This is a genomic window from Marinomonas sp. HM11-D, assembly GCF_057626615.1.
In genome coordinates, this window is record NZ_JBMMKT010000006.1 from 56,422 (window position 1) to 171,603 (window position 115,182).

103 protein-coding genes (1 of these 103 only partly in view) are annotated in these 115,182 nt (G+C 49.1%); 65 read left to right on the forward strand and 38 right to left on the reverse strand.

The genetic code is table 11. The features are described 5' to 3' along the window. Together gltB and ACOSVP_RS10610 are read left to right on the forward strand one after the other, a co-directional pair. Window positions 1-3,685: the 3' portion of a glutamate synthase large subunit gene (gltB, locus tag ACOSVP_RS10605; RefSeq protein WP_487347475.1), read on the forward strand. The gene continues 767 nt to the left of window position 1, outside the view; the window shows 3,685 of its 4,452 coding nt (coding positions 768-4,452); its start codon lies off the left edge, out of view; it ends in the stop codon at window positions 3,683-3,685. Window positions 3,686-3,770: 85 nt separating this feature from the next. Then, window positions 3,771-5,192 (forward strand): FAD-dependent oxidoreductase, encoded by a 1,422-nt coding sequence (locus ACOSVP_RS10610; protein ID WP_487347476.1) that lies wholly within the window; start codon window positions 3,771-3,773, stop codon window positions 5,190-5,192. A 117-nt stretch (window positions 5,193-5,309) separates the two neighbouring features. On the opposite strand, the gene ACOSVP_RS10615 is transcribed toward ACOSVP_RS10610, so the two are convergent. Continuing rightward, the gene (locus tag ACOSVP_RS10615) at window positions 5,310-6,218 is read right to left on the reverse strand and encodes a phosphatase PAP2 family protein (protein WP_487347477.1); all 909 of its coding nucleotides are present in this window, start codon (window positions 6,216-6,218) and stop codon (window positions 5,310-5,312) included. A gap of 213 nt (window positions 6,219-6,431) precedes the next feature. Further along, a complete protein-coding gene (locus tag ACOSVP_RS10620) occupies window positions 6,432-7,349 on the reverse strand; it encodes a phosphatase PAP2 family protein (RefSeq protein WP_487347478.1) in 918 nt (305 codons plus the stop codon). A 455-nt stretch (window positions 7,350-7,804) separates the two neighbouring features. Here ACOSVP_RS10620 and ACOSVP_RS10625 point away from each other — a divergent pair, with 455 nt between their 5' ends. The 6 genes from ACOSVP_RS10625 to xdhC all read left to right on the forward strand — a co-directional run bounded on the left by ACOSVP_RS10625 (window position 7,805) and on the right by xdhC (window position 16,491). Then, entirely contained in the window at window positions 7,805-10,030 is a 2,226-nt protein-coding gene (locus tag ACOSVP_RS10625; RefSeq protein WP_487347479.1) for a methyl-accepting chemotaxis protein, read from the forward strand. Between the two features lie 24 nt (window positions 10,031-10,054). Then, entirely contained in the window at window positions 10,055-10,717 is a 663-nt protein-coding gene (locus ACOSVP_RS10630) for an NADPH-dependent FMN reductase (RefSeq protein WP_487347480.1), read from the forward strand. Window positions 10,718-10,905: 188 nt separating this feature from the next. Beyond that, window positions 10,906-11,589 carry a P-loop NTPase family protein gene (locus ACOSVP_RS10635; RefSeq protein WP_487347481.1) on the forward strand — a complete coding sequence of 228 codons (684 nt, stop codon included), beginning with the start codon at window positions 10,906-10,908 and terminating at the stop codon, window positions 11,587-11,589. Window positions 11,590-11,841: 252 nt separating this feature from the next. Continuing rightward, a complete protein-coding gene (xdhA, locus tag ACOSVP_RS10640; protein WP_487347482.1) occupies window positions 11,842-13,296 on the forward strand; it encodes a xanthine dehydrogenase small subunit in 1,455 nt (484 codons plus the stop codon). Next, on the forward strand, window positions 13,289-15,631 hold the full coding sequence (gene xdhB, locus ACOSVP_RS10645; RefSeq protein WP_487347483.1) for a xanthine dehydrogenase molybdopterin binding subunit: 2,343 nt from the start codon (window positions 13,289-13,291) through the stop codon (window positions 15,629-15,631). The genes xdhA and xdhB overlap by 8 nt, the downstream gene beginning before the upstream one ends. Window positions 15,632-15,645: 14 nt before the next feature. Further along, entirely contained in the window at window positions 15,646-16,491 is an 846-nt protein-coding gene (gene xdhC / locus ACOSVP_RS10650) for a xanthine dehydrogenase accessory protein XdhC (protein ID WP_487347484.1), read from the forward strand. Window positions 16,492-16,959: 468 nt separating this feature from the next. Here the strand turns inward: xdhC and ACOSVP_RS10655 are convergent, their stop codons facing one another. Both ACOSVP_RS10655 and ACOSVP_RS10660 read right to left on the reverse strand, forming a co-directional pair. Next, window positions 16,960-19,362 carry a YbcC family protein gene (locus ACOSVP_RS10655; RefSeq protein ID WP_487347485.1) on the reverse strand — a complete coding sequence of 801 codons (2,403 nt, stop codon included), beginning with the start codon at window positions 19,360-19,362 and terminating at the stop codon, window positions 16,960-16,962. Further along, the gene (locus tag ACOSVP_RS10660; protein WP_487347486.1) at window positions 19,362-20,924 is read right to left on the reverse strand and encodes an NADH-quinone oxidoreductase subunit L; all 1,563 of its coding nucleotides are present in this window, start codon (window positions 20,922-20,924) and stop codon (window positions 19,362-19,364) included. The genes ACOSVP_RS10655 and ACOSVP_RS10660 overlap by 1 nt, the downstream gene beginning before the upstream one ends. A 123-nt stretch (window positions 20,925-21,047) precedes the next feature. Here ACOSVP_RS10660 and ACOSVP_RS10665 point away from each other — a divergent pair, with 123 nt between their 5' ends. From ACOSVP_RS10665 to ACOSVP_RS10690, 6 genes are all read left to right on the forward strand, one after another. Continuing rightward, complete coding sequence (locus tag ACOSVP_RS10665) at window positions 21,048-21,935, forward strand: LysR family transcriptional regulator (RefSeq protein ID WP_487347487.1); 888 nt, start codon at window positions 21,048-21,050, stop codon at window positions 21,933-21,935. 117 nt (window positions 21,936-22,052) lie between these two features. Beyond that, window positions 22,053-23,633: an L-lactate permease gene (locus ACOSVP_RS10670; protein ID WP_487347488.1), complete on the forward strand. Its 1,581-nt coding sequence runs from the start codon at window positions 22,053-22,055 to the stop codon at window positions 23,631-23,633. 80 nt (window positions 23,634-23,713) lie between these two features. After that, window positions 23,714-25,276, forward strand: a complete 1,563-nt coding sequence (locus tag ACOSVP_RS10675; RefSeq protein WP_487347489.1) for a cation:proton antiporter domain-containing protein — start codon at window positions 23,714-23,716, stop codon at window positions 25,274-25,276. An 86-nt stretch (window positions 25,277-25,362) separates the two neighbouring features. Further along, on the forward strand, window positions 25,363-26,628 hold the full coding sequence (locus ACOSVP_RS10680; RefSeq protein WP_487347490.1) for a multidrug effflux MFS transporter: 1,266 nt from the start codon (window positions 25,363-25,365) through the stop codon (window positions 26,626-26,628). Then, on the forward strand, window positions 26,597-26,785 hold the full coding sequence (locus tag ACOSVP_RS10685) for a DUF2256 domain-containing protein (protein WP_487347491.1): 189 nt from the start codon (window positions 26,597-26,599) through the stop codon (window positions 26,783-26,785). Before ACOSVP_RS10680 ends, ACOSVP_RS10685 begins: the two co-directional genes overlap by 32 nt. Window positions 26,786-26,822: 37 nt before the next feature. Next, window positions 26,823-28,142 carry an MATE family efflux transporter gene (locus ACOSVP_RS10690; protein WP_487347492.1) on the forward strand — a complete coding sequence of 440 codons (1,320 nt, stop codon included), beginning with the start codon at window positions 26,823-26,825 and terminating at the stop codon, window positions 28,140-28,142. Window positions 28,143-28,166: 24 nt separating this feature from the next. On the opposite strand, the gene ACOSVP_RS10695 is transcribed toward ACOSVP_RS10690, so the two are convergent. From ACOSVP_RS10695 to ACOSVP_RS10705, 3 genes are all read right to left on the reverse strand, one after another. Further along, a complete protein-coding gene (locus ACOSVP_RS10695) occupies window positions 28,167-29,717 on the reverse strand; it encodes a cryptochrome/photolyase family protein (RefSeq protein WP_487347493.1) in 1,551 nt (516 codons plus the stop codon). After that, window positions 29,714-30,076: an FAD-binding domain-containing protein gene (locus tag ACOSVP_RS10700; protein WP_487347494.1), complete on the reverse strand. Its 363-nt coding sequence runs from the start codon at window positions 30,074-30,076 to the stop codon at window positions 29,714-29,716. Before ACOSVP_RS10700 ends, ACOSVP_RS10695 begins: the two co-directional genes overlap by 4 nt. Window positions 30,077-30,140: 64 nt before the next feature. After that, window positions 30,141-31,460 (reverse strand): DASH family cryptochrome, encoded by a 1,320-nt coding sequence (locus ACOSVP_RS10705; protein ID WP_487347495.1) that lies wholly within the window; start codon window positions 31,458-31,460, stop codon window positions 30,141-30,143. 140 nt (window positions 31,461-31,600) lie between these two features. On the opposite strand from ACOSVP_RS10705, the gene ACOSVP_RS10710 reads away from it, so the two are divergent. Genes ACOSVP_RS10710 through ACOSVP_RS10725 form a run of 4 tightly spaced genes read left to right on the forward strand, consistent with a single transcriptional unit; the run spans window position 31,601 to window position 33,906 of the window. Next, window positions 31,601-32,275, forward strand: coding sequence for a MotA/TolQ/ExbB proton channel family protein (locus tag ACOSVP_RS10710; protein ID WP_487347496.1), 675 nt, complete (start codon window positions 31,601-31,603; stop codon window positions 32,273-32,275). Next, window positions 32,265-32,687: an ExbD/TolR family protein gene (locus ACOSVP_RS10715; protein ID WP_487347497.1), complete on the forward strand. Its 423-nt coding sequence runs from the start codon at window positions 32,265-32,267 to the stop codon at window positions 32,685-32,687. The genes ACOSVP_RS10710 and ACOSVP_RS10715 overlap by 11 nt, the downstream gene beginning before the upstream one ends. Further along, window positions 32,684-33,124, forward strand: a complete 441-nt coding sequence (locus ACOSVP_RS10720) for an ExbD/TolR family protein (protein ID WP_487347498.1) — start codon at window positions 32,684-32,686, stop codon at window positions 33,122-33,124. The genes ACOSVP_RS10715 and ACOSVP_RS10720 overlap by 4 nt, the downstream gene beginning before the upstream one ends. Further along, on the forward strand, window positions 33,121-33,906 hold the full coding sequence (locus ACOSVP_RS10725; RefSeq protein WP_487347499.1) for an energy transducer TonB: 786 nt from the start codon (window positions 33,121-33,123) through the stop codon (window positions 33,904-33,906). Before ACOSVP_RS10720 ends, ACOSVP_RS10725 begins: the two co-directional genes overlap by 4 nt. 11 nt (window positions 33,907-33,917) lie before the next feature. Here the strand turns inward: ACOSVP_RS10725 and mltA are convergent, their stop codons facing one another. Then, complete coding sequence (gene mltA / locus ACOSVP_RS10730) at window positions 33,918-35,045, reverse strand: murein transglycosylase A (RefSeq protein ID WP_487347500.1); 1,128 nt, start codon at window positions 35,043-35,045, stop codon at window positions 33,918-33,920. Between the two features lie 53 nt (window positions 35,046-35,098). Then, window positions 35,099-35,689 carry a DNA-J related domain-containing protein gene (locus tag ACOSVP_RS10735; RefSeq protein ID WP_487347501.1) on the reverse strand — a complete coding sequence of 197 codons (591 nt, stop codon included), beginning with the start codon at window positions 35,687-35,689 and terminating at the stop codon, window positions 35,099-35,101. A gap of 86 nt (window positions 35,690-35,775) precedes the next feature. Between ACOSVP_RS10735 and ACOSVP_RS10740 the strand changes: the two genes are divergently transcribed. Further along, window positions 35,776-36,456 (forward strand): zinc metallopeptidase, encoded by a 681-nt coding sequence (locus tag ACOSVP_RS10740; protein WP_487347502.1) that lies wholly within the window; start codon window positions 35,776-35,778, stop codon window positions 36,454-36,456. On the opposite strand, the gene ACOSVP_RS10745 is transcribed toward ACOSVP_RS10740, so the two are convergent. After that, complete coding sequence (locus ACOSVP_RS10745) at window positions 36,453-36,899, reverse strand: GNAT family N-acetyltransferase (RefSeq protein ID WP_487347503.1); 447 nt, start codon at window positions 36,897-36,899, stop codon at window positions 36,453-36,455. The genes ACOSVP_RS10740 and ACOSVP_RS10745 overlap by 4 nt on opposite strands. A 199-nt stretch (window positions 36,900-37,098) precedes the next feature. Here ACOSVP_RS10745 and ACOSVP_RS10750 point away from each other — a divergent pair, with 199 nt between their 5' ends. Beyond that, window positions 37,099-37,350: a type II toxin-antitoxin system Phd/YefM family antitoxin gene (locus ACOSVP_RS10750; RefSeq protein WP_487347504.1), complete on the forward strand. Its 252-nt coding sequence runs from the start codon at window positions 37,099-37,101 to the stop codon at window positions 37,348-37,350. Beyond that, the gene (locus tag ACOSVP_RS10755; RefSeq protein WP_487347505.1) at window positions 37,347-37,604 is read left to right on the forward strand and encodes a Txe/YoeB family addiction module toxin; all 258 of its coding nucleotides are present in this window, start codon (window positions 37,347-37,349) and stop codon (window positions 37,602-37,604) included. Before ACOSVP_RS10750 ends, ACOSVP_RS10755 begins: the two co-directional genes overlap by 4 nt. Before the next feature lie 157 nt (window positions 37,605-37,761). On the opposite strand, the gene ACOSVP_RS10760 is transcribed toward ACOSVP_RS10755, so the two are convergent. The 8 genes from ACOSVP_RS10760 to ACOSVP_RS10795 form a co-directional block, all read right to left on the reverse strand. Further along, window positions 37,762-38,211: a hypothetical protein gene (locus ACOSVP_RS10760; protein ID WP_487347506.1), complete on the reverse strand. Its 450-nt coding sequence runs from the start codon at window positions 38,209-38,211 to the stop codon at window positions 37,762-37,764. Window positions 38,212-38,534: 323 nt separating this feature from the next. Beyond that, the gene (gene betA / locus ACOSVP_RS10765; RefSeq protein WP_487347507.1) at window positions 38,535-40,199 is read right to left on the reverse strand and encodes a choline dehydrogenase; all 1,665 of its coding nucleotides are present in this window, start codon (window positions 40,197-40,199) and stop codon (window positions 38,535-38,537) included. Between the two features lie 15 nt (window positions 40,200-40,214). Next, complete coding sequence (gene betB, locus ACOSVP_RS10770; RefSeq protein WP_487347508.1) at window positions 40,215-41,672, reverse strand: betaine-aldehyde dehydrogenase; 1,458 nt, start codon at window positions 41,670-41,672, stop codon at window positions 40,215-40,217. A 260-nt stretch (window positions 41,673-41,932) separates the two neighbouring features. Further along, the gene (locus ACOSVP_RS10775) at window positions 41,933-42,238 is read right to left on the reverse strand and encodes an isoamylase early set domain-containing protein (RefSeq protein WP_487347509.1); all 306 of its coding nucleotides are present in this window, start codon (window positions 42,236-42,238) and stop codon (window positions 41,933-41,935) included. A gap of 355 nt (window positions 42,239-42,593) precedes the next feature. After that, on the reverse strand, window positions 42,594-44,327 hold the full coding sequence (gene olsF / locus ACOSVP_RS10780; RefSeq protein WP_487347510.1) for a bifunctional ornithine lipid synthase OlsF: 1,734 nt from the start codon (window positions 44,325-44,327) through the stop codon (window positions 42,594-42,596). A gap of 170 nt (window positions 44,328-44,497) precedes the next feature. After that, the gene (locus tag ACOSVP_RS10785; RefSeq protein ID WP_487347511.1) at window positions 44,498-44,683 is read right to left on the reverse strand and encodes a hypothetical protein; all 186 of its coding nucleotides are present in this window, start codon (window positions 44,681-44,683) and stop codon (window positions 44,498-44,500) included. A gap of 84 nt (window positions 44,684-44,767) precedes the next feature. Further along, complete coding sequence (locus ACOSVP_RS10790; protein WP_487347512.1) at window positions 44,768-45,454, reverse strand: ChrR family anti-sigma-E factor; 687 nt, start codon at window positions 45,452-45,454, stop codon at window positions 44,768-44,770. Between the two features lie 5 nt (window positions 45,455-45,459). Beyond that, window positions 45,460-46,035 (reverse strand): sigma-70 family RNA polymerase sigma factor, encoded by a 576-nt coding sequence (locus ACOSVP_RS10795; RefSeq protein ID WP_487347513.1) that lies wholly within the window; start codon window positions 46,033-46,035, stop codon window positions 45,460-45,462. A gap of 166 nt (window positions 46,036-46,201) precedes the next feature. Between ACOSVP_RS10795 and ACOSVP_RS10800 the strand changes: the two genes are divergently transcribed. The 9 genes from ACOSVP_RS10800 (at window position 46,202) to ACOSVP_RS10840 (ending at window position 52,973) form a co-directional block, all read left to right on the forward strand. After that, a complete protein-coding gene (locus tag ACOSVP_RS10800) occupies window positions 46,202-46,654 on the forward strand; it encodes a nuclear transport factor 2 family protein (protein WP_487347514.1) in 453 nt (150 codons plus the stop codon). After that, window positions 46,651-47,406, forward strand: a complete 756-nt coding sequence (locus tag ACOSVP_RS10805) for an SDR family NAD(P)-dependent oxidoreductase (protein WP_487347515.1) — start codon at window positions 46,651-46,653, stop codon at window positions 47,404-47,406. The genes ACOSVP_RS10800 and ACOSVP_RS10805 overlap by 4 nt, the downstream gene beginning before the upstream one ends. Window positions 47,407-47,418: 12 nt before the next feature. Further along, window positions 47,419-48,672 carry an NAD(P)/FAD-dependent oxidoreductase gene (locus tag ACOSVP_RS10810; RefSeq protein ID WP_487347516.1) on the forward strand — a complete coding sequence of 418 codons (1,254 nt, stop codon included), beginning with the start codon at window positions 47,419-47,421 and terminating at the stop codon, window positions 48,670-48,672. After that, window positions 48,672-49,448 (forward strand): DUF1365 domain-containing protein, encoded by a 777-nt coding sequence (locus ACOSVP_RS10815; RefSeq protein ID WP_487347517.1) that lies wholly within the window; start codon window positions 48,672-48,674, stop codon window positions 49,446-49,448. The genes ACOSVP_RS10810 and ACOSVP_RS10815 overlap by 1 nt, the downstream gene beginning before the upstream one ends. A gap of 10 nt (window positions 49,449-49,458) precedes the next feature. After that, window positions 49,459-50,721 (forward strand): class I SAM-dependent methyltransferase, encoded by a 1,263-nt coding sequence (locus tag ACOSVP_RS10820; RefSeq protein ID WP_487347518.1) that lies wholly within the window; start codon window positions 49,459-49,461, stop codon window positions 50,719-50,721. 26 nt (window positions 50,722-50,747) lie between these two features. Next, window positions 50,748-51,272, forward strand: coding sequence for a DUF2878 domain-containing protein (locus ACOSVP_RS10825; protein ID WP_487347519.1), 525 nt, complete (start codon window positions 50,748-50,750; stop codon window positions 51,270-51,272). After that, window positions 51,265-51,963, forward strand: coding sequence for a hypothetical protein (locus ACOSVP_RS10830; RefSeq protein WP_487347520.1), 699 nt, complete (start codon window positions 51,265-51,267; stop codon window positions 51,961-51,963). The genes ACOSVP_RS10825 and ACOSVP_RS10830 overlap by 8 nt, the downstream gene beginning before the upstream one ends. Before the next feature lie 34 nt (window positions 51,964-51,997). Continuing rightward, on the forward strand, window positions 51,998-52,537 hold the full coding sequence (locus ACOSVP_RS10835; protein WP_487347521.1) for a DUF3833 domain-containing protein: 540 nt from the start codon (window positions 51,998-52,000) through the stop codon (window positions 52,535-52,537). A 73-nt stretch (window positions 52,538-52,610) separates the two neighbouring features. Continuing rightward, window positions 52,611-52,973 carry a DUF6164 family protein gene (locus ACOSVP_RS10840; protein WP_487347522.1) on the forward strand — a complete coding sequence of 121 codons (363 nt, stop codon included), beginning with the start codon at window positions 52,611-52,613 and terminating at the stop codon, window positions 52,971-52,973. Between the two features lie 7 nt (window positions 52,974-52,980). Here ACOSVP_RS10840 and ACOSVP_RS10845 read toward each other — a convergent pair whose 3' ends face one another. Together ACOSVP_RS10845 and ACOSVP_RS10850 are read right to left on the reverse strand one after the other, a co-directional pair. Continuing rightward, window positions 52,981-53,397 carry a CBS domain-containing protein gene (locus tag ACOSVP_RS10845; RefSeq protein WP_487347523.1) on the reverse strand — a complete coding sequence of 139 codons (417 nt, stop codon included), beginning with the start codon at window positions 53,395-53,397 and terminating at the stop codon, window positions 52,981-52,983. A gap of 76 nt (window positions 53,398-53,473) precedes the next feature. After that, window positions 53,474-54,442 (reverse strand): DMT family transporter, encoded by a 969-nt coding sequence (locus tag ACOSVP_RS10850; protein WP_487347524.1) that lies wholly within the window; start codon window positions 54,440-54,442, stop codon window positions 53,474-53,476. Window positions 54,443-54,552: 110 nt separating this feature from the next. On the opposite strand from ACOSVP_RS10850, the gene ACOSVP_RS10855 reads away from it, so the two are divergent. The 3 genes from ACOSVP_RS10855 (at window position 54,553) to ACOSVP_RS10865 (ending at window position 57,312) form a co-directional block, all read left to right on the forward strand. Continuing rightward, entirely contained in the window at window positions 54,553-55,485 is a 933-nt protein-coding gene (locus ACOSVP_RS10855) for a LysR family transcriptional regulator (protein ID WP_487347525.1), read from the forward strand. 83 nt (window positions 55,486-55,568) lie between these two features. Further along, complete coding sequence (rlmF, locus tag ACOSVP_RS10860) at window positions 55,569-56,516, forward strand: 23S rRNA (adenine(1618)-N(6))-methyltransferase RlmF (protein ID WP_487347526.1); 948 nt, start codon at window positions 55,569-55,571, stop codon at window positions 56,514-56,516. Between the two features lie 67 nt (window positions 56,517-56,583). Further along, window positions 56,584-57,312: a 1-acylglycerol-3-phosphate O-acyltransferase gene (locus ACOSVP_RS10865; RefSeq protein WP_487347527.1), complete on the forward strand. Its 729-nt coding sequence runs from the start codon at window positions 56,584-56,586 to the stop codon at window positions 57,310-57,312. Here the strand turns inward: ACOSVP_RS10865 and ACOSVP_RS10870 are convergent. Next, window positions 57,307-58,665 carry a DUF3482 domain-containing protein gene (locus ACOSVP_RS10870; protein ID WP_487347528.1) on the reverse strand — a complete coding sequence of 453 codons (1,359 nt, stop codon included), beginning with the start codon at window positions 58,663-58,665 and terminating at the stop codon, window positions 57,307-57,309. The genes ACOSVP_RS10865 and ACOSVP_RS10870 overlap by 6 nt on opposite strands. A gap of 10 nt (window positions 58,666-58,675) precedes the next feature. After that, window positions 58,676-59,905 carry a DUF2868 domain-containing protein gene (locus tag ACOSVP_RS10875; RefSeq protein WP_487347529.1) on the reverse strand — a complete coding sequence of 410 codons (1,230 nt, stop codon included), beginning with the start codon at window positions 59,903-59,905 and terminating at the stop codon, window positions 58,676-58,678. Window positions 59,906-60,103: 198 nt separating this feature from the next. Between ACOSVP_RS10875 and ACOSVP_RS10880 the strand changes: the two genes are divergently transcribed. The 4 genes from ACOSVP_RS10880 to ACOSVP_RS10895 all read left to right on the forward strand — a co-directional run bounded on the left by ACOSVP_RS10880 (window position 60,104) and on the right by ACOSVP_RS10895 (window position 63,299). Continuing rightward, window positions 60,104-61,717 (forward strand): methyl-accepting chemotaxis protein, encoded by a 1,614-nt coding sequence (locus ACOSVP_RS10880; protein ID WP_487347530.1) that lies wholly within the window; start codon window positions 60,104-60,106, stop codon window positions 61,715-61,717. Window positions 61,718-61,854: 137 nt separating this feature from the next. Continuing rightward, entirely contained in the window at window positions 61,855-62,040 is a 186-nt protein-coding gene (locus tag ACOSVP_RS10885) for a type II toxin-antitoxin system HicA family toxin (RefSeq protein WP_487347531.1), read from the forward strand. Window positions 62,041-62,049: 9 nt separating this feature from the next. After that, window positions 62,050-62,454, forward strand: coding sequence for a type II toxin-antitoxin system HicB family antitoxin (locus ACOSVP_RS10890; protein ID WP_487347532.1), 405 nt, complete (start codon window positions 62,050-62,052; stop codon window positions 62,452-62,454). 23 nt (window positions 62,455-62,477) lie between these two features. Next, the gene (locus tag ACOSVP_RS10895; protein ID WP_487347533.1) at window positions 62,478-63,299 is read left to right on the forward strand and encodes an AbiH family protein; all 822 of its coding nucleotides are present in this window, start codon (window positions 62,478-62,480) and stop codon (window positions 63,297-63,299) included. 54 nt (window positions 63,300-63,353) lie between these two features. Here the strand turns inward: ACOSVP_RS10895 and ettA are convergent, their stop codons facing one another. Then, the gene (ettA, locus tag ACOSVP_RS10900) at window positions 63,354-65,015 is read right to left on the reverse strand and encodes an energy-dependent translational throttle protein EttA (RefSeq protein WP_487347534.1); all 1,662 of its coding nucleotides are present in this window, start codon (window positions 65,013-65,015) and stop codon (window positions 63,354-63,356) included. A 317-nt stretch (window positions 65,016-65,332) separates the two neighbouring features. On the opposite strand from ettA, the gene nrdR reads away from it, so the two are divergent. The 8 genes from nrdR (at window position 65,333) to ACOSVP_RS10940 (ending at window position 71,278) form a co-directional block, all read left to right on the forward strand. Then, window positions 65,333-65,806, forward strand: coding sequence for a transcriptional regulator NrdR (nrdR, locus tag ACOSVP_RS10905; protein WP_487347535.1), 474 nt, complete (start codon window positions 65,333-65,335; stop codon window positions 65,804-65,806). After that, the gene (gene ribD, locus ACOSVP_RS10910) at window positions 65,807-66,946 is read left to right on the forward strand and encodes a bifunctional diaminohydroxyphosphoribosylaminopyrimidine deaminase/5-amino-6-(5-phosphoribosylamino)uracil reductase RibD (RefSeq protein WP_487347536.1); all 1,140 of its coding nucleotides are present in this window, start codon (window positions 65,807-65,809) and stop codon (window positions 66,944-66,946) included. Then, window positions 66,946-67,614, forward strand: coding sequence for a riboflavin synthase (locus ACOSVP_RS10915; RefSeq protein WP_487347537.1), 669 nt, complete (start codon window positions 66,946-66,948; stop codon window positions 67,612-67,614). The genes ribD and ACOSVP_RS10915 overlap by 1 nt, the downstream gene beginning before the upstream one ends. A 32-nt stretch (window positions 67,615-67,646) precedes the next feature. Then, window positions 67,647-68,786 carry a bifunctional 3,4-dihydroxy-2-butanone-4-phosphate synthase/GTP cyclohydrolase II gene (gene ribBA, locus ACOSVP_RS10920; RefSeq protein WP_487347538.1) on the forward strand — a complete coding sequence of 380 codons (1,140 nt, stop codon included), beginning with the start codon at window positions 67,647-67,649 and terminating at the stop codon, window positions 68,784-68,786. Window positions 68,787-68,801: 15 nt separating this feature from the next. After that, window positions 68,802-69,281: a 6,7-dimethyl-8-ribityllumazine synthase gene (gene ribH / locus ACOSVP_RS10925; protein WP_417551806.1), complete on the forward strand. Its 480-nt coding sequence runs from the start codon at window positions 68,802-68,804 to the stop codon at window positions 69,279-69,281. Next, the gene (nusB, locus tag ACOSVP_RS10930) at window positions 69,281-69,760 is read left to right on the forward strand and encodes a transcription antitermination factor NusB (RefSeq protein WP_487347539.1); all 480 of its coding nucleotides are present in this window, start codon (window positions 69,281-69,283) and stop codon (window positions 69,758-69,760) included. The genes ribH and nusB overlap by 1 nt, the downstream gene beginning before the upstream one ends. Before the next feature lie 65 nt (window positions 69,761-69,825). Further along, a complete protein-coding gene (gene thiL / locus ACOSVP_RS10935) occupies window positions 69,826-70,776 on the forward strand; it encodes a thiamine-phosphate kinase (protein ID WP_487347540.1) in 951 nt (316 codons plus the stop codon). Window positions 70,777-70,792: 16 nt separating this feature from the next. After that, window positions 70,793-71,278, forward strand: coding sequence for a phosphatidylglycerophosphatase A family protein (locus ACOSVP_RS10940; RefSeq protein ID WP_487347541.1), 486 nt, complete (start codon window positions 70,793-70,795; stop codon window positions 71,276-71,278). A 65-nt stretch (window positions 71,279-71,343) separates the two neighbouring features. On the opposite strand, the gene ACOSVP_RS10945 is transcribed toward ACOSVP_RS10940, so the two are convergent. The 4 genes from ACOSVP_RS10945 to ACOSVP_RS10960 form a co-directional block, all read right to left on the reverse strand. Next, the gene (locus ACOSVP_RS10945) at window positions 71,344-72,291 is read right to left on the reverse strand and encodes a helix-turn-helix transcriptional regulator (RefSeq protein ID WP_487347542.1); all 948 of its coding nucleotides are present in this window, start codon (window positions 72,289-72,291) and stop codon (window positions 71,344-71,346) included. Between the two features lie 105 nt (window positions 72,292-72,396). Continuing rightward, the gene (locus tag ACOSVP_RS10950) at window positions 72,397-74,733 is read right to left on the reverse strand and encodes a beta-glucosidase (RefSeq protein WP_487347543.1); all 2,337 of its coding nucleotides are present in this window, start codon (window positions 74,731-74,733) and stop codon (window positions 72,397-72,399) included. Between the two features lie 10 nt (window positions 74,734-74,743). Next, window positions 74,744-76,099 carry an MFS transporter gene (locus ACOSVP_RS10955; protein WP_487347544.1) on the reverse strand — a complete coding sequence of 452 codons (1,356 nt, stop codon included), beginning with the start codon at window positions 76,097-76,099 and terminating at the stop codon, window positions 74,744-74,746. 187 nt (window positions 76,100-76,286) lie between these two features. Continuing rightward, window positions 76,287-77,327 carry a Fe(3+) ABC transporter substrate-binding protein gene (locus tag ACOSVP_RS10960; protein WP_487347545.1) on the reverse strand — a complete coding sequence of 347 codons (1,041 nt, stop codon included), beginning with the start codon at window positions 77,325-77,327 and terminating at the stop codon, window positions 76,287-76,289. Window positions 77,328-77,477: 150 nt separating this feature from the next. Here ACOSVP_RS10960 and ACOSVP_RS10965 point away from each other — a divergent pair, with 150 nt between their 5' ends. From ACOSVP_RS10965 to ACOSVP_RS11020, 12 genes are all read left to right on the forward strand, one after another. After that, a complete protein-coding gene (locus ACOSVP_RS10965; RefSeq protein ID WP_487347546.1) occupies window positions 77,478-79,718 on the forward strand; it encodes a TonB-dependent receptor in 2,241 nt (746 codons plus the stop codon). 68 nt (window positions 79,719-79,786) lie between these two features. Then, the gene (locus ACOSVP_RS10970) at window positions 79,787-80,470 is read left to right on the forward strand and encodes a Fe2+-dependent dioxygenase (protein ID WP_487347547.1); all 684 of its coding nucleotides are present in this window, start codon (window positions 79,787-79,789) and stop codon (window positions 80,468-80,470) included. Window positions 80,471-80,501: 31 nt separating this feature from the next. Then, on the forward strand, window positions 80,502-81,596 hold the full coding sequence (locus ACOSVP_RS10975; RefSeq protein ID WP_487347548.1) for an alpha-hydroxy acid oxidase: 1,095 nt from the start codon (window positions 80,502-80,504) through the stop codon (window positions 81,594-81,596). Window positions 81,597-81,672: 76 nt separating this feature from the next. Next, window positions 81,673-82,479, forward strand: coding sequence for a hypothetical protein (locus ACOSVP_RS10980; protein ID WP_487347549.1), 807 nt, complete (start codon window positions 81,673-81,675; stop codon window positions 82,477-82,479). Between the two features lie 11 nt (window positions 82,480-82,490). Next, entirely contained in the window at window positions 82,491-82,946 is a 456-nt protein-coding gene (rimI, locus tag ACOSVP_RS10985; RefSeq protein WP_487347550.1) for a ribosomal protein S18-alanine N-acetyltransferase, read from the forward strand. A 12-nt stretch (window positions 82,947-82,958) separates the two neighbouring features. Continuing rightward, window positions 82,959-83,510, forward strand: a complete 552-nt coding sequence (locus ACOSVP_RS10990) for a DJ-1 family glyoxalase III (RefSeq protein WP_487347551.1) — start codon at window positions 82,959-82,961, stop codon at window positions 83,508-83,510. 250 nt (window positions 83,511-83,760) lie between these two features. After that, entirely contained in the window at window positions 83,761-84,891 is a 1,131-nt protein-coding gene (gene carA, locus ACOSVP_RS10995; protein ID WP_487347552.1) for a glutamine-hydrolyzing carbamoyl-phosphate synthase small subunit, read from the forward strand. Window positions 84,892-84,908: 17 nt separating this feature from the next. Continuing rightward, a complete protein-coding gene (gene carB, locus ACOSVP_RS11000; protein ID WP_487347553.1) occupies window positions 84,909-88,127 on the forward strand; it encodes a carbamoyl-phosphate synthase large subunit in 3,219 nt (1,072 codons plus the stop codon). Then, complete coding sequence (greA, locus tag ACOSVP_RS11005) at window positions 88,127-88,603, forward strand: transcription elongation factor GreA (protein ID WP_487347554.1); 477 nt, start codon at window positions 88,127-88,129, stop codon at window positions 88,601-88,603. The genes carB and greA overlap by 1 nt, the downstream gene beginning before the upstream one ends. Window positions 88,604-88,745: 142 nt before the next feature. Next, window positions 88,746-90,107 carry an Lcl C-terminal domain-containing protein gene (locus ACOSVP_RS11010; RefSeq protein WP_487347555.1) on the forward strand — a complete coding sequence of 454 codons (1,362 nt, stop codon included), beginning with the start codon at window positions 88,746-88,748 and terminating at the stop codon, window positions 90,105-90,107. Next, window positions 90,100-90,672 carry an Lcl C-terminal domain-containing protein gene (locus ACOSVP_RS11015; protein ID WP_487347556.1) on the forward strand — a complete coding sequence of 191 codons (573 nt, stop codon included), beginning with the start codon at window positions 90,100-90,102 and terminating at the stop codon, window positions 90,670-90,672. Before ACOSVP_RS11010 ends, ACOSVP_RS11015 begins: the two co-directional genes overlap by 8 nt. A gap of 123 nt (window positions 90,673-90,795) precedes the next feature. After that, on the forward strand, window positions 90,796-91,524 hold the full coding sequence (locus ACOSVP_RS11020; protein WP_487347557.1) for an SDR family oxidoreductase: 729 nt from the start codon (window positions 90,796-90,798) through the stop codon (window positions 91,522-91,524). 59 nt (window positions 91,525-91,583) lie between these two features. On the opposite strand, the gene pgi is transcribed toward ACOSVP_RS11020, so the two are convergent. From pgi to dksA, 8 genes are all read right to left on the reverse strand, one after another. Continuing rightward, window positions 91,584-93,227 carry a glucose-6-phosphate isomerase gene (gene pgi / locus ACOSVP_RS11025; RefSeq protein WP_487347558.1) on the reverse strand — a complete coding sequence of 548 codons (1,644 nt, stop codon included), beginning with the start codon at window positions 93,225-93,227 and terminating at the stop codon, window positions 91,584-91,586. A 30-nt stretch (window positions 93,228-93,257) separates the two neighbouring features. Further along, window positions 93,258-94,109 carry a pantoate--beta-alanine ligase gene (panC, locus tag ACOSVP_RS11030; protein WP_487347559.1) on the reverse strand — a complete coding sequence of 284 codons (852 nt, stop codon included), beginning with the start codon at window positions 94,107-94,109 and terminating at the stop codon, window positions 93,258-93,260. Continuing rightward, window positions 94,106-94,933 (reverse strand): 3-methyl-2-oxobutanoate hydroxymethyltransferase, encoded by an 828-nt coding sequence (panB, locus tag ACOSVP_RS11035; protein WP_487347560.1) that lies wholly within the window; start codon window positions 94,931-94,933, stop codon window positions 94,106-94,108. Before panB ends, panC begins: the two co-directional genes overlap by 4 nt. A 2-nt stretch (window positions 94,934-94,935) precedes the next feature. Beyond that, window positions 94,936-95,421: a 2-amino-4-hydroxy-6-hydroxymethyldihydropteridine diphosphokinase gene (gene folK, locus ACOSVP_RS11040; protein ID WP_487347561.1), complete on the reverse strand. Its 486-nt coding sequence runs from the start codon at window positions 95,419-95,421 to the stop codon at window positions 94,936-94,938. A 7-nt stretch (window positions 95,422-95,428) separates the two neighbouring features. Further along, the gene (gene pcnB, locus ACOSVP_RS11045) at window positions 95,429-96,865 is read right to left on the reverse strand and encodes a polynucleotide adenylyltransferase PcnB (RefSeq protein WP_487347562.1); all 1,437 of its coding nucleotides are present in this window, start codon (window positions 96,863-96,865) and stop codon (window positions 95,429-95,431) included. 548 nt (window positions 96,866-97,413) lie between these two features. Further along, window positions 97,414-98,838, reverse strand: coding sequence for a sigma-54-dependent transcriptional regulator (locus tag ACOSVP_RS11050; RefSeq protein ID WP_487347563.1), 1,425 nt, complete (start codon window positions 98,836-98,838; stop codon window positions 97,414-97,416). Window positions 98,839-98,903: 65 nt separating this feature from the next. After that, window positions 98,904-99,785: a tRNA glutamyl-Q(34) synthetase GluQRS gene (gene gluQRS / locus ACOSVP_RS11055; RefSeq protein WP_487347564.1), complete on the reverse strand. Its 882-nt coding sequence runs from the start codon at window positions 99,783-99,785 to the stop codon at window positions 98,904-98,906. 3 nt (window positions 99,786-99,788) lie between these two features. Further along, on the reverse strand, window positions 99,789-100,223 hold the full coding sequence (gene dksA, locus ACOSVP_RS11060) for an RNA polymerase-binding protein DksA (protein ID WP_487347565.1): 435 nt from the start codon (window positions 100,221-100,223) through the stop codon (window positions 99,789-99,791). 168 nt (window positions 100,224-100,391) lie between these two features. Here dksA and ACOSVP_RS11065 point away from each other — a divergent pair, with 168 nt between their 5' ends. Together ACOSVP_RS11065 and ACOSVP_RS11070 are read left to right on the forward strand one after the other, a co-directional pair. Then, window positions 100,392-101,552 (forward strand): aminotransferase class I/II-fold pyridoxal phosphate-dependent enzyme, encoded by a 1,161-nt coding sequence (locus tag ACOSVP_RS11065; protein ID WP_487347566.1) that lies wholly within the window; start codon window positions 100,392-100,394, stop codon window positions 101,550-101,552. 117 nt (window positions 101,553-101,669) lie between these two features. After that, window positions 101,670-102,092 (forward strand): RDD family protein, encoded by a 423-nt coding sequence (locus tag ACOSVP_RS11070; protein WP_487347567.1) that lies wholly within the window; start codon window positions 101,670-101,672, stop codon window positions 102,090-102,092. 19 nt (window positions 102,093-102,111) lie between these two features. Here ACOSVP_RS11070 and lptG read toward each other — a convergent pair whose 3' ends face one another. Then, window positions 102,112-103,173 (reverse strand): LPS export ABC transporter permease LptG, encoded by a 1,062-nt coding sequence (gene lptG, locus ACOSVP_RS11075; RefSeq protein WP_487347568.1) that lies wholly within the window; start codon window positions 103,171-103,173, stop codon window positions 102,112-102,114. Then, a complete protein-coding gene (gene lptF, locus ACOSVP_RS11080; RefSeq protein ID WP_487347569.1) occupies window positions 103,166-104,281 on the reverse strand; it encodes an LPS export ABC transporter permease LptF in 1,116 nt (371 codons plus the stop codon). Before lptF ends, lptG begins: the two co-directional genes overlap by 8 nt. A gap of 128 nt (window positions 104,282-104,409) precedes the next feature. Here lptF and ACOSVP_RS11085 point away from each other — a divergent pair, with 128 nt between their 5' ends. The 4 genes from ACOSVP_RS11085 to ACOSVP_RS11100 all read left to right on the forward strand — a co-directional run bounded on the left by ACOSVP_RS11085 (window position 104,410) and on the right by ACOSVP_RS11100 (window position 109,883). Then, the gene (locus tag ACOSVP_RS11085; RefSeq protein WP_487347570.1) at window positions 104,410-105,867 is read left to right on the forward strand and encodes a leucyl aminopeptidase; all 1,458 of its coding nucleotides are present in this window, start codon (window positions 104,410-104,412) and stop codon (window positions 105,865-105,867) included. A 296-nt stretch (window positions 105,868-106,163) separates the two neighbouring features. After that, window positions 106,164-106,703 (forward strand): hypothetical protein, encoded by a 540-nt coding sequence (locus ACOSVP_RS11090; RefSeq protein WP_487347571.1) that lies wholly within the window; start codon window positions 106,164-106,166, stop codon window positions 106,701-106,703. 86 nt (window positions 106,704-106,789) lie between these two features. Further along, window positions 106,790-109,573 carry a valine--tRNA ligase gene (locus tag ACOSVP_RS11095; RefSeq protein WP_487347572.1) on the forward strand — a complete coding sequence of 928 codons (2,784 nt, stop codon included), beginning with the start codon at window positions 106,790-106,792 and terminating at the stop codon, window positions 109,571-109,573. A gap of 67 nt (window positions 109,574-109,640) precedes the next feature. Beyond that, the gene (locus ACOSVP_RS11100; RefSeq protein WP_487347573.1) at window positions 109,641-109,883 is read left to right on the forward strand and encodes a cold-shock protein; all 243 of its coding nucleotides are present in this window, start codon (window positions 109,641-109,643) and stop codon (window positions 109,881-109,883) included. A gap of 54 nt (window positions 109,884-109,937) precedes the next feature. Here the strand turns inward: ACOSVP_RS11100 and ACOSVP_RS11105 are convergent, their stop codons facing one another. Next, entirely contained in the window at window positions 109,938-110,351 is a 414-nt protein-coding gene (locus tag ACOSVP_RS11105; protein ID WP_487347574.1) for a CBS domain-containing protein, read from the reverse strand. A gap of 48 nt (window positions 110,352-110,399) precedes the next feature. Here ACOSVP_RS11105 and tadA point away from each other — a divergent pair, with 48 nt between their 5' ends. Next, complete coding sequence (gene tadA, locus ACOSVP_RS11110; RefSeq protein WP_487347575.1) at window positions 110,400-110,936, forward strand: tRNA adenosine(34) deaminase TadA; 537 nt, start codon at window positions 110,400-110,402, stop codon at window positions 110,934-110,936. A 104-nt stretch (window positions 110,937-111,040) separates the two neighbouring features. After that, on the forward strand, window positions 111,041-114,937 hold the full coding sequence (gene purL / locus ACOSVP_RS11115; protein ID WP_487347576.1) for a phosphoribosylformylglycinamidine synthase: 3,897 nt from the start codon (window positions 111,041-111,043) through the stop codon (window positions 114,935-114,937). Window positions 114,938-115,182: the final 245 nt, after the last annotated feature.

Consider the following 115,182-nt stretch of genomic DNA (forward strand, 5'->3'; position numbering starts at 1 on the left):
CCGCGGTAGCAAGTTGCGTTCACCTTTGTTACCTGAAATTCCAGAGTTAACCCCAATCGTTAACCTAAACGGTTCTGACTCGTCTTCGATGGACAACATGTTAGAGCTATTGGTCACTGGTGGTATGGATATCTTCCGTGCGGCTCGTATGATCATTCCACCAGCGTGGCAAAACGTTGAAAACATGGATCCAGAAATTCGTGCCTTCTACGAGTTTAACTCGATGCACATGGAGCCGTGGGATGGTCCAGCAGGCCTAGTCATGACTGACGGTCGTCATGCGATCTGTATGTTGGACCGTAACGGTCTGCGTCCAGCGCGTTGGGTAGTGACTAAAAACGGTTACATCACACTGGCTTCTGAAGTCGGTACTTATGACTACAAACCTGAAGACGTGGTGTCCAAAGGCCGTGTTGGTCCAGGTAAGATGTTGGTGGTCGATACTCAGACCGGCCAAGTGCTGCATACTGAAGACATTGATAACAAACTGAAATCTGCACACCCATACAAAAAGTGGTTGAAGCAGGAGGGTTTGCGTATTGAAGCGCTTCTTCAAGAGCATTCCATGGAGTTTGAGCCTTTCACGCCAGATCAAATGCTGACTTACCAAAAGATGTTCCAAGTGTCTTTTGAAGAGCGCGATCAGATCTTCCGTCCATTGGCGGAAAGCGGTCACGAAGCAGTGGGTTCTATGGGTGACGACACGCCGATGGCGGTCATGTCAAACCAGACGCGTCCAGTGTCGGATTATTTCCGTCAGAAGTTCGCACAGGTGACCAACCCACCAATCGACCCACTACGTGAGTCGGTGGTGATGTCGCTTGAGACATTGATCGGTGTTGAGCGTAACCTATTTGAAGAAACACCAAAACACGCCAACCGTATCATTCTATCGTCGCCAGTACTGTCGCCACGTAAGTACAGCCGACTATTAGCGTTAGAAGATCACCGTTTCCGTCTAGTGCGTCTAAACACCACGTACAACCCAGAGGAAATTAGCTTAGAGCAAGCGATTCGCAACTTGCAGATTAGTGCTGAAGAAGTGGTGCGTAACGGTGCCGTGATCGTCGTATTGACGGACCGTGAATTTGATAAAGGTAACTTGCCAATCCCAGCGGCGATGGCGGTGGGGGCAGTGCACCATCACCTAACGGAAGCCGGTCTACGCTGTGACTCCAACATCATTGCAGACACGGGCTTTGCACGTGATCCGCATCAGTTCGCCGTATTACTAGGCTTTGGTGCGACAGCGGTTTACCCATACCTTTCTTACCGTTTGATCAACGACTTGATCGACAAAGGTGAAGTCTTGGGTGACCCAATTGCCTGTCACCAGAAGTACCGTAAAGGCATCAATAAAGGCCTGATGAAAATCATGTCTAAGATGGGTATCTCGACCGTTGCCTCTTACCGTGGTGCACAACTGTTTGAAGCAGTTGGTCTGGACAGTAAAGTAGTTGACCTGTGTTTCAAAGGCGTACCAAGCCGTATCCAAGGTTCAACCTTCGCCGACTTCCAACGTGAGCAGCAAGTGATTTCGGATAACGCTTGGAAAGCGCGTAAGCCAATTAACCAAGGTGGTTACCTAAAATACGTTCACGGTCAGGAATACCACGCGTTCAACCCTGATGTGGTGCGTAACCTACAAGCTTCGGTAAGTAGCGGTAAGTTTGAAGATTTCAGCAAGTACGCGGAGCTGGTAAACACTCGCCCAGCGTCCATGCTACGTGACCTATTTGGTCTAAAAGAAGACATCAAGCCAGTGGCGGTGGATGAAGTAGAATCGATCGAAGAGATCCTACCGCGCTTTGACTCGGCGGGTATGTCGCTAGGTGCGCTTTCTCCAGAAGCACACGAAGCCCTAGCGCAAGCGATGAACGAACTAGGCTGTCGCTCAAACTCCGGTGAAGGTGGTGAAGACCCAGCGCGTCACGGTACCGAGCGTCGTTCTAAGATTAAGCAGATCGCATCGGGCCGTTTTGGTGTTACACCAGAATATCTAGTCAACGCAGAAGTACTGCAGATCAAGGTAGCGCAAGGTGCGAAACCAGGTGAGGGTGGTCAGCTACCAGGTGGTAAAGTAAACGGTCTAATCGCGCGTCTACGTTACTCGGTACCAGGTGTCACACTGATTTCGCCACCACCACACCACGACATTTACTCGATCGAAGACTTGGCGCAGCTGATCTTCGACTTGAAACAAGTGAACCCAGATGCCTTGGTATCGGTGAAACTGGTGTCTGAGCCAGGTGTCGGTACGATTGCCGCAGGCGTGGCGAAAGCCTACGCTGACTTGATCACGATTTCGGGTTACGACGGTGGTACAGCGGCCTCGCCAATTACCTCGATTCGTCACGCGGGTTCGCCATGGGAGCTTGGTCTTGCAGAAGCGCAGCAAGCACTTCGAGCTAACGACCTTCGTGGCAAGATCCGTCTGCAAACAGACGGTGGCCTAAAAACCGGTCTAGACGTGGTGAAAGCTGCGATTCTAGGGGCAGAAAGCTTCGGTTTTGGTACCACACCAATGGTGGCGATGGGCTGTAAGTTCCTACGTATCTGTCACCTAAACAACTGTGCGACAGGTGTGGCAACTCAGGATCAAAAACTGCGTGAAGAGTACTTCACCGGTACCGTAGAAATGATCAAAAACTTCTTCCGCTTTATGGCCGAAGATACCCGTCAGTGGATGGCGAAATTAGGTGTCACTAAGATGGCTGACCTAATTGGCCGTACTGACCTGCTAACGCTGTTGCCAGGTGAAACCAGCAAACAAGCGAACTTGGATCTATCGCCAATCCTGAATAACGATGCGATCCCAGCAGAAAAACCACAGTACTGCCAAGTGCCATTTAACCCACCACATGACAAAGGCCTATTGGCTGAGAAAATGTGGGCAACGGTACAGAACGCGGTGGAAGAGAAAGAAGGCGGAGAGTTTGCATTTAATGTGACGAACCAAGACCGTTCGATCGGTGCGCGTCTATCGGGTGAAATCGCGAAACGCTACGGCAACCAAGGTATGGCAGATCAGCCGATTACCTTGAAGCTAACCGGTACGGCAGGTCAGTCTTTCGGTGTGTGGAATGCCGGTGGTTTGAACATGTACCTAGAAGGCGATGCCAACGACTACGTGGGTAAAGGTATGACCGGCGGTAAGCTGGTGGTACGTCCACCAAAAGGTTCAGCGTTTGAATCGAACAAGTCAGCGATCATCGGTAACACCTGTTTGTACGGTGCCACAGGCGGTACCTTGTACGCAGTGGGTACAGCAGGCGAGCGTTTCGGCGTGCGTAACTCTGGCTGTCATGCGGTTATCGAAGGGGCGGGCGATCACTGTTGTGAATACATGACTGGCGGTTTGATCACGGTATTGGGTAACACTGGTTACAACTTCGGTGCTGGTATGACCGGTGGTTTTGCCTACGTACTTGACCTTGATCGTACCTTCGTTGACAAATTCAACCACGAATTGGTTGAGATCCAGCGTGTTGGTACTGAGCTGACGGAAGAATACCGTTCACACCTACGTAGTGTGATCGAAGAGTATGTTCGCGAAACTGATAGCGAGTGGGGCCATGAAATCCTAGAAAACTTCTACGATTACATCGGCAAGTTCTGGTTAGTGAAACCAAAAGCCGCAAGCCTTGGACAACTGTTGGCGAATACTCGTCAGCGTCCAGAATAAGTTTGGTTTAAGAGAACGTTCCTAACCCAGTTTGACCCATTTGAAAGAGTGCCGCGCCGTGCGCGGCCACAGGAGATAGCAGCTTATGTCTGAGCGCTTGAACAACGTATTTCAATTTGTTGAAGTAGATCGTAAAGATCCAAAGAAAAAGCCACTGCTGACACGTAAATCTCAGTTCGTGGAAATTTATCGTCCATTCGAAGAGCCACAAGCAAAAGACCAAGCACACCGCTGTCTTGAGTGTGGTAACCCTTACTGTGAATGGAAATGTCCGGTACACAACTACATCCCAAACTGGTTGAAGTTGGTGTCTGAGGGCAACATTTTAGAAGCGGCCGAGCTTAGCCACCAAACTAACTCGCTACCAGAAGTATGTGGTCGCGTCTGTCCACAGGATCGTCTATGTGAAGGCGCTTGTACTCTAGGCGAAGGCGGCTTTGGTGCCGTCACCATCGGTTCGGTTGAGAAATACATCACTGACACGGCGTTTGCATTGGGCTGGCGTCCAGATATGTCGAAAGTCGTACCGGTTGATAAAACCGTGGCTATCGTTGGTGCAGGTCCTGCAGGCCTAGCCTGTGCGGACATCTTGGTACGTAACGGCGTTAAGCCGGTGGTATTCGACAAGAACCCAGAAATCGGTGGTCTACTGACCTTCGGTATTCCTGAGTTCAAACTTGAAAAATCAGTGATGACGCGCCGTCGTGAAGTATTTGAAGAAATGGGCGTTGAGTTCGTGCTAGGCACAAGCGTAGGCGACGACGTCCCGTTTGAGCACCTACTAGAAGAATACGATGCAGTATTCCTAGGCATGGGTACTTACAAATACATGAAAGGTGGCTTCCCAGGTGAAGAGCTACCAGGTGTATACGACGCGCTAGACTTCCTAATCTCTAACGTAAACCACTGTCTAGGCTTTGAAGAAGATGAAGACGACTTCATCAGCATGAAAGGCAAGCAAGTAGTGGTATTAGGAGGTGGTGATACGGCGATGGACTGTAACCGTACCTCGATCCGTCAAGGCGCGAAGACAGTGACTTGTGCTTACCGTCGTGACGAAGAGAACATGCCAGGTTCGCGCAAAGAAGTGCGCAACGCTCGTGAAGAGGGTGTGCAGTTCCTATTTAACCGTCAGCCAGTGGAAATCGTCGGCGATGGCAAAGTAGAAGGCATCAAAGTAGTGGAAACACAAATGGGCGAGCCAGATGAAAATGGCCGTCGTAGCGCAGAAGTGATCGAAGGCAGTGAGCAAATCATCCCTGCTGATGTGGTACTGGTTGCGTTCGGTTTCCAACCAAGCCCAGCGCCATGGTTTGAGAAATTCGGCATCGAAACCGATAGCCGTGGCCGCGTATTAGCACCACGTGACAGCAAGTTCATGTTCCAGACCACGAACGAAAAAATCTTCGCCGGTGGTGATATGGTGCGTGGTTCTGACCTAGTGGTGACAGCGATCGACGAAGGCCGTAAAGCGGCTGAAGGCATCATGGATTACCTAGGCGTATAAGTTTCGTCATGTGATACCACGTTTGTGGTGTCTCATCTAAGCCCCTTCCGTATGGTTGGGGCTTTTTTTGTCCCTAGGTCTTAGCCAAGAGCAGGGCCGCCTTGTCGCTCTGTGATATCAAAGTCCCTGCTGTAGGGATGGCGATTTTTGGGACGCTAGTATGCTTTTAGTTGGGAAAAATTTCTTTACCGCACTCCAAATTGCCACGGTCGTTAGAATAGAGATATAGCCATCCAGTGCATAATGCCAGCCTAAATGCACCGAACCAATCAGTATAATGATTAGATACCCCCAGCCCACAAGACCTAATATTCGATTAATGTTGGCAAGTGAAAGTGCCATAAGGGTTGCAACAGAAACATGCATGCTTGGCATGGCTGATATACCGCCACCGAACGTTGAGGATCCAGAAATGTAGGACTGCCAGAGCAGGTCTTGTATGTTCAGAGACCAAATGCCGAGGAAATGATTGCTTTGTTGAAGCTCAAGATTCTGTGCATTAAGCGTCTCAAATAGGGCTCCGAATGGGGCTGTGTTTTGGTAAAGATGGTCGTAGTAGCAAGGGCCAGCGGAAGAAAATAAGATAGCAAGAAAATTTCCGTTTATTACCCAACATAATAAAAAGGTAATGATGGAGTTTTTTCTTAGGCTTTCTCTACTTTTTGAAAAACAAAAGTACATTAAGAATATCCAGAAGAAAAAGAACCAAAGGTTATAAAATAGGTTCAGTATTCCGGATAAAAAACTAGTATTGAATAGTTTATGGGTTAGTTCCCATGGGTGATTGTTGAAGTGGAGATAGTAGTCTGCTTTGACTAGAAATGGATCAAGATAGAAGGGCACTATGTTCGGTATAAATTGCTTGGTCGTGGTGTATATGGAAAATACAATCGAGATAAAAGCCAGGATGATGACAAGGTTCACTGATTCATAAGGGTTTTTTATGTGATGTGATAGGGGGCTTAAAAACGCTCTGATGGGGTTCTTTTCACGAGTAATAATGATTCTTATGAAGTTGACAATCATAGCCAGGGTGCCCGTTAGGATTGAGGCTCTTATGATGGTCTCAAAATAAATGGAGGTGCTTAGTGGGACATCCAAAAGAATATGTGTGTTGAAATGAATAAACACTATTACAATGCATATTAGATAGATGTCTATGTCTCTTTTTATTGGCTGTGAATCTAGATTTATTCTCATGGATTTGACAGTCCTTTTAATGCATATGACCTAATTCATCTAGGCCTTCTCTCGGCTCAAATTAGGGTTTGGCAAAAATTTCTTTATCGCATACCAAATGGCAATGGTTAGAGGAATAGAAACATAACCATCTAACGCATAGTGCCAACCAAGATGCACTGAGCCAATTAGGATAACAACTAAGTATAGCCAACCAATGATGCCTAGTTTTTTATTTAATGCGGATAAGCTTAATGCCATCAGTGTTGCCATGGATACATGCATACTTGGCATCGCAGAAATTCCTGCTCCAAATATCGATGAGTCTGAAATGTAAGCATTCCATAAATCTTGCTGGGTTTTTAATGCCCATACCCCTAAAAATCCATCCCTTTCTAATAATTCATTGTTTTGCGTTTTTAATAACTCCATTAATGGGTCAAATAAAGGTTTTTTTTCATAAACATAACCGTAGTAGCAAGGGCCCACAGAAGATAAGAAAATGGCTAATAGTCCACCCACAATCATCCAGCTAGCGATAAAGCTAATGATGGCTTGCTGTCTTATTTGTGATTTATGGACGGCCATGCAAAAGTAAATGATGAAGATCCAGCAAAAGAAAAACCATAGATTATAGAGTAGGTTAATAATGCCAGTGGCTAAACTGCTGCTAAAAATTGCATGTGTGATTTCCCATGCTTGATGCCCAAAATGAATCTTTTCTTCAACAGTAACAAGCAGAGGATCTAAGTAGTAGGGGATTAAAAAGGGGATAGAGTCTTTGGTGCTGGAATAAACTGATAATACAAAAGAGATCGCACTTAGGATAAAAATAAAATTGATTGCTTCACTCGGATTTCTTAGAGGGTATTTGATGATCTCAAAATACTTTCCTAAAGGATGTTTCTCTTTTCGATAGATTAGCACGAATAAATAAGCAACCAAGCCGAGTAATCCTGTGAGAACAAATGCTTTCATCGTGAAGACTAGGTATAGATTTGAGAGAAAGGGGGTGCCAAACACGGCATGTGCAGCGAAGTGGATGAGGACTATGGCTATCGTAAAAAGATAGATGAATTTATCTCTTTTAAAAGGAGTTGTATCGAACCTTACCATGAAACAGTCCTATTAGAATGAATGCAATGTACCTAATACTTGATCGCTCTTCTCTTGGTAGAAGGAGATCATTTATCCTTCTGTGCCGTTTTTTATGTCCTATGTAGGTTAGCGACAAATTAGTTCGAATTGTGTGTTTATCCCGACAAAGAAACAAAAAACAACAATACTTACATAATGTAACACTATAATTTGCTTGAACGATTTTTGCACATCTCCCAAGATCCAAAAATAAGTATAAAAACAATCAAAGTCATGCTGTTTATGACTGAGTGGGGCCCTTTCTCAATCGTTTTACTTAGTCACAATAGGACATAATGATGAGTTTTAAGCGTAAGATTGTACTTATTTTACTGGGTGTAGGGATTTTGCCTGCGCTCTTGATGGCCACGGTGCTGACTTGGTTGTCATCTCAATCCCTTTCACAATCGGTATTTGACCACTTATCCTCGATACGCAGTGCCAAAGCGGTGACCGTTACCCATTACCTTGATACCTTATCAAAGGAAGTGGAGATTTTGGCGCAAAGCCCAGATGTTAAGCAGGCGCTCAATACCTTTGATAGTGCGTTTTACTCGGTGCCAACAGAAATCTCTGCTACCCAGCAGCAGTCGCTGCGTAGTTATTATGAAGGGCAATTTCTACCGCGCTGGCGCGAACAGAATACTCAGGCGAGTTCCCAAGATGTGGCGAACCTAATGAATTCTTTGACGCCACAAGCGAAGTATCTGCAATACCAATACATCTCTAACAATACTCATCCGGTGGGCGGCAAAGATAACCTTTTGCTGGATAACGGTAATACTGACTACAGCGCTGAGCATCAACGTATCCACCCGTACATGCGCACCATTCAACAACGTTTTGGCTTCTACGATTTGTTTATTGTGGATATGAAGGGCTCAGTGGTCTACACCGTCTTCAAAGAGCTCGATTTTGCCACCAATTTGAAAAATGGCCCTTATGCTAACTCAGGTCTTGCGGATGCTTATAACAAGGCATTAGGCCTTAGTCAAAATCAGGTTAACGTTACCGACTTTTCTTTATATGTACCGTCTTATGATGCCCCGGCAGGGTTTATTTCCTCTCCGGTGTTTGAGAATGGTCAGAAGATAGGCGTCATGATTGCCCAGTTCCCGATTGATCAGTTGAATGCGGTTATGGGAGAGCGGGATGGCTTAGGCGCCACCGGTGAAACCTATCTCGTGGGCCGTGATGGTTTGATGCGCTCGGATTCTTTCTTGGACCCAGAAAATCATTCTGTACTAGCGTCGTTTACCAATCAGCAAACAGGTCGCGTTGATACCGAAGCGGTGCGTGCGGCACAAAATAGCCAAACGGGCACTCGAATTATTTCTGATTACAATGGTAATCCCGTGCTATCGGCTTTTGCCCCATTGCCGTTTGCGGGCTTGGGTTGGAGCATCTTGGCGGAGATCGACGAAGCGGAAGCCATGGCGTCCCGTAACAATATGATCACCATCAGCATGATTTTGGTGGCGCTTAGTGCCGTGCTAGGCGTGGTGATTGCGCTAATAGTCGCACGTATGGTGTTGCGTCCGTTAGGTGCCGAGCCAAACACCATGCGAGAAATTGCCGATCGTATTGCTAATGGGGATTTAACCGTGCAGTTCAGCCACAGTAATGACAGCAGTGTTTACCGCTCCATGGCGGTCATGACCGAAGGTCTGCGCTCATTGGTGGCAGAGATTCGTAACAGTGCTAAGCATCAATCTGAAACGGCTCATGAACTGGCGGTGATCTCCGAACAGACTTCCGGTGCCATTCGTGAGCAACATGCCAATACCACGCAAATTGCAGCGGCGACCTCGCAAATGAGCTCAACGTCTGGTGAAGTATCGCAAACCATTCAAGGTGTGGCGAGTGCCACTCGAGAAGCGAAAGAGAAGGTCACCGAAGGGGTTCAAATTGCCGCATCGGCTTCTACCGCACTGCAGGCGATGGCGCAGGAATTGGAAAAATCAGGTGAGCAAGTGGATATTCTTGCGCAACAAGTCTTATCGATTTCCTCTGTGCTAGAAAGCATCCAAGGTATCTCGGATCAAACCAACCTGCTAGCGCTGAATGCGGCGATCGAAGCAGCGCGAGCGGGCGAAAGCGGTCGAGGCTTTGCCGTAGTGGCCGATGAAGTGCGTACCTTGGCGCAAAGTACACAGCAAGAGACTGAGCAGATTTCTAATATCATTCATCAACTGCAAAGTGGCGCGAAGCAGGCGCAGCTACTAGTACGTGGTGGCATTGAGACGTCCCGTAAAGTGTCTGATCAAACCACCAATACGGCGGCGACACTGCGTGAGGCCATGGCTAAAGTAGATTATGTGGATGAAATGACCTTGCAAATTGCCAGCGCGGCGGAGCAACAGTCTTCGGTGTCGAATGAAATCAGTGGCAATATTGAAACCCTGAGCAGCAGTTCTTCTCAGATTGAACAGACCGTCGATGAGATTTCGCGCTCCAGCGAAGAAGTGGCACGTTTGTCTGGGGATTTGAATGTCTTGGTGGATAAGTTTAAGGTGGCTTAAACTGATTCACATAAGAGTGCCAATATGAAATTCCTTATCTTTCTTGGCTCTGTTCGTACCTCAACCCCACCGCGCCCAGCGCGGTTGGGGGAGCGGGTCGCCAAAGCTTGCCTAGGTATGCTCAGTGAGGCTTATCCAGAACATGACTTTGAACTGGTTGACCCGCTGGACTATGATCAAGGTCCCGTCTTTAAACCGCATTTTGCTTATGCAAAAGGTAAAGCGCCGCAAGCGCTAGATGTTCTAGCCAATAAAATCTCCCAAGCCGATGGCTATGTCATGGTGAGCCCTGAATACAATCACTCCATGAGTCCGGCGTTAGCCAATTTATTAAACCACTTTGGTAGTTCGCTGTTTTCCTTTAAGCCCAGTGCGATCGTGACTTATTCCTCAGGGCAATGGGGCGGTATGCGGGCGGCGGTCGGTATGCGTGCCTTCTTAGCTGAACTCGGTTGTTTACCGGTATCAGCCATGATTCATGTGCCCAAGGCCCAAGAAGTGTTTGATGAAACTGGCCAGATGCTGGCTGATGCGGACGGTGAACGCTGGCAAGGCTATTTTGGACGGACCTTGAGTCAGCTAATGTGGTGGGCAGAAGCCACCTACGAGCAACGCCAGAAAGTGAACCCGTTTGTCAAAAGTGCTGCGTTTGTAAAAGATCCATCCCAGCGTAATGCACCAAAATAGTGAGTTTTCGTGTTATTTCGCTGCCTGTTCCCTAAGTGATAGTGACTATTCGCAAAACTTGCGTCTTCTCTGAGAGCGCGCATTCCTATTACGATCGCTTGCCTGTATGTTTGTTGAACGGGGTCATCACCCCGTCATAAAGCCATGCTTATAGTAGGGCAATAATTCAAATACACAGGGAGCGATACATGGGTAAGGTACACTTTGTTGGTGGTGAAAAAGGTGGTGTAGGTAAGTCAATGACGGCACGTCTATTGGCGCAGTATTACATTGACCAAGAGCTGCCGTTTCTAGGCTTTGACTGCGATGCCTCACATGGCACTTTTTCACGTTTTTACAGTGAATTCGCATCGCCAGTAGTGATTGGTGAAGAAGACAGCCTAGATGGCCTATTAGAGGCGATGGAAGCCAATCCAGACAAAGATTTGATTATTGACCTTGCTGCACAAGCTGCCAAACCACTAGGTGATTGGATCGACGATACCGATGTATTTGGTCTATTGGACGAGATGGATTACCAAGTTTGCTTGTGGCATGTGATGGACGATGGCGCGGACTCAGTGGCTCTATTGGATCAGCTTCTGGAGCGTTACCAGCAGCCCGAGCTAGAGTTTATCGTGGTACAAAATCTCGGTCGCGGCACAGATTTCTCTCGTTTCCAAAAATCTGAAACCTTCGAAAAAGCACAACAGCGCGAAGCTTACATCATTGAGTTACCTAAGCTACAGAGCAAGCTAACGCAGAAAATTGACTTCAATAACAGCAGCTTCTGGGCCGTGGCCAATAACCGCAGCCTGATGAACATCGCCGAGCGTCAACGCATGAAAGTCTGGTTACGTAATGCCTACGAGCAGTTAGCGTTTCTAGAGTAACAGCGGTTATCAGTTCTAGGCGGTGTACCCTTCACCGCCTAATCCCCTCCCTTTTCTTCTATTGATTTCAAAATTTAACCAAATGGTTAAATTTGGCAAGAATCCTGCTACCTTAACAAGTATCAACTAGCAGAAGCTCGCGAATCTGTGCGAGACTGCTTCATAGCCAATTTTATAAATCTGATAAAAAAGAACAGCTTACTATGGCAAGGAGGAGTGAAGTCGCCTTGTCTGGATAGGAGTAGCGGGAACATGATCCGTTTTCTAATGAATGATCGAGAAGTCTGTCTCGATAACTGCGCCCCAGAGTTGACGGTGCTCGAGTATCTTCGCACCAAAGCCGAACAGCGTGGCAGTAAAGAAGGCTGTGCGTCAGGTGACTGTGGTGCCTGCACAGTGGTGATCGCCGAAGCGCTTAACAATCGTCTGCAATATCGCAATATCAACAGCTGTATTACTTTGCTCGGTAGCCTGCATGGCAAGCAACTGCTAACGGTGGAGCATCTAAAACAGCAGGGCGCATTGCATCCGGTGCAACAAGCCATGGTCGATTTGCACGGTTCTCAATGTGGCTTTTGTACGCCGGGTTTTATCATGTCCATGTTTGCCCTGTACAAAAACTGCGACCTGCCGAGCCGAGCCGATGTGGAGCACGCCCTAGCAGGCAATTTATGTCGTTGTACGGGGTATCGTCCGATTATTGATGCGGCTTTGAGTCTGGCTGGCAAGGGTTCTAATGACGCTTTTTCACGCCAAGAAGCCATTACCTATACCCGCTTAACCGATATCTTGCAGCAGAACCCCAGCGCTTCCATGCAGCAAGGTCAGCGTCAGTTTTTTATCCCTACGCATAGCGATGAGTTGCTGGCCCTGTTGCTTCAGCATCCGAATGCCAAGTTAGTGGCGGGCGGCACAGACTTCTCTTTAACGATTACCCAACAATTACAACAGCCAGAGGTGGTGATTTACACCGGCCGAGTGGCGGAACTGCTACAAATTAAAGAAAGCGCTGATGCCATTAAAATCGGCGCGGCGGTGTCTTACAGTGATATGCAAACCCTGTTGCATACGCACTTTATCAGCTTTGCGGAATTGTTAGAGCGTCTTGGTTCCTTGCAAGTGCGTAATCAAGGTACCTTGGGCGGCAATATTGCCAACGCCTCACCAATCGGCGATACGCCGCCGGTATTATTGGCCCTAGATGCGCGCTTGCATCTGCGCAGCCCTGAAGGGCGTAATACGCTGCCGATCGCAGAGTTTTTTACCGGTTATCGTCAAACCAAATTACCAGCGTCGGGCTTTATTGAAGCCATCGAAATCCCGCTTCAGCCAGAGCGTCAGCTGTATGTGTATAAGATTTCTAAACGCCTTGATGATGATATTTCTGCCGTGTGTGCGGCCTTTTCTATTGAATTAGAAGGTGGTGTGGTACGCAACGCACGTCTAGGGTTTGGCGGCATGGCAGCGACGCCAGCGCGCGCCAACCATGCCGAGCTGGCGTTAAAAGGCCAGCCGTTTACCGAACAAGGTATCAAGGCCGCGCAACAGGCGCTGGCACAGGACTTCAGTCCGATTGATGATGTGCGCGCCAGCGGGGCTTATCGTTTGCAAGTGGCGCAGAACCTGTTGCTGCGCGCGGTGCTCGAACATGAGTTAGGCCAAGGCAATTCAAGTGATCAAGCCTTGGAGGTGGTGCAGTATGCGTAATTTAAAAGCCACAGGCAGCCAAGACACACAAACTAGCGGGGCGACGGGAGTTTCCCGTAAACATGAAAGCGCGCCTAAGCACGTTTCCGGTGAAGCCATCTATGTGGACGATATGCTCGAACCACGCGGCACCCTTTATGGTGCGGTAGGTTATAGCCCGATTGCCAAAGGCCGTATTACACAGATGGACCTTTCGGCCGTACGTCGTAGCGAAGGCGTAGTGGATATTCTGTTAGTGGAGGATATTCCCGGTCATACGGACATTGGTGCGGTGTTTGGCGGTGATCCGATTTTGACCTCGGATGAAATCAAATACCAAGGTCAGCCGATCTTTGTGGTGGTGGCGGAAACCGAACAACAAGCGCGTCGCGCGGTTAAACAGGCCAAGCTGGAGTACGCCGAAAGCACGCCCACCTTGGATGTGATCGAAGCGCTAGTAGCACAGCAGTTTGTGCGCCCCTCCCACTTTATGACTCATGGCGATGCCCAAGCGGCCTTGGCGAAAGCTCCCAAGCGTCTACAAGCAGAGCAGCATGTGGGCGGTCAGGAGCATTTTTACTTAGAAGGCCAAGTGGCCTTAGTGATACCCGCCGAAGATGGCGGCATGTTGGTGTACAGCTCGACGCAGCATCCGAGCGAAGTACAGAAATTGGTGGCGGAAGTCCTCAATGTGCCAGTCAATCGTATCACGGTAGACATGCGTCGCATGGGCGGTGGCTTTGGTGGTAAAGAAAGCCAAGCGGCCGCTTGGGCTTGTATGGCGGCGGCACTGGTCTTGAAAACTGGTAAACCGGTGAAGCTGCGTCTGCCCCGTGTTGATGATATGAGCATGACCGGCAAACGCCATCCGTTCTACAACACCTACGATATTGGCTTTGATGAACAAGGGCTGATCCTAGGAGCGGACATTATGGTGGCGGGTAACTGTGGTCACTCAGCGGATTTGTCCGATGCCATTGTCGATCGCGCCATGTTCCACGCCGACAACGCCTATTACCTTGCCGATGTTAACATTGCCGGTCATCGTTGTATGACCAATACCGTGTCGCACACGGCGTTTCGCGGCTTTGGTGGCCCGCAAGGCATGATGATCATTGAGCGCGCCATGGACGATATTGCTCGGGCCGTGGGCAAAGACCCTTTGGATGTACGTAAGCTCAATTTATACCGCGCAGGTGGCCGCGATACTACGCCCTATCATCAGCCAGTGGAGCATCATATGCTGCGCGAACTGATTGAGCAGTTGGAGCAAACCAGTGATTATCGTGCGCGCCGTGCTGAAATCACGGCATGGAATAAAACCAGTCGTGTGCTGAAACGAGGCCTAGCGCTGACGCCAGTGAAGTTCGGTATTTCTTTTACCTTACAACACCTTAATCAAGCGGGCGCACTGATCCATATTTACACCGATGGCAGTATTCAAGTGAACCACGGTGGCACGGAAATGGGCCAAGGCCTACACACCAAGATCATTCAAATTGTGGCCGAAGCCTTGGCGATTGATCCGAATGAGATTCAAATCACCGCTACGCGCACGGATAAGGTGCCCAATACCTCGCCGACGGCGGCATCCAGTGGGACTGACCTGAATGGTCAAGCAGCGAAAAATGCCGCACTGACGTTAAAACAACGTATGGCTGAATGCATTGCAGAGCATAAAGCCTGTGCTCTTGAAACGGTCACCTTTGCCAATGGGCGCATCTACTGGGGCGAGCAAGGTGAATCTATGAGTTTTGCTGATGGCGCTCTGTTTGCCTATGAAAACCGCGTGTCATTATCCGCCACGGGTTATTACAAAACGCCAAAAATCTGGTATGACCGCGACAATGCTAAAGGTCGTCCGTTCTTCTACTTTGCTAACGGTGCCGCAGTGTCTGAAGTGGTGGTGGATACTTTAACTGGTGAATACAAGGTGGTGGGTGTCGACATCCTGCACGATGTGGGACGCAGCCTGAACCCTGCGGTGGATCGCGGCCAGATCGAAGGGGGCTTTATTCAAGGTATGGGTTGGCTCACCACCGAAGAGTTAAAGTGGAATGCCAAGGGCACCTTGATCAGCAATGGGCCAGCGACCTATAAAATCCCCGCCATCAGCGATACGCCAAAGCGCTTTAAGGTGGATTTGTTTGAACGCGCTAATGAAGAAGACACCGTCTATCACTCCAAAGCCGTCGGTGAGCCGCCGTTTATGTTGGCGATTTCCGTCTGGTCGGCGTTGCGTGATGCGATTGCGTCCTTGTCAGATTATCGCGTCAGCCCACCATTGGACACGCCCGCCACGCCTGAGCGTGTATTGAATGCTATTATGGCGACACGAGAACTGGCGGCAGACTAATAAGGGAAGAGCCGATGATGAAACCTTGGACTGATGTGGTCGCAGAATTACAGCGCAGCGGTGAAGCCTATGTACTGGTGACAGTGATTGGCACCCGTGGCTCATCGCCGCGGGAAACTGGCAGCAAGATGGTGGTCACCGTGGAGCATAGCTTTGACACCATTGGTGGCGGTCATTTGGAATACAAAGCCATCGCCAAAGCCCGAGAGCTGATGCTGAAGCAGCAAGATTGCCAACATATTGAAGAATATCCGCTGGGCGCGACCTTAGGGCAATGCTGTGGTGGCAAAGTATCGGTGCTGTTCGAGCATTTTGCCGAGCGCGGTAAAGACGTATGGCTGTTTGGTGCTGGCCATGTGGCCAAAGCCATGGTGCCACTGTTAGCAGAGCTACCGTTGCGGGTGCATTGGGTGGACAGTCGTGCTGAGCAATACCCGGAACATATTCCAGAAAACGTTGAGCAATGTCTAACGGATGATCCTGTTGGCGAGTTAAGTCGTGCAACAGCAGGCAGCTATATGCTGGTGCTGACTCATAATCACCAGTTGGATTACGAGCTAACCGAAGCGGCGCTAAAGCGTGGTGATCTTGGTTTCTTAGGAGTCATTGGCTCTGATACTAAAGCGCTGCGCTTTCGCCAGCGTTTAAGCCATCGTCAGTTTAGTGAAGCCGATATCGCTAAATTGACCTGTCCGGTTGGGCTTGAACAAGTGCCGGGTAAGCGCCCCATGGAAGTGGCGATCTCCATTGCTGGGCAATTGATTTCCCTGTATCAAGCGGAGCGTCCCGCTCCCAAAAAACAGCAGGCGATTGATTGGACTTCGCTTAAACAAGAATTGGACATGCCGGCAAAGCCGTAACCCTAGGCAAAAAAAAGCAGCCATGTGGCTGCTCAACAGAAGGAAACAGAGAGAGATTCTGTTTGGGGAACTAGAAAGGCGAGTGCCTGCACGGCACAAGAGTTCGCAGCCTCTGTACCGTCTAGTGGCGCGCATCATGGCATAAAATGATCCATATTTAAATGTATTTGATAATTATTATCATTAATTCCATTTGGATTAAGCGGTTTGCATAGCGGATGATGACTTGCCATAGCCATCTTTTAGACAGGTAAATAGTAGGCAAAAAAAAGCGGATGACAGAGCATCCGCGTAAATTCAGCTTTTGTTTCAACCAACTATTCACAGGCATTAGTGCAGCCCTGTAAATCTTGGTATCGGGATAAATACTGCACCGATGAGCGAATTATATACAATTATTTGAAAATGTTAATATACAACTGAGAATTATTTGCATTAGAAAAATTTATAGGTCAGCTTTGATTTCAATCAAACTTGCACAGTCCATTCCCCTAAATTGTAGCGATTCACCTCTTGACCGTCCCACTGAAAAACGTATAGCCATTGGTTATTAATTAAGTTTTTCAGAAGATCGTGCTTTTTCACAATGTTTTCGATGAACTTCTTTGGTGCACGGATGTACACCGCCAAACGTTCTGGGGTATGCATCCACTTTTTACCATCGTGCAACGACTGCATGGCTAGGCCAACGCGCAAATCACCGCCGTTGCCTTCAAACACTCCAATATGATCGCCCACCGCGTTGTGAAGTACTTTATTGCCACTGCCGAACTTAAAGTTATCGGTGGTGGATAGGTTGTATTGCATATTGATCCAATGGGTCACCAGCATAGGCGCGGTCATCAAACGCTCCAAGATGGCAGCGTCGCCATCTTGCTCATAGTCGTAGTCGTGCAGGAAGCTGCGACCTTGCAGATCCAACTCACGGGTAAACTGGCGTGGCGCAATGATAAAGGCGTTGTTATCTGCCAAGCCCCATTCCGGACGTGTTTGTGACCAGTCCGTTGCGCGGCGCTGATAAGCGGCATCGCGGGCTTCTTTGCTTAATTGGGTTAAGCGTTCATCAACTTTTGGCGCACGCTCTTGCTGAGTTTGGTAGGTGGCTTGTGTTAGCCAATCTTTCACCACCAGATCATTAACATCGTTGTAGCAGGTGATGTGATCGGTGATGGTGTTGTGTAGCGCAGGGACAAACTGGGTTTGATCGGGAATGTCGTAGCCCAGAGGTTTTAAGGCTTCGCGCACTTTTAAGTTATTCAGCAATTGCGCCAATACCTTCACGTTCACTTCACCGGTTTGACCGCCACAGGCGCCACACTCAAGACCAGCACTTTGCAGGTTGTTGCAGCTATGACTGCCGTGACCGACTAGCATCACCGTTTTGGCAAAGTGGCTCAGTCCCATGGTGTCCAGTACGCCTTTGGCCAGCTGTGCTTGATCGTCAATCTCTAGGGTGCGGCCTTGGCGTGTCAGTGTCCAATGGCTGTTGTTGGCGGGTGCTAAGGCATGAGAGCTGTCGCCCATTAGGCTTTTCTTAAACAGTTTAAAAGCGTACCACCAGCCCATGGATTCGACCATGGAGAAGGTGGCAGAGGCCGCATTGCCCCAACGGTTCCAGCTGGCACTGCGATTTTCCTGCGCCAGTTGATCCTCGTCCGCTTGGCTTTCAAACACGCGAATAGCGGCTGGTACTAGGCCAGGTAGCTGAGGTCGAACCACTTGCGTACCCGCTTGTTCGTATTCGATCGGCAGGCCAAAGAAACCGGCAAAACCGTAGGTTTCGATGTCGCTGCTTTGGCGTTCCAGCGCCCGGCGGTAAACTTCAGAGCGCACGTCGATACAGAAAATCGCTTGTAGCGCTGGAGTTTCGGGACGTTTTGGCTGCACCGCAAGCAACTGCTGGTGCAGGTTTTTTTGTTCACTCAATTCCAGCGCACGGGTCCAAATACGCGGAATTAATAGGGCATCGTGGTGTTGTCCACGCAGTTCGTTGACATGCAGTAATTGCTGTCCCCAACGCTCGTTGAGCACTTCAAAGTCATCGTTATTATGTTTCTCAAGGTAACGCCAGACCACCAATTCCCAAGCCATTTTAATGGCCAGCAAAGAACGTACATCGTCTTGGGTTTTGCCTTGTTTTTCCGCTTCAAAGGCACGATAGGCAAGGTAAGAACCCCAACCATTAATGTCGAGCAAGAGGGCTTTACCATAGTGTTCAAGACTGTGGTTAGTCACCTTGAGTGTTTCAATAGCTTCTGCGAACAGGCTTTCTTGGTCTTCGGGTAGTAGATCGAATTCTTCGTCCAGATTGGCTTCAGACATGATGATGGATAAGCCACGGTCAAGACGTGAGATCTGCAACCAGTGTTGGTAAAGATTCAATGACTGCTGACGGTACTGACGGTTCAGCATCGGACGCTGTTCTTGATAATGAGCGGCACAGAACTGGCTGATTTGATGGGTGATCTCATCGTGCCAAGACATCTTGTTGTTGCTTCGGGTGAGATCCGCCCAGTCAGCAATGTTACGCCAGCTTTGTACGCGACCGGCGTCTTTGCTGAGGTACATGATCAAGGATTCGACCGACAGACTTAAACCGTATTCTCCTGCGGCTTGCAGTAGGCAGTCATTGTCGATACGACCTTGTTCGTACCAGCCTAGATAGGTTTCCACTGGCATATGACAACGGATACCGGCCAGTAAAGACATCTCTGTGGCGACCTGATCAAACGGGCGATCAACCATTTTCCACAATGGGTTCACAGCAATCATGCGATCCAGTGGCCAGTTTGGCGCCAAACATTGGGTGGCGTTGTGTAGGGCCGCTTTTTGCGTCTCGTTCAGGGAAACTGTTGCTTGAGTATCCATCATTATTTCTTCCAGCCTTTTGACAGGTTAGGGAACAGCAGCGCAACACCGTGGTGTTTGGCTTTTGAGTAGGCCGGTAGTGCCACAGGCCAAATCTTTAATGTGATCTTGGTAAACCATTCGTCCAAATACAGACCGGCAAACAGGTTGACCGAGAAGCGGCGTACCCACGGCAAATGGGCGTAGTAGCGTAAACACACCGCCAAGCAAAATAGGGTGATAAACAAGGCGCAGGCCCAAAGGTCGGCGGCGCTAAAGGCTTGCGTGGTGTGTTCTGCCACATGGCCTTGTAATAGCCAGCCGGTCGCCGTTTTTAAACCACCGTATAGGGCCGATAGTGCTACCGTGGTGAGGGCTAGACGAGCCAATGAGGCTGGGTGCGGTACACTGCGCCATTGTGCGACCAAGAGTACTAAGGCAATGCCCATTAATAACCAAGGGCTGATCGGACCTTGGTAATCCCAGAACCAGATGGAAGTGAGTACCGCGACCGTCGCAAAGACCACACCTGCCAGCCAAGCTAGGAAGTTAGGTGTGTCATCCGGTGCCACTTTGCGCAGTAGAAATTCATGCACCGCATTGCTGGAGTTCAAGAAAGCATGGGCCTTGTACACCGAGTGGGTCATCAAGTGCAGCACCGCCAGTTCGTACATACCTAGGGCACACTCTAACAGCATCAAGCCCATTTGCGCGCTGGTGGACCAAGCTAGGCGCACTTTGACACTGATACGAGTGGTCATGATCAAGGCGCTGATCAGGGTAGTCAGACCCGCGACGATCAGCAGTAACCAAATGGCCGCAGGGCTTAGGTGTAATAGCGGGTAGAAAGTTAGTACTAGGTAACCGCCGAGGTTGATGATACCCGCATGCAGCAGGGCACTGATCGGCGTGGGCGCTTCGACTACCTGCATCAACCAACCGTGTACTGGCAACTGAGCACATTTCATCAAGGCGGCGATGGCGATCAAGATTGCCGCGATTTGTTCGTAAGTGGAGAGGCTGCCTTGTACTTCCACCATCAATTCACTCAGGTACCAAGTGCCGTGGTCTAGGTAAAGCAGACTAAATGCCACCAATAAAGACAGCTCAGCGATACGTGCCAGAATAAACTTTTTATGGGCCGCTAAGATGGCGCGTGGACGATCTGGGTAGAAGGTTAGTAAGAAGTGCAGGCCAAGGCTGATGCCCACCCAGCCCGCCCAAAAGCCTAGCAAGTGATTGCTGCTGAGGGTTAGGGTTACCGCCGACAGGGTTAACATCAACCAGCGGTAATATTGCGCTACGCGCTGCTCGCCAGCCATGTAGTGCTGCGAAAACTGCACCAATACCCAAGCCATAAACACCACTAGGATCAGCATCAGAGCACTCAACAAGGAGCCGTGAAACGGTGCCTGCGGATCAGGGGTGACAAAGAACCAAGACGTTAGAATGCCAATTAACAGCAATGGCGCTGTGCGCGCGCTAAACAGAGCAATGCTGGCTGCGCGCTCCCGTAATTTCGGGAGGCCACATAAGATCCCTGTGAACGCAAACAGGGCTGGCAACAGAAAAGTCATGAAGGTCATTGGATTCGCCATCGGAGTCATCGAAGATGGCGTCAGTATGCAGAGACTTTAAAGTTAATAAAAATACATATATTTTAATAAACTGTTCTGTTTTATTTATGTAATAAACGGCTTTTATGAGGAATGCCTGTGCCGCGTCTTAACTATCATCATCTGTATTATTTCTGGCGTGTTGCCAACATTGGCCACCTAACTCAAGCCGCTGAGCAGCTGCATGTGTCTCAGTCCGCCTTGTCGGCACAGATTAAACAGTTGGAAAACAAGATCGCTCAGCCATTGTTTGAGCGAGAAGGGCGGCGCCTAGTACTGACCGATGTGGGCAAACGGGTGCAACTCTATGCCCAAGATATCTTTTCCACTGGTGAGGAGTTAGAGCAGTTTCTCAAAAGCGGTAACACGGAACATACCCATCTTAATATCGGCTTTGAGACTCACTTATCGCGTAACTTTATCGAAGCCTTCATCACCCCCTTGTTCAGCGAGCCAACGGTCAGCTTTACGCTCTATGCGCGCACCATGGATGGCTTGATGGACGGCTTGCAAAGTCATGAACTCGACATCGCCCTGACCAACCGTGCCTTAGCCAACGATGTGCACGGCATCTTGTGGCAAAACCAGTTGGTAGCGCGGCAATCGGTGGCGATCGTGGGACCATATGGGGAACAACCGGATAAACCTTTTCCTGAAGGCTATGAAGATAAAACTTGGATCCTACCTGCGCGAAATATGGGCATCCGTTCGGTATTTGAATCCTTTTGCGCTACCCAGCAGTATCGCGCCGAGATCAAAGCAGAAGTAGATGACATGGCGATGATGCGTCTATTGGCTCGTGACAGTGGTTTCTTATCGGTGATGCCGCCTGTGGTAGTAAAAGACGAGATAGAAGCTAAGAAACTACAGGTATATCAAGAGCTTCCGCAGGCTTATGAGCACTTCTATGCACTGCAAATGCCACGTAAATTTATCCCTGAAGTGTTACTGCAGTTGTTGCGCAGTCATCAATTGGAATAACGCCTGTCACACTGACGCGTTAGTTTTGGGTAACCATTGAATGCTTTGCTGATCTTTGCACTGTAATTGCATTCACTCCAAGCGATAATGACGCGACAGTAAATTCGGAGTATGTGTATGGATACCTTGATCGCTCTTGCCCCGGTAGTGTTTTTGGTCTGGAGCATGACCAAGCAACAGCCGTTGGCCTCCCATGTGGCGCTGCCGTTAACGGCCGTGTTGGTGGCCTTGCTGCAGGCGTTTTATTTTCAAGCGGATGGGCTGACCCTATTGGCCAATGCTATCGCCGGTGGCTTATCGGTGTTAACGCCGATTTCAATTGTTGCAGGGGCGATCCTGCTAAACCGTGTGCTGGTGATCTCGGGAGCGGAAAATACCTTACGTGTGTGGTTAGAAAGCATCAGCCAGAATCAGGTGGCGCAGCTGATGATCATCGGCTGGGCGTTTGCCTTTATGTTGGAAGGCGCATCGGGGTTTGGTACGCCTGCAGCGATTGCCGCGCCGATCTTGGTGGGCTTAGGTTTTTCGGCCATGCCTGTGGCCTTACTCACCTTGGTGATGAACAGTGTCCCCGTCTCCTTTGGCGCGGTTGGCACGCCGGCGTGGTTTGGCTTTGCTGCATTGGAACTGAGCGAAGCGCAATTACTGGAAACCTCTCAATGGACGGCCCTGATTCATCTGGTGGCTAGCCTCGTTATCCCTGCTTTGGCGTTACGTTTTTTGGTCAGCTGGCAGGCCATTCGTCAGAACTGGCTGTTTATTTTCATCAGCGCGTTAAGCTGTACCGTGCCCTATTATTTGTTGGCGCAGGTGAACTATGAATTCCCCTCTTTGCTCGGTGGGGCTATCGGTTTGTGTGGCTCTATCTTGGCTGCGAAATATCAGATTGGATTGCAGAAAGTAGTCTCTGAAAACGCACAGAAAGCAACAGAACTGCCGACCTTCGAGGTCATTAAAGCACTATCGCCCTTTATTTTGTTAATTGTGATTTTGCTGGTCACCCGCATTCAGCAGTGGCCCTTCAAAGCTTGGCTTAACGATGGCACGCCTTGGCTGAGCGTTGGCGATCTGGCCATTAGCCAAGCGCTGATTCTGTCTTGGTCGTCTATTCTCGGGACGAATGTGGCCTGGTCCTATAAAACCTTGTATGTGCCCGCCTTGATTCCGTTTGTGGTCACTGTGCTGATCTTGATCCCGATTCTATCCCTATCCAAAAGCCATCTTAGCCACGCGCTGGGGGATACTTGGGGGCGGATTAAATTGCCGATCTTGGCTCTGATTGGGGCACTGATGATGGTGAATTTTATGATGCAAGGGGGCGCGCAGGCACCGATCTTTATCATCGCCAATAGCTTGGCCAGCATCATGGGGGCAAATTGGAGTTATGTGGCGGCTTTATTAGGCGCCTTGGGCTCGTTTTTCTCTGGTTCGGCAACCGTGTCGAATCTGACCTTTGGTGGCATTCAATACAGTATTGCCGAGCAAACCAGTTTGCCCGTTAGTGTGGTGCTGGCGTTGCAATCGGTGGGCGCGTCTATGGGAAATATGATTTGCCTCAATAACATCATCGCCGTGGGGACAATCTTAGGTATTCAAAATCAAGAAGGCGCTATGATCAAACGCACCATAGTGCCGATGCTGGTATATGCCTTGATCGCGGCCTTGATGGGCCAGTTAATTCTTCACTTACTCGTATAGAAAGCCGTGCGCTTTGTCGTTATGCTTTCTGGTAAAAGGCACGTTGGGTGCTGTTATTTTAGGAAAAGTACGTCGTCGTTATGGAATTTATTTGGATACTGTTTGCATTTCTCTGTGGTCTGGCCGTCAAGCTTATCAACTTACCGCCTTTGATTGGTTTTTTGGCCGCCGGCTTCCTGCTTAATTTTCTTCAGTTTGAGCCGTCAGGCGTATTAGATCAGTTGTCCAATATGGGTATCACCTTGATGCTGTTCTGTATCGGTTTGAAGTTGCATGTACAGGATTTGCTTAAGCGTGAAGTCTGGGCCTCGACCCTAGGTCATATGGGCGCGTGGACGATTCTCTTGATTGGCGTGGTGTCGCTACTTGGTTTAGCGGGCTTGCATGCGTTTGAAGTCTTGTCACTGCGCACCGCGGCCTTGATCGGCTTTGCTCTAAGCTTCTCAAGTACCGTGTGTATCGTGAAACTGCTGGAAGAAGCCGGTGAGATGAAAACCCGCCATGGTCAATTGGCGCTGGGTATCTTGGTTATGCAAGACATCGTTGCCGTGGTCTTCCTAGTACTGGCGACGGGCAAGATTCCATCATTGTGGGCGATTCTATTGTTTGCCTTGATTCCGCTGCGTCCTGTTCTAGGCCGTATTCTAGATAAATCGGGTCACGGGGAAATGCTACCGCTGACCGGTATTTTCTTTGCCTTGGGCGCTTACGAACTGTTTTACCTTGTGGGTGTAAAAGGCGATTTAGGCGCCTTGGTGCTAGGGATTTTGTTGGCGTCACACAGCAAGGCATCAGAGCTGAATAAGTCGTTGATGAACTTCAAAGACATCTTCTTGATTGGCTTTTTCCTATCGATTGGTTTTAGTGCCTTACCCACTTGGGAGATGGTTGGACTGAGCTTAATTCTGACGGTTTTGCTAGTAGCTAAGTTTGTCTTGTTCTTCTATTTCTTTACCAGCTTACGTCTACGTGGCCGTACCTCGTTCCTCGGCGCATTGGCGCTGTCGAATTACAGTGAATTCGGCCTGATCGTGGTGGCGCTGAGCGTACAATCGGGTTGGATTGAAAACGAATGGTTGGTGATCTTGGCCTTGGCGGTGTCTTTCTCCTTCGTCATTACCAGTGTGTTTTACCGCAAGGCGCACAGCTACTTCCGCCGTTACAAAGACAGCATTCGTCGCTACGAAAACCCTCTGCCGTTACCAGAGGACTGCTTTACACAGCCAAAGAGCATGGAGATTCTCGTGGTGGGCTTAGGTCGAGTGGGGCGTGGTGCGTTTGATTCCTTGACCAATATGATTGGCTCTGACGTGGCGGGTATGGACGCGGACAAGTTCCGTATTAAGCAGATGCAAGAAGAAGAACACAATGTGTTCTTTGGTGACGGTGAAGACGTGGATCTTTGGGAACACCTTGATCTGTCGAATGTGAAGCTGATCCTGCTGGCGCTGCCGTCCGCCGATGACAGCGTTAATGTAGTGAAACAGCTGCGCAGTACCGGATTTAACGGCCAAGTAGCCGCCATTGCCCGTTACCAAGATGAACGCGATTACATGATGAAAGCGGGCATCAACAATGTGTTTAACTTCTACACGGAAGCTGGTACTGGTTTCGCGGAAGAGAGTTTGGCGCTGCTACGCTAGGCGGTTCTTTTCTCGACTCTCTGCTCTCTAAAGGGGGCGTTTCATGCTAGCCTTATTCACTTAATAATAAGGACATAGAAACGAGCATGAAACGCCCAACCGTCGAGGCCCAACGCGCGCCTCTTAAAGCCCTCTCTGAAAAAGAATTTATCGCCTTATTCGCGACCATTATGTCGCTCACTGCGTTGAGTATGGATGCGGTGTTGCCGGCGTTTCGCGATATGGCACAAAGCCTCGCCCTCGTGGATGTCACGCAAATCCAATGGGTGGTGTCAGCCTTAATCGCGGGTATGGTGTTTGGCGAACTGGTGTTTGGTCCCGTTTCCGATGTCATTGGCCGTAAAAATAGCATCCTCACTGGTGTGGGGATTTACATCGTCGGCAGTGTGATCGCCATGAGTGCTCACTCCTTAGAAGTGCTGCTGTTTGGGCGATTTGTGCAAGGCTTGGGCGTGGCGGCACCGAAAACCGTGTCTCGGGCGCTGGTGCGTGATCTGTACCAAGGCCGTGCCATGGCGCGTATCATGTCTTATATCATGGTGGTGTTTATTCTCGTGCCCATGCTAGCGCCTGCCTTTGGCCAGATGGTGTTGTTGGTAGGCGATTGGCGCTGGATCTTTGCTGCGCTGATGCTACAAGGGGGGATTGCCTCTGTTTGGATGATTACCCGCCAACCGGAAACCTTAGCGCCAGAGAATCGCCATCAGTTTGATTTAAAACGCTTGGCCCGTGAGGCGCGTTTTATTGTCAGCCATCGAGAAGTCATGTGTTACACCGGTATGTCCGGACTGACGTTCGCCGGTTTAATGCTCTACTTGGGCATGTCTCAATCCATCTTCCAAGACCTATACCATACTGGCGAGGCCTTCCCACTGTACTTCGCCATCATGGCTGGTGGGGCGGGGCTGGCGTCCTTTACCAATGGCCGCTTGGTGATGCGCCTGGGTATGACACGCTTGGTGTGGGTGGCGTTAAGCCTCAAGTTAACTGCCGCCAATGGTATGTTGCTATCGGCATGGCTATTCGGGGGCGTGCCACCGCTGTGGTTGTTCCTTTGTTTAGGCGTACCGATCTTTTTTAGCATGGGCTTGCTGTTCGGTAATATGAGTGCTCTGGCGATGGAGCCCTTAGGTAAAATGGCGGGCATCGCCTCGTCGGTGACGTCATCCTTAACGAGCTTAACGGCGGTGGTGCTGTCGGTGATTGTCGGCACCTTTTATAACTTTACCGTGGTGCCGTTGGCGGCGGGTTATGTGATCTTTACTGGCTTGGCGTTCGTATTGATGTTGTCTGCCCATCGGATCAAAAAAAACGCCCATCATGTCACACAAGAAACCTCACCTTCCCAGTAAAATCTGTCTCGTCTGTCAGCGCCCCTTTGTCTGGCGCAAGAAATGGGCGGCCTGTTGGGACGAGGTAAAATACTGTTCAGAGCGCTGTCGACGACAGCGCGCCAACCAAGAAAAAAGCGGGGAAAGTTCGCCTGAGTGTCACGCTTCTCTCTTATAATGCTGCGCTGATCACTTAGCTAATGCCAAGGAACCCTATGCAATCCTCGTCTTATCTCGCGAAACAGCTCTTCTCTATGACCTGGCCGATGTTATTTGGCATCTTGTCGATTATGAGTTTTCAATTGGTAGACAGTGCCTTTATCGGCCAGCTAGGGGTGTTGCCCTTGGCGGCGCAAGGTTTCACAGCGCCGATCGCTTTGATTTTTATCGGTCTGCAAGTGGGTCTAGGCATTGCCACCACCTCATTGATTTCCCGTGCCTTAGGCGCGGACGATCATCTGTTCGCCAAGCAGCTAGGTGGCCTAGTAGTAGTGTTGGGTGCGCTGGGCATTTTTGTCGTGTCTTTGCTGATTTGGTTCTTCCGTGGTGCGGTATTGGACCTATTAAGCGCTCCCGAGAGCGTCGCGCCGATTATCGATGAGTACTGGGGCTGGTGGCTATTGAGTACTTGGATGGGGGCGATGATTTACTTCTTCTACAGTATTTGTCGCTCGAATGGTAATACCATGCTGCCGGGCATCATTATGGTGGTGTCAAGCCTGTTGAATATCGCTCTCGACCCGCTGTTTATCTTTGTCTTTGATATGGGCATTGTCGGGGCGGCCATTGCCACCATTTTGGCGTTTGCCATCGGCATGCTGATCATAGTGCCGAAATGTCTCTCCAGCCATTGGCTAACGTTTGATTTCAGCAGTCTGAACCTAATGGCCACCTTGGGCAAAATTGGCCATATCATGGGCCCTGCCATGGTCAGTCAATTACTGCCGCCCGTGTCGTCTGTGTTAGCGACGAAATTGTTAGCAGGGTTTGGTACCGCGGCTGTCGCCGCATGGGCAGTCAGCTCACGTTTTGAATTCTTTGCCATTGTCACCGTGCTGGCGTTAACCATGACCTTGCCACCTATGGTGGGACGCTTTTATGGTGCCGGTAAATTCAATGAAATCAAACAGTTAATCCGTATTGCGGTGATCTATGTCCTGGTGTTTCAAACACTGGTGGCGATCTTGGTTTGGTTCGGCGCGTCATGGCTGGCGGGCCTAATGTCGAGCGATGAGCAGGTGATTGAAATCGTCACTTGGCATTTGCTGTGGTTACCGATCAGTTTGGGACCACTAGGGATTTGTATGATGATGGTGTCGGCGTCCAATGCCTTGGGCAAGCCGTATCGCGCCTTATGGATGTCGGCGTTGCGCCTATTTGCCTTCTTCCTGCCATGTCTTTGGATTGGTGGGCAGATTGGCGGTTTATGGGGCCTATTTATCGGTGCGACCTTGGGCAATATCATGGCTGGCGCGGCGGCGTGGTGGATTTATCAAAACACCTTTAAGCACGCTTGCAACGTCAAAGCGGCCTAACGTCTAAAACAGAATATCGAAGCGCTACAGCGCTTCGATATTGTCCAAACACCATTCTGCACGTTCTAACACAGCGGCCTGCTGTGCTTTGTCCTGTTTATCCCAGTTACCGTAAATCATGCCGATACGGGGATTTTTCAGCATCCTGTTACGATGTTGAATCATAAAACGCCAATATAAACTGTTCAGTGGGCAGGCCTGCTCACCGACTTTTTCTTTGACGTCATAATGACACGACGTACAGTAGTCGCTCATCTTTTGAATATAACTACCGCTTGCCGCATAGGGTTTCGAGGCGATCCAGCCGCCGTCGGCAAACTGACTCATGCTGCGAGTATTGGGCAGTTCCACCCATTCAATGGCATCCACATAAATGCCCAAATACCATTCGTCCACTTGATCAGGATGAATACCGGTGAGCATACAGAAGTTGCCTGTGACCATTAGGCGCTGAATATGATGGGCATAGCCGTAATCCAATGATTGACCGATGGCTTTTGCCAGACAGTTCATCTTGGTGTTACCGGTCCAGAAATACTCCGGTAAATCGCGCTCGGCATTGAGGGCATTCTGCTTGTGGTAGTCTGGCATATTGATCCAATACATGCCGCGCACGTATTCACGCCAACCTAAGATCTGACGCACAAAGCCTTCTACCTGAGCAATGTCGATGTCCTTGCGGTAGCGATAACTTAGCACCGCTGCCTTGATCACATGACTGGGGTGGATCATCTTGCTGTTGAGCGCAAACGATAAACGTGAGTGATACAGACTCCAACCATGGGGCGTTTGATCGGTCATGGCATCTTGGAAACGGCCGAAATTCGGCAACAGGTGATCACAGAAATACTGCAATAAAGTCAGTGAGTCATGGCGTGATACCGGCCACAACAGCTGGCTTTGCGCCTTACCAATATAAGGAATCTGATGACGCTCGATGCGCTCCAAAATCGCCGACACATCATGGCTAAACAGCAAGGGCTCGGGAATGTGCGCTAAGTCCTTAGGTTTCAAGGCTTGGCGATTGGCGTTGTCGTAATTCCAGTTGCCTCCGATAGGACTGTGATCTTCTTCCATGAGGATGTTAAAACGCTGGCGCATCTTGCGATAAAAATGCTCCATACGGGTCGGGGTCTTGGCTTTGAAATGGCGCGGTATTTCCTCGAACGGCAGCATAAAGTGCTCAGTATCCGTGAGTGATACGGACACCGATGCTTTACTGGCTATGTTCTGGTATTCCATCATGACGCGATATTCATCGGGCCGTTGTAACTGAATACGTTGCACCTGATAGGCTTCCGCCATTCCCAAAATTAGGGATTCGAGCGTCTGACCTTTAGTGTCATCCAAGGTGAGATATTGCACATGATGACCCGCGTCCTGCAGGGCGCTGGCAAAGTTTTCCATCGCCAAAAAGAAGGCACACAGTTTTTGAATATGGTGCTTCACATAGGTGGCTTCTGGGTGCATTTCGGCAATCAAATGCACTACCCCTGGCTCCGGTTTGCGGAACCAATGGTGGGCGGCATTCAATTGGTCGCCCAAGATAACGCGTAAGGTATGATATTGGCTCATGAACGGCCTCCACTGTGGCGCGAGCTAGGACGAACATGGGTAGCCAAAATACGTTGTTTTTCCTGTTGAACGGGAATGGATTTTCGAAATCCCCAGAGGCGTTCACGAGCGGATTTTGCTGCTTCGTTCAGTGATACGATCGGGTTGGGATAATCGTGGCCAATGCGGCATTGATACAAGGTTTCCTCCATGGTCGTCATTTCCCAAGGTGTATGGATCAGAGGGCTGGGAACATCCTTTAATTCGGGGAGCCAGCGTCGTAAAAATGTGCCCTCAGGATCTTGCTCCTGAGACTGCTTCACTGGATTATAAATGCGTATGGTATTTGCGCCAGTGACGACAAAAAAGTGTGCCAGCATAGCGTGCCCGTAACGCTTATTACAGTAGGCGGAGTGTAAAGCTCCACCACAGACTTAGGCAGCATTAAGATTTCGGTGAGATTGGCCAATCGGCTGCATCTAAGGAGTCCAGCTGCGCGTCAAACTGATGACCATGCCACTTTTCAATAAAATGGTGCTCTGGGTCGTACAGCTGAGTTTGTTTGTCTAGATTAAAGTGACGGCCGCCACGGGGATCGGCGCCAACGCCGGCGATGTACTGCCAATTACCCCAGTTTGAGGCGACATCGTAATCCAGCAGTTGCGACTCAAAATAGGCGGCCCCATAACGCCAATCGATGCCTAAATCATAAATCAAACAGCTGGCCGCCAGTTGACGCCCGCGATTGCTCATAAAGCCGGTTTCGTTGAGCTGTTTCATGCATGCATTAACAATCGGGTAGGGGGTGTTTCCCGAACACCACTTACGAAAACGTTCAGGGTAAAAACTACCGTGTTGACGGGCTTTGTGAATGCCTTGCGCGAAAAACAAACGTTTACCGTAGCGCGTTGCGTACCAATGGAAATATTCACGCCATAAAAGCTCAAAGAAAATCCAATAAGTCGATTCGTTAGCACCATGGTCTCGCTCGTAAACGTCCAAACAGGCTTTGATTTGCCGTGCAGAAATGCTGCCTTGGGCGAGCCAAGGGGAAAACTTGGTGGAGTTTTGCCAACCATCCAATTCGTTGCGAGTTTGTTTGTAGGTGCGAGGCAAGTCTGTGGCGAAATAATCGCTCAGCTGCGTTAGCGCCGCACGCTCACCACCGTTAAACAAACTCTGTTCTTCCGTACGGCGTATCGGCCACACCTTGAAATCTGGCAAAGCAACAGACACTGAGGGTGGCAAATGATCAATATCAGGAGTCGGCGGTGCGATCTCGATGGTTTCCACTAGTTTTCTAAACTTGGAAAAGCTATCTGGCAAATCGTCTAGGGCAAAAGGCAGTTCATGTCGGCCAAATAAGCTCAATCCCGAGAACTGTTTGAATTGAATATCAGGAAAATCAAATATAATCTGATTGAGCGATTGTTGTTCATACCAGCCAGGGTGATGATTGCGATAGACATGGGTGACAGGCAATTCATTGAACAGCACCGGTAACGCTATTTGGGCGGATTTTTGGGTGACGAATAAAGTCTGTCCGAGCTCGTTGAGATTACGCGCCAGTTCGTCTAGGGCATCGTTCGCAAAACGGTCGCGTTTAGGGGAAGGCGAAGACAAGCTATTGAGCGCCGAATGTTGCGGCAATAAGGGGTCGCAGTAGACGCAGATTAATTGCTCTACCTCTTGTGCCGCTTGCCACAGCATGACTTGATCTGCGCTGCGCAAGTCATTACCAAACCAAACCACTCCGATGCTCATAGGTTTCTCCTGTTACTCTCTAGCTATTACGCAACAGTACGTCTTTTGGATTGCAACAATATGTGTGGGATATTGTTGTAAATCTAGGTGAGAATGAATATCATTGTTTAGGTTTAATTTTTACTAACTTGGAGCGTGCAATGAACAGCACAATGGATCAAATCAAAGACTTCCTAATCGTCGGCGGCCCTGTTGTTTGGATTCTGATGGGATTCTCCGTGATCGCCGTAACGATCGTCTTGGTGAAAACATGGCAGTTAACCACGTTGCGCGCTGAAAGCCGTAAATCAGTCGACGCTGCTTTGGATGCATGGCGTAACCGTGACATCGATGGGGCTCTGGCAAAACTATCAGACAAACGTCCTGTTGAAGGCATTGTCGCTTATGCAATGGACGCACTACGCCACACCAATCGTGAAGTGGCAACCGTGCGTGAAGAAGCTGAACGCCGTGCTCTAAATGTATTGCATGACCTGCGTTCGTTCCTGCGTCCAATGGAAATCATTGCTTCTCTTAGTCCGCTGCTAGGTCTGCTAGGTACGGTACTGGGCATGATCACGGCGTTCCAACAAATGGAAGCGGCCGGCAGCCAAGTGGATCCATCGGTATTGTCTGGTGGTATCTGGCAGGCGCTGTTAACCACTGCGGTGGGTATTGCTGTTGCGATTCCTGTGGTGGCGATGCATGCGTGGCTAGAACGTAAAGTGGAGCGTGTGGCGCACATTATGAACGATGCGGTGACGCAGGTTTTTACCTCAAAGGAAGGTGAGCGCCTAGCGGCTGTGGCTGCTCGCGGAGTACTGCATGCCGCTTAAGCTGGAACAGCCGCGTCGTAAGCAGCTGATCAGTCTGACACCACTGATCGATGTGGTGTTTATCCTGCTGTTGTTCTTTATGCTGACCTCTTCCTTTGTCGCGTGGCGTACCGTGGATACACCGCTGGCGGCACCGCAGCCGGAACAGCTAACCGAACAAGACAAGCAAGATCCACTGATATTTGATCTGCAGACCAACGACGGTAGAGTTTGGTTTGAAGGCCAAGCGATTGCCTTGAGCGACAGTGATCGTATCCGTGACATCGTGCAGAGCCATGCCGATCGTTTGTTTGTATTACAAGCGGAAGAGGGTGTGACTTTACAGTCGCTAATGACTCTAGCGGATCAATTGAAACTTCAAGGCGCCGAAAAACTTTCCATCGCCAACGCATTTAACGAAGCGACAAAATGAACATTGATAAAAAGTTTATCGCCCAGCGTGATAGCAACGGGGGGGATGACAGCGTCATTCCTCTTATCAACGTCGTTTTCTTGATGTTGATTTTCTTTATGGTAGCGGGGCAAATTCAAAAATCTGACCCGATTAACATCACACCGCCAAACTCAATCAACGAAGCACGCCCGACTTCGGATCCCAATGTGCTGTTGTTGATTGGTGCCAATCAAGAGCTGTACTTCAATGACGAAGTCGTTGCGCTGGAGGACATTGAAGGTCGTTTAACGCAACTGTTTGAACAGGCACAAGATCCAGAAGCCTTTTGGGTGCAAATCAAAGCCGATGGCAATCTTGCCGTGGAAGATATGCGTCCAGTGTTCTCTGCCATTCGCCGAGCGGGTTTGACTAAGGTAAGTGTGGCGACACAGTTAGGACAGGGGCAGGCGTTGTGAAAAAACAGCATTGGATGATTGCTGGAGGCATTGCTGTCTCATTGCATGCAGGCGCCTTCTATGGCGCGTTTTATCATAATCAGGATTCTGGCAGCCTCGCCGCAGGTCAACAGGGGATTGAATTTGATTTAGGCATGATGGGCGATATGGGCGCCGCTGAAGAAAGTATCGTGGCGCAAGCCGAAGTGGCACCGCCGCCACCGCCGGAGCCGGAACCAGAGCCGATTAAAGAGCCGGAACCAGAAGTCGAACCGGAACCAGAACCAGAGATCGAACCACCGGTAGAACCGGTGAAGGTGAAGCAAACCAGTGACGTGGTGGCGCCAGAACCAAAACCCGAACCTAAGCCGAAACCCAAGCCTAAGCCAGAACCGAAACCTGAGCCCAAGCCGCAGCCTCCAGTAGCGGAACAGGCCAATGCGGCGAAAACCGTGGTGCAGCAAAAGGCCTCTACTGGCAGCGCCAATGCCGCCACCAGCGGTGGGGCCGCAGGTGCAACGGCGAACTACTATGCCAAATTGGCGGCTAAGTTAGCGCAAAGTAAGCGTTATCCGCGACAATCTCGTCGTCGTGGTGAAGAAGGGGAAGTGACCATCGGCTTTACTGTGCATGCCAATGGCGATGCCAGCAATGTGCGTATCGTGAAAAGCTCAGGCTCTCCGCGTTTGGACGATGCCGCCATTGATATGGTGAACCGTGCGCAACCTCTGCCAGCGTTTAGCTTGGATATGGGGGATAAGCCACTGGACATCACTCTGCCAGTGGCCTTTGAACTGCGTTAACGCTCTTTAGATCAGTGTTTGGTCGAGCGTGGCAGCAATAGCCACACTCGGCCAAAGTGCTTCAACTGCCCCGCGTGAAAGTGGGCTTCCTCACCAATCCCTTGATACCAATCGATATGACCAGGGCCTTTAATGGCACCGCCTTTGTCTTGCGCCAACAGTAAGCGGAACTCATGACCGATGAGCTCGCCGTTTTTATCCAGCTTAGGTACTTCGCCCAACAGAATACTGCCCAGCGGAATCACTCTAGGATCGACTGCCACCGAATACAGTGGGGTTAAGGGTACATTGGCGGCACCGACAGGCTGTGTTAAACCTTCACTGAAAAATAGGTAACTAGGGTTAGTCGACATCACTTCACGCATCTGCTCAGGGTGCGCGGCTAACCATTCACGGATGGCCTGGGCCGACATTTTCTCACGGGGGATTTCATCCCGTTCGATCAGTATTTTACCGATGCTGCGGTAAGAATGACCGTTAACGCCGCCCCAAGATAATAGGCGGCGTTCGCCGTCTTCAAACTCCACCATGCCGGAGCCCTGCACGTGCAGGAAGAAGTTATCGACTAAGCTGGATGTGTAGGCGATTTCCAACCCTTGGCCGTCTAACGCGCCTTCAAAATCGATCTGCTCGCGGGACGGCATTTTTGCGCCTTTAGGCAGCTTTGGCTTGCGGTACAGTGGGTATTTGTAGACGTCGTCTGGTTGATGGCGTACCGACATCATAGGCACATAGTAACCGGTAATTTGTACGTTACCGCGTTGGTCCATGCCCGCGATTTGGTGCGCCGTTAACTGCGGCCAATAGGTTGGCTGATTGATCCAGATACGAATCTCTTCAGCTGCGGCACGCAGATCATCACGACTGACTTGCAAATTTTCCAAGTCGTAGTTCTGCGGCTTGATGCGATCTAGGTAACGGATCTGTTGTTGGATGCCATTGACAAAGGTGGCATCAGGGTAAGGAAAGCCCGGTGGTAAGCGTTCGCCAAGGTAGAGCTGCTCACGCTTTGGCGCTTCTTGGTCGCGGCCGTTATTAGGGAAATCATTGGAAGCATCGATTTCATGTGTAGTGGTAGTACTACTACAGGCAGTTAAAAACAGTATTGGAAGCAGTAAAACTAAGAATCTTGATGTCATAGGAACAACGGCTAGAGGTAAAAACGGTCAGACTGAAGAAGCGTGCAATAAGTTCACGCTAACGCATGAATAAGACATTCATAGGCTTGGCGTAGACTGATAAAACGCTCGGGATCGCCACCGCGGTCTGGATGAGCATCCCGCGCTAGCTTGCGATATTGACGCTTAATCGCCTCTTTATCATCAATGAAGTCAACGTGTAAAGCTAGAGTCTTTAAGGCATCTTTACGCTCATCAAGTGTAGCGATACCGAGATAGAAACTTTGTAGCAGCTGCTCGACGTCGTCTTTGTCAGTGTTGACGTATTCGTCCCAGTCCATGTAGTAGGCGCCTAATTTGGCATCGTGACTGTCGGATAGAAGGGTACTATCGCTAGCTGGCTCGGGGGGAGCGTATTGCAGGTTAACGCGCATGCCAATGATATTGAGGGTGATTTGCTCCTCAGTCCAAAGGCTATTCTTAAGCTGGTATAGCGCATTCATGATCAAAAAGTGTTGGCGAAACAACAACAAGTTATGATCCTCTGCCAGCTTCGTTAGCATAGGATGCTTTGTTTTTAGCGCCTTCAGTAGATCATATTCTTCGGTACCCTCAGGGTGATCGCGAAGAATGGCTAAAATATCAGGTATTAAAGGGTTTCTCATGACGGTGCTCCAAGCTCAATTTAAGTGTAGATGACACGAATTGGATGGGTCAAAGCGCGACATGTAACCATGAGGTTAATTTACGTATGATAGTGTACATTCTGTTACTTTTGCTGCTTATGGCGGTATTTTTCGGCCCACAATGGTGGGTGAAGCGAGTGTTAAAGCAATACCAAGCGCCGCGTCCAGACCTGCCTGGCACCGGTGGCGAGCTTGCTGAGCACCTACTAAAACGCTATGAATTACATGATGTTAAGGTCGAATCCACCGATGAAGGGCGCGATCACTATGATATCCAAGCCAAGGCTGTACGCCTCAGCCCCTATGTCTTGAATGAACGTTCATTGACCGCCGTGGCGGTTGCCGCCCATGAAGTCGGCCACGCCATCGCTCATCACCGCCAAGAAACCGTGGCGCGCCTAAGAACACGTTATTTGCCCTATGCCATGATGGTACAGCGTCTTGCTGTCATTATGCTGTTCGCTTGGCCACTGATCAGCGCCGCCCTGCGTTTGCCCTATACACCGGCACTGCATGGACTGGTGATTGTCACGCTGGGCCTGGTAACCGTATTTGTACAGCTGGCGATCTTGCCGGAGGAATGGGACGCCAGCTTTAATAAGGCGCTACCGATATTGAAAAAAGGCCGCTACCTGCCCAGCCAAGATATCCCCAAGGTGCGCCGCATCCTGACCGCCTGCGCCATGACCTATGTAGCCTCAGCCTTGATGAATATCTTGCTGTTCTGGCGTGTGCCGAGACGTTAGAGAATGACCATTTCCATTGGCTGATAGGTGAGTCCTGCGATTTCACCAACCTCGTCAACAATCTCAAAACCGTAGTTCTCATAAGCTGATACGGAAGTGAGAGACGCTTTGACCGTTACCGTATCACTACGAGCATACCCCAATAACTCTTCGAGCAAGGCTCGACCGATGCCTTGCTCCTGCTTGTCAGGGCGCACAAATAGCATGGATAAGTGATGGCCTTCGCGCAGCTCCGCCACCCCAACGATGTCTTTCTCTGCTTCGGCTACCAGCATGACAGTGTCTTGGTTCATACGTTCTGAAAATGACTCAGGTGCAGAAATTTTTCTAAAGGTTTCGATGCCTTCATCGCAAATCATCGGCGCAACAGAATGGTTGAAGGCTGCTAAACAGACCGCACTGGCGGCGTCCAAATCTTGGGGAGTTAATGTCCGTATAATCATGAAACGTCCTTAGTAAAAGTCGATTGCTCATCTTTATATAAATTCAAGCATTGATCCAATGAAGTTTAGGCTGACAGGTATCAGCATTGATTTAAATGTGTTCATGTACCTTAGAGTCTTCAAATACAGCTTGTACGAGAATTGATCAAAGAACTATAATGTACTTAATTCTGTACATGTACGATTTGAGGTTTGTTTTATGGACGCTATTAGCTACACCACTGCAAGAGCAAATTTAGCGAGCACGATGGAAAAGGTCTGTAATGATCACTCGCCAGTGATCATTACTCGCAAGAGTGAAGCGCCAGTCGTGATGATTTCACTTGAAGACTATGAGGCTATGCAGGAAACGACTTACCTACTGCGATCTCCTGCGAATGCCAAGCGACTGCTGGAATCCATGGCTGAGCTTGACGCTGGGAAAGGCGAAGAAAGGGAATTGATTGAATGAAGCTGATGTTTTCAAGTCATGCTTGGGATGAATATTTATATTGGCAGACCACGGACAAGAAAGTCTTAAAACGAATTAATACCTTGATCAAAGAGATTCAGCGACAGCCGTACGAAGGCATTGGTAAGCCAGAACCATTGAAGCATGGCTTGTCTGGCTATTGGTCAAGACGCATTAACGATGAGCATCGGATTGTTTATCGGTGTGATGAAGATACTTTGATGATTGCACAGCTTAGGTATCATTATGGGTAGTATTGAGCTGTGATTAAGTCTGCTTCTTGGGAGTCGATGCAAGAAGGCCGCCCTGATATCTTACAGGCGGCGATTCAATTTCAAAGGCAGGAACGCTGGTTCAGCTGGGGCGTGCCGTGATTGAATTGGCACGGGAGGAGTGATGAAAACACCGAGCTTATTTTAGCATAGGATAAAGGTTGTAGATGTGTTCTCTTACTTCGTTTTCAAGTTCTTGAGCCTCAGCTTCCCACGGTTGGTGATCTGCTGAAAAATAATTAGGATCATTGGAATCTAAACCAATAAACGCCTTACCTTTCCAGTTCGTAAAGTCTACACAAGGTTCTAAGTCCTGTTTAAGCATCTGAGCTAAGTGTATGGCTTCATGAGGTATTGCCCATACCAGAGCTTTTAGTGGGCTCTCTGCATTAAAAAGAATTACTGGTTTACCGGTGTTATCAATTGTTGCTGCCGCAAAGAAAGCCTTTTGTTCAAGACTTTGGTTCATGTCATATCTTGTATACCAGCTTCCCATTACTAGCCCTTTTTCAACAAACCCAATATCAACAAGTTTTCCTAATGATTGCCCGGCAATTAAATCAACAATATCTTTAATTTCAGTACTCATATAAATTCCTTTTTAATGGATTCTTTAGCTTATATAAACATATTTAATACAAAGTGAGATAGCCTCTATATCGCCACCAAAACAATTTTGCAGCGACTTCTAGCGCTTGCGCGTAGAGCAAAAAATTGGTTTTGGTGGCTGGGATGTGAGGTCTAATAAATCTGTAAGGCTAGTGGTATCAGCTGGGCTAATTGTCTGAGGCAATGGGAAGACCGCTCCCCGAGCGGAGTCGGGTGTACGGTTCTGATTTTGGGAACGGCAATCTACAGACGCAAAAAAGGCCTCCGAGGAGGCCTAAAAAGGAGTAACGCTGGACCCAGCAACTAACGTTGTTGAGTTTGGTACTCAGGGTGAATCCATACCGGTGCATTCGCTGGCGGAAGTAGGGATTTCCCTAAGATCATATCGGCCGCGCGTTCAGCGACCATGATGGTCGGTGCGTTTAAGTTGCCGTTAGTAATGGTTGGGAAAATAGATGAGTCCACTACACGTAGGTTTTCTACGCCACGAACTCGACATTCCTCGTCCAAAACCGCCATCGGGTCGTCGTCTGCGCCCATCTTACACGTACAAGAAGGGTGGTAAGCGCTTTCAACGTTGTCTTTTACCCAACGGTCGATCTGTTCATCCGTTTGAACATGCATACCTGGTTGAATTTCTTCACCACGGTACTGATCCAAAGCTGATTGTTGTAGCAATTCACGGGTTAAACGGATGGTGTCGCGCCAGTCCTGTTTGTCCTGTTCTGTGCTCATGTAATTAAACTGAATGCGTGGTTTGGCTTCTGGATCATTCGATTCGATCCAAACTTTACCGCGGCTTTCTGGTTTGTTCGGGCCCACGTGTACTTGGAAACCGTGGCCATCTACCGCTGCCTGACCATCGTAGCGCATCGCTGCAGGTAGGAAGTGATATTGAATGTTTGGCCATTTAAGTCCGGCACGAGAGCGGATAAAACCACAAGATTCAAAGTGGTTGGTGGCGCCTAAGCCGTCTTTAAACAGAATCCAACGGGTACCTATCATGCCTTTGCTGATCAGACCCAGTTTGCTGTTTAGGGTCACCGGCTCTTTACACCAGTATTGGAAGTAAACCTCCAAGTGATCCTGCAGGTTTTCACCTACGCCAGGTAGGTTGTGTATGACTGGCACGTGAGCGTTATCCAGTACTGCTTTAGGGCCCACGCCTGAGCGTTGTAAAATGGTTGGCGAGCCAATGGAACCCGCGCTTAGGATCACTTCTTTGCTAGCTTTGCTTTGTTTGATCTGACCGTTTTCACGGTACTCAAGACCCACCGCACGTTTACCCTCAAACAGCACACGCTTGGTAAGAATGCCCGTCAATACCGTTAGGTTGGGACGCTTCATGGCACGGCGAAGGTAGGCGTTTGAGGTGGAAGCTCGCACGCCATCTTTGACCGTCATATGCATCGGGCCGAAGCCTTCTTGGCGGTAACCGTTGTAGTCGTCGGTCATGCCATAACCCGCCTCTGCGCCCGCGTTGATAAACGCTTGGTACAAAGGGTTCATGGTCATGTCGTTACCGTTGTTGGTCGACAATGGGCCTTCGCCACCACGGTAGGTATCAGCGCCGCCTTTCCAAGATTCTGCGCGTTTGAAATATGGCAGCACGGTTTGGTAGTTCCAACCTTTAGCGCCGTGCTCTTCCCATTCGTCGAAGTCACAAGCATGACCACGCACGTAGACCATGCCGTTGATCGAAGAAGAGCCGCCTAGTACCTTGCCGCGTGGACAGTGCATTTCACGGCCATCTAGACCTTCTTCTTTATCGGTATGGAATTGCCAAGCGTACTTGTCCGTATTCATTGGGTAAGACAAAGCGGTTGGCATTTGGATAAAGATACTCTTATCCGAACCGCCCATCTCGACTAATAAAACCGAGTTATCGCCGCTTGCGCTAAGACGATCCGCTAGCACACAGCCTGCGGAACCTGCGCCAACAATGATGTAATCGTATACCTTGCTCATGTTGCCTCCGCGATCTTAGTAAGGGCTAGGGATGTCAGTCATAGACACTAGAACGCTCTTCACTTGGGTGTAAGCGCGCAGTGTTTCGATACCGTTTTCACGGCCAATGCCTGACTCTTTGTAGCCGCCTACTGGCATTTCCGCTGGTGACGCGCCCCAAGTATTGATCCAGCAGATACCGGCTTCTAGCTGTTTAATGACGCGGTGGGCACGGCTTACGTCTTTAGTAAAGACGCCCGCAGCCAGACCGTATTTGGTGTCGTTAGCGCGGCGGATGGCTTCGTCTTCGTCTTTGAAACTTAGCACTGACATCACTGGGCCAAAGATTTCTTCGCGTACCTGTGGCATATCATCGGTACAGTCGGTGAAGACGGTTGGTTTTACAAAGGCACCGTTTTCACAACCGTTTTCAGTGTAGCGCTCACCACCACATAGCAGTGTAGCGCCCGCGTCTTGTGCAGCTTGGATGTAACCCAATACTTTTTCCATGTGGCCTTGGTTGATCAAGGAACCCACTTGCGTGTTCATGTCCATCGGATCGCCGATGATCATGGCTTCAGTACGTTGTTTCAGCTCAGCTTTAAAGGCGTCTAGCATGTCTTCGTGGACGAAGACGCGGGTACCGTTGGTACACACTTCACCTTGGGTGTAGAAGTTAGCCAACATGGCACCGGAAACGGCTTGGTCCACTGGCATATCAGGGAAAATGATTAGGGGAGATTTGCCGCCCAGCTCCATGGTCACTTCTTTTAAAGAAGACGCTGACGCAGACATAACTTTCTTACCTGTGCCCACTTCGCCGGTGAACGATACTTTGTCGATCTCAGGGTGGTTAGTGATCAGTTGGCCAGTGCGAGCGTCGCCTTGCACTATGTTGAATACGCCGTCAGGTAGACCCGCTTCGGTGAAAATCTCTGCCAGTTTGTACGCCGTTAGCGGTGTTTCTTCAGAAGGTTTGAAGATCATGGCATTACCTGCCGCAAGTGCAGGACCAGATTTCCAGCAAGCGATTTGAATCGGGTAGTTCCAAGCACCGATGCCAGCGCAGATGCCTAGCGGCTCACGGCGTGTGTAGTAGAAGCTGTCAGCGTTTAAATCTTGGAAATCGCCTTGGATCTTGTCGGCAAGACCAGCGTAGTACTCGATTACATCGGCGCCCGTTTGGATGTCTACAACGATGGCTTCTTGTAACGGCTTACCAGTATCTAGGACCTCAAGCTTGGCAATCTCTTCATTGTGCTCACGCAGTAAGTCCGCAGCACGCTTTAAGATGCGACCACGCTCAACACCACTCATCGCCGCCCAAACGCGTTGACCTTGTTTCGCTGAGTCGATGGCTGCTTGCAGTTCTGCTGCACCTGCCATTTCCACTGTTGCTAGCAACTCGCCGGTAGCTGGGTTGTAGGTATTGAAGGTTTCACCTGTCGTTGATGCAACGTAGCGGCCGTTGATGTATTGCTGCTTATTTGCCATGTCTCACCTCTCAAAGCTTAGAAATCGTGTCCTTTAATGGACTGAATTAGGTTGCTCAATCTGGTTTAGCGTTAGGCTAATTTTTTATTAAATGAGCGTTTAATAAAAATCATTGTACATAAAATGAGTGATTTTGAAATGGATAGAAGAAAAATTTTTTATGAATTTGTGGAAAAGTGGCTGAGAGGCGGGCAAAGCGGGCATAAAAAAGGGCCTTTGCTCAAGGAGCAAAGGCCCTTCGGAACCTTAGACGAAGGTAATTACAGTGCCAGTACGCAGTTGTGTTCCGAGCTAACGGGACTTGGCGTGTAGGCGTCTGCGCTGTCATCGTTTAGCCAAGTGGTGCCATCCACCAAGTAACGGAATTGGTACTGCTTGTCTTTCTCAAGATTGAGCGTCGACGCAAATACACCAGTCTTTTGCTTACGCATCGGGGTAGCCGATTCGTCCCAATCATTGAAGTCTCCCACAAGGAAGACTTGCTTAGCGCCTTCCAACTGTTCTGCTGGTAGCGCAAATTTAACTTTGCACTCGGGTTTGGTTTTCAAATAGGTTTTTTCGATCATCTTCAGCTCCTTGAGTCCGCTACAGGATTTCGTGACTTATGCACATCCAGCTATTTTGCAAGCAAGTCTTACGCCAATGGGGACAAGTTAGGGGGTTATCCCCAATCCGCCCTTGTTAAACGCTCCTATAACCGATACTACATAAGTTAAGCGCTAAATATGAGGGCGTATTGTCTAAACAATGCACAATTTTTTGGCCTAAACGACTAAAATTCAAGCAGTAACACCATAATAATGAGGAGGTTTCCATGGAATTCGCTCACATTGTCTTACTGATTTTAGCCGTCGCCTTAGTTATTAAGCTTGGTTACCTTTGGTATATCAAACACCAACAGCAGGACTCACATCACTCACATCATGATTCTTGAGTCATGTCACTCGGCGTTAGGTAACGTTTGCGTTTACTGTCTTTTACTTTCTCTAAATCCACCAGCACTAGACCGTCTACGCAGTAGCCAAAGCTTGCGTCGACACCAAAGTCTAGGAAGCGCACGCCGCCGTCGTCACACAGTTCACTGTACTGTTTGAACAGCGTCGGTACGGCGGCACCTAGATTGCCGAGTTGTTCTTTCAGGTTTCTAAAATCATCTTCGTAGCTTGTGCCAGTGAAGTAGCTCTTCAGCAGTTCCTTGTGTTCCGACTGAATCGTATAGCGGTTGTAAGAGGCCGCTAAATGCTCCTGATCTGCAAAGTAAGTGCGGTAGAAATGCACGATCATGTCTTTTGCTAGTGGCGGGAAGTTGCCACTCAAGCTCACTGGGCCGAACATATAGCGCACTTCTGGGTGCTTCATCAGGTAGGCGCCGATGCCATACCAAAGGTAATCTAGACTGCGTTTGCCCCAGTATTTTGGCTGCACAAAACTACGACCCAGCTCAATGCCTTGCTCGAAGTAGGATTCCATATCGCAGCTGTAGCTAAATAGAGTACTGCTGTAGATGCTGTAATCTTTTTCAGACTTTAGGTAACGGTAGACTTCGCCGATGCGGTAGGCGCCGACGATTTCCAGCTCTTCTTCGTCCCACAGTACCAAGTGACGGTAATATTGATCGTACTTGTCTAAGTCTTTTTGCTCGCCGGTGCCTTCGCCCACTTTACGAAACGCGATTTCGCGCAAGCGACCGATTTCCTGCATTAGGCTGGATTCGTGTTCGTATTCCGCGAGGTAAATCTGCTTGTTGTCTTTGGTCGAGCCTAGGTGTTCCGCTCGTTTGAGCTCTAATTTTAATTGCTGACGATTTTGTGGGTGCGAGATGGTTTTCTCGGTCTTCAGTAATGGCTTGCGACCCTTGGCGATGCGGTACAAATGACGCTTCACCAGCTTGTTCTTTTCTTTGGTGCTCAGGGGCAACTTGGCCAATTCTTGAATCGGAATCGGCTCACCCACTTGAATTGGAATACGACGGTTACGCTGGCGGAACATTTCGTTGGCCAACTGCATGGTCGACAGCGGACGGTAGACCCAAGAACTGGTGTAGAACATCATCGAATTACGGCCACCGATGTGCACTGGCAAGATCTGGCTGTTAGTTTTCTCAGCGATTTTTAAGTAGCTCGAGTTCCATTTCAGATCTTTCACGCCGCTTGGAGAGAGGCGTGAGACTTCGCCGGCAGGGAAAATGATCACACACTCTTCACGGTGCAAGCAGTCCATGATGGCTTTTAATTGCTTACGGCCAGTTTTGCCGCCGATGTTGTCGACTGGTAGGACCAGACCTTTTAGGGCGTCAAAGCCCATCAACAAATCGTTGGCGACAATTTTCACATCGGGGCGAATTTCAGCGATCAAACGTAGAATCGCCAAACCGTCTAACGCTCCCAAAGGGTGGTTGGCAACGATTAACGTGCGGCCAATGGCGGGAATATTGCGGCGATCCACTTGGCTCGCTTGATAGCCGAAGTTGAAGTGATCAAGTACACGATCGATAAACTCAAAGCCGACACAATGGCCATGTTGTTCAAGGAACTGGTTAACTTCGTTTTCGTGAAAAAGACGCTTTAAAAAACTGATGGTTGGCTTGGTGATAAGAGGGCTCTTATCGAAAAAACCTGGGGCCTTGCTAGAAATAATTTGTTCGACTTGTAACACGATTTAGCTCCGCTAACCTTTTAATATCTCTTAAACAGGCTAGGGAGCGACGGTGACAGCTCGGTGACGAATTTGTGTCCACTTGATGACAAAGTGAACAGCGCGGTGCTAAGTCATAGGTACAAAAAACCGAGGCACAAAAAAGCCGATCAGTGATCGGCTTTAGAGGATTATTCAGCTTTAGGCTTGCTGTTGCCTAAGGTGATATGGCGTGAACCTTTGAAATTACTTTGTCCACTTACGCCTTGGTCGATCTGTTCGATTTGTCCACCACGTGCCAAAAACTCTTCCATTTGTTTTGCGATTGTTGCAGACGTCTCCGCTGGAACATCGGCTTGTTTCTTCTTTGCCGCCATGGTGTATTCCTTGTAGTTTTTAGATTGAGGTCTAATTATATCAGATTTCAAAGGCCATGGCTTTAGTTTATTTTTTCGCCGACGTTAGCCGCCGTTCAGAGCACTACTAGGGTGAAAATAGCGCATGATGGGATTCAGTAATCGAGTCAGCCAGCCGGTAAATTCGATTGGCGAATCGAGCACGATCAGACAAATGCACTCAGCGTCTTTGGTCACACGAGGCTGGTGTTTGTCATGATGATCGCGACAAATAAAGTCACCTTCGCGGTATAACCCGTCTTCGTCAGAAAATGCCCCTTTCAGCACCACGGTAATCTCGTTACCGGTATGGCGATGGCTAGGTAAGCGTGCACCGGGTTTGACTCGTGATAACGCAATCTGCGCGCCGCCCATCTCATTACATAGGGTGGCTAGCTTGAAAGAGGGGGTTAAATGAATCCAGTTCAAAGCATCGAAGCCCTTTGGAATAAAGCGACGCAGTGACTCTGGAATATGCAACAAGCTTCCCTTGCTCTCTGTGTTCAGAGTGTCTGAGTCAGACTGGGCAATGGCCGCCATGACATTTTGCTTGAGCTTTGCCATGTGCTCTTGGCTGGTGGTTTCGCTATGACTGGCGAACAGCTGAGCGCCGACCATATTTAGACGTCTGACTTGCTCACGACACTGAGAACATTGGTCAAGGTGTACGGACACTGCCAACCCGTGCGCAAGGGGCAGAGCGCCGGCAGAGTAATCGGTCAATGTATCGAGTGTTGGATGGCAGCTAAGCATAGCGACTACCTCTTAATGATTACAGATAACTTGTTCAACGCGAGGCGTACACGAGACTTGACGGTACCAAGCGGTAAGCCAAGTTCTTCTGACGCTTCGGAATGACTTTTGCCTTCTAAGTAGACTTTCGACAGCACTTGCTGCTGCTCGCTAGGTAGTTGGCTCAAGCCGTTACGAATACGTTCTTCGTCGCGTTGTTGTTGCGCTTCACGAAATGGATCGGCATTTTCGTCGGCCATTTCACTCCAAAATTCTTCCGGATCGATGTCACTTTGGTAACGTCCATTTTTGCGCATGTAATCAATACGCGCATTTCGAGCAATGGTAAAAATCCAAGTGTTTAACGACGCCGTGGCTGGATTGTACAAATGGGCTTTGTTCCAGATACGAATCATCACTTCCTGTGCAATATCATCCGCCATCAAATTCGCACCAGGTTGTGCCGCCAAACAAAAGGCGCGAATACGGGGTGCGTAATGATCAAATAGTCGTTCTAAGGCGCGGGTATCCCGTGCGTCAGCGACTTGTGTCATGGCATCCAGCAAGCTGGTGTCAGTGGTTGTTTCAGAAACAGTGTTCATCCTAGGGCTCCAAACGTGCACGTGGATCAGTCTGGGTGTGGCGAAGACCTCTTTGCAATAGCATTATACGAACATGTCTGGTGATCGGATCAGTGATCTAAAGATTTTTTCAGGACGTATAACTCAAACAGACACACTTGATATTAGGACGCATGGGATCATCTGTATGCAGGTAACCGACTCCACCTCAAAACACGCACTTATTGAACGCTTTAAGGCGTTTTATAAGGACGTTAAACATCCACGCCTCGATACCATTGGTGAAGTGTATTCCAGTCAGGTGAAGTTCTGCGATCCAGTGCACAAAATTCAGGGCTTAGCGGAGCTGCATGCGTACCTTTCAGACATGTGTGAAAACGTTGAAAGTGGTAGATTTGAGTTTTTAGATCAATTAGTTGGCACGGATACCGCGTACATAAAATGGAACATGTATTTCAAGCATCCTAAGCTTGGACATGAAACCCATGTGGTGCGCGGGATGTCACAGATTCAATTTGATGAGCGCATTTATTATCACGAAGACGTGTATGACATGGGGCAGATGATTTATGAACATGTGCCTGTGGTCGGTTGGGCGGTGAAAAAATTACGCCAGCGTCTCGCCATGGAGGGGAAATGAATACCTTAGCAAAACAAACCGTTTGGATTACTGGCGCCAGTTCTGGACTGGGTTTGGCGCTAGCCAAGCATTATCTATTAACCGGTTATAAGGTCATCACTTCAGCTCGGCGGGCAGGCGAACTAGAGGAATTACAGCGTCTCTATCCCGACGATCTGTACCATATCCCTTTTGATGTCAGCAAAGACAGCGATATTGAACCAGTGAAGCAGGCCTTGGAAGAACATACTAATCGTCTTAATTTGGTGATTCTAAATGCTGGTACTTGCGAGTATCTAGATATCGATCATCCTGACTGGGGGCTGTTTGAACGGGTTAACCAAGTCAATTACATGGGCATGGTGCGCTCGCTTCAGGTGTGTCTGCCATTATTGAAAAAGACTGAGCACGCGCATCTAGTCGGTATCTGTTCACAAGCCGTGCAAGCGCCGTTTATTCGCTCTGAAGCCTATGGCGCCAGTAAAGCCGCAGTACGCTATCTATTGGATTCGTTGCGTTTGGACTTAGCGCCAGATGATATTGCCGTGAGTTGCATTATGCCGGGCTTTATTGATACGCCGCTGACCCAGCGTAATGATTTCGATATGCCGTTTATTATGTCGCCAGAACAGGCGGTGCAGCGCATTGAAAAGGCCATTGAAAAGCGCGTGTACGAATACGCTTTCCCGAAGCGTCTGTCGGCGGTGCTCGCCATGGCGCGTCTGTTTCCTCGAACTTGGTTCAAACACAACGCACGTAAACGTGCCGAATAAGGGTAAATACGCATGAAAGTTGCCATCATTGGTAGTGGTATTTCTGGCTTAACCGCGGCCTATTTGCTGCGTAGTGACTATGACATCACGGTGTTTGAGCGCGACGCGCGCATTGGTGGGCATACCGCCACCAAGGTGGTGGATGATCAAGGTATTGAGCGTCATATTGATACTGGCTTTATTGTTTACAACGATTGGACTTACCCGAATTTCATCCGTTTGATGAAAGAGTTGAAGGTGGTCACCAAGCCCACCGAAATGAGCTTTAGCGTCAGCTGCGAGCGCACTGGCTTAGAGTACGGTGGCAATAACCTTAATACTTTGTTTGCACAGCGTAAGAACCTAGTGAACTGGTCCTTTTTGACCATGTTAAAAGACATTCTGCGTTTCAATAAAGAGTCGATCCAAGATTTGGAATCGGGCCAATTAGCAGCCGATATCACGTTGGGGGAATACCTCAAACGCCAAGGCTATGGTGAGACGTTTGCCAGTCATTATTTGATCCCTATGGGCAGTGCCATTTGGTCGGCAACACTGCAAGAAATGATGGCCTTTCCGCTAATATTCTTTGTCCGATTCTTTAAGAATCACGGCTTGTTGAGTGTGAGCAATCGACCTCAGTGGCATGTGATCCAAGGGGGCTCGGGAGCGTATTTAAATCCCTTAACGAAGCCTTTTAAGGACAAGATTCGCCTCGAAAGTCATATTGAGAAAGTGGTGCGCGCACCAGGCAAGGTAACGTTGCACTTTGCTGATCAAAGTACTGAAGAATTTGATCATGTGATTTTTGCCTGTCACAGCGATCAAGCATTAGCGCTGCTTGGTGATGATGCGTCGCCCAAAGAGCGTGAGATCCTGGGGGCGATCCCTTACCGCAACAATGAAGTGGTGTTGCATACGGATACGAGTTTGTTGCCCAAGGCCAAGCTGGCTTGGTCAAGTTGGAATTACCATTTAGGCACGGATCAAACGAAGCCTGCGACCCTCAGCTACAACATGAACATCCTGCAGGGCATCGAAGGCTCCAAAGATACCTTTGTTGTGACCTTGAACCACAGTGATTGGATTGATCCGAATAAAATCATTGGTCGCTACACTTATGCTCATCCGACTTTCACCTTAGCGGGCATTCAAGCGCAAGAGCGCTGGCACGAGATTAACTTTGGCAATACTTGGTTCTGTGGCGCCTACTGGCGTAATGGCTTTCATGAAGATGGCTGTTGGAGTGGGGTGCGTGTGGCCAAAGCATTGGGAGTGAACTGGTAATGTCGGACTGGGCCAGTGCTCTGTACACTGGGCGAGTGCGCCACCGCCGTTTTAGCCCGCGTCAGCATAGCTTTAGCTACGAGGTCGCCATGGTGCTGTTTGACTTGGATGAAGTGGAGCAGATACTGGCGCTGACCCCTTGGTGGTCGGCGAAACGCTGGCGCCCCGCGCGCTTTGTGCGGGATGATTATTTTGGCGATCCTTCCAAACCGTTAAAACAGGCGGTTTTGGATGAGGTAAATGGCCGTTTAGGTCTCGCTTTAACCGGTCCGGTTCGCCTGCTGACCAATGCTCGCTACTTTGGTTATTTGATCAATCCGATCTCGGTCTACTACTGCTACGACGAGCAACAACAACTGCGTGCCATGCTGTTGCAAGTGACCAATACCCCTTGGGGCGAAAAGGTCGCTTATGTCTTTTCTTGTGATCCAGAACGCACCATTCAACGTACTCATATCAACAAGTCGATGCATGTCTCGCCGTTCCATCCGATGGAACATTTTTATGACTGGCGCAGTAATCAGCCGGGCGAAAAATTAGCGATTCATATGCAGAACAAAGAACAAGATGATGAACAACGATGCATTTTCGATGCGACCTTATCTTTGCGTCGAGAGCCAATCACTAAAGCCAGTTTGACGTCGATTTTATGGCGTTATCCTTGGATGACCGCCAAGGTCGCTTGGGGCATTTATTGGCAAGCATTGAAGTTGTTCGTGAAACGTGTCCCTGTACACGATCACCCAAAACACAGCTTGGGGCATTCGTCCGATTAAGGAGTACTCAATGATCAATTCAGTCAGTCTCGGTTTGGGAAAAAAGGCAGCGCGTCGCGGCAGTATGGTTGATAAAGCGGCTAAGAGAGCCGTGCTTGCGATTTTAAAACGATTGGAAATTGGTCATTTAGTGCTAGAAGACGGTGAAAATACCTACACCTTCGGTGAAAGTCTTGCCAGCGCTCAATATCACGCCCATATCACGGTACACGATTGCCACGCTTACAAAGATGTCTTTAGCAATACCAGTATCGGAGCGGGTGAAGCCTATATGAAAGGCTACTGGAGCACGCCAGATTTGACCGCTGTGATCCGTTTGATGTGTGCCAACTTGAGTGTGATTAATGAAGTGGATGCCAATCGTCCGATTTGGTCCCGCTGGGCCAGTAAAGCGTTTCACGCCTTAAATGCCAATTCAAAAAAGGGTTCACGCAAGAACATTGCCGCGCACTATGACTTGGGCAATGACTTCTTTGAGCTGTTCCTTGATCCAACCATGATGTACTCAGCGGCGATTTACCCATCTGCTGAGGCGACGCTCCATGAAGCCTCAGTCCATAAGTTAGACCGAATCTGTCAGAAGTTAGAGCTAGGCCCAGAGGATCATTTATTAGAGATAGGTACCGGCTGGGGCGGCATGGCGATTCATGCGGCGCAACATTATGGCTGTCACGTGACCACGACCACGATTTCTCAAGAGCAATATGAATTTGCCAAAGCGCGGGTGAAGCAGCTTGGTTTGGAAGATCGTATTACGCTGTTGCTGGAAGATTACCGTGATCTAGCCGGAAAATACGACAAACTGGTGTCAATCGAAATGATCGAGGCGGTGGGGCATGAATATTACGACAGCTACTTCAGCCAATGCAGTAATTTGTTAAAGCCTGACGGCTTGATGGTGATTCAAGCCATTACCATTGCCGATCAGCGTTATGACTACGCGCGTAAGTCGGTGGACTTTATTCAGCGTTATATTTTCCCTGGTGGTTGTCTGCCCTCCAATGCCGTGATTGCCGACAAAGTAGCCAGCAAAACCGATATGCAGATCGTCGCCATTGAAGACATTACCGAACACTACGCCGATACCTTGGCGGATTGGCGCGAGCGTTTCCACAAGGCGATTGAAGCCGTGCGAGCCCAAGGGTTTGATGAGGTCTTCTGTCGCATGTGGGATTACTACCTCGCTTACTGTGAAGGGGGCTTTCGCGAACGGGCCATCAGTACTGGCCAGTTCGTCTTCGCCAAACCACAGTACCGCTTTTCGCGTCGTTAATTAGCCGAAGCGGACGGAGGCCTAGGATGCTTAAGTCTCTGCTGAATGCCATCAGTTTCCAGCTGTTCTGGTTCGCTTGTGTGCTCGGTGGTGATAACTGGGCGGTGGCGGCCATCGTGCTGTATTTCGTGATTCATCACTTTGCCTTTGTGCAAAATCCTAACGAATGGTGGCTGATCCTGTTGTTCGTTGCCCTTGGGGTGCTGATCGATGGCGCTTTAATCTTTGACGGTTGGCTGGTGATGCCGCCCTCTATCTGGACGTTCCCGATCCCGCCGCCATGGCTATTGGGCCTATGGGCTGGCGTTGGCTCGTTATTTCTCCATTGTTTGAGTTGGGGGCTAGATCGCCCTTGGTTATTGAGTGTGCTAGCGGCGTTTTTTGCCCCCATGAGTTACTTCATCGGGGCTGATTTCGCAGAAGTGTCATTAGGGCGCTCTACTATAGCCACATGGGCCTTGATGGCGTTTATCTGGTTTTGGTTGATGCAGATAGGCGTCTTCGCCGCCAAACTCACGCTAAAACATAATGGACCTAGACATCATGCTTAAACTTATTGCTACTGCGACTCTGGCTTTGTGCGCCATCCAAGTCAGTGCTCAAGCCCCCAAAACCGTGATTGGCGAAGCGTACGATTCCAGTTCCAACAAGCTATTGTATGTGGAAAAACACCGCTATGTGGAAGGCAATAAACACGAGGTGAAGTACTACAACGCCGAGGGCGAACTGTTTGCGGAAAAGCTACTAAGTTACGGTGAATATGAGCAAGCACCAGCGTTTGAGCAGACCAACGACTTACGTGGTGAATGGATCAAGGTCACCGAGCAGGGCGATCAGTTGAAAGTGGAGTACCGCGAGAAATCTGACTCATTGGTATTCGATAAAAAAATTAAGGTGAACGATCGCTTGTTGGTGGACGCGGGCTTTGATCGCTATGTGAAATTGCATTGGGATGCCTTGCTGCAGAATCAAAAGCGCGAAATTGAGTATTTGGTGCCGAGCCGTTTGACGACAGTTGGCTTTGAAGTGGGCCGTGTCAATTGTTTATCAGGTACCCGTGACGATGCGGTGTGTTTTGCCATTACGCCAACCTCTTGGTTTGTCTCGTTGGCGGTGGACCCGATTACCGTGGCCTATGATCCTGAGTCCCATAACCTGTTGCGTTTTAATGGTCGTGGCAATATCGCCAGCAGCTCGGGCAAGTACCAGACCGTCGATATTCATTACCAATACCCTGAATAAGTGTTAGAGCGTTAAGCGACTTAGGAGGCTTATTATGATTCGTGTTATCGCGTTGTTATTGTCCATGGTTTGGCTAACAGGCTGTTCATCCACCGCCATTGAAGAATACGCGAACAATCAGCCGGTGTTTAACGTACAGGAGTTCTTTCAAGGGGACTTGGTCGCGCATGGTGTGTTGAAAGACCGTGGCGGTAAGGTGACACGCTCTTTTTATGCGGACCTCAAAGGCAGCTGGAAAGACGGCGTTGGTACCTTAGACGAATGGTTTGTGTTTGATGATGGTGAGCGTCAGCAACGTACTTGGACTTTGACGCCAAATAGTGATGGTAGTTATACGGCGACCGCAGGCGATGTGATCGGAGCGGGGCAATTGGAAACCGCCGGTAATGCGTTGTTTATGCAATACGTACTTCGGGTGCCTTACGATGGCGACAGCATTGATCTAAATGTTGATGATCGCATGTATCTGGTCACGCCGGATCATTTGATTAACGAATCCGTGCTGACCAAGTTTGGTTTTGAAGTGGCGTCGATTACGCTAAGTATTCGCCAAAAGGCCCATCCCGTTGAATAAGCGTTTGATTGAGCAAGGGGGTCTGTTATCCTGCGCGGCGAACCCCGATGGATAACTAAGTGGAGAGAGTGGCGTGGCACAGTTGGTATTTCGTTTAAAGAATGTTCCTGACGAAGAAGCGGACGATATCCGTGAACTATTGAACGAGCATGATATCGAGTTTTACGAAACCAGTGCTGGCCGTTGGCAGATTTCCATGGCGGGGATTTGGGTGCGTGATAAAGACCAAGCTCAACGTGCTAAACAACTCATTGCTGAAGACCAATCTCAGCGCGCTGCCAGAGCACAACAAATTACTGCCCGTGACTGGATCGCAGGCTTTCTCACTCATGCACGCCAAAACCCAGTGGAGTTTATTTTTACTCTGGTGGCGGTATGCTTGGTACTTTCCCTCAGTGTGATTCCGTTCTACATCGGCAAACAACTTGCCAGCTAAATAAGCTTTAAACTGGGACACAGCGACGCTGGGCTTCTAGCAGTGTCTTAGTGACCAAACGGCGGGTAATCACACCAATCAGGCGGCCATCTTCCACCACGGGGAAGATTTTCGGTTTGTCTTCCATCATCAGTTTGGCAATTTGCATCACTTGCATGCTTGGGGAAACCGTCAACACTTCTTCACGCATGACACTTTCCACATTACCGGGTTGGTTGCAGTAATACACCGCTTGGCTCAAAGGCTCGATGAGGTCCTGTTCCGAAACAAAGCCAATCACTCGATCATAGCGATCCGTTACGGGGGCACCGCTTAATTTATGGCGCGCCAGTTGCTCTGCGCAATCGTCTATGCGGGTATTTGGATAAACGTGAAAGGTGTTGCGAGACATCACATCACGCACACAAAGGGCATCGAATTTCATAAACTTCCCCCCACTAAGAAATGACTATCCCTTCAGTTTAGCGGGGGTTTTCAAAATTGCCTAACCGCGCAATTTGCTAAGCGGCAGAGGCCTCAAGCTGCGCAAGCTTTGCTTGGCGTTTGTTCAAAGCCGCCGTGATAAATTGCACCGAAATCGCCGCCATCACCACCAACGCCATACCAAATAAACTTAAGCTATCGGCGTGACTGGATTCGATAATGCCTTGCCATAGACCCAAGGCGACACATAGCTCAGTGACGATAAAGGCAATCACTGGTGTCAGGGCAATGGAAGCGCTGACTTGTACCGTTTGCCAGTAGTTCATGGCTTGAGCGAAGGCACCGTAAGCCACTAAGGTATTAAAACAGCAGAACGCCGCGACCAGCGTTTGCGATAGATCCATTACCAACAACTCACTCGGTGAACTAAACGGCAGCATCACAACCAGAGCATAGAGGTAAATACCCAGCAAGATATTGGTCGATGATAAGGTTTTGAATAAAGACTTTTGCAACAGGGCGTAAAAGCACCAAGCACAGGCCGAGGTCTGCACGATCAGGAAACCTAAGGCAATCAGCGCCGGATCACCGGCTAAATTGCCGCTTAGCACAGGGTGAAAGAATACCAACATGCCCAAGGCTAAGATCGCAAAGCAGGCCCATTGTTGCCAACGGATGCGCTCTTTGAAAAACACCATACCGCCCACGGCAAGGAACAAGGGCGCCACTTGGAAACTTAGCTGAGCTACTCCAGGGTGCAAAAAGTCCAAACTCCAGGCAAAGAAGCTGTAGTTAATGATCAATAGAGTACCTGCGGCAAACAAGGTTAGCCATTGTTTGCGAGTCAGCAGGGTGAACTCTTTCAACTTGCCGCGCATACCTTGCCAAATCACCAGCACGATACCGGCCACAGAAAAACGCAGCCAGGTCAGGGTCACTGGATCCGAGAAGCCTCCGGAGAGCTTAAGCGCAATCGGCAAGGTGCTCCAAAACAGCACGCACAGGCTGCAGAAAAATAAACCGTACAGAAACTGTTGGCGCTGCATAGGGAAGCCCTCTGAAAGTGGTGAATAGGAATGATTAAATGGTGTGCTAGTTTTGCTCTTTTATCCAATGCATAATGGTTTTAATAATTATGCAATAAGTGGATAAAGCTATGCTGTCGAGCAACATGATGCATCTGGATATCAAAACCCTTACGGCACTGCTGTATTTATTGGAAGAGCGTAACGTAGGGCGCGTGGCGGATAAGCTGTATCTGAGTCAGCCGGCCATGAGTCGTATTTTAAATCGCTTGCGCGAGGCGTTTGATGATCCGCTGTTTGTGCGGACCAACAAGGGTATGATCCCGACAAGTAAGGCATTGGCGTTGGAAATGCCGTTGCGCCAAATCCTTGAGCAAATGAATGGCTTAAGCAGTGAGCTGGAGTTTAATCCGCACAAATCTGAGCGGGTGTTTCGTTTGCAGACCTCTCACTATCAGGCGCAAGCCTATATGCCGACCATCGCCGAACGCTTTTATCAATTGGCACCGAATGCCTCATTGGAAACCAGTCTGGTGACGGAAACCAGTTTGTTGCGTACGGAAAACCAAACCGTGGATGCGGTGCTTTGTAGCGAATATGTGCAGTTGCCGTCGCGCTTTCGACGCGAGCTGTTGGGGCGTGAGAAGTTTGGTTGCATCATGTCCAATCACCACCCCTTGGCGGCGCAAGAGCAGATCACTTTAGATGAATTCCTGTCCTATAACCATGTGCTGGTGACCTTAGGTGGCAGTACCCAAATTTACAGCGAATCGGCTTTAGGGGAGCGAGCCAAAGAACGTCGTTACACCTTACGCACGCCGTATTTTATGTCGGCCTTAGAAGCGGTGGGCAAAACCGAGCTGCTGTTCAGTACCAGTCAGTTGCTGGCGTTGCGCTTTCAAAAGCAGTTTGGTTTGTTGATCAAACCGCTGCCCTATGACTTCCCGCCAGTGAACTATTATTTATCTTGGCCTTCGGAACAAAGTCACGATCCCGGTGGTATTTGGTTACGAAACCTCTGTGCGGGTGTCGTTCAAGATATGATTCCCTATCCCGCTTCGTAGTAGTATTTGTTAGTTCCCGGTAAAACCCTTTAAAATAGGCATTTTTACCAACCCGTTTTCTACCAATTTGGCCAACTTAACGCATGTCGAAAAAAGAGCTCAAGTTAAAGCTACATCCACGTAATCCTCATCGTTCCCGTTATAACTTTACCTTGTTAGCGGATTCGTGCCCTGAGCTTGCGCCTTATATTCAGTTGAACCAATACGGTAGTCAGACCATCAACTTTGCCGATCCTAATGCGGTCAAGGCGCTGAACCGTGCCTTGCTCAATCATTTCTATGGGGTGTTGTTTTGGGACATTCCAGAAGGCTACCTGTGTCCACCGATTCCAGGGCGTGCCGATTATATTCATTACTTGGCGGATTTATTGGCGGACAGTAATGAGGGGCAAATTCCCCGTGGGCGTGGTATTCGCGCATTGGACGTAGGCACGGGGGCGAACTGTGTCTATCCGATCATAGGTTCGCAAGAATACGGCTGGCAGTTTGTTGGCTCGGATGTGAACCCGATCGCCATTCAAGCGGCACAAGCGGTGGTGGATGCCAACGCCAGTTTGAAAAAACGCATCAAGCTACGTTTGCAAAAAGATCAGCAGTCCATCTTTGATGGCATCTGGCAAAACGAAGATCTGTTTGATGTGAGTCTGTGTAACCCGCCATTTCATGCCAGTGAACATGATATGAAATCGGAAAACCAGCGTAAGTGGCGCGGGCTAAAAGGCGAGTCCAGCAACGCGCTGAATTTTGGTGGTCATGCGCCAGAACTTTGGTGTGAAGGCGGTGAGGCAGGCTTTGTCAGCCGTATGATCAAAGAAAGCGTGAACTACAAGGATCGCTGCTTCTGGTTTACCAGCTTGGTGGCGCGCAAAGAAAACCTGCCTGCTGTTTATCGAGCGTTGGACGCCGTGGGTGCGGTGCAGGTCAAAACGGTAGAAATGGCTCAAGGTCAGAAGATCAGTCGTTTTGTCGCTTGGAGCTTCCTTGAACCAGCACAAATTGATTTTTGGCGTGATACTCGCTGGCGCAAATAGCGAATTTAGGTAGACGACGAGCCTGTGGGCTAGAATTAAACGTCAACGTGATAGATAAGGTGCTGTGATGATCGCGTTTGTGCGGCTGGTGATGCTGTTTGTTCTGATTATTTTGGTGACCGCAGGAGGCTTGATCATGAGCCTCTTCTTGGCGCGCTCCAAAGACCGCGTTTACTACATCGCCAAAGCCTTTGCACCTGTGTCTAAGCTGTTTGGCTTAACGGTCTATAAGCACGTTTCCTACAAAGCCTATGATGTGAAACAGGCGGTTTACATCGGCAATCATCAAAACAACTTTGATCTGTTTACTTTTTCTCATGTGGTACCGCATGGCACCGTGACCGTGGGCAAAAGCACCCTAAAGTGGTTACCCTTCTTCGGTTGGCTTTATTGGGCAACCGGCAATTTTCTGATTCATCGTAATGATCGCGACAAAGCCATCGCCACCATCGCGCAAATTGTTGAGCAAATGCGTGAGACGGGGCTGTCCATCTGGATGTTCCCTGAAGGCACCCGCAGTCGTGGTCGTGGTTGGTTACCGTTCAAGCGCGGCGCGTTTCATGCAGCCATTCAAGCAGGGGTGCCGATCATCCCTGTGGTGTGCAGCTCGACCCATAATCAGGTCAAGCTCAATACCCTAAACAATGGTTTTGCCAAAGTAGAAGTGATGGATCCCATCTATACCGAAGGCCTGAGCGAAAAAGACATCCCTGAGTTGGTGAGCCGTTGCGAAGCCTTGATGAAGGCTAAGCAAGAAGCGCTAGACGAAGAGCTGGCCTTGCTCTATCTGTCATAAATCTTTGGGCAATCGCTGCTCGATCTCTTGTTTCAGTTGCGTGATTAACTCGTGTTCAGGTAATGGCGTCATGTCTTGCCATTCGGTGCGCTGTGCGATCTTGGCGAACAGCTTTTCCAAACGCGCTAACTCGGCTTTCTCTACGTTGGTGCTTTGACTGCCATGATAGGCCTGTTGCGCGGCGTGCCCCCGATGATGTAAATGTTCGATCAATTGGGTGCCTCGCCAAAGTAGGGCAATCAGGCTTTCTGGTTTAAGTGCTAAGACCGAGTGATTGCGCAATTTATTGAGCAAGGTGGACTTAAACGAACGGCCAGTTTGCACACCGGCACCGATCAGCGCCCCCAATGTAGTGGCGGCGCCAAGGCTGAGCCCCGCCGTTAAAATATCAATGCCGGCACCGATGGCCGCGCCCGCGGCGGCACTGGAACCAGTGCTAATGCCCCAACTTTTCAAGGTGTTGGCATCGAATAAATCCTGCTGCCATTGGCCTTCCTTAAGCGGTAAATCATCCAAGGCTACGTCTTCTTCACGAAACGCATACAGCCCTAAGCATTGCTTGATAAAGGCTTTTTCCTGCTGGCGAATACGATTTTCAAAGCGTTGGCTTTCCGCCGCAGAAGGCGTTTGCGTCTGACAGGTGGACTGGCTGGTGGCGCATTGCACTAAGGTTTGGCTCAGAGCCTGTTTTGCATGCTGTAAACGCAAGGCCGCGTCCTGCTCCCGTTGTTTGAGCAACGCTTGTAAGGCGTCGTATTGCTCGGGCAGTAGGCTTTGTAGGGTTTGATACAGCTTGCGCTCATCGGCGAGATAAAACGCCACCGTATCGTAGCGCACATGGGCGTGCAGCTGACGCTCGGCGAGGCTGCGTTTCCAAGCCGCCTCATGGTTATCTTGGCTCTGGCAGAAGTTCAAAATCGGCACAATGGGTTTGTTGGCACAGGCGAGAATATTCAGTTCATCCAGATATTTGCCCAGCGGCGCTTGGCGCAGGTCAATAACGTATAAAATGATGTCGCACAGGCTCAGTTGCTTGAGGATTTTAAACTCTTGCTCAAAATCGTCGACTAATTCGCTGTCCTGTTGCACTCCTGCGAGCCATTGTTCATTCGAACGGGCTTGGTAACTTGGCTCTTGGCGCGTTTGCCAAAGGCCAATGGAGTCCTCGAATCCTGGGGTATCAATCAAATCCAACAGCGGTTGCTCATTGAGCTGTAACGAGATCTTTTCCACATGACGAGTAGTGCCGGAATAATTTTGGATGTCGCCGAATTCATGATCACGGATTAAGGTGCGGATCAGAGAAGTTTTGCCCGTGTTGGCATGTCCGACGATAAGTAACGACGTTGGCATAAGTGATCCTTTATTGATCCGCTAAATGAGCGATTTGCTTTGATGCAATGCCACGCTCTAACAAGGCTTGCGACCAAGCTTCGACAAAGTCACTACCAGACAAATAAAACTGCTGGGTTTGCGGCTGTGCTCGTGCCATAAAACGCAAACTGCCGCGATCTGGGCTGACGTCTGCATCAATCACAATAATGCGTCCCGCTTGGTTTTCTTCAAGGTAGTCGTGCTGTGCTTGGCTGTCATTGAGGGTATGAAGCGCTGCTTGGTTTAGAGTGGCGGGCGCTGGGCGGCTCCACTCAAACAGGTAGTACTGCACTGTATCGGCCGGTTGTGGCGAAACGTCGACCAGCGTTGGACTACTCGGTGCTGTTGAGGCTTTGCTCTGAGGAGAGCTGTCCGCATCGAGAATTTCCCGTTTTGCCTTAGCACTAGGGCGTTTAACTGGCATCAGTGAACGCCATAAGGCTTGTCGTTGTTGGCGATAGAAACCATGGCATAAGACCACCAGTATTAAGCGTACGGCAACACCGTAAATCAGCACGCAAGATAAGATCCAAACGGCCCAAGTTTTACGGGTGGTATCGGGTTGTAGCAGTTGACCAATTTGGCTTAGGGCAATGTCGTTCATGCTAGGCACGCTAACGCCAAGCCAGGCTGGCACCACGCTAATCGCTTGTGTTAAGGCACGAAAGTCGGCTTGCGTGAGAAGAGTGGTTTCCCAAACAAATTGCACCTGATGAGTCATTAAGAAGAGTAATGCGCTAAGTAAACCGCCCAGTAAGTAACTCGCCCAAGCGCTGTGAACGATACGGCCTAAATGCCAACGGCCTGTCGCCCCACTAAAACGTAGACCAATCAAGTGGCTCAGGGTTTGTTCTGATAACCCCATAAGACGTCCGATTTTTTTCAACAGCAGCGTGAACCACGCGGACTGCTGTGATGTCTGTGAAGGGCGACGGAATTGACTCAGTAACCAAAGGACTAAGCTGAGCAAATGCGTGCCTAATAAGACAATTAACAGCCAGAAAATATTCAGCTGTTGATCGTTGTCGGTGCGAAACGCCAGCGGCGCGGCAAGGCAACCAATGATGAAGCAAACAAGGATTAGTCCCATTTGTAGATATTTGGCAAGGGCCAACACCTTGCCATAGCTTTCCCTATGGCTGCTATCTGCTACGTTTAGAGTGGTGCCGTCATTGATAAGACTCTGCAAGGCGGCTTGCTCGTTGTGCTGAACTGTCATGAATCGGGCTTCCTAAACATTAATCTTTTCACGTTAACGAGTTAACGCTTTTTATAGAGTCTAGCAATGTGTCACAGGAGTTGGCGAATTGTTAAGCATGACGGGGAAAGTGTTTGTAATTGTTACAGGGAATTGTCCTTTATTATGGGGCTACATTAGTATCGCCTTAACAGGTAAAAACATAAGGTTGGATCCGCTATGCGTTTAAACTCTATTCGAACCAAGGTCACTGCTCCGATCGCGCTGTTGGCCGTGATCATACTGGCTCTGTACTTCTCATCGGCTTATCTCATCAATCTTGAAAAAGCGCAGATGAAGAAACAAGCCGATGTCTACTTTCAAGCTAATAACCTTGTGTTAAATGCTGACCGAGATATCTATCAAGCACTGGTTGGCCGCAATGGTATCGTGGCTAAGCATGGCAATGAGGCAGACAACCTTGCTGACTTTGAAGATAACGCTCAGCAAGTGTTCGACCGCTTCTCAGCCTATCGTGCAACCTTAGTAAATGAGCCACAGCTACTCAATCAATTTAGAGATTTCGATACCTTATTCAACGCATGGAAAACGGCTGAGCAAACCCTGATCCGCCAAGCACAAGCAGAGCAAGACTACAGCAATGCGATGAATACCGCAGATGCGAGCTTTTCAGCGGTACGTGGCGTACTGGATAAAGCTGGTGAGGCCGTCGACAAACGTGCGACAGAAGCGCAGACACAGACTATAGCCCAGATCGCCATTTTTGAGCGATTAGAGCTCATTATTATCTTGGTCGCGCTGATCATTGCCGCTGGTTTTGGCTATGTTGTACCTAAGCGCTTAAATCAGCGAGTGACCCATTTGGCTGAGCGTATTAAAGAAATTGCCGAAGGTGATGGCGATTTGACTCAGCGTATTAACTCTACTGCGAAAGATGAATTAGGCGATCTGGCCCATGAATTTGACAGTTTTGTTGAGCGTCTACGTGGCATCATCAGTAGTATTCATCAGCAAGCGCAATCATTGGGCGGGATGACCAGTGACTTAGGCCATGCATCCGAGCGTACTTCTGGTGTCACTACCAAGCTTGTGAATGCGTCCAACTCGATTGTCAGTGCGGCCCACGAAATGAGCATGTCGAGTCAACAGATGGCGGGTGTGGCGCACGATACAGCGGGTGAGGCGCAAAACTCCAGCGCCTTGACAGGGCAAGGGATTCAAGCGGTCAATAACTCGCAAGCAGCGATTGATAGTTTGGTCGGTGATATCAACGATGCCTTGTCGCGTGCGACAGAATTAGAGAAAAGCTCTGAAGCGATTGCCTCGGTGCTGGAAGTGATCCGAAATATCGCTGAGCAAACCAATCTCTTGGCGCTAAACGCAGCGATCGAGGCTGCCCGTGCCGGTGAACAAGGTCGAGGCTTTGCTGTTGTAGCCGATGAAGTCCGTACCTTAGCGACCCGTACTCAAGACAGCACCAATGAAATCGAAACCATGATTGAGCAGTTGAAGGTGAACGTACAGGGTTCTTCCCGTGCCATTCAAAACAGCCGTAGCAATGCCGATACCACGGTGTCAAACTTTGATGAAGTGATTCGTATCTTTGGTGCCTTGCAAGAATCCTTCGGCAAAGTTCAGGAAATGGCCGCGCAAACGGCTCAGGCGACCCAAGAGCAGTCGACTGTATCGGATGAGATCAACGTCAACCTGTCGTCCATGAAACATCAAACCGACGAAGTGCAATCGGTATCGGAACTGGTGCAAGAGCAATCGCGTCAGATCAGTCATCTGTTTAAAGAACTGGATCGTCAAGTGGGCAGTTTTAAAGTGTAGGTTCGGCTACGACCCATTAGTTTTCAAAAAGCCGTATTTCAGATACGGCTTTTTTTCGTCTGGCGGTTTTGTAAACTGGAAAAATGGAGTTATTGGGGTTATCTTTTTGATTAAGAAAAGATCAAAGGAATGATCTAATGAAGAGTCGCGATGTCATTCAAATGCTGTTAGACGATGGTTGGGTGCAGGTCAGGGTGAAAGGCAGTCATGTACAGTTTAAACACCCCACTAAGCGTGGCACGGTTACTGTGCCGCATCCGAAAAAGGACTTACCCCTTGGCACTTTTAACAGCATCAGAAAACAAGCCCAGCTTGATAAGTAGGTACAAACCATGAAATATCCAATTGTATTACACACAGATAATGGCGTGAGCTACGGCGTCACCGTTCCTGATATGCCTGGTTGTTTCTCAGCTGGAGATACCTTCGATGAAGCCCTAGAAATGGCGGAAGAAGCGATTTTTAATCACTTAGAATTGATGCTGGAAGATGGTGAGGATATCCCCGTCGCTAGCCCGATTGCTGAGCTAAAAGACAATCCAGACTACAGCGATGGTGTCTGGGCGATTGTGAATGTGGATATCACACCGCTGCTGGGCAAAAGCGAGAAGATCAATGTCACTCTGCCACATCTATTAATTACCAAGATTGATAAGGTCGTGGCAGCGAATCCTAAGTATAAATCTCGCTCAGGGTTCTTGGCTGAGGCGTCTAAGAAAATTTTACAGCTAAGTTAAATGACTAAAAGGAGATCACGGAAGTGAGTCATGTTTTGATAATAGGGAATGGGTTTGATTTAAATTTAGGGCTAAAAACTAGCTACAAAGATTTTATAGGCTCAGATTTTTTGACTAGAAATTTGGTAGATAGCAGCCTCCCGTTGTTTAAACATCTGGAGGAAGTAAACAAAACTAACTGGATTGATATAGAAAAAGAGTTAGTAAGCTACTCAAAAAGTGAAGTTGAGACTTATGCTTTTTTATTGGAGTACAAGAGGCTATGTGAAGAACTTAAATCCTATATAAAATCTATTGAACTTGACGATGTGGATAAAAACTCACATGCGTATCGGTTACTAGAGAATATAAAGGGAGAGCAGTTCTTGATACTTAATTTCAACTATACAGATTCAGTTGAAGTTATTTTGAATAGCTTAGGTGTACCTCAGTACAGGATTGATGCATCAATTATTCATGTACATGGAAGTGTTAAACAGGATGACATTATTTTCGGAGTCGATGATGATGCTCGTATAAATAATGAACATTCCTTCTTAAGAAAAACCAGTAGTTCGCTCTATGATGGAGAGCAAGTTATGCAAGCGCTTAATGGTTTCGAAAGCTTGTCTATATTTGGGCACTCTCTAGGTGAATCAGACCATATGTACTTCGAATGCTTCCAAGATTTAGCTATGGGAAGGCATTCTCGAGCTAGAAAACAGCGGGAAAGTCTCAATCTTTATTACTATGATGAGATGGCTAAGTATCAGCTATTGTCTCAAATTTATACACTCAGTAGTCGTCAAATGGGGCGACTGAAAGATAACTTGGCATCATTTAACGAGATCGATGTATCAAAATAAAAAAGCCGCTTCGATGAAGCGGCTTTTTTGTGTCTAAACGAGTAATCAGGAAGATTACGCGTCGATACGTTTGTATTTGATACGCGTAGGCGTCGCGTCTTTACCCGTACGAGCTTTGTAGTCGGCTTCGTATTCTGCGTAGTTACCTTCGAAGAACACGGCTTTTGAATCGCCTTCGTACGCTAGGATGTGAGTCGCTACACGGTCAAGGAACCAACGGTCGTGGGAAATAACAATCGCAGAGCCTGGGAAGGCTAGTAGCGCTTCCTCTAGAGCACGCAAGGTTTCAACGTCAAGGTCGTTGGTCGGTTCGTCCAATAGCAATACGTTGCCGCCTTCTTTTAGAAGCTTAGCAAGGTGCAGACGGTTACGCTCACCACCAGATAGGTGTTTTACCAGTTTCTGTTGGTCAGAGCCTTTGAAGTTAAAGCGGCCGATGTAGGCACGTGAAGGCACTTTCCAGTTGTTCACTGTGATCATGTCTAGACCGTCAGAGATCTCTTCAAATACCGTCTTGTCACCGTCCAGTTCACGCATCTGGTCAACGTAGGCAAGCTGTACCGTTTCACCCAGAGTTACAGAGCCTGTGTCTGGTTGCTCGATGCCAGCGATCATTTTGAACAGTGTCGATTTACCGGCACCGTTACCACCGATCACACCGACGATCGCACCTTGTGGTACCACCATGTTGAAGTCTTCAACTAATACACGGCCATCGAAACCTTTGGAAACGTTTTCGATTTCGATAACTTTTGTACCTAGGCGAGGGCCTGGTGGAATGTACAATTCGTTAGTCTCGTTACGATCTTGGAATTCTTTCGAGTTCATTTCTTCGAAACGGGCTAGACGAGCTTTCGACTTAGACTGACGGCCTTTAGCGTTTTGACGTACCCACTCAAGCTCGGCTTTGATGGCTTTGTTATGCGATGCTTGTTGCTTGGCTTCCATTTCTAGACGAGCGTTTTTCTGGTCTAACCAAGAAGAGTAGTTACCTTCGTATGGGATACCGTGACCACGGTCAAGCTCAAGGATCCAGCCCGCTGCATTATCAAGGAAATAACGGTCGTGGGTGATCGCCACAACAGTACCTGGGTAATCTTTTAGGAAGCGTTCTAGCCACGCCACAGACTCAGCGTCCAAGTGGTTAGTCGGCTCGTCTAGAAGGATCATGTCTGGCTTGTCTAGTAGTAGACGACACAGCGCTACACGACGGCGCTCACCACCAGATAGGTGCTCAACGTTAGCATCCCAAGGTGGTAGACGTAGAGCATCGGCCGCCACTTCTAGGGCGCGGTCAAGGTTGTGACCGTCTTTCGCTGTGATCAGGTTTTCAAGCTCTGCTTGTTCTTTTGCAAGAGCGTCGAAATCCGCATCAGGATCCGCGTACGCAGCGTACACTTCGTCTAGACGAACTAGGGCTTCTTTTACATCGGCAACAGACTCTTCAACGATGCCACGTACGTTTTTAGTCGGGTCTAGCTCAGGTTCCTGAGGTAGGTAACCCACTTTTAGACCTGGCATAGGGCGCGCTTCACCGTTGTACTCTTGGTCAACGCCGGCCATGATGCGTAGTAGGGTGGATTTACCAGAACCGTTTAGACCCAAAACACCGATTTTAGCGCCTGGGAAGAACGATAGAGAGATGTCTTTTAGAATCTCGCGTTTTGGCGGTACGACTTTGCCAACGCGGTTCATGCTGTATACAAACTGTGCCATAAGGTTATGTCTGTCCTAAGTTGAATAAACGAATTGAGCCTTTAACGAGTTTGATAAAAGCCAATTAGAAGGCTAAAAATAATGGCGCTAAGCATAGCACAACAACCGATAATTCAGAATAATCCGCCGTGCTTGGCCTGTGAAAATTGCAAGGCTTTCGCAAGTGTCGGATATGTCTCATAAAAGGGCTGACTAGAGTGAGCAAAAATTGGGCTTTAGTAGCCAATATAGGCCTAGGTTGGTATCATTTGCGCACATTATCGGTCATAAGCAACTGACCTGTATCGTACGAACCTTTCTCGATCACTGGAACCAATATGCGTTGTCCTTTTTGTGGTACTCAAGATACCAAAGTGCTGGATTCCCGCCTTGTCTCAGAAGGTGCCCAAGTCCGTCGTCGTCGCACCTGTGGACATTGCCAAGAGCGTTTCACGACCTTTGAAATCGCTGAATTACAAATGCCGAAACTGATCAAAAATGATGGTAGCCGTGAGCCGTTTGATGAAGACAAACTGCGCTCCGGCATCATCAAGGCGTTGGAAAAACGCCCAGTCAGTATTGAAGCCATCGAAACCGCCATCACTCGTATAAAAGAAAAGCTGCAAGCCACCGGCGAGCGTGAATTGCCATCGCGTATTATTGGCGAAGCGGTGATGGAAGAGTTGAAACGCCTTGATCAAGTGGCGTACGTACGCTTTGCTTCCGTGTACCGTAGTTTTAAAGATATCAGTGAATTCCGCGAAGAAATCGAACGTCTAGAAAGTGGTCGAACCACCCCTGAGGAGAAATAAATGGCGCAGCCTCTGCATCAACAATACATGGCCCGCGCAGTGCAATTAGCACGTCAGGGTTTATACACCACACACCCGAACCCTCGTGTGGGTTGTGTGATTGTCAAAGACGGTCAAATCATCGGAGAAGGTTTTCATAAAAAAGCCGGTGAAGGCCATGCTGAAGTGCAAGCATTGGCAAGCCTAACGGCGGATGCCAAAGGTGCTACTGCGTATGTGACGCTAGAGCCTTGCAGCCACCATGGTCGCACACCGCCATGCGCCGAAGCCTTGATCAAAGCGGGCGTCGCTGCTGTGGTGTACGGTATGCAAGACCCCAATCCGCAAGTAGCAGGTAATGGCCTGAAAATGCTGGCGGATGCGGGCATCGAAGTCATTGGTCCAGTGTTGGAAAACGAATGCCGCGCCTTGAACCCAGGCTTTATCAAACGCATGGAAGAAGGCCTTCCTTATGTGCGTGTGAAAATGGCCATGAGTGTTGATGGTCGTACGGCGATGGAATCCGGTGAAAGCCAATGGATCACAGGTCCTGCGGCACGCCAAGATGTACAACGCCTGCGCGCGCAAAGTTCGGCGATCGTCACGGGTATCGGTTCTGTGATCATGGACAACCCTAGCATGACGGTGCGCATCGATGAGAACGATCAAGAAGCGGACACTAAAACGGTACGCCAGCCACTACGGGTGATTATGGATACCGCCTTGTCGATTCCGCCAGAAGCGAAAATTCTTTACCCAACCAATGAAGTCTTGGTGTTCTGCGACGAAGAAGAAATCGAGCCTGAACATCTGAAAGCACTGGAAAAGAAGAAAGTGGATGTGCGTTTCCTTCCGTTAGCCGAAGACGGCCGTATGGATCTGGTGGAAGCCATGGGGCAACTAGCAGACGATGGCATTAACGAAGTCTTGGTGGAAACTGGTGCGGTATTGGCTGGGGCGTTCCTAGACTCGGGCTTGGTCGACGAGTTGGTGATCTATATGGCCCCCAAGCTAATGGGCTCGGAAGCGAGACCTTTGCTAAGTCTGCCATTGGAACACATGTCCGATGCGGTTGAACTAAACTTGTTGGATATGGTGAAAGTGGGCAATGACATTAAGTTGGTGTACCAGCCGATCTATCGTGAGGGTGAAGAGGAATAATGTTTACCGGCATCATCGAAGGCTTTGGCCGTGTGGCACAGCTACAGCGTAAAGGCGGCGACCTGACCTTAAAAATTCACGCACAAACATTGGATATGACCGATGTGAAACTAGGGGACAGCATTGCCACTAATGGCGTGTGTCTTACCGTGACGCGTTTGGAAGGCAGTAGCTACTGGGCTGACGTGTCCGCAGAAACCTTGGCGCATACGACACTGGGCCAATGGCAAGTGGGCCAGACTGTTAACCTTGAAAAAGCACTACAGCCAATTTCCCGTTTAGGTGGCCACCTAGTCAGTGGTCATGTGGACGCAATTGGGGAAATTAGCGCTATTTGGCCGGATGCACGCAGTATTCGCTACCGTGTCAAGGTAATGCCTGAGCTAATGCGTTATATTGCGCTCAAAGGCTCCATCTGTGTGGATGGCATCAGCTTGACCGTTACTGGTTTGGATGCGGATGAGTTTGAGCTGAGCATAGTGCCGCACACCGCCGATGAAACCATTATGTCCGGTTACAGCGTAGGCACTAAGGTAAACGTAGAAGTGGATCAAATTGCGCGCTATTTAGAACGCTTGTTGGCTCCACAAACGGCGCCTGCCGCAAGCAAAGAATCGACTTTAACCGCAGCCTTTTTGGCTGAGCATGGATTTATGGGACGTCGCTAACGTCCGCAATCGAATAAAAAAGGTGAAGTACCATGGCAATCAATACCATTGAAGAAATCTTGGCGGACATGCGTCAAGGCAAAATGGTCATCCTAATGGACGATGAAGATCGTGAGAACGAAGGTGACCTGATTGTACCGGCAGAATGTATTACTCCTGAAATCATTAACTTCATGGCGGTTCATGCCCGTGGCTTGATCTGTTTGACGCTGATGCCGGAGCGTTGTGAGCAGCTGAATTTGCCCTTGATGGTGACGCAAAACGGTGCCCAATTCAGCACTAACTTCACCTTATCGATTGAAGCCGCAGAAGGTGTGACCACGGGTATCTCGGCAGCCGATCGTGCGCTAACGGTGAAGCGTGCCGTAGCAGCCAACGCACGTCCTTCGGACATCGTGCAGCCGGGCCACGTGTTCCCATTGATGGCGCGTCCTGGTGGGGTTTTGTCACGTGCAGGTCACACCGAAGCCGGCTGTGATTTAGCGCGTATGGCGGGCTATGAAGCGGCGTCCGTGATCGTCGAAATCATCAATGATGATGGCACCATGGCACGTCGACCAGATTTAGAAAAGTTTGCCGAGAAACATGGTTTAAAAATTGGTACAATCGCCGACTTGATTCATTACCGCACACTGAACGAAGCCACTGTGAAGCGTGAAGCTGAACAAGTGGTGCAAACGGAAGTGGGCGAATTTAATCTGATCACCTACCGTGACACGGTTCATGGCCTAAGCCATATGGCGTTTGTGAAGGGTGACATTTCTCCTGAAACACCGACTCTTGTTCGCGTTCACGTACGTGATCCAGCCCGTGATATTGCTGGCATCATCAGTGCTGATGGCGAGCAGAAGTGGTCGATGTCAGGAGCACTAGCATACATTGCCAAAGAAGGTGCAGGCGTAGTGGTGTTGGTTGATTCCTTGGATCGCCCAACCGACCTAGCTGAAAGCTTCGCGGCAACATTTAACCCACCTGCGGGTAAGGGTTCGGACAAGAGCGGTTCAGGTACTTACTTGACCGTCGGCACGGGGTCGCAAATTCTTCGTGATCTAGGGGTTAGCAAAATGCGCCTACTGAGTTCACCAAGAAAATTCTCCGTCACAGGATTTGATTTAGAAGCCGTGGAATTCATTCCATACAAGGGCACTCCCGTTAGTGCCGATCTAGTTTAAAGTTTAGAGGCAGATATGAGCGATATTAAGACTTACGAAGGTCATTTCGCAGCACCAGGCGCCAAATTCGCGCTTGTCGTTGGCCGTTTTAACAGCTTCATCGTAGAAAGCTTGAAAGAAGGTGCCATCGATACCCTAGTTCGCCACGGTATCAAAAAAGAAGACATCACTGTGATCTACGCACCGGGTGCGTTTGAGATCCCAGTAGTGGTTAAGAAAGTGGCTGAGCAGAACCAATACGATGCCATCGTTGCCCTAGGCGCGGTGATCCGTGGTGGTACGCCACACTTTGAATACGTTGCTGGTGAGTGTGTGAAAGGCCTTGGCCAACTAGCGCTACAATTCGGCATTCCGGTTTCTTTTGGTGTTTTGACAGTCGATACGATTGAGCAAGCGATTGAACGTGCCGGTACCAAAGCAGGTAACAAGGGTGGCGAAGCAGCCCTATCTGCACTAGAAACAGTTGCTGTATTGCGCGAATTGGAAGGCAAATAATGAGCGATCAAGAACAGGCGAAAAAGCCAAAGAAACCTTCTCGTTCACAATTGCGTAGCGCATCGCGCTCATTTGCTTTGCAAGCCATTTACCAATGGCAGATGAACCACTCTGCGGTGAACGAAATCGAAGCTCAGTTCGCTGTTGATCATGACATGAGTTCTTGCGATAAGACTTACTTCCGTGAATTGATTTACGGTGTATCGTCTAAGTCAAAAGCACTAGATGCCTTGTTTGAACCTTTCTTGGACCGTGCCTTGTCTGAGTTGGATGCCATCGAACTAGCGACGCTACGAATCGGTTCTTTTGAACTGTCCGAGCGTCTAGACGTACCTTACAAGGTTGCGATCAACGAAGGCGTTGAACTGGCGAAGTCATTCGGTGCCAGCGAAAGCCACAAGTACGTAAACGGTATCTTGGATAAGCTAGCCCAGCGAGTGCGCCGCGAAGAAATCGCCGCGCGTCGTAACGCTAAGTAATCCAGACGCCGTGTTAGAAAAGCCATCAAACGATGGCTTTTCTTTTATCTAGCCTAGGAAATGTGATGCAAGAGTTTGAGTTAATTCGTTCCATCTTCCAATCGTCGATTATGGCGAAGACCGAAGGCCGTGCCGATGTGCTGTTAGGCATCGGTGATGACTGTGCCCAAGTGATAGTGCCAGCCGGGCAAAGCTTGGTGTTTTCCATGGATACCTTGGTCGAAGGTCGACACTTCCCGTTTGATGCTGATCCCGTGGACGTTGGCTATCGTGCGGTAGCGACTTGTGTCAGTGACTTGGCGGCGATGGGGGCAAAACCTGCATTCTTCACCCTAGGCTTGACTCTACCCGAATCGGATCCCCAGTGGTTGGAAGGTTTTGCTGAAGGTATGGCGGAATTGGCGGAGCCGATTGGCTTGTTGCTGGTCGGCGGCGATACCACCAAAGGTCCTTTGACGATTACTTTGCAAGTGCATGGTTATGTGGAGCAAGAGCTAACACCAAAGCGCAGTCAAGCGCAGGTGGGGGATGATATCTATGTCACCGGCACGTTAGGCGATGCCGCCGCGGCCGTGCCGATAGTCACCGGTGAGCTGCATGTTACGGCGGAGCGATTTGACTATTTTTATGAGCAATATTGGCGTCCATCGCCACGCTTGATCGCGGGTATGGCGCTCAAGCGCGTAGTGAACAGTATGATGGACATTTCCGACGGTATCGGTCAGGACTTGCAACACATTACCCAAGCCTCGGGGGTTGGCGCGCGTATTGATTTTAATGCCTTGCCAGTGTCGGACATGCTTGCAAGTTGGCAACCTGACGCTGCTCGGGTGTTGGCGTTAACCGGCGGCGATGATTACGAACTCTGTTTCACCGCGCCGCAGAGTGCCCGTGATGAAGTACTATTGATCCTACAAACCTTACATTTGCCCTGTACGCGTATTGGTGAGATCACCGAATCTGGTTATGTGGTAGAAGGCTACGACGGCAGTACGGCTGGCTGGCAGCACTTTTAATCATTAGAGATAAGTTATGGCTGAAAAACATCCTGTGCCGGATTCTGTATGGCGCAATCCGATTCATTTCCTCGCCTTTGGTTGCGGCTCCGGCACGGTCGATAAAGCACCGGGTACCTTTGGTACGCTGGCGGCCATTCCTCTATATCTGTTGATTCAAGATCTATCCGTCGGTAATTACTTTCTAGTGCTGATGGCGGCGGCATTGGCGGGTATTTTTATCTGCGGAAAAGCTTCCCATGATATGGGAGTGCATGATCATTCTGGCATTGTTTGGGATGAGTTTGTCGGCTATTGGATTACCATGTGGATGGCGCCTGCGGGTTGGACCTACATCATTCTCGGTTTCATCTTATTCCGAATTTTTGATATCTGGAAACCCTGGCCAATCTCACTGGCGGATCAGCATGTGCATGGTGGCTTTGGCATCATGTTCGACGACATCTTAGCGGGTATCTTTGCCTTCTTTGCTTTGCAGGGCATCGTGCAGCTGATGGGCTAACTGATTGACTCTCTAAAGAAAGCCCCGAGACTGGCGACAGTGCGGGGCTTTTTCATGTCTATTGATTAAGGTGTCGCTTGGAATAACTCCAGTGCTTCACTGAGTAACAGCGGCCGGTTATCGGTCGACTCCAACACCTTGTCACTGTAACGCCATTGGAAATCAGAGTAGTAGGTCTTACGGTATTCTGAGGGCGTGGCGCCACAATACTTTTTGAAGGCCGCGGTCATGTGGCGATGTTCGTTAAAGCCCACCGCCTGAGCAATTTCTGTGATCGGCAATTGCACATCTTTGAGCAACGGCTTGGCCATGTTCACACGTACCATGGAGAGGTATTCAAACGGGCTGTAACCACTGATTTTCTTGAAGAGTCGAGAGAAGTGGTAGTAACTAAGATTCACGCGCTCGGCTAATTGAGCGATGGTAATTGGCTCTTGGTAATGATGATTAATAAAGTCGATGCTGTCTTTAATGACTTTCTCATCCTTGTTTTCGCTCAGCTGCGTTGTCTCATGGAAGGCATCGGCTGCTTGGTCAATGGCCGCCAGCAAGAGATAGGTGTTGGCTAAACTCTCAAACGACGCGGGCGGTTCGAGCAGGGCAGCTAAATGTATTTGGCTGAGCTTTGACAAACTGCCGTAATGGGGCTCATGAGCGGTGATTTTCTGATAGCCAGTGCGTGGTGCGTGGTTGCGGTCAAACAGGGTAGCATCAAATTGCCAAGTGACTAGGGCACTGTGTGGTGTGGTTTGTTCTAGGGCGTGGATGACATCCGGACCGATGTAAATAAAATCCCCTTGAGTGAGGAGGATTTCTTGCTGGTTAACCGTAAACGTGAATGAGCCCCGCAGAATATAGCTAAACTCCGGTGCTTCGTGCCAATGTGGTTGGCAGTAGTTTACTTCGGCGGCAAATACGTTGAGATGCTCAGAGTCGAATACAATCAGTTCACAGGTAGACGACATAGGCTCTAAGTATTCAGCCTGTTTTTTCACTGAATTAAACGGTTGCATAGTCAGTACTAATTATAATTTTTATTAATTATTGTGAGGTCTTTGCCTCTTATCAAGCCAAGCACAGTGTTTCTCTGGTCACTGTGCTTGGGGTAATGCTGAGGTTTAGTAATGCAAAGCTTTCGCCAATTCCTCTCTTGTCACATCAACGCCTAAGAACTCAGTGAGGGCGATGTAGAAACCACAGAATAGCTCAGGGGCGATGTTAATCAAACGCTCACGAATAACCGCGTCTTCTAAGCCACTCTTGTTGGCTACTAAGGCTACAATTTGATCGAAGGCTTGCTGATCGTTGATTAACTGGACCAATGAACTATCCACATGGATCGGTAAGCGATGGGCGGTGCCAAGTGCTTCAACAGTTGCTGTTAATGGTAGCTCGCGAGAGCTAGGACCCACGTGGATTTGGTAATCACCTGCTTCAATGATCCATTGTTTTAAGCTCGGATGGTATGAACTAAAGTCTTCTGGATTTAGCGTTAGTTCAACCGTTTTCGTCTCGCCTGCAGCCAGCGCTACCTTGGTAAAGGTCTTTAAGTTGACCGGTGCGTGGGCCAACTCCCCTTGCGGGTGTGACAAGTACAGTTGCACCACTTCTTTACCCGCTCGATCTCCTGTATTGGTCAGTGTCACTGAGACCGTAACGGAGTCGCTTGCGCTAAGACTGTGCTTGCTCACCGCAATGCTTTGATAAGCAAATTGGGTGTAGCTCAAACCAAAGCCAAACGGGAATCGCGGCGTCATCTTACGTTTGTCGTAATAACGGTAGCCCACGTAAATGCCTTCTGAGTAGAAGTGACGCAAATCTTCCCCTGGGTAATGCAGGAACGCAGGCGTTTCTTCTAAACAGTTTGGCACGGTCACGGTTAACTTACCGCTTGGGTTGCTGTGACCAAACAGCAGTTTCGCTACTGCTTTGCCCACGCCTTGACCCGCGAAGAAGGTTTCTAATAGGGCATCACAATCATCAAGCCATGGCATTTCTACCGCGTCAGAGTTGGTGAGCACGACCACAGTTTTCTTGGCAACCTTTGCCACCTCACGGATCAGCTCTTCGTGCGTTGGCAAGATCGATAAATTGTGACGATCGCCGTTCTCACCGTCTTCACCAATCGCTGTGTTCACAAATACCACGGCGACATCAGACTGGGCCGCCAAAGTCGTGGCCTGCGCGAGTGTTTGGCGATCAGATTGGTAATCATCACTGACACCTTTGGCGAATTGAATATCAAACTCCTCGCCAGCGATGTCGATGATTTCATCCAAGGGGCGGTCGAGCACATAAGGCACTGTGGTTGCACAGCCTGAACCTTGAATCACAGGTTCATGGGCGCTTGGGCCAATGATGGCAACACGTTGATACTGTTCAGATGTCAGTGGCAGTGTATTGGCTTCATTTTTCAGCAGTACAATCGACTCTTCGGCAATATGTTGTGCCAGAGCATGGTGAGCGCTGAAATCTGTCGTGGGTTTAGTGTCTTTGTTATCAAGCTCTAAACGGTCCAATAAAGTCAGCATACGGGCACAGGCTTCATCCACGACAGACATTGGCACATCGCCATTTAACACGGCCGCCAATAGATCTCGCTTGTCACGTTTGACTTCCGGCATGGATAAATCGTTACCCGCCAATAAGGACGCTGGGCGATCTTTGATGCCGTACCAATCGGACATTACCAGGCCGTTGTAGCCCCATTGCTGACGCAGAATATCGGTGAGTAAGGTTTTACTCTGTGAGGTCTGTTCGCCATTTAAACGGTTGTAAGAAGACATCACTGTCCAAGGGTTGGACTTATCGATGGCACGTTTAAAGCCAGCAAGGTAGATCTCATGCAAGGTACGCTCGTCGACCACAGAGTCCATTTCTGTGCGGCGAAACTCAGAGTTATTGCAGGCAAAGTGTTTTAGGCTCGCGCCCACCCCTTGATCTTGCATACCGTTGATCAGTGCCGCGGCAAGTTCACCGCTGACAATCGGGTCTTCAGAGTAATACTCGTAACCACGACCAGATAGGGGCGTGCGACGAATGTTAATGCCTGGGCCTAGTAGAATATCGACGCCCAGCGCTTTACATTCGTTGGCTAAGGCTTCGCCCATTTGGTACACCAAATCGGTGTCCCAGCTACAGGCTAATGCTGAGCCATTTGGAAAACAGGTAGCGGGTAAGGTCTTGCCGAATAATGCTTCACTGCCTTTCTTTTGTTCCCCCTGGTCGTCCGCAGATTGGTGTACTACGTTCAAGAAGTCACCGATGGTCCAGCTGGCATCATCGTCAATTTGCTCGCTACTGTAGCGCACACCGTAAGTTCCATCGGTCATGGTGGCGCTTTTGATACCAAGATGCTCAAAGCTGGTGGTTTTCCACAAGGCTTTGCCCGACAAGAAAGCTACTTTCTCGTCGGTAGTCATTTGGCTAATAAGGGTTTTGTGTGAGTCTTTCATGGATTATCCGTTAAGCATTACTTTTACGAGCACCGATCTTGGCGATCAAATCACGGTAGTTCTGTTCGTTGAGCTCGTATAGGGCAACAATCACCATCGATGCGATAAACATTGCTGCAGGGAAAAGGGTCATACTGAAATTGATGCCGCTGATGGCTTCTGCGCTGACGGCGTCGCTGCTGTAGTTGAAATTATCCAACAGCATACCGGCACAGCCACCACCGATGGCCATGGCGATTTTGGTGATGAAGTTATAGAAACCATAAATAGTGCCTTCAGCGCGCACTTGGTGATGCCATTCCGCGTATTCCACCGTATCTGGCACCATCGACCACATGGTTACAAAGCCAATGCCTAGAGTGACACTGAACATACACACGCCAATCATGATTAGGGTGACATTATCGCCAGCAAAGAAGTATTGGAACAATAAGCCGACCGTACCAAACAGCAAGCCCACTTGAGTCGCGGCTTTCTTACCCATCATGGCGATTAGCTTGTCTGAGATGATCACGCCAAACGTATAGAAGGCCGTTTGAATCATAAAGAATTCAGTGGTGAACGAGGCATCGCCAATCACATAGTTAATAAAGTAGATCGCAATCGCCATCCATACGGTGTAGGCGATGTAGAACAACATGGTGTACAGCGACACGTTGATCAAAGGTTTATTTTTGAAAATGGTGTCGATAATGATCTTGGTGCCAACAGGGGCGGTTTCTTGTTCTACCGCTACGCGCTCTTTGGTCATTAAGAAGCAGGCAAAGAAAGTAATAGAAGCCAAAACGGAGTAGATTGCCACGGCTGCAATGTAGCCCACTTGTGGTGTTTCAAATAAAGAAACCAGTGGGTCTGCGGTAGTGGAAACAACTAGGTAACCAATACTGGCCAAGGCGATACGGTAAACCGATAGGGAAGCACGGGATTGTTCATCCTGAGTTAGCATATTAGTTAACGCTGAGTAAGGCGTATTCACCGCAGTGTAGGCTAGGCAGTACAGGGTGTAGGTAAACAGCGCAAAGGCAAACTTGTAGTCCGTCTCAAAGATAAAGAAACAGGCAACGGTTAGCAAACCAAGCGGTAGGGTGCCGTATAAAATAAAGGGACGCAATTTACCAAAACGGGTATTGGTCTTATCAATAAAGTAACCAATCACAAGGTTGAAAATAGCGTCAATAACCCGTGCGATCACAAAGATTGCACTGGCTTGTGTGGCGCTGATGCCGTAGATGTCTGTGTAGTAGAACAATAGGAACAGCGAGACAAAGCCAAACGATAGGTTGGATGCAAAATCCCCAAGGCCATATCCGAACTTCTCCGTTCGAGATATTTTCACGTAGCTATTATTAGTATTAGAAAGTGACATGAATTTTCTCCGATGAGTGAGAATACCAGCCTATCAAAACTAAATTTTAGCGACGCACCGTATTTTGCTAAAGCAGGCGCGTATTTTTGCTTGGATGCCTAAGATATATACAAAAGCGTATGAAAGTTACATAAAACAAAAAAGCCCCAGCATAATGCTGAGGCTTTTTAACGTGACACTGGCGGTCTTATTTCCAGCCGTTAGCGTCCATCAATTCTGTCGCTAGGCGGTTATTCTCACCCAGTTTATCCAATTGCAAGGTATCCGCTTTAAAGGTGCCGAATGGTTCCAGTGTGCTTGGGTAGGCCACGCCTTCAATCACCGGGTATTCATTATTCACTTCAGCGTACCATTCTTGGCTTTCGTGGTTGGCTAGGAACTCAATCAGCAAACGAGCGTTGCGTACGTTGCTGGCAGATTTAGTGATACCAATACCACTGACGTTCACGTGAGCGCCACGTTCGCCTTCTGCCTGGTTGGGCCAGAATAGGGCGACATTGTCGTAAACCGATTTCATTGCTGGATCATCGCTGTGGCCCAAGCGGCCGTAGTAGTAAGTGTTGGCTAAGGTGATATCACACACACCGGCTTCTACGGCACGCAGTAGATCGGTGTCACCACCAAACGGTGGGCGCGCTAGGTTGGCGACAAAGCCTTTGACCCATTCACCTGTTGCTGCTTCACCGTCCGCAGCAATCATAGAAGCAACCAACGATTGGTTGTAGATGTTGCTCGATGAACGTGTACAAAGTCGGCCGCGCCATTTTGGATCGGCTAGGTCTTCGTAAGTAGATAGCTCTTCTTTGTTCACTGTTTTCGGGTTGTAGAAAATAACACGGGCACGTTGCGATAGGCTGACCCAGTAATCTTCTGAATCTCGTAGATGTGCTGGGATGGATTCGTTAATCATGTCCGATTCAATCGGGCGTAATACGCCTTCTTCTTTCGCTCGATGTAAGCGACCAGCATCCACCGTGATAAATACGTCGGCAGGGCTGGCGTCTCCTTCCATTTTCAAACGCTGCAACAGGGTGTCGGCATCGCCGGTAATCAGGTTGACCTGAACGTGGTGTTCCTTAGAAAAATTCTCCAAGGCTGGGGCAATCAGAGCCTCTTTACGAGCTGAGTAAACATTTACCTCACCACGGGCTTCAGCCAGTGAAGATGTGAAGCTAAGTGCAGTCGAAGCGCCGATTAATAACGCTAGAGAAAGGTTAAATTTTGACACTAGTTATTACCCCAAAGCATAAGTGTTTGTTTGAAAGATAGAAAATTAGTAAATAATTGGCAATAATAATATTGACAATCGTTCTTGTTTGCAAATAATAACGAGCACTTTCTAGTTGATTCTAATTCTTATTATTGTTTGAGGTTTCGAGTGTCTAAGATCTTGAGTGTTATGACGGAAGAGCAGGCAACATCACGCTCACCATTAAAGTTGACGGCATTGGCGCTTGCCGTATCAGGTGCGTTATCTGGTGCAGCATTTGCTGAGGAAACGACGAAAAACCTAGATACCCTAGTGGTGGAAGGTCAACAGGTTGCTGCAGATGCGAACCCTTATGCGGAGCCTGATGCGCCGTATAAAGCGAACCGCATGTCTGACATCAAGTACGCTCGAGACATCGCTGAAACCCCAAAAACCATTACCGTATTGACCAAAGAAGCGATCGAAGAATCGGGTAAAACCGATCTTGAATCGATTCTAAGTGCACAACCAGGTATCACACTAGGTACCGGTGAAGGGGGTAACTCTTTTGGTGACCGTTACATCATCCGTGGTTATGAAGCGCGTAGCGATGTTTACACAGACGGTCTACGTGAGCCTGGTCTGATCACTCGTGAAACCTTTGCCCTAGACCAAGTGGAAGTGACTAAAGGTCCAAGCTCTACCTTTGGTGGCCGTGGTACCACAGGTGGTGCAGTGAACTCAGTCACCAAAAAAGCCTCGCTAGATGACGACTTCAATAAGCTAAGTGGCACACTGGGTACCGATAACAAGCAACGTTACACCCTAGATACCAACAAGGTGATCGGTGAAAACGGCGCGGTGCGTTTTAATGCTTTGTACTCAGAGCGTGATATTCCAGACCGTAAACCAGCCGACGAGCAACGCGAAGGTTTCTTGCTGTCTGGTGCGTACGAAGCCAACCCTGATGTTCTAATCAGTGCTGATTACTACTACTTCCGCGCCGATGACAAAGACGATGTGGGTAACCGTATTGACCGTAGTACGGGCAGCATTATTCAGCGTGATTACGTGGGTCAAGAAGGGTTAGACTTTAAGAAAAGTGAAGCGGACGTTGCTACGGTAACGGTGGATGCCTACCTAACCAATGATCTACGTCTACAAAACAAGACCCGTTACGGTGAGACTAAAAACGATTACATCGTGTCTAACGTGCACTCTCGTTTTGCCAACAGCCACCGTCAATTTACTGGCTGGCAGGAAAACGAATACCTAGGCAACCAGACTAACCTACTATGGGATACGGAGCTATTTGGCAAGCGTAATACCGTGGTGACGGGTGTGGAATACGCGAAAGAAGACGTGACCGCTGGTAATTACTCAGTGAACACGACGAACAGCTACACGCTGACGGAAACCAATACCAACAACAACTTGTGGCAAGGTTCTTACGCACGTAATGCGGCAAGCAGTGCTCTGACCCTTGAGACGGTTTCGGCTTACTTAAGCGATACCATTACGCTTAACGATGACTGGGAAGTCAGTGGCGGTGTACGTTACGACCACTTTGACTACCAGCTATTTGTGCCTGCTTACACCAGCCGCGGTAACAGTTTCCCAGACACTGACTACCAATTCTCTGATGGTTTCTGGAATGGTCAGCTAGGTGCAGTGTACTCGCCATGGGAGCACGGTAACGTCTACGCCACTTGGTCGACGTCTTCTAACATCAACGGCGGTGAAGCGGATGCTGCGACCAACTGTGGTTACGGTGGTCTATGTACCGACTCTGATGGTAACTATGAAAGTGCCGATCCAGAGCAGTCAACCAACTACGAGATTGGTACTAAATGGCAGCTAATGGATCATAAACTCTTGCTAACGGGTGCCTTGTTCCAGATTACTAAAGACAATGTTATCGAAGGCGGCAACGACTCTTACCAGAGCGGTGGTTCTCTAAATACCGGTAAAAACCGTGTGCGCGGTGTCGAGCTAGGTCTATCAGGTAACATTACCGATCAGCTAAGCGGTCAAGTAGGTCTAGCGTTGATGGATTCTGAAACCCTTGAATCTTACAACCAAGACAACGTTGGTCGTCCAAAAGCGAACTTTGCTGAGAAGAGCCTATACGCACAAGTGAAGTACGATGTATCGTCTGATTTCGCTCTAGGTGGTGCCATGACTTACTCAAGCGAAATCATTGGTGGTCAACCGGATGCGGGTGCGTCGGCGGACAGTGTCATCAAGTTGCCGTCATACACTGTGTACGATTTGTTCGCCACTTACCAAGTGACGCATAACTTCGATCTGCGAGCGAATATCCAGAACGTTACGGATGAAGACTACTACACAGCGGTTTACCGTGGTGGCGATATCATCTACATCGGCGATGCACGTTCTATCAGCCTGACAGCGAACTACAAGTTCTAAGCCAGATTTTTGCTAAGCCGAGGCTCCCACTGTTAAAGTGGGGGCCTTTTATTGTTTCTGAGGTGCCTATGGTGATTACCATCCCTGGGGTATTGAGTGCCCATGAGTTGGCTCAGTACCAACAGCATTTAAGCCAAGCCGAATGGCAAGATGGTGCTGCGACAGCGGGCGGCCAAGCGATTGGCGTGAAACAGAACCTACAGCTTGACCCAAACAGTCAGCTTGCGCAGCAGCTGGGCGATCATATTTTGCAAGTGTTGGCCGAGCAGTCACGCTTTATTTCGGCGGCATTGCCACTGAAGATTCTGCCGCCCATGTTTAATCTTTATCAAAATGGCGGTCATTATGGCTGGCATGTGGACAATGCGATTCGCTTTATTCCTAAGACGCCAACCCGCCTGCGCACCGATTTATCGGCGACCATTTTCTTAAATAATCCAGAAGACTACGAAGGCGGCGAACTCTGTATTCAAGATCGTTACGGCGAGCAAAAGATTAAACTGAACGCTGGCGATATGGTGCTGTACCCGTCAACCAGTTTGCACCAAGTTAGTCCTGTGACCAAAGGTCAGCGTTTGGCGAGTTTCTTCTGGATTGAAAGCATGGTGCGTGATCATGAACTGCGTGAAGTGTTGTTCGATCTGGATCAAAGTATTCAAACTCTCACTCAAGAGCGTGGTCCAATGGATACAGAAACCGTCAAACTAAGTGCCATTTATCATCGTCTGATCCGCTTGCATGCGGATACGTAATTTCCCCTCAAAAAGCATAAGGTAAATCACCGTGAGCCAAACCATTATTCCTGAAGAAGCCTTATCTGTAGCGGACTATGAGCGTCTTGCGCAAGAGGTTCTGCCCCATGGGATTTATGAATATGTCTACGGTGGTGGGGCGGACGAGATTACCTTACGCGAAAACCGTAACGCGCTTGATGACATCCAAATACTGCCGCGTATGCTCAACGATGTGCGTCATGGCTCCACCCATACCAAGGTGTTGGGGCAAATGTGGCGCACGCCGATAATGCTAGCACCGGTAGCCTTTCAAAAAATGGCCCATGAGCAAGGGGAAATTGCCACGGCTCAAGCGGCCAATGCCTTAGAAATCGGCATGGTGGTCAGTACCTTAGCCTCAGTGGAAATAGAAGCCATAAGTGAGCAGTTGAGCTCGCCGAAATGGTTTCAGTTGTATTGGCAGTTGGATCGCGACTTCAATTTAAGTCTGATCAAACGTGCTGAAGCAGCAGGCTACCAAGCCATCGTATTAACCGTGGATTCTGCTATTCATGGTATCCGCAATCGCGCTCAACGAGCCAAGTTTGCCTTGCCAGAAGGCGTCGCTGCGGTGAATCTAAAGGATCGACCTGAGCTACCGCGACAAGCCTTTACTCCGGATCAAAGTATCGTTTTCCAAGGTATGATGAGCGAAGCGCCCAACTGGCAGGATCTGGCATGGCTGATTGAGCAAACCGATTTGCCGGTGATTATTAAAGGCATTTTACACCCTGAGGATGCGCGTAAAGCGAAACAACTGGGCGCTCAAGGGGTGATTGTTTCTAATCATGGTGGCCGCACCCTAGACTGCGTGCCCAGTGCTATTGATATGGTGGCGGCGGTGCGTGAAGCAGTGGGCGACGACTTCTGTGTGCTATTAGATGGCGCGATTCAACGTGGCACGGATGTGTTCAAAGCCATTGCTCTGGGGGCGGATGCTGTGCTGATTGGTCGGCCACAGTTTTACGCCCTAGCCGTGGCGGGGGCCGCGGGGGTGGCTCATATGCTGCGAATTCTGCGTGAGGAATTCGAAGTGGCCATGGCGCTGGCGGGTGTGGCGCAGGTTGCCGGGATCTCTAAGTCGTACCTGTTACCGCGTCGTTAATCTTCTTATTTGAGTGTTTGGCGCGACGCCTTCCCGTGCGTATAATTCTGTCCATTACTTTTATCAGGATGTGCCCGTGTCGCGCGAACTTTCTCACCATCAAGCCTTCCAAACGCACGCTTTAGCAGAGCTTGGCGTGGTCAGTTGGCTGCAAGGGCAAGAGCCTGTTCATGGCGAAGTATTCCGCGCACCACAACCTTGGGCGCGCGCCGACGGCATAGCGCCGATCGTTCCAGCGCAACTACAAGCCATTCCTGAATCGACCTTTAAACCGCCAGTGCCTGCAGCGCCTGTGGTGGAGGAAAAGCAGAAAGACGCCTCGGTAGCGGATTTACGTCGCCAGCTTGGTGCCGCGCCTGAAGTCATTGTTGAAGATCTGCAGCCGATTGAAGAAACATTAGCCCCAGTTGAAACGGCGGTGCCGGAGATCTCCTTTGGCTTGCCGGTGCCGACACAAATGTGTGCTTATATGCTGGCTGGGCAGTTGTTGCTGATCACGGATTTGCCGCGCTCTTTCCAAGAGCAAGAGCCGCTCGATAAATTGGCCTTGAGCTTGAGTAAAGCCTTGCTCAGACAAGAAGTGACCGAGTGGGGCGCAGGCATTTTTCAGTGGCCTGGCAAGTTGAAAAACCGCCATTTGGTGCAGCGTCAAGATTGGGTCATGGGTGGCTTTGAACAATTTCTCATGAATCAAACCGCTGGTCATCAGCCGCAGCGAGTCATTCTCGCAGGGGAACACTGTGCGCAATTCTTTGATGCTTTGCCTGAGTCTCATGCTCTGAAACGCTTGCCTTTGGCCAAGGTTAACAGCTTGCCGCAGATGTTGCGTATTCCAGAGCTGCGTAAAGAAGCCTGGAAGGTTATGCAAGCCAGCTTTAGTTAAGAGACGTTACTATGCCATCTTATTCTTTGCGCGACGCAACCCTTGCTGATCTAGACGTCATTAATGCGCTAGAGCAAGCGTCTGATCCTCACCCTTGGCGCTTGAGCCTGATCGAAGACGCGCTACAAAGTCGTCACAACTGGGTATTAGTATGTCCTGAGTCGGGCAAAGTGATCGGTTGGCTAACAGCATCATTGCTGTTTGACCAATCTGAGCTAGAGTTAGTCGTCACCGATCAAAATTGGCGTCGACAAGGTTTAGGTCGATCGCTGCTACAACACTGGTTGGCTTGGGCAAAGCAGCAGGGCTGCGAAGAAGGCTTATTAGAAGTGCGTGAATCAAACCTAGGGGCGATTGCCTTATATCAGCAGTTGGGCTTTGAGCAGGTCGGCCTGCGTAAGAACTATTATTCATTAGCAGAGGGCGGCAGTGAACCTGCCGTGCTCATGACGTGTAAATTGAAATAAGTGAGACAAACCATGACCACAGTACTGGTACCGATTGCCAACGGCAGTGAAGACATTGAAGCGATCACCATTATTGATGTGCTGCGTCGTGGCGGTGCAGATGTCACCGTAGCCAGTGTGCATGAGGAAAAGCAAATCAAAGCAGCCAATGGCACCAACATTGTTGCGGACGTACTGCTAACGGACGTGGCGGAGCAAATGTACGATGCCATCGTATTGCCTGGCGGTATGCCTGGTGCGGAGCATCTGCGTGATTGCAAGTTGTTGATTGATATGTTGGAAAAACACGATATTCAAGATGCTTTGTTGGCGGCGATTTGTGCTTCGCCAGCGGTGGTGTTTGGTACTCATGGCTTTGTGGTGGACAAACAGGCGACCTGTTACCCAGGCTTTGAAGCCGGGTTGACTGGCGCAGAATACATCGCTGATCAGCCAGTGGTAATGGACGATAATGTCATCACAGGGCAGGGGCCAGCGATGGCTATGGCGTTCTCTTTGGCGGTTTTGGCGAACCTTCAGGGGATCGAAAAGACCCAAGAAGTGGCACAAGGCTTACTTTGCTAACTTGTTTAATCTTGTCTGAATGGTCAGCTAAAAATGCGCAAAAACGGCTAAAGTTTGCGGATTCGGTCGGTCTTTTGTATGGACGCTATCGCCATATAAGAGTAAAATTGGCCGGATTTATTTAGTCGTAGCGGCTCATCACATAGCAGTAGTTTGGCTACGACATCAGCGTGATTTTATGAAAGCGAGGTGGGCCACGAGTTTGCCTCGCTTTTTTGCAACCTAAAATAGGCTCTAACGGGAGGTTCCTTTGGCAACATCAGCGATTCTTGCTCTGGAAGACGGCACTATATTCAGAGGAGTGTCGATCGGGGCAAATGGCTCCTCAACCGCAGAGGTTGTATTTAACACCTCTATGACCGGTTATCAAGAAATTCTTACCGATCCTTCCTACGCTCGACAAATGGTCACTTTGACCTACCCACACATTGGTAACACTGGCGTTAACGCCGAAGACGAAGAGTCTGGCCAAGTATGGTGTTCGGGCTTGATCATCCGCGACCTACCTTTGCTAGCAAGCAGCTGGCGTAAACAAGAAACCCTAGACGCGTACCTAACGCGCAAAGGTGTGGTAGGCATCGCCGATATTGATACGCGTAAACTAACTCGTATCTTGCGTGAGAAAGGTGCACTAGCTGGCTGTATTATGGCTGGCGACAACATCAACGAAGAGGAAGCAGTAGCACAAGCGAAAGCTTTCCCTGGTTTGAAAGGCATGGATCTAGCCAAAGAAGTAACAACGGACAAATCTTACGAGTGGACTGAGTCGACTTGGGATTTGGTAGACGGCCACACAACGCCAACGGAATTCCCATTCCACGTTGTAGCGTACGACTACGGTGTAAAAACTAACATTTTGCGTATGCTTGTTGAGCGTGGTTGCCGCTTGACAGTTGTACCAGCGAAAACACCTGCAAGTGACGTACTTGCACTGAATCCAGATGGTGTTTTCCTATCAAATGGCCCTGGTGACCCAGAACCATGTGATTACGCGATCAATGCGATCAAACAAATCCTAGAGACTGAAATTCCCGTTTTCGGTATCTGTCTAGGACACCAATTGCTTGCTCTTGCAAGCGGTGCGCAAACTCTAAAAATGAAGTTTGGTCACCACGGTGCAAACCACCCTGTACAAGACATTAAATCTGGCCGTGTAATGATTACTAGCCAGAACCACGGTTTCGCCGTAGATGAAGCAACGTTGCCAGCAAATCTTGAAGCGACTCACAAATCATTGTTTGACGGTTCTCTACAAGGTATTGCTCGTACTGATAAGAAAGCGTTCAGCTTCCAGGGTCACCCTGAAGCAAGCCCTGGTCCACACGATGTGGCGCCGCTTTTTGATCTGTTCATTGAAAACATCAAAGCAACGAAAGCCTAAGCGAGAACGAGAAGACTATGCCAAAACGTACAGACATAAAAAGCGTCCTAATCTTAGGTGCTGGTCCGATTGTCATCGGTCAGGCCTGTGAATTTGACTACTCAGGTGCGCAAGCCTGTAAAGCCCTTCGTGAAGAAGGCTTCCGAGTAATCCTTGTGAACTCGAACCCTGCAACCATCATGACTGACCCAGTAATGGCGGATGCAACTTACATCGAGCCAATCGAGTGGCAAACTGTTGAAAAGATCATCGAGAAAGAGCGTCCAGATGCCGTTCTTCCGACAATGGGTGGTCAGACAGCATTGAACTGTGCCCTAGATCTAGAGCGTCACGGTGTACTTGCGAAATACAATGTTGAAATGATCGGTGCGACTGCTGATGCGATCGACAAAGCAGAAGACCGTCACCGTTTCGACCAAGCGATGAAGTCTATCGGGCTAGAATGTCCACGTGCGGGTATCGCGCACAACATGGACGAAGCACTTGGTGTACTTAACGAAGTGGGCTTCCCATGTATCATTCGTCCATCTTTCACAATGGGTGGTACCGGTGGTGGTATCGCTTACAACATGGAAGAGTTCGAAGAGATCTGTACTCGTGGTTTGGATCTTTCTCCAACGAACGAGCTTCTAATCGACGAATCTCTAATCGGTTGGAAAGAGTACGAGATGGAAGTTGTGCGTGACAAAAACGACAACTGTATCATCGTTTGTGCGATCGAAAACTTCGATGCCATGGGTGTTCACACTGGTGACTCGATCACAGTGGCACCTGCTCAGACTCTGACTGACAAAGAATACCAAATCATGCGTAACGCTTCTCTAGCGGTATTGCGTGAAATCGGTGTAGAAACAGGTGGTTCGAACGTACAGTTCGGTATGGATCCTAAGACTGGCCGTCTAGTGGTCATCGAGATGAACCCGCGTGTATCGCGTTCTTCTGCCCTAGCGTCTAAAGCAACAGGTTTCCCTATCGCTAAGATCGCTGCGAAATTGGCAATCGGTTACACCCTTGATGAGCTACAAAACGACATCACTGGTGGTCTAACGCCAGCGAGTTTCGAGCCGTCAATCGACTACGTTGTGACTAAGATTCCTCGTTTCACATTCGAGAAATTCCCAACGGCAAACGACCGTCTAACCACGCAAATGAAGTCTGTGGGTGAAGTGATGGCGATCGGCCGTACCTTCCAAGAATCGATGCAAAAAGCATTGCGTGGTCTGGAAACAGGTTCTGATGGTTTCAACCCTCAGCTTGATTTTGCTGAAGAAAACAGCAAAGAGAAGCTACAGCGCGAATTGAAAGCGCCGGGTGCAGACCGTATTTGGTACATCGGTGATGCCTTCCGTCTAGGTATGAGCGTTGACGAAGTGTACGAAGTAACGGGCGTTGATCCATGGTTCCTAGTACAAATCGAAGACATCATCAAAGAAGAGCAAGCGCTAGAAAATGCGGGTCTTGCGGATCTTGATTACGACTACATGCGTCGTCTGAAACGTAAAGGTTTCTCTGATGCACGTCTAGCGTCGCTACTAAGCGTAACAGAGAAGTCTCTACGTGAGCGTCGTTACCTAGTCAACGTACACCCAGTGTACAAGCGCGTGGATACTTGTGCGGCAGAATTCGCGTCTAACACAGCGTACATGTACTCAACGTACGAAGACGAGTGTGAAGCAGCCCCTTCTGATCGCGAAAAAGTGATCATCCTAGGTGGTGGTCCAAACCGTATCGGTCAAGGTATCGAATTCGACTACTGCTGTGTACACGCGGCCCTAGGTCTACGTGAAGACGGTTTCGAAACCATCATGGTTAACTGTAACCCTGAAACGGTTTCTACCGACTACGACACGTCTGATCGTCTGTACTTCGAGCCAGTAACGTTGGAAGACGTGCTAGAAATCGTTCGTACAGAGAAGCCAACAGGCGTAATCGTACAGTTCGGTGGTCAAACACCACTTAAGATTGCTCGTGCTCTGCAAAACGAAGGCGTGCCAATCATTGGTACAACGCCAGAAGCAATCGACCGTGCGGAAGACCGTGAGCGTTTCCAAAGCATGATTCAGCGCCTAGGCTACAAACAGCCTAAGAACGCCACCGTTCGTTCAACGGAACAAGCGATCGTTAAAGCGGCTGAAATCGGCTACCCACTTGTAGTGCGTCCTTCGTACGTACTAGGTGGTCGCGCGATGGAGATCGTTTACAACGAGAAAGAATTGTCTCGTTACATGACGTCTGCGGTAAAAGTGTCAAACGACAGCCCAGTATTGCTAGACCACTTCCTAAACTCAGCGATCGAGATCGACATCGACTGTATCTCTGACGGTGAGCAAGTAGTGATCGGCGGTATCATGCAGCACATCGAGCAAGCGGGTGTTCACTCAGGTGACTCAGCATGTTCTCTGCCACCATACTCATTGCCAGCGGATATCCAAGATCAAATCCGTGACATGATCAAACGCATGGCGCTAGAGCTTGGTGTAATCGGTCTGATGAACACTCAGCTAGCGGTACAAGACGGTGAGATCTACGTTATCGAGGTGAACCCTCGTGCATCACGTACGGTACCTTTCGTATCGAAATGTATCGGTCGCTCACTAGCGCAATTGGCTGCTCTAGTGATGGCGGGTAAGTCTCTGGCTGAGCTAGGTTTCACTGAAGAAGTGATCCCAAGCTACTACAGCGTGAAAGAAGCGGTATTCCCATTCAACAAATTCCAAGGTGTTGACCCAATTCTTGGCCCTGAAATGAAATCAACAGGCGAAGTAATGGGAGTGGGTGATACGTTTGCTGAAGCCTTCGGCAAAGCGGCACTAGGTGGCGGTACTGTGCTACCAACTTCTGGCCGTGCGTTCATGTCTGTACGTGACCAAGACAAACCAGGTGCGGTAGACGTGGCGAAACGCCTAATTGGCCTAGGTTTTGAGCTAGTGGCAACGGGCGGTACAGCGAAGTTCCTTGCGGAAAACGGCGTTGACGTGCAAAAAGTCAACAAAGTAAACGAAGGTCGTCCACACATCGTGGATATGTTGAAGAATGGCGAAATCGCTTACATCATCAACACAACTTCTGGTACGCAAGCGATTGCAGATTCTTCTGTGATTCGCCGTACAGCGCTACAAGGCAAGGTTTGCTACACCACTACTCTAGCGGGTGCGGAAGCGACTAGCCTAGCGATCAGCCGTATGAATGAAGAAATCAAAGTCAGAAGACTGCAAGATCTGCATTCGGGGAAATAATGAAAAAAGTACCTATGACGGTGGAAGGCGAAGCGCGTTTACGCGAAGAGCTTAACCACCTAAAAACTGTGGTTCGTCCACGTGTGATCGCGGATATCGCCGAAGCACGTGAACACGGTGACTTGAAAGAAAACGCGGAATACCACGCGGCTCGTGAAGAGCAAGGCTTCTGTGAAGGCCGTATTTCTGAGATTGAAGGCAAGCTTTCAGACTCACAAGTGATTGATGTTAAGTCTATCCCACACACAGGTAAGGTTGTTTTCGGTACCACGGTGACTTTGTTCAACGTGGATACTGAAGAAACGGTGACTTACAAAATTGTGGGTGACGACGAATCAGATGTGAAAGCGAAGAAGATTTCTTACGCATCACCGATCGCGAAAGCGATCATCGGCAAGATGGAAGGCGACGAAGTTGCGATTAAGATTCCTGCTGGTGAAGTGGTTTACGAAATCGAAAACGTTGAACATATTTAAACACTGAATTTAGTGTTATGAAAAACGCCAAGAAGGAGACTTCTTGGCGTTTTTTTGTTTTGATAGGGTAAATTTTTTGTCAGTTTTGTCGATATGCTATGACTTATAGCGAATGACGTTTTTAATCAATGGATGAGCTTTCATGAATCGAGTTCTCTTATCTGTATTGTGTGCGGCGGCGCTGTCTGGCTGTGGTACGCCAGAAGAATCCGCCGATGCCGGACAAGCGGATGGCGGTACCACGACACCAACGACGCCGACCACTCCCACAACCCCAACTACACCGACGACGCCAACTACACCAGAGGTGCCAACCACACCGACAGAGCCGACTACTCCGGTGGATCCTAGCGAGACGCCTGATCCGGCTGACTATACGGTGGATGCGGCGTTGCAAGCGCCAGTATCTTTGACAGCGGTAGCCGCCAACCAGCAGGTGGTGTTGCGCTGGAACGATGCCCCGAATGCGGTGGCTTATACGGTGTATTACTCGACCGAAGAAATTACCGCAGACAGCGATTTGTCTAGCTTGATGATCGCGGTCGATAATTTGCAGGCGACTAGTTATATTTCCCCAGCGGCTTATCTGACTAATGATTCGACTTACTATGTGGCGGTGGTCGCGAAAACATCACTCACCTCGACTAATGTCAGTGCTTTTAGCCCAGTAAAAGCCTTTGTGCCACAAGACAATGGCCTAGTGGCAGAAGATTTCGTTGCCATGCGTGAGCTGAATGATACGGGTATGCGCTTTTCTGTCAGCTCTGATGAGCACTTGGAAGGCTGTGCCGATGGCGATCGTGCCAGCCAAGGCCAAGATTGTAGTTTCGGTCGTGATGTGGACACCATTGCCAGTGGTGATGAAGATGGTATTGGTGGCTTTAGCTTCAGCAAAATCGGTAGTGATGGTAGTGTGCTGACGGCAGACTCAGAAGACTGGAATTGTGTTCTAGACCAAGTCACAGGACTGATGTGGGAAGTGAAATCGGCAGGGGACAGTGCCCGTGGTAATGCCTTAAGTAGCGATCTGCATGATGCGGATGATGCCTTTACTTGGTTTGAGCCTAGCCTGAGTGGTTCTGGTGTGACTGAGGGGGTGGAGTCACATTCAAACTCACCAGATACCTGCTTTGCTTACAATGGCTCGGACAGCTTTTGTAATACTTCAGATTTTCGTGCGCGTGTGAATGCGGCAGGGTTATGTGGTTACAATGATTGGCGTTTGCCTACCGCGCGTGAGTTGATGAGTATTGTTTATTACGGTGACAGTTTTGCCCGCCGTAGCACCTATGCCGTGGATACCAACTTCTTCCCACTAAACGCCGATACAGTGGTGGATAGCTACTGGACCACTTCGCCCTATTACGATGTCAGTGATGCCAGCCGAGCGTGGCGTATCTATCTACGTGATACCGTTTCGAGCGGCCAAAACCTTGGTGTGATGAGTAATATGTCCAAAGGCACCAATGCTGGTGTGATCTTAGTGAGAACTGCCCATGAATAAGTTAATGATTGCTTCTATTCTAACTGGCGTAGTGGCGTTGCAGGCGCAAGCGGCTTGTAATACTTCGACTATCGCTGCGACGACACCGAGTGAGAACTTTACCATTGATGAAGATAATGGCGTGGTGGTGGATCATACCACTGGCTTGATGTGGAAGCGTTGTGTAGAAGGTTTCACCGGAGCCGATTGTCGTTCTGGGGATGCTATGCAGTCGACCTTTGTCGCGGCGGTAGAGTACATTGACGCCCTGAATGAGGGGAGTGGTTTTGCTGGCTACACTGACTGGCGGTTGCCTAACGTGAAAGAGCTACGCAGCATTGTTGAAGAGCGCTGTGCGCGTCCAGCGCAAAATGAGGAAGTGTTTCCATTGAAAAATACGGATGCTTCAGATGACCGTACTACCGTCAACAGCATGACGCTGTTTACCTCGACACCGACCTCTTACTATGATTCGACCGATACCTTTATTTGGACCATCAGTTTTGCCGATGGCACTGTGGCACGTAGCTCTTTGAATGAGTATAACTACATCCGCTTTTTCCGCATGGTGCGAGACGCACGCTAATTCTCTTCAATAAAAACTCAAAAAAGCATTACTTCTTGCGGTTAAAGTAGCAAGAAGTAATGTCTTTTCCTGCTAATAATAAGTGCTTGATGCGATTACTAAGAATAAAAGCAGAGGGCAATTATGAGTCATTCACTTCAAGGTAAAAATGCAGCAGTAACCGGCGCCGCATCAGGTATTGGTTGGGCCAGTGCGCAAATGCTACTCGAAGCTGGCGCAACGGTGGTTTTGATCGATCGGGATGCAGCCGCTCTGGAACGGGTCTGTCATGGCTACGCCAACGCATTTCCGCTGGTGATTGATCTGCTAAATCCTGAAGCTTGTAAAATGCTGATCATCAGAGTGCTTGAATTATTGCCGGGATCACTGGATATTTTTCACGCTAATGCTGGCTTGTATGTTGGTGGAGAATTAGTGGATGCTGACCCCGACGCGATCGATCGCATGCTCAATCTAAATATCAATGTGGTAATGAAAAATGTGCGCGATGTGATCAAACATATGTCGCCCAATAAAACCGGCGACATCATAGTGACTAGCTCATTAGCTGCCCATTTCCCCACCCCTTGGGAACCAGTGTATGCCTCTTCAAAATGGGCCATTGATTGCTTTGTGCAAACTACTCGTCGGCAAGTATTTAAACATGGCTTGCGTATTGGCTCGGTCTCACCAGGGCCAGTGATTACCGCCTTGTTAGAGGATTGGCCCGTAGAAAAGCTGGAGGAGGCAAAAGCGTCTGGCAGCTTAGTTGAAGCCAAAGAAATTGCAGAAATTATTTTGTTTATGTTGACCCGTCCGCGGGGCGTGACCATTCGCGATGTGGTGGTGATGCCGACAAACTTTGATCTATAAAGAAAAAGGCCTTCACGTAGGTGAAGGCCTTTTAGCTGTATACGAACTCTAGCTAAAGCTTACTGAGCGTTTTTAAAGGCCGCAATCAAAGCTTGGGTTGAAGCATCTAGCTGGCTGTTATCGCTATCACTCACGAGACGCTGATAGATGTCAGTACCTAATACTTTGCCCAGCTCAACACCCCATTGGTCAAATGAGTTAATACCCCAAATGGTGCCTTGTACAAAGGTGCGATGCTCATACAATGCAATCAAAGAGCCAGTGGTGAACGGCGTCAGCTGCTCGGTTAGCAAGGTATTGCTTGGGCGGTTACCTGGAATCACCTTATGTGGCGCAATGGCGGCCACTTGTGCTTCTGAAGCACCTGCGTCACGTAGTTCTTTCTCGGCTTGCGCTAGGCTTTTACCGACCATCAGTGCTTGTGACTGGCTTAGGCAGTTAGCAAACAGCTGGGCATGATGATCCGCTACTGGGTTGTGGGTTTTCAACGGCGCAATAAAATCTACTGGGACTAGGCGAGTGCCTTGATGCAGCAGCTGGTGGTAAGCGTGTTGACCATTGGTGCCAGCACCACCCCAGATGATTGGGCCAGTATCGGTTTCAACCCCTGAACCATCGACCAAGTTAGCCTTACCGTTACTTTCCATATCCAACTGTTGGATATGGGCGGGCATGGCACGTAGAAAGTGGTCGTATGGAATCAGTGCGTGGGTTTGAGCATTATGGAAATTACTGTACCAAACACCCAGAGCGCCCATAATCACAGGTAGGTTCAGTGCGAACGGGGCAGTTTTGAAGTGCTCATCCATCGCTTGAGCGCCGTCTAGCAGCTCATAGAAGTTATCCATACCCACGGCTACAGCAATTGGTAAACCAATTGCTGACCACAACGAGTAGCGACCGCCAACCCAGTCCCACATTGGGAAGATGTTTTCTTCCGCCATGCCGAACTTCACCGCTTTTTCTACGTTAGAGCTGACTGCGGCAAAATGTTTCTTAATATCGGCTTCGGGCACACCTTCAGCAATACACCAAGCGCGGGCAGCATTGGCGTTGTATAGGGTTTCCAAGGTGCCAAAGGACTTAGAGGAAACGATGAATACTGTGGTTTCCGCATTCAGTAGTTTGAGCTTTTCAGTGATGTCAGAGCCATCAATATTGGCAACGAAATGAACCTTGATATCGTCTTTCTTGTACGGCGTCAGCGCTTCAGCTACGACTTTAGGGCCAAGGTAAGAGCCGCCGATACCAATCGACACCACGTCGGTGATGTTTTTGCCAGTGTAGCCTTTCCATTCGCCGCTGTGTAATTGCGTAACGAAAGCTTCCATCTGTGCCAAGGTGCTACGTACTTCATCCAGTACGTTGACGCCATCGACCATTAGAGTTTGTTGTGTTTTGCTTGCGCGCAGCGCCACATGCAGTACCGAACGGTCTTCGGTATTGTTAATGTGATCGCCTTGGAACATGCCGGCAATAGCTGACTTCATGCCGGCTTGCTCGACCAATTGCAGTAGCAATTGCATGGTGTCAGCGTTAGCACGGTTTTTCGAATAGTCCAGTGTCCATCCCGCGGCGGATGCTTTGAAAGACTCAGCACGTGTTGCATCGTCAGCGAACAGATCCGTCATTTTTACGGATGCCATGTCCTGCTGATGTTGTGCCAGTGCTTGCCACGCGGAATGTTGCGTTGGTGAGCTCATGACAATCTCCCTAGGTTGAGTATAAGAGGGTTACGGTAGTTCGACGGTGAGGTTGTCGATCAACCGAGCTTTGCCTAAATAGGCCGCTACTAGAATCACTAGTCGCGTCTCTTTCTCTGATGGTGTTAGTAAGTCGTGTTGTGCACGTATTTCAAAGTAGTCACGCTTAAATCCCACTGCTTCAAGCTTCTGCTGAGCTTGTTCACAAATGTCAGCGTAACACACGTGACCTTCTAGGATTTGTTGCTTGGCCCATAGAAGGGTTTGGTAAATCGTTGTTGCCGTATTGCGCTCGGCATCCGTTAGGTAGCCATTACGAGAACTGAGGGCAAGACCTGTCTCTGCACGAGCAATATCTACGCCAATGATTTCCACATTGGAGCTCAGGTCACGCACCATGTCTTCGATGACTTTCAATTGTTGATAATCTTTGTTACCAAAAATCGCACAGTCCGGCATAACAATGTTAAAAAGCTTGGTCACGACGGTGGCCACGCCGACAAAGTGGCCTGGGCGTGTCGCACCGCAAAGGATGTCAGACAAGCCTGTTACTTCGATCTGGGTTTGGCTGCGCTTGCCGTCTGGGTACATTTCTAATGCGGATGGAGCAAATAGGAAATCACAACCATTGCTCTCAAGCAGTGCTTGGTCTTCTTTTAATGTACGTGGGTAACGCTCTAAATCTTCGTTAGCAGAGAATTGCATAGGGTTAACAAAGATCGACGAGACCACCACGTCACCTTCTTTGCGTGCGCGGCGGATCAGCTCCATATGGCCTTCATGTAGGTTGCCCATAGTGGGAACGAAGGCGATGCGTTTGTCTTGTAGGCGTTCGCTTTTTAGGGCTGTGCGAAGTTCAGCCACGGTGTGAAATGTTTTCATGCGTCAAATGTATGCTCTGGTGCTGGGAAGCGACCATTTTTGACTTCGTCTACATAAGCGGCGAAAGCGTCTTTGATGGTGCGACCGTCGATCAAAAAGTTTTTTACAAAGCGGGCTGGGCGACCAATATTAATGCCCAGCATGTCGTGCATGACCAAAACTTGGCCATCAGTATCAGCGCCGGCGCCAATGCCAATCACAGGCACGCTTACGGCTTGGGTGAGTGATTTGCCTAGCTCGCTAGGAATGCACTCGTATAAAAGAATATCTGCGCCGGCAGCAACCAATTCTAGCGACTCTTTTAGGATCAAGTCTGCTGCTGCTTTGTCTTTTCCTTGTACTTTATAGCCACCCAGTTTATGCACGGCTTGCGGCGTTAGGCCAAGGTGTGCGCAAACGGGAATACCACGCTCTGACAGCAGGCGTACGGTATCAGCCAGCCAGCTGCCACCCTCAAGCTTGACCATATTGGCGCCCGCTTGCATCAGCTTGGCGGCATTGTCGAGGGCTTGGTTCGGTGAGCTGTAACTCATAAAAGGCATGTCCGCGAGAATGAAAGCGTGATTGTTACCACGCTTCACGGCAGCGGTGTGATAGCACATGTCATCGATAGTCACCGGTAGCGTGCTGTCTTGTCCTTGCACCACCATGCCTAAAGAGTCGCCGACGAGAATTGTCTCGACACCGGCTTCGTTCATGGCATGGGTAAAGGTGGCATCATAGCAAGTTAGGCAAGTGAACTTCTCGCCTGCTTGCTTCATGCGTTGCAGTTTGGACAGAGTAATGGGGCTGGCCGGTTTTTTCGCTGACGTGTCTGAATACATGGTTATGCTTCTTCTATTGTTACCAAATCGCTGGTATCAAGTTGAGTGACATGCTCTGCAACGGTTTTGCCATTGTGCAGCAGCAGCTTTGGTGCTAGATCAAGCAGAGGACGGATGACGAACCCGCGTTCTAGCATAAAAGGGTGTGGGACATTCAGGCGTGGCAGTTCAATAGTGTCTTGATTGAACAGTAAAATATCTAGGTCTAGGGTTCTTGGTCCCCAGTGGCGCTCACGCACACGGCGATGATCTTGTTCAATACTTTGCAATAAATCCAATGTGGCAATGCCGTCTAGCTCGGTATCAAAACAGGCGACAGCATTAATGTAGTCTGGTTGGTCCTGTGGACCAACCGGTTTACTGGAATAGAGGTTTGAGCAGATGAAGTTTTTGATACTAGGGTGCTGAGAAAGCTGTTGGATGGCACTTTTCACCTGCGCCAGTGGGTTTTCTAGATTCCCACCAAGGCCAATGTAAACCTTATTCATATTGATCTCACTGTTCTTGTGAACGTTTGGCGTTACTGCTACGACGGCGGCGTGGTCGACGGCGTTTCGCTTTCGCGGGCTCACTGCTCGTGTTCTTGCGCTCGTCCGCCTTATTAATTAGATCACGCTGCTGGTTTTCTGGTGCTTGCTGGAAATCATTCCACCAGTTGCCTAGACCGCCAAGGTTGGTGCCACTTTGCTCGCGAATCAAGAGGAAGTCAAAGGCTGCGCGAAAACGTGGGTGCTGCAAGAGTGTGAAAGCGCGTTTGCCATAGCGTTTCGGTAGACGGAACTGCAAATCCCAAATTTCACGCATCGGCGTTGAGAAACGACGCGGGATCGCGGTTGCGGCCACCTGGTTGTCCAATACCATGGTGGCGGCTTGATGCAGTGCCGGTAGCTCAGGCAGGCCTTGCTTTTCAAACTCTTCATGGCGCAGTGCCACGCTTGGCCACAATAGGATCGCATATAAGAAGTAAGGTGCGGTGCTACGACCACCCTGAATGCGTTCGTCAGTGTTTTGTAGGCCCTGAAGAATAAAGGCTTCTGGATCAATGTCTTTACGCTGCCAGCCGCTTTTTAGTAGGGCATCCGTATCTGGGAATAGGTATTTGAACAGACCGTATTCACGTAACAACTTGAAGGTTTCCATGCCATTGCCACTGCCAAGCAGTTTCAGAACTTCTTCAAACAGACGAGCCGGTGGAATATGGTCTAACAGATGGGCCATTTCTTTAATCGGTGCGGCCGTTTCTGCTTCAATGGAGAAGTTGAGTTTGGCGGCAAAACGAATCGCGCGCAGCATGCGCACAGGGTCTTCTTGGTAGCGCTGACGTGGATCGCCAATAATGCGAATCTGGCGCTTTTCGATGTCTGCTAGACCACCACAATAATCGTTAATCGAGAAATCGGCGATGTTGTAATACAGCGCGTTGAAAGTGAAGTCGCGGCGTTCGGCGTCTTCTTCAATCGAACCGTAGACGTTGTCGCGCAAAATAATGCCATGGGATGAGCGGGCGGTGTCTTTGTCTTTCAGGGACTTGCGTTGCTCGCTTTCGGCAGGGTGTTGAGCGGCGGTGTTGGCGCGGAAGGTGGACACTTCGATGATTTCGCGTCCGTAGGTCACATGCACCAGTTTAAAGCGTCGGCCGATCAAGCGCGAATTTGAGAACAGCGCGTGAGCTTCTTCTGGTGTGGCGTTAGTCACCACGTCGAAGTCTTTTGGCTCAATGCCAATCAAATGGTCACGAATACAGCCGCCGACGAGATAGGCGTCAAAACCGGCCTCGTGTAGGCGATATAGAACTTTCAGCGCATTAGGGCTGATGTTCTTTCTCGAGAACGTATGTTTGTCTCTAGGAATTTCTAGAGGTAGTTGTCGAGACTCATCTGAGCCAAATAAGGAAGTCGCTTTACGAACCAAAGACCTAAAACCTGCAAGCATTATTTAAAAAATTTCAACAATTGATGGGTTTGGTTATTCTACACGGGTAGGGTAGAAGATACACGATAAAGAGAGACTGAATTGGATTTAGCTGGGAAAAGTCGAGAAAGGGTTATTACATAGATAAGCGAAAATAAAATAATCGCTTTGGATACATCGAAGATACTAGTTCCGAAAACAAAGTTCGTGCTGCTTCTGCAGTTCTACTCAATTTTTATTTTTATTATTGCAATGTTTTCATCGCCTAACGGCTTGTATATCTAAAAAAATCAATTATCCAAAGCGATCTTTCCATCCGCAGCCTCAGGTTTTATTTTTATTTGAAGAGGCTACGGTGTTCCTTTTATTTTATTTTTATTTGAAGGAACGTACACAATGATTAACTTATTTTTATTATCGTCAATCTTGTTATCGTTGTGTCCTTTATAAGGCATTTGTTGTGCCAATTTTTTCAAAATACTGAAAAGTAAGGATTTTTTAAAAATGTTGTGCACTTTTTTTACGATATTGATAGGTTTTGTTGGGTAATATCGTATCAAGTGTTACTTTTATTCTGTTACTTTTCTGGGCACACCAAGTTTTTGGCGTCGTTCCCAAAGGCTTTTTCGAGAGATGCCCAGAGACTGTGCAAGCTGTGTTTCGGTCATTTTATGTTGGTGCGTTAACACAAAGTGCTTGAAGTAATCGTCGAGCGTCGTGCCTTCAATGGCAAATTGAGGAGAACTTTCTGAGGTGGCGCCAGTGTGCACCTCTTTTGTTACCGTTATATGACTGTCCTTGGTCTTGAGCTTAAGATTGCTGGCTTCAAGCTTACCTTCTGGGCTAAGAATAATAGCCCGTTCTAGGGCGTTTTCCAGTTCCCTGACGTTGCCAGGCCAGGTGTGCTCGCGAATCGCTTTATCAAAGGCTTTGCTGTAGGTCGGCACGGGCTTGTCGTGCTTCTTACAGGCTTTCTCTAGTAATGTCTTGGCAATCAACGAGATATCTTCACCGCGCTCACGTAGGGCTGGAACAGTCAATTCCATCACATAGAGGCGGTAATACAAGTCTTCTCGGAACATGCCGTTCTGAACCATTTGCAGCAGGTTTCTATGGGTCGCCGTCACGAGGCGGATATCCACCTGAGTCGAGGTGACAGCACCGACACGGCGAATCTCCCCTTCTTGTAAGACGCGTAGCAAGCGGGCTTGGGCTTCTAGTGGCAGCTCACCGATCTCATCGAGGAAAAGCGTGCCTTTGTCGGCAGCGACAATCAGGCCATCGCGTGCGGACACCGCACCGGTAAAGGCGCCTTTCTCATGACCAAATAGTTCGGACTCGATTAGATTTTCTGGAATCGCCGCACAGTTGACGCTAATAAGGGCGTTGTTTTTGCGCTTCGAAAGATTATGAATCGATTTGGCGACCAGCTCTTTACCGGTACCAGATTCCCCGTGAATTAACACGGTCGCGTTGGTTTTGGCGACCTTTTGTAATTCATCAAACAGTATATGCATGGCGGGGCTGTCGCCAATAATGCCGCTTTCAGGAGAGCCGAGAGTTGGCTCGCTGGACTTGTTGGATTGTTCGGCAAATAAACTGATCTCACCAGCGCTGCCTGTTTTCAGTTCTGTTGACTTGTTGCCACTGCGCTTGGGTTTTTCCAAGGCTTCAATCACTTGCGCGAGTACCGTATCTGGATCAGTCGGCAGAGGAATAAAGTAATTGGCACCCTTGGCCATGTATTCTATGGCGCTATTAAGGCTTGGGCGTTGGTCGAAAATAATAAAGGTTTGTTGGCTGATTTTGGCCAAGGATTCGTCGGGGGCGACATCGGCGTCCACTAACAGCAGCTCGAAGTCATCCAGCTCGTAGTACTTGATGGCCTGCTCAATAGTCTGGCTAATGTTGACGTGAAAGCCATTACGGCTTAACCAGCGATCGACTTCTTTAAGTGGCGAGTTATCCCCACAAATCACCATTACGTGATACATCCTGTCACCCCTTGTAACTTGGTGTAACGATTATACTCACTTTAAAGGTGTGTGCGAGTGCTGGTTTAGCGTATCAGTGGTTGGTCGTTGTCGATCAAAGAAAGCGTTGCTTGGCGTAGCTGTGTCCGTTGCCAACGCTCACTGGCCCATTCTAATAAGGTCCCTAGGCGGTAGTCGTTAGGAACGTCCTGAAAGCCTAAATAATGTAGCACTCGTTGCAAGACTTGCGGCTCGCCGTTAGGAATGGCTTTGGCATGGTTTTGCTTACTGATCTTATCGCCATGTTCATTGACGATCAGCGGTAGATGGCAGAGTTCAGGCGCTTGCCAGCCAAACTGTTGGTAGAGCCACAGTTGCTGACCGGTCGTTTCAAGCAAATCGGCACCGCGCACAATATGGCTGATGTTCTGTAAGTGATCGTCCACTACCACGGCCAATTGGTAAGAAAAGTAATCGTCCTTGCGCTTTAATACCGGATGATTCAATGGCTGGCTAACATCAAAGTACTGCGGTCCTTGAATTGGATCGACAAATTCATAGAGGCCTTGATCGCATTGCGCGCGCCAAGAGTGTGGCGTCAGGGTGTCACTATGACAGCGCGTCGGATGTAGGCCCTGTGTGGCTTTTAAAGAGGCTCGGGTGCATTGGCAGGGATAAGCCAGATTTTGCTCAATCAGCTGTTCTAAATAGTGCTGATACAGATCGTAACGTTCAGACTGGATAACAATCGTTTCGTCTGAAAATAACTCGTAGCTGTGTAGGGTGCTGATGATGGCTTGTTGGTAAGCGGTAGAGCAGCGTGTGCCGTCCACATCTTCGATACGAATTAACCAAGTGCCTTGTTGTTGGCGTGCGTCAAGATAACTAGCAACGGCACTGAGTAGAGAGCCAAAATGAAGTGGGCCGGTTGGCGAAGGCGCAAACCGGCCGCGATAAGCAGAGGGCATGAATTAACCGCCGATTTGCTTCTCTTTAATTTCTGCTAGTGTCTTACAGTCGATACACATGGTCGCTGTAGGACGAGCTTCTAGGCGACGGATACCGATTTCGATACCACACTCATCACAGAAACCGTAGTCGTCTTCGTTGATGCGTTCGATAGTTTGGTTAATCTTTTTAACCAATTTACGCTCACGGTCACGGGCACGCAGCTCTAGGCTAAATTCTTCTTCTTGGCTGGCACGATCGTTTGGATCGGCATAGTTCACCGCTTCTTCTTGTAAGTTGTGTACTGTGCGATCAACCTCTTCCATTAGGTTTTGCTTCCAGTTGAGAAGGATGCTTCTAAAATGCGCCAATTGTTGTTCGTTCATGTACTCTTCACCTTCCGCCGCAACGTAAGGTGTAAAGTCTTTCATCAATGATTCAGGATTTTTACTTGGCATAGTCTTGCCTCACTTCCCAGGTGTCCTTGTGGTAACCTGTTTACATTAAGTTAAAGTGGTTTAAATTTTTCGGGCGGAAACTTATCAGATAATTTGTGCCAGAACCACATTTTTTGCGCAAAAACTTTATTCTTTTGCCGCGCATTTTTAAGGATTTTAGAGATTAGTATGCAGACTTTAGCCAAACGCGTCGAGCAAATTGCCCCTTTTCAAGTCATGGCCGTGATGGAGCGAGCGAAGCAACTTCAAGCCGCTGGAAAAGACGTGATTCACCTAGAAGTGGGGGAGCCGGACTTTACGGCGCCGGCGGCCGTAAACGAAGCGGGTATGGCCGCTATTCGTGAAGGGAAGACGGGTTATACGGCAGCGACAGGTTTGCCGGAACTGCGTCAAGCAATCAGCGATTTCTATCTTGAGCGCTATGATGTGAAGGTGGCGTCACAGCGTATTATTGTGACGCCTGGTGCGTCTGGTGCCTTGCTGCTATTAAGCTCTTTGATGGCGGAAGTGGGTTCTGAAGTGCTGATGCCAGATCCTTGTTACCCTTGTAATCGCCACTTTTTATTACAGGTCGGTGCGCAAGCACGTATGCTGGAATGTTTCAGTGAAAACAACTTTGAAATCGACTTGGATACGCTGGCAGAGCAATGGCAAGCACAAACTACGGGGCTTTGGCTGGCATCACCTGCGAATCCAACCGGTTCGGTATTGTCCGTAGACTACATTGCCAAAGCCTGGGAGATTGTTCAGCGACAGGGCGGCCACTTGTTGGTGGATGAAATCTATCAAGGCTTGGTCTTTGAAGGTGAAGACTTTACGGCATTAAGTGTCAGTGATGACATTTTTGTAGTGAACAGTTTCTCGAAATACTTTGCTATGACGGGCTGGCGTTTAGGTTGGATTGTGGTGCCTGAATGGGCCATTGAGGGTGCAACTAAACTGGCACAAAACCTATTTATTTCGGCACCTTCGATTGCTCAACATGCAGCACTGCGAGCTTTCCAGCCTGATGTGTTAGCAGAGTGCGAGCAACGTCGTCAAACCTTGGCGGAACGTCGTCAGACCTTGATTAATGGTTTGGAAAAGCTGGGGCTGCCGATTGCCTCAGCTCCGCAGGGGGCCTTTTATGTTTATGTGGATGTGTCGAGCATTACTACGGATGCCATGCAGTGGTGCTTGGCATTATTGCAAACAGAGTTTGTCGCGCTGACGCCGGGGGCGGATTTTGGCATGAAGGACGCCCATCAATATGTGCGCTTTGCTTACACCTGTGATTCTAAGCGCATTGAGCAAGCCTTAGAGCGTATTGCGCGTTTTATACAGGCTTAACGTTTTATTGACCTCAATCGTGTTCTGTTGAGGTTTTCCAAAAGCTACTTCAAATGCGCATTATTACTCTGCATTATAGCTTTCACTGTGATAAGCATGGGAAAGTGAAGAGTAACAATGCGCAAAGTTCATTTATGGCGTCGCTTAGCGGCGGCGTTCTACGATTCTCTACTATTAATTGCCTTGTATTTCCTAGTGGGCTGGATCGCTGTTATGGCCAATGAAGGGGAGGCCGTTCAAGGCGCCTGGCTATTTTGGTTGCTGCTATTGATTGCTTGGGGCTTCTTTGTGAAATTCTGGCGTTACCCAGGGCAAACGTTGGGGATGCAGGTATGGAAGTTTCGTGTGGTGCAAGAAAACGGTGCGCCAGTGACAATGCGCCAAGCGACCGCGCGTTATGTGTTTGCCTTGGTGTCGTGGGGATGCTTTGGTTTGGGGTTTTTGTGGGCGCTAATCGATAAGAATCAACAGACTTGGCACGATAAGTTGTCGCAGACCCGTTTAGAGTTTATCGATCATAAACAACGCAACCTGTCTTAGGTTGCGTTGTTTTTTGCTGTTAGTGACGGCGTTTCAAGAGATAAAGACCAATCGTGAAACAGACCAGAATTGGCAGCAAAATCCCCAGTAATGGTGGTAGTGAGCTGACCAAGCTTAAGCGACCCATAATATAGAGGGTGTTTTGGAAGGCTAGACCAATCAACACACCCGAGAAAATGCGTCCTCCCATGGTCGACGAACGCAACGGCCCGAAGACGGTCGAAATGGCGACGATAACCAAGGCTAGCGAGGAGAGTGGGCGGAAAATCTTGCTCCAAAAAGACAGTTCATAATCCCCTGGGTTTAGCCCTTGCTCCTTCAAAAAGCTCGAATACTGATACAGTTGTGTCAGCGACAAGCTGTCCGGTTCTTGGGTCGACAGATAGAGGTAGTCGGCTTTTAACGAAGAGTACCATTCTTGCGTGTCAGCTTGGCTTATAGTGACGCGATCACCACCAAAGCTAGTGGTCGAAATGTCATGTAATGTCCAAGTGTTTTCCGATTCTTGTGTCGCGCTACGAGCAGTATGAATGGCTTGTAACGTGTCGCCTTCACGATCGTAAATGGTGATGTTGTAGAGGCTGCCTTGGCGATCAGCGGCATCAATGTAGACATAGTCGCCATTAGTCTTTAGCCAACTGCCACCGGTGATGGCAAAGTTGCTGTTCACGCCTACTTGTAACTTATCCACTAGATTGGCTTTTTGTTCTGCAATCGGTGAGACAAACTCTGCGACTAATAAGCCTGCTAACGCAAGAGCTAGCACTGGTTTGCAAGCAGCAAAGCCTAGGCGCCATAGCGGTACCCCCGCCGCACGCATCACGGTAATCTCAGAGGTTGAAGCCAAAGCCCCTAGTCCCACCAAGGTGCCGATCAAAGATGCAACGGGTAAGTATTCTGCTAATTTGCCTGGGATGCGTAGTCCCAATACTTGGATCAAGGTGGTGGTCGTGTATTGGTCGTTTACCTTTTTTACTTCCTCAATAAAAGTAATGGCAAAGTCCAGTCCTAGTAATACAAACGCCACCAAGCAAACCGCCAAGAAAACGCTCATGCCCACGTAGTTGTCTAGTTTACGCATGACGGCCTCCTGATGCTTTTGGTAGTCGGGCGGCTTTACGTGAGAACGCCTGGTTAAACAATAGGAAGGTATAGGTAGCGATCATGATAAAGGCCGCATGTACCCACCACAGCCCAAGTTGTACAGGGATGGTTTGTTTTTCGATGGCGGTACGTCCCCAAATCAATAAGCCCAAGTAGGTGATTAGCAATACGATCGCTGGCAGCATTTTAAAGAAACGGCCTTGGCGTGGATTCACCTGACTCAGGGATAAACCGATAATCGCCAGAATAGGCACCATGATCACTAGACTAATACGCCATTGCAGTTCTGCGACCAGCTTGGGATCGGTGGCATTTAATAAGGATAGGGTCGATTGCGCTTCTTCTGCAGTGATCTCACTGGGTGGCGTGTCTTCAATACGCAACGCATAGGTATCAAAGGTAGTGACCGTGTAGTTGCCGGTGCCGGGTTTACCTTGGTAGCGTACGCCGTCTTTTAATACCAGGTATTGCAATCCGTCGTGCTCAGCGAAACGTACTAACTCCCCATAGCGTGCCAATGTTTGCGTCGGCACCAGCTGATGATTTTTAGTGGTGTAGTCGGAGACAAACATGTTTTCCATCCAGCCTTCATTATCAGTGAAGTTCTCGATGTAGGTGGCGCGTTGACCTGAGCCTTCGAATTTACCGGGTTGGAGGAAATCAAATGCAGTCAGTTGATCCTGTGCTTGAGTGATTTCTTGAGCCTTGTATTCAAAGGTTGGCGACAGCCAAAAGTTGATGCAAGCGGATAGGGCCGTTACAAAAAGTGCAATACCAAGGGTGTAACCTGCGAGTTTGATTTTGCTGACACCGCTGGCGAACAAAATCGACATTTCGTTTTCAATGTACAAGCGGCCGTAGGCCAGCAGTAATGACAGGAAGAAGGCTAACGGTAAAATAACCTGAATAAAGCTTGGGACGTGTAGGCCTAATAAGATGAATAGGAAGTCAAAGCTCATGCGGCCATCAGCGACGCGACCTAGATAGTTAAAGATGCGTCCGCTTAAAATGACAAGAAGTAAGATGAGGGTCACCGCTGCGGTTGACACCAACACTTCTTTAGCCAAGTATCTGAATAGTTTCAAAGGAACCTCTACTGGAGTTCTAGCGTGACTTCAGGTGATCGCTACTAAAAATTAAACGGCCAATATTATCTCGTTAGTTGCCGTAGGTAGCCAGTATTTTAGAAAGATTATTGAATTGGATGGGAAATATGAAAACACAATTGTTCAACAATGTTGCTGACGTGCAAGCAGACCTGCTTGTGGTATTTGTTCCAAGTGAAGGGGATTTGCCTGCAGCGACGGCACAAGCAGACGAAAAAGTGAACGGTCAAATTGCCGCACTTCGTGAACAAACCGTTTTCAAAGGTTCAGTAGCACAAACCTTGTTGCTACCAAGCGTAACAGATGGTCAGCCTGCGCTATTGTTGGTTGGTACGGGCAAAGATGCCTTATCTGATATGAATGTTAAGAAAGTGGCTGCAGCGGTGGGCGCGCAAATCAAAGCTCTGCCATACGCCAATGTAGCTGTGGCAGCGAGCGGCCTATCGGTAAAAGACCGTTCCGCGGACAACATCACGACTTTGCTGGGTCAGTGGCTAAATGAAGCCTTTTACGAATTCCTTGGCTTTAAACAGTCTGATGCTGAGAAGGTAAACAAAGTTGAAACGCTGCAAATCGAAGGCAGCAACGAAGATGCCTTAAAAGTGGGTGTGGCGACGGCAGCTGGTTCTGCTTTCACGCGTCAATTGGGTAACCTGCCTGGCAACGTTTGTACGCCAGCTTACCTTGCTTCGAAAGCACAGCAATTGGGTGAAGACTACGGCATCGAAGTGGAGTTGCTAGACGAAACTAAGATGGATGAACTAGGCATGCACTGTCTATTGTCGGTTGGCCGTGGTAGTGATCAACCAAGTTACCTAATCGTGATGCATTACCGTGGCGGCAAAGAAGATGAAGCGCCGCATGTATTGCTAGGTAAGGGTATTACCTTTGACACCGGCGGTATTTCATTAAAGCCAGGCGCGAAAATGGATGAGATGAAATACGACATGTGTGGCGCGGCCAGCGTGTTTGGTACCATGAAAGCCATCTGTGAGCTTAAGCCAGCGCTAAACTTCACGGCTGTGATTGCTGCCGCAGAAAATATGCCAAGCGGTCGAGCAACCAAGCCAGGTGACATCGTGAAAACCATGTCCGGTAAAACGGTGGAAGTGTTGAACACCGATGCCGAAGGTCGTTTGGTACTGTGTGATGCATTGACTTACATCGAACGTTTTAAGCCTCAATCGGTGGTCGACATTGCCACCCTAACCGGCGCTTGTATCGTTGCGCTAGGTAGTGTGAACTCTGGTATGTACGCTAACAAACAAGAGGTGGCGGATGCACTGAAAGCGGCTAGTAAAGAAGCCGCCGATAAACTATGGCAAATGCCGCTAGATGAAGAATACCAACAGCAACTCGACAGTAACTTTGCTGACATGGGCAATATCGGTGGTCCAGAGGCGGGTTCTGTGACAGCGGCATGTTTCTTGTCGCGCTTTACTGAAAGCTACCCTTGGGCACACTTGGATATCGCTGGTACCGCATGGGCTGGTGGCGCGAGCAAAGGTGCGAGTGGTCGTCCTGTGGGTTTGTTGACTCAGTATCTATTGAGTAAAGCTAACTAATTGCTTTTAAAGTATTTAAAAGCCCTGCCGTAATTGATTGCGGTGGGGCTTTTTGCTTTTACGGGTCATTGGTCACCTTGTAGGGTGGTTAGCTCAGTGAAATGTGCGCCTCTGTATCTAATGGCTATGAAATGTTAGGTATAGATTTCGTCGATCGATCCTGACGCGACATAGGGTAGACTTTTGTTGGCGTCAGTGCGAAAGTTGTACAACTTGATCGTTTTCTAACGGGATAATCAGTGGCTGTGAATGGCCTCTGACCATGCTGATTAACTTGGCTTTGATTGTGGTTTCTTATGTCTGATGTGCTTTCTGATGCTCAAATGTATTTGTCTGAGCCGGACGAAACAGTCCTAACAGCTGCGCTGCGCAATAAAGATGACATTCCTATTCTGATGGATGTTGTCGGCGCGGACGAGGTTTCTACGCCTATTAGTCAAGAAATGCACCTTAAGAATTTGCTCTCGGGAGAGAAGCGAGTTCCGCACCCTGAAGCGCAAGCGCCGCAGGTGCATCAGGCTTCTCAGGTTCACAATGCGGCTGTTGAGCAGACAGTATCGGCCAAGTCAGCAACGCACTTTAAGTACGAACCACCTGAAACCAAAAAGGCCGAATTTCACTACGAGCCACCTGAAGAAACGGCGGCCGTTGTCGCAGAGGCGGTTACAAAAACCGTCCATCAAACAGCTGAAAAAGTCACCGCAGCGCCGCAAGCGCCCAGTAAACAGGATCAATCTCAGTTGATTGCCGCGGCGATTCGTACGGTATTGGAGCGTCGTTTGCCTACCCTGGTCGCTGAAGTCATGACAGAAATCTCAAAACGAAAAGGCCAGTAGGTCTTTCGTGACTTTCTCGGTCGTCGCGTAAGCGGTATAATTCCCACAACTTAATTTTTGCCATCCAAGAGCTTTAAGACACCATAATGGAAAAGACTTACCAACCTCAAAGTATCGAACAGCCGATTTACACGCGCTGGGAAGAAAATAATTACTTCGCACCTAAGGGTGACGGCACGCCATTCTCGATCATGATTCCGCCGCCGAACGTCACAGGTAGTCTGCACATGGGCCACGCGTTCCAGCACAGTTTGATGGACGCTATGATTCGTCGTGCGCGTATGCAAGGCAAACGCACATTGTGGCAGCCAGGTAGCGACCACGCTGGTATCGCAACGCAGATGGTGGTTGAGCGTCAATTGGCAGCACAAAACCTAACGCGTACTGAATTAGGCCGTGAAAAGTTCCTAGAAAAAGTATGGGAATGGAAAGGTCAGTCAGGCGGCACTATCTCTGATCAGATGCGCGTTTTGGGTGACTCGGTGGATTGGAGTAAAGAGCGCTTCACCATGGACCCTGGTATGTCTGCAGCGGTACAAGAAGTGTTTGTACGCTTGTTTGACGAAGGCATCATTTACCGTGGTCAGCGCCTAGTCAACTGGGATCCAAAACTGCACACCGCTATTTCTGACCTAGAAGTACTGTCAGAAGAAGAAAATGGCTTTATGTGGCACTTTCGTTACCCACTAGCGGATGGCGTAAAAACAGCGGATGGCAAAGATTACATTGTCGTGGCGACAACGCGTCCAGAAACCATGCTTGGTGACTCGGCCGTGGCGGTGGCACCAGATGATGAGCGTTACGCTGCGTTGGTTGGCAAAGAAATCATTCTGCCGCTTGTTGGTCGTCGTATTCCAATCGTTGCTGATGAGTACGTTGATAAAGAGTTCGGTACAGGCTGTGTGAAAATTACTCCAGCCCACGACTTTAACGACTACGAAGTCGGTAAGCGTCATAACCTACCAATGATCAACATCTTTACCGATGATGCGTCGATCAATAACGAAGCGCCAGAAAAATACCGTGGTCTAGATCGTTTTGATGCCCGTAAAGTGATCGTGCAAGATTTCGAAGACCTAGGTCTTCTAGAAAAAATTGCTGACCACAAATTGAAAGTGCCACGCAGCGAACGTGGTAATACCGTGGTTGAACCATACCTAACGAAGCAGTGGTATGTGGCGGTAGAAAGTCTAGCCAAACCAGCGATTGAAGCGGTTGAAAACGGTGACATTCAATTCGTACCTAAGCAGTGGGAAAACACTTACTTTGCTTGGATGCGTGATCTACAAGATTGGTGTATCTCGCGTCAGCTTTGGTGGGGCCACCAAATCCCAGCTTGGTACGACGCAGAAGGTAACTTCTACGTAGGTCAAGACGAAGCAACAGTGCGTACTAAGTACAACCTAGCGGCAGATCTTGAACTGACTCAAGATGAAGACGTACTAGATACTTGGTTCTCGTCTGCACTGTGGACCTTTGCAACGCAAGGTTGGCCAGAGCAAACCGAAGACCTAGATCTATTTGGTGAATCAGACGTTCTAGTAACGGGCTTTGACATCATTTTCTTCTGGGTTGCTCGTATGATCATGATGACCCTGAAATTCACTAACAAAGTACCGTTCAAAACGGTTTACATCACAGGTCTGATCCGTGACGAGCGCGGCGACAAGATGTCGAAGTCGAAAGGTAACGTAATCGATCCACTGGATTTGATTAACGGTATCGACCTAGACGCTCTGGTAGCGAAGCGTACTTACGGCATGATGCAGCCACGTCTTGCTGAGAAAGTTGAGAAGAACACGCGCGAAACCTACCCAGAAGGTATGCCTGCTTACGGTACCGATGCGCTACGTTTCACGCTGTGCTCGCTAGCGTCAGGTGGTCGTGACATCAAGTTCGACCTTAACCGTTTAGAAGGTTACCGCAACTTCTGTAACAAGATCTGGAACGCAGCACGCTACGTGTTAATGAACACAGAAGGCCAAGATTGCGCGCAAAACGGTGGTGAAGTTGAGCTATCGCTAGCAGATAAGTGGATTATTTCCCGTCTACAACACGCTGAAGATGCAGTAAACAAAGCCTACGAGACGCACCGTTTTGATTTGGCGGCGCAAGCTGTTTACGAATTCATGTGGCATGAATACTGTGACTGGTACCTAGAGCTGTCTAAGCCGGTTCTTTGGGACGAGAACGCCACGCCTGCACAGCTAGCGGGTACACGTCGTACCTTGGTTTGTGTATTGGAAGCCTTCCTACGTCTTGCGCACCCAATGATGCCGTTTATCACCGAAGAAATCTGGCAGCGTGTTGCACCGCTAGCTGGCGAAACGGGTGAGACGGTGATGGTTAAGTCTTTCCCAGAAGCTGAAGAAGCGAAGAAAGACGCTGCGGCGGAAGCGGACGTTGAATGGCTAAAAGGTGTGATCGAAGGCATTCGTAATATCCGTGGTGAGATGAACATTGCACCGTCTAAGCCGCTAGAGATTTTCTTCCGTAACGGTTCCGAGCTAGATAAAACTCGTATGGAAGCGAACTTAGCGTTCCTAGAGAAATTGGCGAAAATTGCCTCTATCACTTGGCTAGAAGCGGGTGCGGAAGCACCAATGTCAGCTACTGCCCTAGTGGGTGAAATGGAAGTATTGGTGCCAATGGCGGGTCTAATCGATAAAGAAGCAGAGCTTGCGCGTCTGCAAAAAGAAATCGATAAGGCAAGCAAAGATCTACAGCGTATCGAAGGCAAGCTAGGCAACGAGTCATTTGTTGCCAAAGCGCCAGCGGATGTCGTAGAGAAAGAAAAAGCCAAGTGCGAAGATCTGAAGTCAGTCGTTGCTCGTCTAGAAGAGCAAAAGGCGAGCATCGCGTCTTTGTAACAACGGTCGGCTCTAGTCTGTAAATAGACTAGAGCAATTGGCTCAAAACAATAACAAGAGGTGGTCAATGGCAGAACGGTTTTTTGGTAAGGTGCGTTGGTTTAATGACACCAAAGGCATTGGCTTTATTAGGCGCGATGACTTACCGGATGTGTTTGTGCACTATAAATCGATTGTGTCAGAGGGGCATAAAACCCTGAAAAAGGGTCAATCTGTTAGCTTTGAAATTATGCAAACGGATTTTGGTCAGCAAGCTTCGCAAGTGATGCTTGAGAAGCGACCGCTACTGCAAAGTACTGATCAGTCCTGACTTCTTGTGAAAAAAAAACCAGCCTAGCGCTGGTTTTTTTACGTCTTGTATCAATTACTTCAACATGCTGTGTGCCAGTTTGACGAAGTCTACTGGGCTTAAAATGCCGACCAGCTTGCCATCTTCTACCACAGGTAAGCTACCGTATTTGTTTTCAATGAAAAACTCAGCTGCCGCTTTGAGCGACATGGTGGATTCGACGCTTAAGATTTCTTTGTTCATGGCGTTGCGTACTGGGGTTTGCTCTTCTTTCTTCTGTAGCTGCTGAGTGCCGAACTGGCTGACTAGGTAAAAGGCGTGTTTTAGGTATTCACGCTGAGTCAGCATGCCAAGACAATGGTTTTCGTCATCGACAATCGGTAGGTTGCGGATGTTCTTTTCCGCCATGAGTGCTTTGGCTTTGGCCAGTGAGTCGCTTTCTTTTAGCGTCACAAGATTGGTAATCATTAAATCGGCTACAGTTTGCACGCGTCGAACTCCTTGTATAATAGTTCTCCTGAGTTTAGGAGATTTGAAATGCCCAGTGCAATAGACCCGTGTCATTCACAGTTAGAGATAGACGAATATTGGATGGCCAAAGCGCTTGAGCTGGCTTGTGCTGCGGAAGCGGAAAGCGAAATTCCTGTTGGCGCGATTGTCGTATTAGATGGCGAAGTCATCGGTCAGGGGTTTAACTCCCCGATTCATACCTGTGACCCGACTGCTCATGCGGAAATTCAGGCAATTCGAGACGCCTGCAAAAATGTGAATAATTACCGTCTACCAGAGGCGACCTTATATGTCACGCTGGAGCCTTGTTCCATGTGTGCTGGGGCGATTGTGCACAGTCGTATTGCTCGTGTGGTGTATGGCGCGACCGAGCCAAAGAGCGGTGTCGTGGAAAGTCAGCAGCAGTTTTTCCTGCATAGCTTCTTAAATCACCGTGTCGAAGCCTTAGGTGGAGTGCTCGCGGAGCAAGCGAGCACTCAGCTTTCAAATTTTTTTCAGTATCGCCGCGAGCAAAAAAAACGGTTAAAACAACAGGCTAAGGCTCGAAATAACGACACTGAGTAAGGAAAGTCGCGATATTGCAAAGACTATACTGGCTTCAAAACGCCTCAATGATTTAAAATACGCGCAAATTTTTCCCCAAACTACCACATGAGGCAAAACTCGACATGCTGACTCTGCATGGTTCCGCGGCGCTTTCTGCGTTTCGCAAAGCTAAGCTTTTAGCAGGTCTACAAGATCTGTATCCATCTATCACAGATATCGATGCCCAGTTTCTACATTTTGTTGAGCTAAAGTCAGGTCAGGCGCTGACGGCTGAACAACAAGGCGTGCTAGAACAGGCTCTGACTTACGGGGCTAAGTCTGCGCCGATTCAAGTATCTGACAACTACGTATTGGTAGTGCCACGTCTTGGTACCATCTCTCCATGGTCTTCTAAAGCAACGGACATTCTGCATAACTGTGGTCTTGAGTTAGTAGAGCGCGTTGAGCGCGGTGTGCAATACTTTATCCACTCTAGCGAAGCATTCTCTGATGCACAGCGTAGTGACATTGCGGCGCTACTGCATGACCGTATGACAGAAAGCGTTTTGCTAGACGTTGCAGCGGCACAAACCATGTTCAGCCATGCAACACCAGCACCAATGAGCAGTGTTGATGTGTTAGGCGGCGGTCGCGATGCATTGGTAGAAGCTAACCAAAAACTTGGTCTAGCCTTGGCGGAAGACGAAATTGACTACTTGGTAGAGTCATTCAAAGAATTGGGTCGTAACCCAAATGACGTAGAGCTAATGATGTTTGCTCAAGCAAACTCTGAGCACTGCCGTCATAAGATCTTTAACGCTTCTTGGACGATCGATGGCGAAGAACAAGAGCGTTCTTTGTTCAAGATGATCAAGAATACCCACGAACATAACCCTGACGGTACTTTGTCTGCGTACAAAGACAACGCCGCGGTTATGGAAGGTCACAAAGCAGGCCGTTTCTTCCCGAACTCCGAAACTCGTGAATACGATTTCTCACAAGAGAACATCGATATTCTGATGAAGGTTGAAACTCACAACCACCCAACGGCAATTGCTCCATTTGCGGGTGCCGCGACCGGTTCTGGTGGTGAGATTCGTGACGAAGGCGCGACTGGTATCGGTGCTAAGCCGAAAGCAGGTCTAACAGGCTTTACGGTTTCTGACCTTAAAATCCCTGGTTTCGAGCAACCATGGGAAAGCCAATACGGCAAGCCAAGCCGCATCGTGACACCATTGGATATCATGATCGAAGGTCCTATCGGTGGCGCGGCATTTAACAACGAATTTGGTCGTCCTGCACTACTAGGTTACTTCCGTACTTTCGAGCAAAAAGTACAGGGTCCAACCGGTGACGAAGTGCGTGGTTACCACAAGCCAATCATGCTTGCGGGCGGTATCGGTAACATCCGTCGTGAGCACGTTGAAAAGAACGAGATCCAAGTCGGTTCTAAACTAGTGGTACTAGGTGGTCCTGCGATGTTGATCGGTCTTGGCGGTGGTGCAGCCTCTTCTATGGCGTCTGCTGACGGTAACGAAGACCTAGATTTTGCTTCGGTACAACGTGGTAACCCAGAAATGGAGCGCCGTTGTCAGGAAGTTATCGACCGTTGTTGGCAGCTTGGCGACAAGAACCCAATTAGCTTCATCCACGACGTGGGTGCCGGTGGTCTATCTAACGCCTTGCCAGAGCTTGTAAAAGACGGCGAGCGTGGTGGTAAGTTCGATCTACGTAAAGTATTGAACGACGAGCCAGGTATGTCACCACTAGAAATCTGGTGTAACGAATCTCAAGAACGCTACGTAATGGCGATCCCTGCTGACCGCATTGACGAGTTCGCAGCGATCTGTGAGCGTGAGCGTTGTCCATTTGCTGTGGTAGGTGAAGCGAAAGAAGAACTACATCTAGAAGTAGAAGATCCACACTTCGACAACAGCCCAGTTGATCTACCAATGTCTGTGCTGTTTGGTAAGCCACCTAAGATGCATCGTGAAGCTACTAAAGCAGACGTGAAAGGCGATGACTTTGACGGTTCTGACGTTGAATTGGCTGAAGCAGCGAAGCGCGTGCTTAGCCTTCCAACAGTTGCGTCTAAGAGCTTCTTGATCACCATCGGTGACCGTACTATCACAGGTATGGTGGCGCGTGATCAGATGGTGGGGCCATGGCAGGTGCCAGTAGCTGACGTTGCGGTAACGACTTCGTCACTAGATAGCTACACTGGTGAAGCAATGACCATGGGTGAGCGTACGCCTGCAGCACTATTGAATGCGCCAGCGTCTGGTCGCATGGCAGTAGGTGAAGCGCTAACCAACCTAGCGGCAGCGAAAATCACCAAACGTAACCACATTAAGCTATCTGCTAACTGGATGGCGGCTGCGGGTCACGCAGGTGAAGACGAGAAGCTATACCAAACGGTTAAAGCCGTAGGTATGGAGCTATGTCCTGCACTGGATATCGCGATCCCTGTGGGTAAAGACTCTATGTCGATGAAGACGGTATGGAAAGAAGACGGCGAAGAGAAAGCGGTTACTTCACCATTGTCTCTAGTGATTTCTGCCTTTGCGCCTGTGGAAGATGTTCGTAAGACTCTTACTCCTGAGCTTAAGAAAGCTGACAGCCAATTGATCCTTCTAGATCTTGGTGCGGGTCAAAACCGTCTAGGTGGTTCGGTACTTGCGCAAGTATTTAACAAAGTAAGTAACGCAACACCTGACGTAGACAGTGCTGCGGTGCTAGCGGGCTTCTTCGATACCACACAAGCGTTGAATGGCGAAGGCAAGCTGCTTTCTTACCACGACCGTTCCGACGGTGGTCTATTTGCAACACTGGTAGAGATGTCTTTTGCGAGCCACATTGGTCTAGATGTTGACCTAACAAACGTAGCTAAAGATAAAGCGTCTCTAGCAGCGGCATTGTTCAACGAAGAGCTAGGTGCGGTGATCCAAGTTGCGAACAGCGAAGTGGATACAGTACTAGCGGCTTACCAAGCGGCGGGTGTTTCTGCGACAGCGGTTGCAACACTAAACGATAGCGATACTTTGAACTTTGCTTTCCAAGGTGAGCAAGTGTTGTCACAAGATCGTGTCACTTGGCAGCGTACTTGGTCTGAAACAAGCTACCGTATCCAAGCGCTACGTGATAACCCAGAGTCAGCACAGCAAGAGTTCGATAACTTGCTTGATGCGAAAGATCCAGGTCTATCTGCGAGCCTAAGCTTTGATATCAATGCCGACGTTGCAGCGCCTTACATTAATACGGGTGTGAAACCTCGCATGGCCGTATTGCGTGAGCAGGGTGTAAACGGTCAAGTGGAAATGGCAGCAGCCTTCCATAAAGCTGGCTTCAATCCAGTTGACGTACACATGAGTGATATCCTGTCTGGTCGCGTTTCTCTAGAAGAATTCCACGGTCTAGTGGCTTGTGGTGGTTTCTCCTACGGTGACGTACTAGGTGCCGGTGAAGGTTGGGCGAAGTCTATCCTATTCAACGCACGTGCACGCGAGCAGTTCGAAGCCTTCTTCAACCGTCAAGAAACCTTCTCGCTAGGTATCTGTAACGGTTGTCAGATGCTATCTAACTTGCACGACCTGATCCCAGGTGCGCAAAACTGGCCGAAGTTCGTGCGTAACCAATCGGCACAGTTCGAAGCACGTCTAGTGCAAGTAGAAGTGAAACAGTCTAACTCTGTTCTTCTAGCGGATATGGCGGGGTCGATCATGCCGATCGCGGTTGCCCACGGTGAAGGTCACACGGAATACCGTGATGACGCACACAAAGGCATCCTTAAAGCGAATGGCCAAGTAGCACTGCAATTCGTGGATCACTACGGTCAAGCAACAGAGCGTTACCCATTCAACCCGAACGGTTCCTCTGAAGGTATCACGGGTGTAACGTCTGAAGATGGTCGTGTGACTATCATGATGCCTCACCCAGAGCGTGTTTACCGTGCGGTACAACACAGCTGGAAGCCAGAAGGCTGGCAAGAGCAAGGTCCTTGGTTGCGTTTATTCCAAAACGCACGCAAGTTCCTAGGCTAATCGCTTAGTAATAAAGTATTTAAAAGCCCGCTACGGATTTCCGTAGCGGGCTTTTTGGTTTTAGGGTCACGGCAACATAAAACCCCTCCCTAACCCTCCCCTTACTCTCTACAGAAGAAAGAGGGGAGGGGACGCGAATTATTTCAGCACTACAGAACCAGGCTCCTCCCCCTTATCAAGGGGGAGGCTGGGAGGGGGTTAAAGGTCTGGCAACCTCCACGGAAGGCCATTAAGAACTGTTTTGT

What these genes read in the sequence shown, in the direction of transcription:
- ACOSVP_RS10700 (WP_487347494.1), bottom strand. Translation starts at nt 30,076, where the DNA reads ATGCTGGCACACTTTTTTGTCGTCACTGGCGCAAATACCATACGCATT.
- ACOSVP_RS10675 (WP_487347489.1), top strand. Translation starts at nt 23,714, where the DNA reads ATGGAATTTATTTGGATACTGTTTGCATTTCTCTGTGGTCTGGCCGTC.
- xdhC (WP_487347484.1), top strand. Translation starts at nt 15,646, where the DNA reads ATGATGAAACCTTGGACTGATGTGGTCGCAGAATTACAGCGCAGCGGT.
- ribH (WP_417551806.1), top strand. Translation starts at nt 68,802, where the DNA reads ATGAGCGATATTAAGACTTACGAAGGTCATTTCGCAGCACCAGGCGCC.
- ACOSVP_RS10795 (WP_487347513.1), bottom strand. Translation starts at nt 46,035, where the DNA reads ATGAACACTGTTTCTGAAACAACCACTGACACCAGCTTGCTGGATGCC.
- ACOSVP_RS10615 (WP_487347477.1), bottom strand. Translation starts at nt 6,218, where the DNA reads ATGATTGTCAACTTCATAAGAATCATTATTACTCGTGAAAAGAACCCC.
- ACOSVP_RS10875 (WP_487347529.1), bottom strand. Translation starts at nt 59,905, where the DNA reads ATGACAGTTCAGCACAACGAGCAAGCCGCCTTGCAGAGTCTTATCAAT.
- ACOSVP_RS10785 (WP_487347511.1), bottom strand. Translation starts at nt 44,683, where the DNA reads ATGGCGGCAAAGAAGAAACAAGCCGATGTTCCAGCGGAGACGTCTGCA.
- ACOSVP_RS10670 (WP_487347488.1), top strand. Translation starts at nt 22,053, where the DNA reads ATGGATACCTTGATCGCTCTTGCCCCGGTAGTGTTTTTGGTCTGGAGC.
- pcnB (WP_487347562.1), bottom strand. Translation starts at nt 96,865, where the DNA reads ATGCTTGCAGGTTTTAGGTCTTTGGTTCGTAAAGCGACTTCCTTATTT.
- ACOSVP_RS10610 (WP_487347476.1), top strand. Translation starts at nt 3,771, where the DNA reads ATGTCTGAGCGCTTGAACAACGTATTTCAATTTGTTGAAGTAGATCGT.
- ACOSVP_RS10740 (WP_487347502.1), top strand. Translation starts at nt 35,776, where the DNA reads ATGATAGTGTACATTCTGTTACTTTTGCTGCTTATGGCGGTATTTTTC.
- ACOSVP_RS10745 (WP_487347503.1), bottom strand. Translation starts at nt 36,899, where the DNA reads ATGATTATACGGACATTAACTCCCCAAGATTTGGACGCCGCCAGTGCG.
- ACOSVP_RS10915 (WP_487347537.1), top strand. Translation starts at nt 66,946, where the DNA reads ATGTTTACCGGCATCATCGAAGGCTTTGGCCGTGTGGCACAGCTACAG.
- ACOSVP_RS10950 (WP_487347543.1), bottom strand. Translation starts at nt 74,733, where the DNA reads ATGAAAGACTCACACAAAACCCTTATTAGCCAAATGACTACCGACGAG.
- ACOSVP_RS10735 (WP_487347501.1), bottom strand. Translation starts at nt 35,689, where the DNA reads ATGAGAAACCCTTTAATACCTGATATTTTAGCCATTCTTCGCGATCAC.
- nusB (WP_487347539.1), top strand. Translation starts at nt 69,281, where the DNA reads ATGAGCGATCAAGAACAGGCGAAAAAGCCAAAGAAACCTTCTCGTTCA.
- folK (WP_487347561.1), bottom strand. Translation starts at nt 95,421, where the DNA reads ATGAATAAGGTTTACATTGGCCTTGGTGGGAATCTAGAAAACCCACTG.
- ACOSVP_RS10940 (WP_487347541.1), top strand. Translation starts at nt 70,793, where the DNA reads ATGGCTGAAAAACATCCTGTGCCGGATTCTGTATGGCGCAATCCGATT.
- ettA (WP_487347534.1), bottom strand. Translation starts at nt 65,015, where the DNA reads ATGGCACAGTTTGTATACAGCATGAACCGCGTTGGCAAAGTCGTACCG.
- greA (WP_487347554.1), top strand. Translation starts at nt 88,127, where the DNA reads ATGAAAAAAGTACCTATGACGGTGGAAGGCGAAGCGCGTTTACGCGAA.
- ACOSVP_RS11095 (WP_487347572.1), top strand. Translation starts at nt 106,790, where the DNA reads ATGGAAAAGACTTACCAACCTCAAAGTATCGAACAGCCGATTTACACG.
- betB (WP_487347508.1), bottom strand. Translation starts at nt 41,672, where the DNA reads ATGGCAAATAAGCAGCAATACATCAACGGCCGCTACGTTGCATCAACG.
- lptG (WP_487347568.1), bottom strand. Translation starts at nt 103,173, where the DNA reads ATGCGTAAACTAGACAACTACGTGGGCATGAGCGTTTTCTTGGCGGTT.
- dksA (WP_487347565.1), bottom strand. Translation starts at nt 100,223, where the DNA reads ATGCCAAGTAAAAATCCTGAATCATTGATGAAAGACTTTACACCTTAC.
- ACOSVP_RS10990 (WP_487347551.1), top strand. Translation starts at nt 82,959, where the DNA reads ATGACCACAGTACTGGTACCGATTGCCAACGGCAGTGAAGACATTGAA.
- ACOSVP_RS10945 (WP_487347542.1), bottom strand. Translation starts at nt 72,291, where the DNA reads ATGCAACCGTTTAATTCAGTGAAAAAACAGGCTGAATACTTAGAGCCT.
- rimI (WP_487347550.1), top strand. Translation starts at nt 82,491, where the DNA reads ATGCCATCTTATTCTTTGCGCGACGCAACCCTTGCTGATCTAGACGTC.
- ACOSVP_RS10655 (WP_487347485.1), bottom strand. Translation starts at nt 19,362, where the DNA reads ATGATGGATACTCAAGCAACAGTTTCCCTGAACGAGACGCAAAAAGCG.
- ACOSVP_RS10970 (WP_487347547.1), top strand. Translation starts at nt 79,787, where the DNA reads ATGGTGATTACCATCCCTGGGGTATTGAGTGCCCATGAGTTGGCTCAG.
- gluQRS (WP_487347564.1), bottom strand. Translation starts at nt 99,785, where the DNA reads ATGCCCTCTGCTTATCGCGGCCGGTTTGCGCCTTCGCCAACCGGCCCA.
- ACOSVP_RS10665 (WP_487347487.1), top strand. Translation starts at nt 21,048, where the DNA reads ATGCCTGTGCCGCGTCTTAACTATCATCATCTGTATTATTTCTGGCGT.
- nrdR (WP_487347535.1), top strand. Translation starts at nt 65,333, where the DNA reads ATGCGTTGTCCTTTTTGTGGTACTCAAGATACCAAAGTGCTGGATTCC.
- ACOSVP_RS10685 (WP_487347491.1), top strand. Translation starts at nt 26,597, where the DNA reads ATGTCACACAAGAAACCTCACCTTCCCAGTAAAATCTGTCTCGTCTGT.
- ACOSVP_RS10805 (WP_487347515.1), top strand. Translation starts at nt 46,651, where the DNA reads ATGAATACCTTAGCAAAACAAACCGTTTGGATTACTGGCGCCAGTTCT.
- ribBA (WP_487347538.1), top strand. Translation starts at nt 67,647, where the DNA reads ATGGCAATCAATACCATTGAAGAAATCTTGGCGGACATGCGTCAAGGC.
- purL (WP_487347576.1), top strand. Translation starts at nt 111,041, where the DNA reads ATGCTGACTCTGCATGGTTCCGCGGCGCTTTCTGCGTTTCGCAAAGCT.
- ACOSVP_RS10755 (WP_487347505.1), top strand. Translation starts at nt 37,347, where the DNA reads ATGAAGCTGATGTTTTCAAGTCATGCTTGGGATGAATATTTATATTGG.
- ACOSVP_RS11020 (WP_487347557.1), top strand. Translation starts at nt 90,796, where the DNA reads ATGAGTCATTCACTTCAAGGTAAAAATGCAGCAGTAACCGGCGCCGCA.
- thiL (WP_487347540.1), top strand. Translation starts at nt 69,826, where the DNA reads ATGCAAGAGTTTGAGTTAATTCGTTCCATCTTCCAATCGTCGATTATG.
- ACOSVP_RS10680 (WP_487347490.1), top strand. Translation starts at nt 25,363, where the DNA reads ATGAAACGCCCAACCGTCGAGGCCCAACGCGCGCCTCTTAAAGCCCTC.
- ACOSVP_RS10775 (WP_487347509.1), bottom strand. Translation starts at nt 42,238, where the DNA reads ATGATCGAAAAAACCTATTTGAAAACCAAACCCGAGTGCAAAGTTAAA.
- ACOSVP_RS10870 (WP_487347528.1), bottom strand. Translation starts at nt 58,665, where the DNA reads ATGCCAACGTCGTTACTTATCGTCGGACATGCCAACACGGGCAAAACT.
- ACOSVP_RS10690 (WP_487347492.1), top strand. Translation starts at nt 26,823, where the DNA reads ATGCAATCCTCGTCTTATCTCGCGAAACAGCTCTTCTCTATGACCTGG.
- mltA (WP_487347500.1), bottom strand. Translation starts at nt 35,045, where the DNA reads ATGACATCAAGATTCTTAGTTTTACTGCTTCCAATACTGTTTTTAACT.
- ACOSVP_RS10760 (WP_487347506.1), bottom strand. Translation starts at nt 38,211, where the DNA reads ATGAGTACTGAAATTAAAGATATTGTTGATTTAATTGCCGGGCAATCA.
- ACOSVP_RS10835 (WP_487347521.1), top strand. Translation starts at nt 51,998, where the DNA reads ATGATTCGTGTTATCGCGTTGTTATTGTCCATGGTTTGGCTAACAGGC.
- ACOSVP_RS10625 (WP_487347479.1), top strand. Translation starts at nt 7,805, where the DNA reads ATGATGAGTTTTAAGCGTAAGATTGTACTTATTTTACTGGGTGTAGGG.
- ACOSVP_RS10825 (WP_487347519.1), top strand. Translation starts at nt 50,748, where the DNA reads ATGCTTAAGTCTCTGCTGAATGCCATCAGTTTCCAGCTGTTCTGGTTC.
- ACOSVP_RS10890 (WP_487347532.1), top strand. Translation starts at nt 62,050, where the DNA reads ATGAAATATCCAATTGTATTACACACAGATAATGGCGTGAGCTACGGC.
- xdhA (WP_487347482.1), top strand. Translation starts at nt 11,842, where the DNA reads ATGATCCGTTTTCTAATGAATGATCGAGAAGTCTGTCTCGATAACTGC.
- ACOSVP_RS11090 (WP_487347571.1), top strand. Translation starts at nt 106,164, where the DNA reads ATGTCTGATGTGCTTTCTGATGCTCAAATGTATTTGTCTGAGCCGGAC.
- ACOSVP_RS10750 (WP_487347504.1), top strand. Translation starts at nt 37,099, where the DNA reads ATGGACGCTATTAGCTACACCACTGCAAGAGCAAATTTAGCGAGCACG.
- ACOSVP_RS10695 (WP_487347493.1), bottom strand. Translation starts at nt 29,717, where the DNA reads ATGAGCCAATATCATACCTTACGCGTTATCTTGGGCGACCAATTGAAT.
- ACOSVP_RS10810 (WP_487347516.1), top strand. Translation starts at nt 47,419, where the DNA reads ATGAAAGTTGCCATCATTGGTAGTGGTATTTCTGGCTTAACCGCGGCC.
- ACOSVP_RS10660 (WP_487347486.1), bottom strand. Translation starts at nt 20,924, where the DNA reads ATGACCTTCATGACTTTTCTGTTGCCAGCCCTGTTTGCGTTCACAGGG.
- carB (WP_487347553.1), top strand. Translation starts at nt 84,909, where the DNA reads ATGCCAAAACGTACAGACATAAAAAGCGTCCTAATCTTAGGTGCTGGT.
- ACOSVP_RS10710 (WP_487347496.1), top strand. Translation starts at nt 31,601, where the DNA reads ATGAACAGCACAATGGATCAAATCAAAGACTTCCTAATCGTCGGCGGC.
- ACOSVP_RS11065 (WP_487347566.1), top strand. Translation starts at nt 100,392, where the DNA reads ATGCAGACTTTAGCCAAACGCGTCGAGCAAATTGCCCCTTTTCAAGTC.
- ACOSVP_RS11070 (WP_487347567.1), top strand. Translation starts at nt 101,670, where the DNA reads ATGCGCAAAGTTCATTTATGGCGTCGCTTAGCGGCGGCGTTCTACGAT.
- ACOSVP_RS10720 (WP_487347498.1), top strand. Translation starts at nt 32,684, where the DNA reads ATGAACATTGATAAAAAGTTTATCGCCCAGCGTGATAGCAACGGGGGG.
- ACOSVP_RS10845 (WP_487347523.1), bottom strand. Translation starts at nt 53,397, where the DNA reads ATGAAATTCGATGCCCTTTGTGTGCGTGATGTGATGTCTCGCAACACC.
- ACOSVP_RS11050 (WP_487347563.1), bottom strand. Translation starts at nt 98,838, where the DNA reads ATGTATCACGTAATGGTGATTTGTGGGGATAACTCGCCACTTAAAGAA.
- ACOSVP_RS10800 (WP_487347514.1), top strand. Translation starts at nt 46,202, where the DNA reads ATGCAGGTAACCGACTCCACCTCAAAACACGCACTTATTGAACGCTTT.
- ACOSVP_RS10955 (WP_487347544.1), bottom strand. Translation starts at nt 76,099, where the DNA reads ATGTCACTTTCTAATACTAATAATAGCTACGTGAAAATATCTCGAACG.
- ACOSVP_RS10885 (WP_487347531.1), top strand. Translation starts at nt 61,855, where the DNA reads ATGAAGAGTCGCGATGTCATTCAAATGCTGTTAGACGATGGTTGGGTG.
- ACOSVP_RS10705 (WP_487347495.1), bottom strand. Translation starts at nt 31,460, where the DNA reads ATGAGCATCGGAGTGGTTTGGTTTGGTAATGACTTGCGCAGCGCAGAT.
- ACOSVP_RS10715 (WP_487347497.1), top strand. Translation starts at nt 32,265, where the DNA reads ATGCCGCTTAAGCTGGAACAGCCGCGTCGTAAGCAGCTGATCAGTCTG.
- ACOSVP_RS10880 (WP_487347530.1), top strand. Translation starts at nt 60,104, where the DNA reads ATGCGTTTAAACTCTATTCGAACCAAGGTCACTGCTCCGATCGCGCTG.
- ACOSVP_RS10850 (WP_487347524.1), bottom strand. Translation starts at nt 54,442, where the DNA reads ATGCAGCGCCAACAGTTTCTGTACGGTTTATTTTTCTGCAGCCTGTGC.
- panB (WP_487347560.1), bottom strand. Translation starts at nt 94,933, where the DNA reads ATGTATTCAGACACGTCAGCGAAAAAACCGGCCAGCCCCATTACTCTG.
- ACOSVP_RS10830 (WP_487347520.1), top strand. Translation starts at nt 51,265, where the DNA reads ATGCTTAAACTTATTGCTACTGCGACTCTGGCTTTGTGCGCCATCCAA.
- ACOSVP_RS11010 (WP_487347555.1), top strand. Translation starts at nt 88,746, where the DNA reads ATGAATCGAGTTCTCTTATCTGTATTGTGTGCGGCGGCGCTGTCTGGC.
- ACOSVP_RS10855 (WP_487347525.1), top strand. Translation starts at nt 54,553, where the DNA reads ATGCTGTCGAGCAACATGATGCATCTGGATATCAAAACCCTTACGGCA.
- ACOSVP_RS10790 (WP_487347512.1), bottom strand. Translation starts at nt 45,454, where the DNA reads ATGCTTAGCTGCCATCCAACACTCGATACATTGACCGATTACTCTGCC.
- ribD (WP_487347536.1), top strand. Translation starts at nt 65,807, where the DNA reads ATGGCGCAGCCTCTGCATCAACAATACATGGCCCGCGCAGTGCAATTA.
- panC (WP_487347559.1), bottom strand. Translation starts at nt 94,109, where the DNA reads ATGAAAACATTTCACACCGTGGCTGAACTTCGCACAGCCCTAAAAAGC.
- xdhB (WP_487347483.1), top strand. Translation starts at nt 13,289, where the DNA reads ATGCGTAATTTAAAAGCCACAGGCAGCCAAGACACACAAACTAGCGGG.
- betA (WP_487347507.1), bottom strand. Translation starts at nt 40,199, where the DNA reads ATGAGCAAGGTATACGATTACATCATTGTTGGCGCAGGTTCCGCAGGC.
- rlmF (WP_487347526.1), top strand. Translation starts at nt 55,569, where the DNA reads ATGTCGAAAAAAGAGCTCAAGTTAAAGCTACATCCACGTAATCCTCAT.
- pgi (WP_487347558.1), bottom strand. Translation starts at nt 93,227, where the DNA reads ATGAGCTCACCAACGCAACATTCCGCGTGGCAAGCACTGGCACAACAT.
- ACOSVP_RS10815 (WP_487347517.1), top strand. Translation starts at nt 48,672, where the DNA reads ATGTCGGACTGGGCCAGTGCTCTGTACACTGGGCGAGTGCGCCACCGC.
- ACOSVP_RS10630 (WP_487347480.1), top strand. Translation starts at nt 10,055, where the DNA reads ATGAAATTCCTTATCTTTCTTGGCTCTGTTCGTACCTCAACCCCACCG.
- ACOSVP_RS10820 (WP_487347518.1), top strand. Translation starts at nt 49,459, where the DNA reads ATGATCAATTCAGTCAGTCTCGGTTTGGGAAAAAAGGCAGCGCGTCGC.
- tadA (WP_487347575.1), top strand. Translation starts at nt 110,400, where the DNA reads ATGCCCAGTGCAATAGACCCGTGTCATTCACAGTTAGAGATAGACGAA.
- ACOSVP_RS11085 (WP_487347570.1), top strand. Translation starts at nt 104,410, where the DNA reads ATGAAAACACAATTGTTCAACAATGTTGCTGACGTGCAAGCAGACCTG.
- ACOSVP_RS10620 (WP_487347478.1), bottom strand. Translation starts at nt 7,349, where the DNA reads ATGAAAGCATTTGTTCTCACAGGATTACTCGGCTTGGTTGCTTATTTA.
- ACOSVP_RS11100 (WP_487347573.1), top strand. Translation starts at nt 109,641, where the DNA reads ATGGCAGAACGGTTTTTTGGTAAGGTGCGTTGGTTTAATGACACCAAA.
- ACOSVP_RS10635 (WP_487347481.1), top strand. Translation starts at nt 10,906, where the DNA reads ATGGGTAAGGTACACTTTGTTGGTGGTGAAAAAGGTGGTGTAGGTAAG.
- ACOSVP_RS10865 (WP_487347527.1), top strand. Translation starts at nt 56,584, where the DNA reads ATGATCGCGTTTGTGCGGCTGGTGATGCTGTTTGTTCTGATTATTTTG.
- ACOSVP_RS11015 (WP_487347556.1), top strand. Translation starts at nt 90,100, where the DNA reads ATGAATAAGTTAATGATTGCTTCTATTCTAACTGGCGTAGTGGCGTTG.